This is a genomic window from Mesorhizobium sp. M0676 (assembly GCF_040320535.1).
GTDB lineage: Bacteria > Pseudomonadota > Alphaproteobacteria > Rhizobiales > Rhizobiaceae > Mesorhizobium.
Genome location: NZ_JAMYPU010000001.1, coordinates 1 through 111,411, shown reverse-complemented (window position 1 = coordinate 111,411; position 111,411 = coordinate 1). Strand labels below are relative to the sequence as shown.

General features: G+C 62.7%; 111 protein-coding genes, 2 tRNA genes, 1 pseudogene and 1 riboswitch (1 of these 115 only partly in view). Of the genes and pseudogenes, 58 read left to right on the top strand and 56 right to left on the bottom strand.

All coding sequences use genetic code 11. The features are described from left to right. Nucleotides 1-29, top strand: the 3' end of a protein-coding gene (gene secA / locus NKI35_RS00570) for a preprotein translocase subunit SecA (RefSeq protein WP_023672992.1). It extends 2,704 nt beyond the left edge of the window; 29 of the gene's 2,733 nt are visible here — the last part of the coding sequence; the start codon falls outside the window, past its left edge; the stop codon is at nt 27-29. 221 nt (nt 30-250) lie between these two features. On the opposite strand, the gene NKI35_RS00565 is transcribed toward secA, so the two are convergent. Continuing rightward, nucleotides 251-2,851 carry a helix-turn-helix transcriptional regulator gene (locus tag NKI35_RS00565; protein ID WP_352738053.1) on the bottom strand — a complete coding sequence of 867 codons (2,601 nt, stop codon included), beginning with the start codon at nt 2,849-2,851 and terminating at the stop codon, nt 251-253. A 244-nt stretch (nt 2,852-3,095) separates the two neighbouring features. On the opposite strand from NKI35_RS00565, the gene NKI35_RS00560 reads away from it, so the two are divergent. From NKI35_RS00560 to NKI35_RS00545, 4 genes are all read left to right on the top strand, one after another. Next, a complete protein-coding gene (locus NKI35_RS00560) occupies nt 3,096-3,368 on the top strand; it encodes a DUF4242 domain-containing protein (RefSeq protein WP_023673765.1) in 273 nt (90 codons plus the stop codon). Further along, nucleotides 3,346-3,651 (top strand): hypothetical protein, encoded by a 306-nt coding sequence (locus tag NKI35_RS00555; RefSeq protein WP_081731383.1) that lies wholly within the window; start codon nt 3,346-3,348, stop codon nt 3,649-3,651. The genes NKI35_RS00560 and NKI35_RS00555 overlap by 23 nt, the downstream gene beginning before the upstream one ends. Before the next feature lie 156 nt (nt 3,652-3,807). Further along, nucleotides 3,808-4,311 carry a hypothetical protein gene (locus NKI35_RS00550; RefSeq protein WP_023673764.1) on the top strand — a complete coding sequence of 168 codons (504 nt, stop codon included), beginning with the start codon at nt 3,808-3,810 and terminating at the stop codon, nt 4,309-4,311. A gap of 452 nt (nt 4,312-4,763) precedes the next feature. Further along, entirely contained in the window at nt 4,764-4,955 is a 192-nt protein-coding gene (locus tag NKI35_RS00545; RefSeq protein ID WP_352738049.1) for a hypothetical protein, read from the top strand. Nucleotides 4,956-5,078: 123 nt separating this feature from the next. Here NKI35_RS00545 and NKI35_RS00540 read toward each other — a convergent pair whose 3' ends face one another. The 3 genes and pseudogenes from NKI35_RS00540 to NKI35_RS00530 form a co-directional block, all read right to left on the bottom strand. Then, nucleotides 5,079-5,357 carry a hypothetical protein gene (locus NKI35_RS00540; protein WP_352738047.1) on the bottom strand — a complete coding sequence of 93 codons (279 nt, stop codon included), beginning with the start codon at nt 5,355-5,357 and terminating at the stop codon, nt 5,079-5,081. After that, a complete protein-coding gene (locus tag NKI35_RS00535; protein WP_352738044.1) occupies nt 5,358-5,558 on the bottom strand; it encodes a hypothetical protein in 201 nt (66 codons plus the stop codon). Nucleotides 5,559-5,962: 404 nt separating this feature from the next. Further along, nucleotides 5,963-6,584: pseudogene (locus NKI35_RS00530) on the bottom strand (IS1595 family transposase); the annotation flags it as partial. 187 nt (nt 6,585-6,771) lie between these two features. On the opposite strand from NKI35_RS00530, the gene NKI35_RS00525 reads away from it, so the two are divergent. From NKI35_RS00525 to NKI35_RS00510, 4 genes are all read left to right on the top strand, one after another. Continuing rightward, entirely contained in the window at nt 6,772-8,175 is a 1,404-nt protein-coding gene (locus NKI35_RS00525; RefSeq protein WP_352738042.1) for a lipopolysaccharide biosynthesis protein, read from the top strand. Then, on the top strand, nt 8,175-9,455 hold the full coding sequence (locus NKI35_RS00520) for a GNAT family N-acetyltransferase (protein WP_023704301.1): 1,281 nt from the start codon (nt 8,175-8,177) through the stop codon (nt 9,453-9,455). The genes NKI35_RS00525 and NKI35_RS00520 overlap by 1 nt, the downstream gene beginning before the upstream one ends. Before the next feature lie 75 nt (nt 9,456-9,530). Beyond that, entirely contained in the window at nt 9,531-10,682 is a 1,152-nt protein-coding gene (locus tag NKI35_RS00515) for a YVTN family beta-propeller repeat protein (RefSeq protein ID WP_352738040.1), read from the top strand. 139 nt (nt 10,683-10,821) lie between these two features. Beyond that, the gene (locus NKI35_RS00510; RefSeq protein ID WP_023673757.1) at nt 10,822-11,397 is read left to right on the top strand and encodes a cation efflux transmembrane domain-containing protein; all 576 of its coding nucleotides are present in this window, start codon (nt 10,822-10,824) and stop codon (nt 11,395-11,397) included. A gap of 395 nt (nt 11,398-11,792) precedes the next feature. On the opposite strand, the gene NKI35_RS00505 is transcribed toward NKI35_RS00510, so the two are convergent. Both NKI35_RS00505 and NKI35_RS00500 read right to left on the bottom strand, forming a co-directional pair. Further along, nucleotides 11,793-12,059: a hypothetical protein gene (locus NKI35_RS00505; RefSeq protein ID WP_352738038.1), complete on the bottom strand. Its 267-nt coding sequence runs from the start codon at nt 12,057-12,059 to the stop codon at nt 11,793-11,795. Between the two features lie 551 nt (nt 12,060-12,610). Further along, complete coding sequence (locus tag NKI35_RS00500; RefSeq protein ID WP_352738036.1) at nt 12,611-12,967, bottom strand: VOC family protein; 357 nt, start codon at nt 12,965-12,967, stop codon at nt 12,611-12,613. A gap of 139 nt (nt 12,968-13,106) precedes the next feature. On the opposite strand from NKI35_RS00500, the gene NKI35_RS00495 reads away from it, so the two are divergent. After that, the gene (locus NKI35_RS00495; protein ID WP_352738034.1) at nt 13,107-14,666 is read left to right on the top strand and encodes a hypothetical protein; all 1,560 of its coding nucleotides are present in this window, start codon (nt 13,107-13,109) and stop codon (nt 14,664-14,666) included. A gap of 459 nt (nt 14,667-15,125) precedes the next feature. On the opposite strand, the gene NKI35_RS00490 is transcribed toward NKI35_RS00495, so the two are convergent. From NKI35_RS00490 to NKI35_RS00455, 8 genes are all read right to left on the bottom strand, one after another. Next, the gene (locus NKI35_RS00490) at nt 15,126-16,016 is read right to left on the bottom strand and encodes a hypothetical protein (RefSeq protein WP_352738032.1); all 891 of its coding nucleotides are present in this window, start codon (nt 16,014-16,016) and stop codon (nt 15,126-15,128) included. A gap of 494 nt (nt 16,017-16,510) precedes the next feature. Next, nucleotides 16,511-16,906 (bottom strand): hypothetical protein, encoded by a 396-nt coding sequence (locus NKI35_RS00485; RefSeq protein ID WP_352738031.1) that lies wholly within the window; start codon nt 16,904-16,906, stop codon nt 16,511-16,513. After that, complete coding sequence (locus NKI35_RS00480) at nt 16,903-17,355, bottom strand: hypothetical protein (protein WP_352738029.1); 453 nt, start codon at nt 17,353-17,355, stop codon at nt 16,903-16,905. Before NKI35_RS00480 ends, NKI35_RS00485 begins: the two co-directional genes overlap by 4 nt. Nucleotides 17,356-18,402: 1,047 nt before the next feature. After that, nucleotides 18,403-19,044 (bottom strand): uracil-DNA glycosylase family protein, encoded by a 642-nt coding sequence (locus NKI35_RS00475; protein ID WP_352738026.1) that lies wholly within the window; start codon nt 19,042-19,044, stop codon nt 18,403-18,405. Between the two features lie 84 nt (nt 19,045-19,128). Further along, on the bottom strand, nt 19,129-19,680 hold the full coding sequence (locus NKI35_RS00470; RefSeq protein WP_352738025.1) for a recombinase family protein: 552 nt from the start codon (nt 19,678-19,680) through the stop codon (nt 19,129-19,131). A 264-nt stretch (nt 19,681-19,944) separates the two neighbouring features. Next, the gene (locus NKI35_RS00465) at nt 19,945-22,896 is read right to left on the bottom strand and encodes a P-loop NTPase (protein WP_352738023.1); all 2,952 of its coding nucleotides are present in this window, start codon (nt 22,894-22,896) and stop codon (nt 19,945-19,947) included. A 452-nt stretch (nt 22,897-23,348) separates the two neighbouring features. Continuing rightward, complete coding sequence (locus NKI35_RS00460) at nt 23,349-24,755, bottom strand: tyrosine-type recombinase/integrase (protein WP_352738021.1); 1,407 nt, start codon at nt 24,753-24,755, stop codon at nt 23,349-23,351. 93 nt (nt 24,756-24,848) lie between these two features. Next, a tRNA-Leu gene (locus NKI35_RS00455) sits at nt 24,849-24,933 on the bottom strand. 206 nt (nt 24,934-25,139) lie between these two features. Between NKI35_RS00455 and NKI35_RS00450 the strand changes: the two genes are divergently transcribed. Beyond that, nucleotides 25,140-25,724 (top strand): YqaA family protein, encoded by a 585-nt coding sequence (locus NKI35_RS00450; protein ID WP_352738019.1) that lies wholly within the window; start codon nt 25,140-25,142, stop codon nt 25,722-25,724. Between the two features lie 62 nt (nt 25,725-25,786). Then, on the top strand, nt 25,787-26,305 hold the full coding sequence (locus NKI35_RS00445; RefSeq protein WP_352738016.1) for a disulfide bond formation protein B: 519 nt from the start codon (nt 25,787-25,789) through the stop codon (nt 26,303-26,305). Between the two features lie 283 nt (nt 26,306-26,588). On the opposite strand, the gene NKI35_RS00440 is transcribed toward NKI35_RS00445, so the two are convergent. Continuing rightward, nucleotides 26,589-27,146, bottom strand: coding sequence for an HNH endonuclease (locus NKI35_RS00440; RefSeq protein WP_008874122.1), 558 nt, complete (start codon nt 27,144-27,146; stop codon nt 26,589-26,591). A gap of 128 nt (nt 27,147-27,274) precedes the next feature. Next, nucleotides 27,275-27,916 (bottom strand): DNA-3-methyladenine glycosylase family protein, encoded by a 642-nt coding sequence (locus NKI35_RS00435; RefSeq protein ID WP_352738014.1) that lies wholly within the window; start codon nt 27,914-27,916, stop codon nt 27,275-27,277. Between the two features lie 74 nt (nt 27,917-27,990). Here NKI35_RS00435 and gluQRS point away from each other — a divergent pair, with 74 nt between their 5' ends. Beyond that, nucleotides 27,991-28,863: a tRNA glutamyl-Q(34) synthetase GluQRS gene (gluQRS, locus tag NKI35_RS00430; RefSeq protein ID WP_352738012.1), complete on the top strand. Its 873-nt coding sequence runs from the start codon at nt 27,991-27,993 to the stop codon at nt 28,861-28,863. Here gluQRS and NKI35_RS00425 read toward each other — a convergent pair whose 3' ends face one another. Beyond that, complete coding sequence (locus NKI35_RS00425; protein WP_352738010.1) at nt 28,864-29,181, bottom strand: hypothetical protein; 318 nt, start codon at nt 29,179-29,181, stop codon at nt 28,864-28,866. A 189-nt stretch (nt 29,182-29,370) separates the two neighbouring features. On the opposite strand from NKI35_RS00425, the gene NKI35_RS00420 reads away from it, so the two are divergent. Next, entirely contained in the window at nt 29,371-30,246 is an 876-nt protein-coding gene (locus NKI35_RS00420; RefSeq protein WP_352738008.1) for a DMT family transporter, read from the top strand. On the opposite strand, the gene NKI35_RS00415 is transcribed toward NKI35_RS00420, so the two are convergent. Continuing rightward, entirely contained in the window at nt 30,243-31,094 is an 852-nt protein-coding gene (locus NKI35_RS00415) for a YihY/virulence factor BrkB family protein (protein ID WP_023671675.1), read from the bottom strand. The two genes, NKI35_RS00420 and NKI35_RS00415, sit on opposite strands and share 4 nt — an antisense overlap. A 60-nt stretch (nt 31,095-31,154) precedes the next feature. Between NKI35_RS00415 and NKI35_RS00410 the strand changes: the two genes are divergently transcribed. From NKI35_RS00410 to NKI35_RS00380, 7 genes are all read left to right on the top strand, one after another. Next, nucleotides 31,155-32,021 (top strand): SDR family oxidoreductase, encoded by an 867-nt coding sequence (locus NKI35_RS00410; protein WP_352738006.1) that lies wholly within the window; start codon nt 31,155-31,157, stop codon nt 32,019-32,021. Between the two features lie 24 nt (nt 32,022-32,045). Beyond that, nucleotides 32,046-32,237: a twin transmembrane helix small protein gene (locus NKI35_RS00405; RefSeq protein WP_023671673.1), complete on the top strand. Its 192-nt coding sequence runs from the start codon at nt 32,046-32,048 to the stop codon at nt 32,235-32,237. A gap of 19 nt (nt 32,238-32,256) precedes the next feature. Beyond that, nucleotides 32,257-32,838 carry a cob(I)yrinic acid a,c-diamide adenosyltransferase gene (locus NKI35_RS00400; protein ID WP_023671672.1) on the top strand — a complete coding sequence of 194 codons (582 nt, stop codon included), beginning with the start codon at nt 32,257-32,259 and terminating at the stop codon, nt 32,836-32,838. A gap of 31 nt (nt 32,839-32,869) precedes the next feature. Next, the gene (locus NKI35_RS00395) at nt 32,870-33,670 is read left to right on the top strand and encodes a rhomboid family intramembrane serine protease (RefSeq protein WP_023694012.1); all 801 of its coding nucleotides are present in this window, start codon (nt 32,870-32,872) and stop codon (nt 33,668-33,670) included. A 214-nt stretch (nt 33,671-33,884) separates the two neighbouring features. Further along, nucleotides 33,885-34,634 carry an electron transfer flavoprotein subunit beta/FixA family protein gene (locus NKI35_RS00390; RefSeq protein WP_023685322.1) on the top strand — a complete coding sequence of 250 codons (750 nt, stop codon included), beginning with the start codon at nt 33,885-33,887 and terminating at the stop codon, nt 34,632-34,634. A gap of 20 nt (nt 34,635-34,654) precedes the next feature. After that, nucleotides 34,655-35,584: an electron transfer flavoprotein subunit alpha/FixB family protein gene (locus NKI35_RS00385; protein ID WP_023685323.1), complete on the top strand. Its 930-nt coding sequence runs from the start codon at nt 34,655-34,657 to the stop codon at nt 35,582-35,584. 119 nt (nt 35,585-35,703) lie between these two features. Further along, nucleotides 35,704-36,582, top strand: a complete 879-nt coding sequence (locus NKI35_RS00380; RefSeq protein ID WP_023671668.1) for a 3-hydroxybutyryl-CoA dehydrogenase — start codon at nt 35,704-35,706, stop codon at nt 36,580-36,582. A gap of 29 nt (nt 36,583-36,611) precedes the next feature. Here the strand turns inward: NKI35_RS00380 and NKI35_RS00375 are convergent, their stop codons facing one another. The 3 genes from NKI35_RS00375 to NKI35_RS00365 form a co-directional block, all read right to left on the bottom strand. Then, complete coding sequence (locus NKI35_RS00375) at nt 36,612-38,546, bottom strand: PAS domain S-box protein (RefSeq protein WP_352738003.1); 1,935 nt, start codon at nt 38,544-38,546, stop codon at nt 36,612-36,614. A 202-nt stretch (nt 38,547-38,748) separates the two neighbouring features. Then, the gene (locus NKI35_RS00370; RefSeq protein ID WP_023671666.1) at nt 38,749-39,387 is read right to left on the bottom strand and encodes an NrsF family protein; all 639 of its coding nucleotides are present in this window, start codon (nt 39,385-39,387) and stop codon (nt 38,749-38,751) included. A gap of 1 nt (nt 39,388) precedes the next feature. Further along, nucleotides 39,389-39,940 (bottom strand): sigma-70 family RNA polymerase sigma factor, encoded by a 552-nt coding sequence (locus NKI35_RS00365; RefSeq protein WP_023671665.1) that lies wholly within the window; start codon nt 39,938-39,940, stop codon nt 39,389-39,391. Between the two features lie 204 nt (nt 39,941-40,144). On the opposite strand from NKI35_RS00365, the gene NKI35_RS00360 reads away from it, so the two are divergent. From NKI35_RS00360 to NKI35_RS00350, 3 genes are all read left to right on the top strand, one after another. Then, nucleotides 40,145-41,152 carry an iron ABC transporter substrate-binding protein gene (locus NKI35_RS00360; RefSeq protein ID WP_352738001.1) on the top strand — a complete coding sequence of 336 codons (1,008 nt, stop codon included), beginning with the start codon at nt 40,145-40,147 and terminating at the stop codon, nt 41,150-41,152. Between the two features lie 154 nt (nt 41,153-41,306). After that, nucleotides 41,307-42,878, top strand: coding sequence for an ABC transporter permease (locus NKI35_RS00355; protein WP_023737454.1), 1,572 nt, complete (start codon nt 41,307-41,309; stop codon nt 42,876-42,878). Further along, the gene (locus NKI35_RS00350; protein WP_023686694.1) at nt 42,875-43,957 is read left to right on the top strand and encodes an ABC transporter ATP-binding protein; all 1,083 of its coding nucleotides are present in this window, start codon (nt 42,875-42,877) and stop codon (nt 43,955-43,957) included. The genes NKI35_RS00355 and NKI35_RS00350 overlap by 4 nt, the downstream gene beginning before the upstream one ends. Nucleotides 43,958-43,992: 35 nt before the next feature. Here NKI35_RS00350 and NKI35_RS00345 read toward each other — a convergent pair whose 3' ends face one another. The 4 genes from NKI35_RS00345 to ugpB form a co-directional block, all read right to left on the bottom strand. Then, nucleotides 43,993-45,054: a sn-glycerol-3-phosphate import ATP-binding protein UgpC gene (locus NKI35_RS00345; protein ID WP_352737999.1), complete on the bottom strand. Its 1,062-nt coding sequence runs from the start codon at nt 45,052-45,054 to the stop codon at nt 43,993-43,995. A 7-nt stretch (nt 45,055-45,061) separates the two neighbouring features. Further along, the gene (gene ugpE, locus NKI35_RS00340) at nt 45,062-45,910 is read right to left on the bottom strand and encodes a sn-glycerol-3-phosphate ABC transporter permease UgpE (protein WP_023698704.1); all 849 of its coding nucleotides are present in this window, start codon (nt 45,908-45,910) and stop codon (nt 45,062-45,064) included. A 9-nt stretch (nt 45,911-45,919) separates the two neighbouring features. Further along, nucleotides 45,920-46,804, bottom strand: coding sequence for a sn-glycerol-3-phosphate ABC transporter permease UgpA (gene ugpA / locus NKI35_RS00335; protein ID WP_023731064.1), 885 nt, complete (start codon nt 46,802-46,804; stop codon nt 45,920-45,922). Between the two features lie 71 nt (nt 46,805-46,875). Beyond that, nucleotides 46,876-48,186, bottom strand: a complete 1,311-nt coding sequence (ugpB, locus tag NKI35_RS00330) for a sn-glycerol-3-phosphate ABC transporter substrate-binding protein UgpB (protein WP_352737997.1) — start codon at nt 48,184-48,186, stop codon at nt 46,876-46,878. Between the two features lie 474 nt (nt 48,187-48,660). Here ugpB and NKI35_RS00325 point away from each other — a divergent pair, with 474 nt between their 5' ends. After that, on the top strand, nt 48,661-51,108 hold the full coding sequence (locus tag NKI35_RS00325) for a bifunctional diguanylate cyclase/phosphodiesterase (protein ID WP_352737996.1): 2,448 nt from the start codon (nt 48,661-48,663) through the stop codon (nt 51,106-51,108). Between the two features lie 14 nt (nt 51,109-51,122). Here the strand turns inward: NKI35_RS00325 and tlpA are convergent, their stop codons facing one another. Beyond that, nucleotides 51,123-51,815 (bottom strand): thiol:disulfide interchange protein TlpA, encoded by a 693-nt coding sequence (gene tlpA, locus NKI35_RS00320; protein ID WP_352737994.1) that lies wholly within the window; start codon nt 51,813-51,815, stop codon nt 51,123-51,125. A gap of 34 nt (nt 51,816-51,849) precedes the next feature. Between tlpA and argH the strand changes: the two genes are divergently transcribed. The 3 genes from argH to lysA all read left to right on the top strand — a co-directional run bounded on the left by argH (nt 51,850) and on the right by lysA (nt 54,874). Continuing rightward, a complete protein-coding gene (gene argH / locus NKI35_RS00315) occupies nt 51,850-53,250 on the top strand; it encodes an argininosuccinate lyase (RefSeq protein ID WP_352737992.1) in 1,401 nt (466 codons plus the stop codon). Between the two features lie 68 nt (nt 53,251-53,318). Next, the gene (locus NKI35_RS00310; RefSeq protein ID WP_023673325.1) at nt 53,319-53,525 is read left to right on the top strand and encodes a hypothetical protein; all 207 of its coding nucleotides are present in this window, start codon (nt 53,319-53,321) and stop codon (nt 53,523-53,525) included. Between the two features lie 80 nt (nt 53,526-53,605). Further along, entirely contained in the window at nt 53,606-54,874 is a 1,269-nt protein-coding gene (gene lysA, locus NKI35_RS00305) for a diaminopimelate decarboxylase (protein ID WP_352737990.1), read from the top strand. 20 nt (nt 54,875-54,894) lie between these two features. On the opposite strand, the gene NKI35_RS00300 is transcribed toward lysA, so the two are convergent. After that, on the bottom strand, nt 54,895-55,197 hold the full coding sequence (locus NKI35_RS00300) for an ArsR/SmtB family transcription factor (protein WP_023694025.1): 303 nt from the start codon (nt 55,195-55,197) through the stop codon (nt 54,895-54,897). Nucleotides 55,198-55,247: 50 nt separating this feature from the next. Here NKI35_RS00300 and NKI35_RS00295 point away from each other — a divergent pair, with 50 nt between their 5' ends. From NKI35_RS00295 to NKI35_RS00285, 3 genes are all read left to right on the top strand, one after another. Next, nucleotides 55,248-56,189: a threonine/serine dehydratase gene (locus NKI35_RS00295; RefSeq protein ID WP_023743994.1), complete on the top strand. Its 942-nt coding sequence runs from the start codon at nt 55,248-55,250 to the stop codon at nt 56,187-56,189. Nucleotides 56,190-56,325: 136 nt separating this feature from the next. Continuing rightward, complete coding sequence (locus NKI35_RS00290) at nt 56,326-58,914, top strand: TIGR02302 family protein (protein ID WP_352737987.1); 2,589 nt, start codon at nt 56,326-56,328, stop codon at nt 58,912-58,914. Between the two features lie 41 nt (nt 58,915-58,955). Then, nucleotides 58,956-59,327, top strand: coding sequence for a glyoxalase superfamily protein (locus tag NKI35_RS00285; RefSeq protein ID WP_023685340.1), 372 nt, complete (start codon nt 58,956-58,958; stop codon nt 59,325-59,327). Here the strand turns inward: NKI35_RS00285 and NKI35_RS00280 are convergent. After that, nucleotides 59,324-60,187 (bottom strand): LysR family transcriptional regulator, encoded by an 864-nt coding sequence (locus tag NKI35_RS00280; RefSeq protein WP_352737985.1) that lies wholly within the window; start codon nt 60,185-60,187, stop codon nt 59,324-59,326. The genes NKI35_RS00285 and NKI35_RS00280 overlap by 4 nt on opposite strands. A 226-nt stretch (nt 60,188-60,413) precedes the next feature. Here NKI35_RS00280 and NKI35_RS00275 point away from each other — a divergent pair, with 226 nt between their 5' ends. Further along, on the top strand, nt 60,414-61,364 hold the full coding sequence (locus NKI35_RS00275; RefSeq protein WP_352737983.1) for a DMT family transporter: 951 nt from the start codon (nt 60,414-60,416) through the stop codon (nt 61,362-61,364). Between the two features lie 6 nt (nt 61,365-61,370). On the opposite strand, the gene NKI35_RS00270 is transcribed toward NKI35_RS00275, so the two are convergent. From NKI35_RS00270 to NKI35_RS00260, 3 genes are all read right to left on the bottom strand, one after another. Then, a complete protein-coding gene (locus NKI35_RS00270) occupies nt 61,371-61,742 on the bottom strand; it encodes a response regulator (RefSeq protein WP_352737981.1) in 372 nt (123 codons plus the stop codon). A 63-nt stretch (nt 61,743-61,805) separates the two neighbouring features. Then, complete coding sequence (gene hpt / locus NKI35_RS00265; RefSeq protein WP_023673315.1) at nt 61,806-62,348, bottom strand: hypoxanthine phosphoribosyltransferase; 543 nt, start codon at nt 62,346-62,348, stop codon at nt 61,806-61,808. Nucleotides 62,349-62,372: 24 nt separating this feature from the next. Continuing rightward, complete coding sequence (locus tag NKI35_RS00260; RefSeq protein ID WP_352737979.1) at nt 62,373-63,008, bottom strand: hypothetical protein; 636 nt, start codon at nt 63,006-63,008, stop codon at nt 62,373-62,375. Between the two features lie 189 nt (nt 63,009-63,197). On the opposite strand from NKI35_RS00260, the gene ftsE reads away from it, so the two are divergent. From ftsE to NKI35_RS00245, 3 genes are all read left to right on the top strand, one after another. Further along, entirely contained in the window at nt 63,198-63,857 is a 660-nt protein-coding gene (ftsE, locus tag NKI35_RS00255) for a cell division ATP-binding protein FtsE (protein ID WP_023685344.1), read from the top strand. Continuing rightward, nucleotides 63,850-64,839, top strand: a complete 990-nt coding sequence (locus NKI35_RS00250; protein ID WP_023701396.1) for a cell division protein FtsX — start codon at nt 63,850-63,852, stop codon at nt 64,837-64,839. The genes ftsE and NKI35_RS00250 overlap by 8 nt, the downstream gene beginning before the upstream one ends. A 132-nt stretch (nt 64,840-64,971) precedes the next feature. Then, nucleotides 64,972-65,691, top strand: a complete 720-nt coding sequence (locus NKI35_RS00245; protein ID WP_023737444.1) for a YdcF family protein — start codon at nt 64,972-64,974, stop codon at nt 65,689-65,691. A gap of 98 nt (nt 65,692-65,789) precedes the next feature. On the opposite strand, the gene NKI35_RS00240 is transcribed toward NKI35_RS00245, so the two are convergent. Beyond that, on the bottom strand, nt 65,790-66,422 hold the full coding sequence (locus NKI35_RS00240) for a pyridoxamine 5'-phosphate oxidase family protein (RefSeq protein ID WP_023748504.1): 633 nt from the start codon (nt 66,420-66,422) through the stop codon (nt 65,790-65,792). 114 nt (nt 66,423-66,536) lie between these two features. Here NKI35_RS00240 and NKI35_RS00235 point away from each other — a divergent pair, with 114 nt between their 5' ends. Together NKI35_RS00235 and NKI35_RS00230 are read left to right on the top strand one after the other, a co-directional pair. Further along, nucleotides 66,537-67,442, top strand: a complete 906-nt coding sequence (locus tag NKI35_RS00235) for a LysR family transcriptional regulator (protein WP_023748505.1) — start codon at nt 66,537-66,539, stop codon at nt 67,440-67,442. Between the two features lie 115 nt (nt 67,443-67,557). Beyond that, complete coding sequence (locus tag NKI35_RS00230) at nt 67,558-68,367, top strand: lysophospholipid acyltransferase family protein (protein ID WP_023748506.1); 810 nt, start codon at nt 67,558-67,560, stop codon at nt 68,365-68,367. Nucleotides 68,368-68,436: 69 nt separating this feature from the next. Here the strand turns inward: NKI35_RS00230 and NKI35_RS00225 are convergent, their stop codons facing one another. The 3 genes from NKI35_RS00225 to NKI35_RS00215 form a co-directional block, all read right to left on the bottom strand. Further along, nucleotides 68,437-69,063 (bottom strand): LysE family translocator, encoded by a 627-nt coding sequence (locus NKI35_RS00225; RefSeq protein WP_352463202.1) that lies wholly within the window; start codon nt 69,061-69,063, stop codon nt 68,437-68,439. Between the two features lie 83 nt (nt 69,064-69,146). Continuing rightward, on the bottom strand, nt 69,147-70,094 hold the full coding sequence (locus tag NKI35_RS00220) for an aldo/keto reductase (protein ID WP_023731073.1): 948 nt from the start codon (nt 70,092-70,094) through the stop codon (nt 69,147-69,149). Between the two features lie 164 nt (nt 70,095-70,258). Beyond that, the gene (locus tag NKI35_RS00215) at nt 70,259-70,792 is read right to left on the bottom strand and encodes a gamma-glutamylcyclotransferase (RefSeq protein WP_023673305.1); all 534 of its coding nucleotides are present in this window, start codon (nt 70,790-70,792) and stop codon (nt 70,259-70,261) included. 124 nt (nt 70,793-70,916) lie between these two features. Between NKI35_RS00215 and NKI35_RS00210 the strand changes: the two genes are divergently transcribed. Then, entirely contained in the window at nt 70,917-71,915 is a 999-nt protein-coding gene (locus NKI35_RS00210) for a DUF2125 domain-containing protein (RefSeq protein ID WP_023748508.1), read from the top strand. A gap of 124 nt (nt 71,916-72,039) precedes the next feature. Continuing rightward, nucleotides 72,040-72,963 (top strand): sugar kinase, encoded by a 924-nt coding sequence (locus tag NKI35_RS00205; protein ID WP_023748509.1) that lies wholly within the window; start codon nt 72,040-72,042, stop codon nt 72,961-72,963. Between the two features lie 7 nt (nt 72,964-72,970). Here the strand turns inward: NKI35_RS00205 and NKI35_RS00200 are convergent, their stop codons facing one another. Continuing rightward, nucleotides 72,971-73,906 carry a prephenate/arogenate dehydrogenase family protein gene (locus NKI35_RS00200; RefSeq protein ID WP_352737975.1) on the bottom strand — a complete coding sequence of 312 codons (936 nt, stop codon included), beginning with the start codon at nt 73,904-73,906 and terminating at the stop codon, nt 72,971-72,973. A gap of 4 nt (nt 73,907-73,910) precedes the next feature. Next, on the bottom strand, nt 73,911-75,020 hold the full coding sequence (gene hisC, locus NKI35_RS00195; protein WP_352737973.1) for a histidinol-phosphate transaminase: 1,110 nt from the start codon (nt 75,018-75,020) through the stop codon (nt 73,911-73,913). A gap of 126 nt (nt 75,021-75,146) precedes the next feature. After that, a riboswitch (SAM riboswitch) is annotated at nt 75,147-75,224 on the top strand. Between the two features lie 61 nt (nt 75,225-75,285). On the opposite strand from hisC, the gene metX reads away from it, so the two are divergent. Together metX and metW are read left to right on the top strand one after the other, a co-directional pair. Then, nucleotides 75,286-76,455: a homoserine O-acetyltransferase MetX gene (metX, locus tag NKI35_RS00190; protein WP_023742897.1), complete on the top strand. Its 1,170-nt coding sequence runs from the start codon at nt 75,286-75,288 to the stop codon at nt 76,453-76,455. Further along, nucleotides 76,452-77,066, top strand: a complete 615-nt coding sequence (gene metW / locus NKI35_RS00185) for a methionine biosynthesis protein MetW (RefSeq protein ID WP_023685353.1) — start codon at nt 76,452-76,454, stop codon at nt 77,064-77,066. The genes metX and metW overlap by 4 nt, the downstream gene beginning before the upstream one ends. Nucleotides 77,067-77,073: 7 nt before the next feature. On the opposite strand, the gene NKI35_RS00180 is transcribed toward metW, so the two are convergent. Further along, nucleotides 77,074-77,394: a DUF1330 domain-containing protein gene (locus NKI35_RS00180; RefSeq protein WP_352737970.1), complete on the bottom strand. Its 321-nt coding sequence runs from the start codon at nt 77,392-77,394 to the stop codon at nt 77,074-77,076. A gap of 248 nt (nt 77,395-77,642) precedes the next feature. On the opposite strand from NKI35_RS00180, the gene NKI35_RS00175 reads away from it, so the two are divergent. Continuing rightward, the gene (locus NKI35_RS00175) at nt 77,643-78,578 is read left to right on the top strand and encodes a glycosyltransferase family 2 protein (RefSeq protein ID WP_023673297.1); all 936 of its coding nucleotides are present in this window, start codon (nt 77,643-77,645) and stop codon (nt 78,576-78,578) included. A gap of 51 nt (nt 78,579-78,629) precedes the next feature. Here the strand turns inward: NKI35_RS00175 and NKI35_RS00170 are convergent, their stop codons facing one another. From NKI35_RS00170 to NKI35_RS00160, 3 genes are all read right to left on the bottom strand, one after another. Then, entirely contained in the window at nt 78,630-79,418 is a 789-nt protein-coding gene (locus NKI35_RS00170; RefSeq protein ID WP_352737968.1) for a DUF1194 domain-containing protein, read from the bottom strand. A 64-nt stretch (nt 79,419-79,482) separates the two neighbouring features. Beyond that, nucleotides 79,483-81,303 (bottom strand): ABC transporter ATP-binding protein/permease, encoded by a 1,821-nt coding sequence (locus NKI35_RS00165; protein ID WP_023737439.1) that lies wholly within the window; start codon nt 81,301-81,303, stop codon nt 79,483-79,485. Nucleotides 81,304-81,440: 137 nt separating this feature from the next. Next, a complete protein-coding gene (locus NKI35_RS00160) occupies nt 81,441-82,223 on the bottom strand; it encodes a class I SAM-dependent methyltransferase (RefSeq protein ID WP_023818473.1) in 783 nt (260 codons plus the stop codon). 118 nt (nt 82,224-82,341) lie between these two features. Between NKI35_RS00160 and gloB the strand changes: the two genes are divergently transcribed. Together gloB and NKI35_RS00150 are read left to right on the top strand one after the other, a co-directional pair. Beyond that, a complete protein-coding gene (gene gloB, locus NKI35_RS00155) occupies nt 82,342-83,109 on the top strand; it encodes a hydroxyacylglutathione hydrolase (protein ID WP_352737966.1) in 768 nt (255 codons plus the stop codon). A 20-nt stretch (nt 83,110-83,129) separates the two neighbouring features. Beyond that, complete coding sequence (locus NKI35_RS00150) at nt 83,130-83,561, top strand: cupin domain-containing protein (protein ID WP_352511824.1); 432 nt, start codon at nt 83,130-83,132, stop codon at nt 83,559-83,561. Here NKI35_RS00150 and NKI35_RS00145 read toward each other — a convergent pair. The 3 genes from NKI35_RS00145 to NKI35_RS00135 are packed head-to-tail and all read right to left on the bottom strand — an operon-like array spanning nt 83,558 to nt 85,961. Further along, nucleotides 83,558-84,232, bottom strand: coding sequence for a lysoplasmalogenase family protein (locus tag NKI35_RS00145; protein WP_352511825.1), 675 nt, complete (start codon nt 84,230-84,232; stop codon nt 83,558-83,560). The two genes, NKI35_RS00150 and NKI35_RS00145, sit on opposite strands and share 4 nt — an antisense overlap. Then, entirely contained in the window at nt 84,229-85,116 is an 888-nt protein-coding gene (gene yddG / locus NKI35_RS00140; RefSeq protein WP_352511826.1) for an aromatic amino acid exporter YddG, read from the bottom strand. Before yddG ends, NKI35_RS00145 begins: the two co-directional genes overlap by 4 nt. Before the next feature lie 44 nt (nt 85,117-85,160). After that, on the bottom strand, nt 85,161-85,961 hold the full coding sequence (locus NKI35_RS00135; protein ID WP_352511827.1) for a DUF3108 domain-containing protein: 801 nt from the start codon (nt 85,959-85,961) through the stop codon (nt 85,161-85,163). Nucleotides 85,962-86,220: 259 nt separating this feature from the next. Here NKI35_RS00135 and rpmB point away from each other — a divergent pair, with 259 nt between their 5' ends. The 3 genes from rpmB to NKI35_RS00120 all read left to right on the top strand — a co-directional run bounded on the left by rpmB (nt 86,221) and on the right by NKI35_RS00120 (nt 88,035). Further along, a complete protein-coding gene (gene rpmB / locus NKI35_RS00130; protein ID WP_023670682.1) occupies nt 86,221-86,517 on the top strand; it encodes a 50S ribosomal protein L28 in 297 nt (98 codons plus the stop codon). 162 nt (nt 86,518-86,679) lie between these two features. Next, entirely contained in the window at nt 86,680-87,360 is a 681-nt protein-coding gene (locus tag NKI35_RS00125) for a queuosine precursor transporter (protein WP_023714982.1), read from the top strand. Between the two features lie 3 nt (nt 87,361-87,363). Beyond that, a complete protein-coding gene (locus NKI35_RS00120; protein ID WP_023714983.1) occupies nt 87,364-88,035 on the top strand; it encodes a polyamine aminopropyltransferase in 672 nt (223 codons plus the stop codon). 5 nt (nt 88,036-88,040) lie between these two features. On the opposite strand, the gene NKI35_RS00115 is transcribed toward NKI35_RS00120, so the two are convergent. The 4 genes from NKI35_RS00115 to NKI35_RS00100 all read right to left on the bottom strand — a co-directional run bounded on the left by NKI35_RS00115 (nt 88,041) and on the right by NKI35_RS00100 (nt 92,712). Beyond that, a complete protein-coding gene (locus NKI35_RS00115; protein WP_352514779.1) occupies nt 88,041-89,066 on the bottom strand; it encodes an esterase-like activity of phytase family protein in 1,026 nt (341 codons plus the stop codon). Then, on the bottom strand, nt 89,063-90,961 hold the full coding sequence (gene cobT / locus NKI35_RS00110; RefSeq protein WP_352650950.1) for a cobaltochelatase subunit CobT: 1,899 nt from the start codon (nt 90,959-90,961) through the stop codon (nt 89,063-89,065). The genes NKI35_RS00115 and cobT overlap by 4 nt, the downstream gene beginning before the upstream one ends. A gap of 11 nt (nt 90,962-90,972) precedes the next feature. After that, nucleotides 90,973-91,959: a cobaltochelatase subunit CobS gene (cobS, locus tag NKI35_RS00105; RefSeq protein ID WP_352737960.1), complete on the bottom strand. Its 987-nt coding sequence runs from the start codon at nt 91,957-91,959 to the stop codon at nt 90,973-90,975. Nucleotides 91,960-92,082: 123 nt separating this feature from the next. Further along, nucleotides 92,083-92,712: a J domain-containing protein gene (locus tag NKI35_RS00100; protein WP_032887126.1), complete on the bottom strand. Its 630-nt coding sequence runs from the start codon at nt 92,710-92,712 to the stop codon at nt 92,083-92,085. Nucleotides 92,713-92,880: 168 nt separating this feature from the next. On the opposite strand from NKI35_RS00100, the gene NKI35_RS00095 reads away from it, so the two are divergent. Continuing rightward, a complete protein-coding gene (locus NKI35_RS00095; protein ID WP_023711704.1) occupies nt 92,881-93,183 on the top strand; it encodes a BolA family protein in 303 nt (100 codons plus the stop codon). Between the two features lie 11 nt (nt 93,184-93,194). On the opposite strand, the gene NKI35_RS00090 is transcribed toward NKI35_RS00095, so the two are convergent. Further along, nucleotides 93,195-94,748 (bottom strand): acetolactate synthase large subunit, encoded by a 1,554-nt coding sequence (locus tag NKI35_RS00090; protein WP_023711703.1) that lies wholly within the window; start codon nt 94,746-94,748, stop codon nt 93,195-93,197. Then, a complete protein-coding gene (locus tag NKI35_RS00085) occupies nt 94,705-95,133 on the bottom strand; it encodes a hypothetical protein (RefSeq protein ID WP_245259876.1) in 429 nt (142 codons plus the stop codon). Before NKI35_RS00085 ends, NKI35_RS00090 begins: the two co-directional genes overlap by 44 nt. Nucleotides 95,134-95,285: 152 nt before the next feature. Between NKI35_RS00085 and NKI35_RS00080 the strand changes: the two genes are divergently transcribed. The 3 genes from NKI35_RS00080 to NKI35_RS00070 are packed head-to-tail and all read left to right on the top strand — an operon-like array spanning nt 95,286 to nt 100,118. Further along, nucleotides 95,286-97,235 (top strand): PrkA family serine protein kinase, encoded by a 1,950-nt coding sequence (locus NKI35_RS00080; RefSeq protein WP_023686732.1) that lies wholly within the window; start codon nt 95,286-95,288, stop codon nt 97,233-97,235. A gap of 17 nt (nt 97,236-97,252) precedes the next feature. After that, nucleotides 97,253-98,560, top strand: coding sequence for a YeaH/YhbH family protein (locus NKI35_RS00075; protein ID WP_023686733.1), 1,308 nt, complete (start codon nt 97,253-97,255; stop codon nt 98,558-98,560). Nucleotides 98,561-98,567: 7 nt separating this feature from the next. Next, on the top strand, nt 98,568-100,118 hold the full coding sequence (locus tag NKI35_RS00070) for a SpoVR family protein (protein WP_352737957.1): 1,551 nt from the start codon (nt 98,568-98,570) through the stop codon (nt 100,116-100,118). A 41-nt stretch (nt 100,119-100,159) separates the two neighbouring features. Here NKI35_RS00070 and NKI35_RS00065 read toward each other — a convergent pair whose 3' ends face one another. From NKI35_RS00065 to NKI35_RS00055, 3 genes are read right to left on the bottom strand one after another with little or no spacing between them, the layout of a single operon-like run. Beyond that, the gene (locus tag NKI35_RS00065; RefSeq protein ID WP_023670669.1) at nt 100,160-101,056 is read right to left on the bottom strand and encodes an HlyC/CorC family transporter; all 897 of its coding nucleotides are present in this window, start codon (nt 101,054-101,056) and stop codon (nt 100,160-100,162) included. Next, nucleotides 101,053-102,186, bottom strand: a complete 1,134-nt coding sequence (aroB, locus tag NKI35_RS00060) for a 3-dehydroquinate synthase (RefSeq protein ID WP_023822506.1) — start codon at nt 102,184-102,186, stop codon at nt 101,053-101,055. Before aroB ends, NKI35_RS00065 begins: the two co-directional genes overlap by 4 nt. Continuing rightward, on the bottom strand, nt 102,183-102,794 hold the full coding sequence (locus tag NKI35_RS00055) for a shikimate kinase (protein ID WP_023670667.1): 612 nt from the start codon (nt 102,792-102,794) through the stop codon (nt 102,183-102,185). The genes aroB and NKI35_RS00055 overlap by 4 nt, the downstream gene beginning before the upstream one ends. Nucleotides 102,795-102,966: 172 nt before the next feature. On the opposite strand from NKI35_RS00055, the gene NKI35_RS00050 reads away from it, so the two are divergent. The 5 genes from NKI35_RS00050 (at nt 102,967) to NKI35_RS00030 (ending at nt 106,928) form a co-directional block, all read left to right on the top strand. Then, entirely contained in the window at nt 102,967-103,119 is a 153-nt protein-coding gene (locus NKI35_RS00050) for a hypothetical protein (protein ID WP_023670666.1), read from the top strand. A gap of 20 nt (nt 103,120-103,139) precedes the next feature. After that, nucleotides 103,140-104,051: a site-specific tyrosine recombinase XerD gene (locus tag NKI35_RS00045; protein ID WP_352608846.1), complete on the top strand. Its 912-nt coding sequence runs from the start codon at nt 103,140-103,142 to the stop codon at nt 104,049-104,051. An 88-nt stretch (nt 104,052-104,139) separates the two neighbouring features. Next, nucleotides 104,140-105,090, top strand: a complete 951-nt coding sequence (locus NKI35_RS00040; RefSeq protein WP_352737954.1) for an acetyl-CoA carboxylase carboxyltransferase subunit alpha — start codon at nt 104,140-104,142, stop codon at nt 105,088-105,090. Between the two features lie 234 nt (nt 105,091-105,324). Beyond that, nucleotides 105,325-106,620 carry a L,D-transpeptidase family protein gene (locus NKI35_RS00035; protein ID WP_352737952.1) on the top strand — a complete coding sequence of 432 codons (1,296 nt, stop codon included), beginning with the start codon at nt 105,325-105,327 and terminating at the stop codon, nt 106,618-106,620. A 59-nt stretch (nt 106,621-106,679) separates the two neighbouring features. After that, nucleotides 106,680-106,928 (top strand): sulfurtransferase TusA family protein, encoded by a 249-nt coding sequence (locus NKI35_RS00030; RefSeq protein WP_027050749.1) that lies wholly within the window; start codon nt 106,680-106,682, stop codon nt 106,926-106,928. A gap of 12 nt (nt 106,929-106,940) precedes the next feature. Here NKI35_RS00030 and NKI35_RS00025 read toward each other — a convergent pair whose 3' ends face one another. Further along, nucleotides 106,941-108,044, bottom strand: coding sequence for a CobW family GTP-binding protein (locus tag NKI35_RS00025; RefSeq protein WP_352737950.1), 1,104 nt, complete (start codon nt 108,042-108,044; stop codon nt 106,941-106,943). Between the two features lie 3 nt (nt 108,045-108,047). Beyond that, complete coding sequence (locus NKI35_RS00020; protein WP_023699101.1) at nt 108,048-109,226, bottom strand: D-alanyl-D-alanine carboxypeptidase family protein; 1,179 nt, start codon at nt 109,224-109,226, stop codon at nt 108,048-108,050. A gap of 233 nt (nt 109,227-109,459) precedes the next feature. On the opposite strand from NKI35_RS00020, the gene NKI35_RS00015 reads away from it, so the two are divergent. Together NKI35_RS00015 and NKI35_RS00010 are read left to right on the top strand one after the other, a co-directional pair. After that, complete coding sequence (locus tag NKI35_RS00015; RefSeq protein WP_352737948.1) at nt 109,460-110,623, top strand: M20 aminoacylase family protein; 1,164 nt, start codon at nt 109,460-109,462, stop codon at nt 110,621-110,623. A 107-nt stretch (nt 110,624-110,730) separates the two neighbouring features. Beyond that, a tRNA-Arg gene (locus NKI35_RS00010) sits at nt 110,731-110,807 on the top strand. 278 nt (nt 110,808-111,085) lie between these two features. Here NKI35_RS00010 and NKI35_RS00005 read toward each other — a convergent pair. Continuing rightward, nucleotides 111,086-111,411 (bottom strand): pilus assembly protein (locus tag NKI35_RS00005; protein WP_352737945.1); only part of this gene is annotated, 326 nt, incomplete at its 5' end.

Here is a 111,411-nt window from a genome sequence, read left to right as displayed (position 1 = left end):
ACAAGCACTGCCACGGCGCGTTTGCCTGATTTCAGCGGCTAGGTCGGCGGGACAGCACCCCCCTCCGGCCTGCCGGCCATCTCCCCCTCAAGGGGGGAGATCAGCAGCTTCGGCGCCGTAACTTCTTTCAATTTCGACAATTGGCGAAAGCCACAGTGACAGCCAATCTTCCCCCTTGAGGGGAGATGTCCGGCAGGACAGAGGGGGGTGCGAAGGATCGCGACCTCTCGGTCCAACCCTCGTCAAAACCTCACAACAACCCCGAATCGCGCGCGGTCGCTGTCGCCTCGCCGCGCGACACCGCATCCAGCTTGCCCAGCACCGCCGAGACATGGTGATCGACCGTCTTTGGCGAAATCGTCAATTGCTCGGCGATCCGCTTGTTGGAGAGGCCGCGTTCGATCAGCTGCAGCACCTGCATCTGGCGCAAGGTGAGGCCGGCGAGGTTGGCGCGCGTCGAGCGGCGCGGGCCGCGGGCGATGCCGCCAACGCCGTTCTTGCGCATGATATCGCGCAGGCGCTGGGCCGCCGGCCTTGCCCCCAGGCCGTCGAAAATATCCAATGCCAGACGCTGCCCCTCGTCATCGCCGAGGATGAGCGCCAGTCCGCGCTCGTATGGCGCATTCAATTCGGCCCACAGTGCCGAAGCCGAACGCCAGTCGCCGGTTAGAAGCAGCCGGTATGGTGTCGCCATGTCGGCGGTGTCGCCGACGGCCATATCGGCGGCCATATCCGGAGAGAGCAATGTCCGCCACAGCGCCAGCTCCCCGACATGGGCACGCGAGCGCACCGGCGTTTCGGCGCGGGTGATCAGCGCCAGCGCCTCTTGCCTGTCGGCCAGGCCCAGCCATGCCTGCTCCGCTATCAAGGCCGCATAGGAGCTCAGCATCTGCAGGTCGCCGCCGCTTCCGACCAGGCGCGCCATTTCGGCGAACAGCGGCTCGGCCGACGGATCGCCGCGCCTCAGGCGCAGTTTCGCCAATGCCAGCAGCGCCGGAAACCGGCCCACGGTGGTTGTCCGCTCATTGTCGATGACATCGCTTGCCGTCGCGGCGGCCTCATCCCATTGGCCCTGACGCAGTTGCACATCGGCCAGCATGCCCCTGAGATAGTCGCGCCAGGTGCCGAGGTCGTTCTCGGTGCAATAGTGGATGCCGCTCTCGAGCACCGGACGTGCCGCGTCGTAGCTCATCTGGGTGATCTCGAAACAGGCGCGGTTGGTGAAGGCGCGCGCGGCATGTTCCTGGAAATTGCCTTGGAGCGCAATTTCAAGGCTTTCGTCGAGGCGCAGGCGTCCGGCATCCGGATTGAGCCACTGCTCGACGCAGCCGACATTGTTGAGGGCATGCGACGCGATGTCGGGACGGTTCATGCGCGCAGCCAGCGCCGCTGCCTTCTCGCCATAGAACAGCGTGTCTTCCACCCTCTCCGAAAGCATCGCCAGATGCGAAAGGTTCGAATAGGCCATGGCGAGTTCGGGACCGGCGGGAGCCGCTTCCAACATAGCCACAGCCTCGGCGCCGAAGGCGGCCGCCGCCTCGCGGTCATCGCCCATTTCGCTCAGCCGGGAGAGCCATCTCAGGCTGTCGCCCTCCTTCAGCCTGTTGCCGTCTGCCTGATGCAGTCGGCGCGCCTCGCCCTGCGCCGCAAGCGCGTCGTCGATCTTGCCGATGAGATGACACTCGAACGCATGGCTTTCGTAGAGTACCGCACGTTCCGTGGCCGGCAGGCTGTCGGCCTGCTGCAAGGCGATCTCGTAATAGCCGGCGGCATCGCGATGGGCGCCGACGCGCGACGCCTCGCGCGCGGCGATTGGCGCAAATTCGCGCACCGCCGCCAGATTGTGCGCCTCGACCGCATGATGCACCAGGCGGCCTGTGGAGACGTCGCCATTTTCGAGCAGTGCCGCCAGCGCACGCTGGTTGAACTGCCGCCTGTGCGACGTCGTCAGCATCATTTCGATGGCGCGTCGCGCGATGTCGTGGCGGAAGGCGTAGCCGTCGCCCAGATCGTCAAGCAGGCCGTTGGCGACACACTCGGCCAACTGGCCGGCGCTGGCGACGCCGCACAGGCCCTGCAGGGCCCAGGCGTCGGCGCGGCGCGGAAACACCGACACCGCGTCGAGCATGGCCCGGGCGCCAACCGACAGCCGCTCGGCCCTTGCCAGCACGGCGTCGCGCACGCTTGCCGGCAGCGCCGTTTCGTTTTCGGCCGACAGCAATTCGGTGACAAAGAAGGCATTGCCTGCGGTCGCCCGGTAGATGGCGTCGCCATCGCGGCCGGCCGCATCGGCGAGCGACAGCACGGCCGCCTGGCTGAGCAGCGGCACGTCGATGCGCGCCACGCTGCCGGCCGGGATTTCGCCCAGGGCGCGGCGTACCCGCATCTGTCCCTCGCTGCGGTCGGTGCGCGCCGTCAGCAACAGCAGGATGTGGGTGTTGACGATACGCCGGCCGAGGAAGCGCACGAAATCGAGCGTCGCATCATCGGCCCAGTGCAGGTCTTCGATGATCAGCAGGCACGGCCCCTTGGCCGCAAAAGCGTCGAGCGCATCGGAAAACAGCGGCAGTCTCTGCCCATGCCGGGCGTCGATTGCGCGCGGCAGCGCCCATTGCGCCTCACGGGCCAGATCGTAAAGCGGCCCCAGCGGATCGGGGATCGACAGATCCTCGCAAGCGCTGCGCAACGTCGCCGCGCTCTCTCCGACACGGGCCGCGAATGCCTCGACAAGCGCCGTCTTGCCGGCGCCGGCCTCCCCGGCCAGCACGGCGACGCGGCCATGGCCGCCTATTGCATCGCCAAGCAGGCTCTCCAACTGCTGCAGCTGCGTCTGCCGTTCCAGAAGCATCATTATCATCGTCTCATACGATCGGAGTTTTCCCACCATGGCGGGCCGCTCACGATTAGCCCGTGAAGAAAGCGACGCAATGTGACTTTGCACACATTGCCGTGCCTCTTTCCACAAAGAACGACGCCAATATAGGGAATCGTCCCGCCAAATATGGGGAATCGTTCCGATGCGCGGGCCGGGCCGGCGTGGTCAACGTCCAGCCGCGCTCCGATCGAGCGTGAACCAATGGAAAAGGAAACCTTCCATGCCTCGCTACCTGATTGAACGCACATTTCCGGACGGCCTCAACATACCGATGACCGACATCGGCGCCAGCGCGGTGGGCGGCGTCGTCATGCGCAATGCCGAAAAGGGCGTCACCTGGATCCAGTCCTTCGTCACGCCCGACAAGAAGCACAGCTTCTGCATCTACGACGCGCCGACGCCCGAAGCTATCCGCAGCACCGCTCAGAAAAACTCGCTGCCGGTCGACAAGATCACGGAGGTGCGGGTTCTTGACCCTTACTTTTACCTCTGATCCTGCGTTCGGTCGCCACGGTGATGAGCATCAAACTGTCCTTCGCGGCCATGGCGAACTGCCTGATGGCCTGCCGCTCGGTGGAATCGGGCCTGTCCTGGGAAAGACCGGCCGGCCAACCTCCGTGCTCGGCCGTCTATGGCGGTTCGCGTCGAAGCTGCCTGCGTATCTGTCTGAAAGGCGGCGCTTGCCCCCGGAAGGCGACTATCTGAGGCGCGACATCGGGCTATCGGAGCGGGACGTCCCGCAGGAATATTGGCAATATTACTTTTGGGATCGTTGATTTTTCACGGTTTTTAAGGGCTGCGGCCAAAGCCCGGCAACGGAAGCCGCATCGCATGAACCGGGACGGACAAACCAAATCCTAAACCAACGCCGCAGCTTCGGGCAGCCTGATCGGCCGCCGTCGCCTCGAGCGTCAACAAACGGACGGAAGACCATGACCATAACTCTTTGGACGACACGCTTCGCGGCTTTCGCCGCCATCTCGATCACGGCGGGTGCGGCCGCCCAGGCGCACGACGCCAACCCGCTGGCCGAAAAGGTGCGCGCCGCCAACAGCCGCTTCGAAAATGTGGCAGCCGCCACTGCCGAAGGCTATGCCCCCATCCCTTGCGCCAGCGGCATCACCGGCGGCGCCATGGGCATCCACTATGTCAACGGCGCCTATCTCAAGGACGATGCCGTCGATGTCGCCAAGCCCGAAGCGGTGATGTACGAGCCGACGGCCGACGGCAGCCTGAAGCTGATAGCGGTCGAATACATCACCTCGAAGGGCCCGGCCTCGCTCGAAGGCCAGCTGTTCAACTTCAACAGCGCCCCCAATCGCTACGGCCTCGGCCCGTTCTACGAATTGCATGTCTGGGCCTGGAAACAGAACCCGACCGGCGCTTTCGCCGACATGAACCCGAACGTGTCCTGCGACGCGATGAAGGGGATGTGATCTTCCCCATGTGACACCTCTGGCATCGGACACCCGGTGCCTGGCCATCCCCCTTGGCGGGGAGGGGCGAGCGAAACGCCGACCGGCTCCCCAGTCTTCCCCGGCGTTCGCTCGCCTTTTATGCCGCCCTCGTCGCCAAACCCAACGCTGTGATGTACGGGCCGGTGGCCACGGAAGGCGTTTCCATCTCCCTTGTGGCGTTGTGACCGCAACTATGCTATGCTTATCGCCATGGTGCTGATTTGCGCCGATAACCCGCCGCCGAGGCGGGTTTTTCGTTTTCCTAGGTGATTCTCTGCTGTTTGCTTAACGACGCTTCGGCTTGGCGCATCCGTTCTACGCCGCCTTCAGCCGCACCATTTCGGCCTCGTCCGCTCCACCCGATAGGAACACGCCATCAACACGCTGGTGGCGCGGAAATATCCGGCGCAATCCGGTTCAACGGGGCGAACATGGCTGACCAGCTACAGCACATAGACGCGGTGCTATTGATCCTTGGCTACAGGGGCGACCCGTCGCAGATCACGCGGTTGCGACGCCAGCCCAGCCGCTTCCGCCAGGGCGAGCTTTACCGGTTGATCCTGAAGTGCGAGGCGGAAGGCAGCAAGACCAACAAGGAACGGCCCGGCGCATTGTCGCAATGAAAGGCTCGGAACCGTCGCTTGTCGAACGGGTAAAGCAGTGCGTCAATAACGCCACGGTCCGGCGGCGTCGCAAAAACAAAAGCAGCGGGCAACCTAAGCCGCCCGCCGCTCATTAACGGTCCGTTAGGCCGCTTTCTCAAATGCTGTCTTGAACACAGCGTTCGTGACAAGGAGCTTTGTCCATGCCGCACTCTTGGCTTCGATCACCAATAGAAGGTCCTCTGGACCGAGAATGGTTTTCACCCGATCACGGAGCTGCGCAGCCGTACCCGGATAATCAACCCACCATACTGTTTCGAGGATTCGGCCCCGGTTTACCACCAGCGCCTTCAGGAAGTCGTCCATCTCCTTGTGAGACGGACGAGGCCCATTCAAGTCGTATGTGAGAACGAAGTTCGCCATTTAAGCAGCCCTCCGCTTCAATGCGGCAACATGTTCGGCACCTTCGTGTTTTCGTCCTTTGAGAACGTCATTCACGCGGCCCGGATTGACGGCGTAGACGGCGGCAATGTGATGCTGATATTGCCCAGCCCAATGACGTAGCCAAACGTCGACTGCATCATCATATGTAAGCTGGTATGGTGGTTTGTTGTCTGTCGTCATTATCCTAAACTCCTTTTAGGACGCTTGGACGACTTGACAGCGAGTCGATTGCGAGTAGGGTCCCGCCTGTACATACCGACTAGCCGCAAGCCGTCCAAAGCACTGCGGTTACCGATACGGAGCCGGGGTTGCGAGCCCCGGCTTTGTCGTATCAGGCGAGAGGATGTATCCCCTCACGGAATGGATAAGAGTCTCGGGTCGGGCTGGAGTCAAGGCAGCGCCAAGCATACCCTGCCACAATATATTGTAAGGGCGAAAAAGATCTGTATATTCAGAGGCTTGGTTGGTTCCTCCCACCGCGCCTATTTTTGCGATCTTTGCATATTTTTCTCTCCTATAACCTGATTCTGGTCGACTCGTCTAGATTGTGCACTGCACAAACTACAACCTGATTCGACGCGAACCTAGCGTTGCCAGTACCCAGCCCAAACGCGGCTCACTGCATGATTGAGCGCGACGCCAGGCAGGGCATTGGCATTTCCGCCATTTGACCCGCGACGGTGATCCTCAAGCCATGCGGCCTGATTGGCGTACTGGTGGAGGTAGCGGTGCGAAACGTGGTGGTGCTGGCCAGCGCCCATGCGACGCAGGCGACTGAAATAGCTTTCCACCATGTTCGTATGTTTGCCGTGGCAGCCGCTGTAGCTTTCCGAATGGTTAATGCGGGTCGACGCAAATTCGCCTTCCAGCACGCCCCAACGGCTCGCCTCGCGGCAAACAGCTTGGTGCCAGCCAACATGCGCGCGGGCAACGTCCACGCCTTCGGCTTCGCGGTGGCCTATGAACGTCAACGTGCGCCAGTGCGCTCGCGCACTGCGATGACAACGCGGCGGCGGCCTGACTGGTTCGCTTTCACGCGACGCCCTTGCGGTCCTCCACGCGGTCGCTGGGCGCACACGCCGCCGAAGTAAGCGGCGTCAATCTCGACCTCGCCTTCAAGGGTTTCGTTCTTGGCTTCAGCCGACAGGGCTTCGCGTAGCTCGTGTGAAGCACAAAAGCAGTCTCGTACTGCACGTCCAGATCGCGAAAACTGGACGGCCGACATGCCGCTCCGTTCCGGCGCATCCGTTTCTACTACGCCAAAGCACCGTCTGTGGCACGATCTTGCGGTACTGTGAGAAGGGGAAGCGCACCCGCACCTGCCCACCCTTTCTTAATGTGTCTCCGCTACACCGAAACCTTGGAAACAGGCGGAAAACGGAGAGACATCGGGGTGCGCTTTTCCGCGGCGACGACGGCCGGGCGGTTCTTGCCGCAGCGCTTGGCGCTGCGCATGGGGCCTTTGCTTGGCCGCATCGATGCGGTGCTGTTCACCGCCGACGAACGCGGCGAAGCCGGCCGCATGTCGCTGATCGCCTTTGCCATCCGCATCGTCAGCGCCGTCATCGCCTTCATCAGCCAGGTGCTGATGGCGCGCTGGATGGGCTCGTTCGAATACGGCATCTTCGTCCTCGTCTGGGTGACGATGGTCATCGTCGGCAACCTCGCCTGCCTCGGCTTCCACACCTCGGTCATCCGCTTCATCCCCGAATATCGCGAACGCAACATGCTGGCCGAGCTGCGCGGCATCGTGGTCGCCAGCCGCCTGTTCGTGCTGATTGCCTCAACCGCGATCGCCGGACTAGGCGCACTGGGCGTCTGGCTGTGCGCGAACTGGATCGAGAGCTACTATGTCATGCCCTTCATCCTCGGCCTGTTCTGCCTGCCGATGATCGCCATGGGCGACCTGCTGCAAGGCCAGTCACGCGCCAATTCCTGGGCGCTGTTTGCGCTGTCGCCAACCTATCTGGTGCGGCCGGTGCTGATCCTGGCGCTGATGGCGCTGATGCTGGCAATGGGCTATGCGCCCGACGCCAGGACAGCCATCTTCGCCTCGATCGCCGCCACCTACGCCACCACGCTCGGCCAGCTCATCGGCGTGACCACGCGCATGGGCAGGAATATCCCGGCCGGGCCGATGAAGGTGCATTTCGCCGAGTGGTTCATCGTCTCGCTGCCGATCTTCCTGGTCGAGAGCTTCTTCTTCCTGCTCACCAACGCCGATGTGCTGATGGTCGGCGCTTATCTGAAACCCAACGACGTCGCCGTCTATTTCGCCACCGTCAAGACGCTGGCGCTGGTGCATTTCGTCTATTTCTCCGTCAAGGCCGGCGTTGCCCAGCGTTATGCGCAGTTCACCCATGGCGAACCGGAAAAGCTCGCCGCCTTCGCCCGCGAGACCGTGTCGTGGACGTTCTGGCCGTCGCTGCTGATGGCGCTGCTGGTGCTGGCGCTCGGCGAACCGATGCTGGTGCTGTTCGGGCCCGAATTCACCGCCGGCTATCCGCTGCTGTTCCTGCTGGTGTTCGGCGTCGTGGCGCGCGCCGCCGTCGGCCCTTGCGAAAGCCTGTTGACGATGAGCGGCAACCAGAACATCTGCGCCGCCGTCTATGCCATGACGCTGGCCTTCAACATCGGCCTCAACGTGGTGCTGATCCCGCTCTTTGGCCTGTGGGGGGCGGCGATCGCCACCAGCCTCGCCATGGTCTTCGAGGCCAGCGCCCTGTCCTTCACCGTCTGGCGCAAGCTCGGCATCGTCATGCTGATCTTCGTGCCCGCTGCCGAGGGAGCCGCCTGATGGCCGCCATCCCGCTGATCGAGGAAACCAGCGGCGGCCCGGCCGGCGCAATGGTGTCGGGCCTTGCCGGCCTGGCGCGCGACGCCGATCCGGCGCATCTCGAGATCCTCGCCAACAACCGGCCGCTGCGCAAGCTGGCGATCTATCCGGCTTCGGCCGGCTTCGAACTGGTCGAGGAACTCGACTATCTGTGCACCCGCACGATCGAGCCCAACGTCTTCTTCAACCCGCGCTTCCTGGCGCCGGCCATGCCCCGGCTGGAAGATCGCGAGGTCAAGCTGGCGGTGATCCGCGACGGCGACGAATACCGCAACCGGCTGCGCCTGCTGGTGCCGTTCTCGGTCGAGCGGCCGGCCGTGCCGCTCGGCGTTCCGGTGATGCGCACCTGGTCGAGCCCGTTCGGCCCGATCGGCACACCGCTGGTCGACCATGACGACCCGATCGGCGTCGTCGAGGATTTCTTCGGCATGCTATCGCGGCCGCATCTCAAGTTGCCGAAGGTCTTCGTGCTGCCCGACATGCGCCTCGACGGCCCGTTGGCCAGCGTGCTTGCCACCGTTGCCGAGACGCGCGGCCTGACAATGGTCACCACCGGCAAGGCGGACCGGCCGGTGCTTGAAAGCACGCTCGAAGGCGAAGCCTATCTGAAGGCGTCGCTGCGTTCGCACCATTATCGCGAGTTCCGCCGCCTGAAGCGGCGCCTGGGCGATCTCGGCAAACTGGAACATATCGTGGCGCGTGGCCCCGACGAAATCCGCCACGCCATCGAAAGTTTTTTGACGCTGGAAGCCGCCGGCTGGAAGGGCCGCGAGCGCACCGCCATGGCCATCGACCGCTACCGCGCCGCCTTCGCTCGCGAGGCAGTGCACCGGTTGGCCGAGCAGGATCTGTGCCGGATCCATTCGCTGACGCTGGACGGCCGCACCATCGCCTGCCTGGTCGTCTTCGTCGAAGCCGGCGTCGCCTACACCTGGAAGACCGCCTATGACGAGACGCTGGCGACCTATTCGCCGGGCACGCTGCTGATGATCGAGGTGACCAGGCAGCATCTCGACGACCCCAACATCATGATGACCGATTCCTGCGCCGTGCCCGACCACCCGGTGATGAGCCGGCTGTGGAGCGAGCGCAAGCCGATGGGCTCGCTGGTGATCGGGCTGACGCCGGATGCCGACCGCCTCGCCCGCCAGGCCGCCTCGCAGCTGCATCTCTACCGCGAGACCCGCAACATGGCCCGTCTGCTGCGCAACCGCGTGAAGAGTTTGCTGGGACGGCGATAGCCACTGGATCAACGGCAAGACACCAGCTATGGCTCCGGCGGCAATTTCGGCCGGCCTTCACGACAAGCCATCCTGATGATCAGAACCTTTTTGCGTCACGCCGGTCCCCGTGCGGCCTTTTTGCTGCTTGCGCTGCTGCCTGTCCGCGCCTGGGCCGATAGCTGTCCCGAGGATTGCAGCGAGCCCGCGCCGTCCATCAACATCTACAGCCACACCGCCGCCGGCCATCTCAGCCCGGCCACGCTGGGTGCACTGCCGCGCGTCTATGTGCCGAACCGCCCCTCCAACAGCGTCACGGTAATCGACACCATGACGCTCAAGGAAGTCGACAGGTTCCCGGTCGGCAGCAAACCGCAGCACGTCGTGCCGTCCTGGGACCTGAAGACGCTCTGGGTCGCCAACAATGGCACCGGCAAGAACGGCAGCCTCACGCCGATCGACCCGATGACCGGCAAGCCCGGCCCGCAGATCGCCGTGGACGACCCCTACAATTTGTATTTCATGCCGGGCGCGGCCATCGTCGTCGACGAAGCCCTGGAGCGGCTCGATTTCCGCGATCCCGACACCATGGCGCTGAAGTCGAGCCTGCCGACGCCCACTTGCCCCGGCATCAACCACGCCGAATTCTCGGCCGACGGGGCCTACGCGATCTTCACCTGCGAATACGACAATGGCGGATTGGCAAAGATCGACCTGAAGAACCAGAAGGTGCTTGGCCATCTCGACTTCTCGAAAATGGGCATGCCGCAAGACATCCGCCTCTCGCCCGACGGCAAGGTTTTTTACGTCGCCGACATGATGAATGACGGCGTGTTCCTCGTCGATGGCGACAGTTTCAAGGAGATCGGCTTCATCCCGACCGGCATCGGCGCCCATGGCTTCGTCGTCAGCCGCGACGGCAAGCGGCTCTATGTCTCGAACCGGGGCTCGCACAAGATGGAGCAGGGCCAGGCAAAGGGACCGGGCAGCGTGAGCGTGATCGACTTCGCTACCCGCGCGGTCGTCACGCAATGGCCGATCCCCGGCGGCGGCAGCCCCGACATGGGCAACGTCAGCGCCGACGGCAAACAACTATGGCTGTCCGGCCGCTTCGACAGTGCCGCCTACATGATCGACACGACATCAGGCGCGGTGACCAAGTTTCGGGTTGGCTCAGAGCCGCACGGCCTGACGGTGTGGCCACAGCCGGGGCGGTATTCGCAAGGGCATACGGGGAATATGCGCTAAGTCCGTGTTCGAGGCGCGGCTCGAACGCAAAAGGTCGCAAGGGCAACCGCCCATCGGCCGGGACCCGGAACGAGCAGGGGCTTTCCTTGGACACCGCGAAGCTGTAGCTCCACACACTGGTTTCGGATACCGCCAGAAGATGAACCTCCGCCGCATCGTCCTCATCGTCGCGCTTCTCAATCTTGCCTATTTCGGGATCGAGTTCGCTGTGGCGCTCGCCATTGGATCAGTGTCCCTGTTCGCCGACAGCATCGACTTTCTTGAAGATGCTTCCGTGAACCTCCTCATCCTGCTCGCACTTGGCTGGTCTGTGCGCTCCCGTGCGCGGGTGGGGATGGCATTGGCGCTCATCCTTCTCATGCCGGGTCTGGCAACGCTCTGGACGGCTTGGGAAAAGTTCAACGTGCCGGTGCCGCCGCAGCCTATCGCCTTGACCTTGGCGGGACTTGGCGCTCTCGCCGTCAACCTGTCCTGCGCCTACATGCTGGCCGCGCACCGGCATCGTGGCGGCAGCCTCACAAAGGCGGCCTTCCTGTCGGCCCGCAACGACGCCTTGGCCAACATCGCCATTATTGCCGCAGGGTTGGTCACGGCCTTGCTCTGGCATTCCGCGTGGCCCGATTTGGCGGTGGGATTGGGGATCGCGGTCATGAACGCCGACGCGGCCCGGGAAGTGTGGGAAGCTGCCCGTGAAGAACACCGTGCGGCGGCCTGAGAGCACGTAGAGCTGGGCTACCGGCCGCCGCTGATTGGCGCTATCGCTGTCATTCGCAGCAGCCGCGGTTGGCTCTGTGTTCGAGGCACTGTTCGAACCCGGAGGGTTCGCAAGGGCGACCGCCCGTCGGCCGGTCAGGCCGCCCCATCGGAGCCCGTGACCGAAGCGAACTGGCGTGAGATAAAAAATGGTGCCCCTAGCCGGGACGGCGGGGGATTTCGAACCAGCACACCGACCGGAGTTTTACCTTTGAAGGCCAAGGGTTTAGAAGGCGTCGCCCCAAGGCGCCGAGAAACTCGGTGTACCTCTTTGGTAGCTCGTCGGTGTACCTTGGTCAAGGCTAAAGCCGAGCAAAGGTGGCCGGCACCAGTCCCGTGCCGCCCCTGCATTACATGTCACTTTGAGGGAAGGTTGCCGTCTTTCGGGGGGAGGATACCCTCTGCAACCAACAACTTCTCCTCCTCGGCGGCAAGCTCCTCGATCCTCGCGAGTGTCTCGTCGTAAGCGCGAACAAATTCCTCTTGCTCTTGATCAATCGCGGTACTCACCCCAGAGGCCCGCGCAATAGCGGCATTGCCGAGAATGTCCGCGTATCGCTGAAGCTTTTCTGCGAGAAGTTGCTGACGCTTTTTCAGGTCACCATATTTCGTATATTCTTCCATTATATTAAAAGTCCTCTCTGTTAGGCAAAGTCGCCAACTGCCCATGTAGGAAGCGGACTTTATACTTCAACCCTTTCGAGAACGAGAGGCAAAAAATCGGGGATGGCTCTCGCCGACGCCCAAATCGCGCTCTCTCCAGCATGTCTTCGAGGTGGCGAAGATCGCTGAGAGGGGTAGGGGAGTTCCCATCGACACGAAGGCGCTCCACCCCGACCTCGCCCGCGATTGCGTCATCTCCTCGCCTTTCAGGACGGCATTGGCGGCCCCACGCACAAAGGTTTGCGCCTTGCTGGCCTGATCCAAGGCAGGGCGCACCGAGGACCATCTTGTGGCGCACCGCTAGCCCGACCGGAGCCAGACTGCTACCAGAGCGGAGTCATGAGCAACGCACTATGCTCACAATCGGCACCTATACAGAAGCCGAACGGGCAAAATGACCGAGGTTTGACACACCCCTGTCTCGATGGACAGCGACTCGACGCACAGGCGCTACAGCCCGCGCTGCAACAACTCCTTGTGGAGCTGTGTTAGCCACCTCCAAAGGCGCAATCTTATTCTGCCGAGGACAAGCAGATCAGAAACCCGTCGGGATCAGCGATGTAGCCCTGCCGCAAGCCAAAACTCATGGTCACTGGCTCTCTAACGATTAGGGCCTTCCCTCGTAACCGATCAAACTCTTCGTCAACATTTTCAACTCCAAACTCGATAAAGATTGAGCGCCCCCGAGGGGCCCTTTCCTCTGCCGGCAAATCCCTATCGTGATGAAGAATTATATCTATGCCGCCTGCTTGAACGGAGGCGACATCTTCATTCTCAAACCGAGAAAAATTGACTTTCAGTCCCAGCAGCATGGAATAAAAAGCGAGGGAATCTTTCACGTCCGAGACATATATGACCACGTGCGTCATGTGCATAATACTACCTCACAGAGATAACCCGTCGCGCAGCGGAGTTGCCTCGCATAAGACATTGTGCCTATGTTGTCCCCCTAAGGAATTTCGCAGTTTCAACACATAACTACAAAAAGAACCGGCAGAGGAGGGATCGATGTCTAAAACGCTATCGACCATAGCAGCTTTTTCTATCATGTACTCTCTGGCAATTGGCCTCGCACACGGAGCGCCCGCGATTGAGGCTACTAGCAAATCGGCGACAGTTGTGGAGCGAAGATTTGGCACCACCACGCAAACCGACTTCCTTACAACTATTATGGCAAATCAGCCGGGAGTGAACGGAGAGCCCATCCTATCGCTTGGATTTCCAGATAGCCTGTCCGGCATATCTGCAGTCACGAACGAATATCTTCCGGAGCCGTTATACGTAGGATCGCCACTCATACAAACTAAAGGAGTAATTCTAGTCGGAAGAAGGTTGTTCATCTCTGACACTGGCAAGGATGGGAAGCATAAAGAACGGGCAACAATATGGAAATTCGATTTAGACTCCAAGTCCTTGGAAATCTTCTACCGAGGCCCGCTGCTAGAAACCTCTAAATGGCTTGCTTACTCACCCGGCCAAGGCGCTTTAGGGCCAGAAATTATCATCTCCGACTTAGGTGTTGAGCCGACGCCCCGGCAACCCGGCACTGGCGAAGGTGCAAAGGTATTTGCAATCCCCCTAAATCAAGACGGCACGCCGGGCGAGCCGCGAATAATTTTCAGCGGACCGCCTCTCCGAAGCCCCGAGGGAGTGGCAGTGGTAGGCGATTCAATAGTGCTCGCCGACTGGGCCGCTGGTCAAGAAATGAGTCGCCCTGAAATGCCGACGGAAAAATTTCGGCGTGGAAAGATATTCAAAATACCGCTCGCAGGTGGCACTCCAGTAGAGTTATTTCCAGAACATGAGTGGGTTATAGTAATTGGCGTCGATGCGTTCCAAACTCCAGAAAGAAAGTTTGTCGAATTCATTGACATCGGATCGGGGAGACTTGATGAATCCGGACGATCGCCCCTTCCCTATGAGGGGACGCCCGAGGTCTTTCGATCAGAAGTGATATCAGAATCGCCTCTGGAATTAGGTCCTCCGGAACGAATTCTGGTGACCGAAGATAGCGCAGTCGCGCTCAAAATTGATGGGATGGCACCAGGTTACCGCCTAAGTGTAACTCCAAGCGGCACCACGCGGTTCGGCGATGAATCAGTGGTAAAAATGTTCGACAATGAAGACTTGCAGCGGTCAGGCGGTCTGGCTGCCGTGATTTTGCGAAGCGATGTAAGTCTCGCAAATGTGAGCGTAAATGCACGTATACTGGAGGGAGACACCGAGGTCTCAACATCAGAATTTACATTTCAGAAGCCACTTCAATGGAATGGCCCTCTCGCTCATCCGAAAAAGGACTCCGCGATAGCGCGGGGCCATGCGCCTTTGATGAAAATAGGCGCAGACGGAACTACCTCGTCAATATTCGTGTTTCCTTTCGCGGGGGGCACGCCCGGCATTCTCTGGCGAGGCGCTCCCCTGTCCCAGCCGATAGGCACCCAAGCCACAACTGACGGTGAAGCTATTTATGTCACCGACCAATCCGCCGGGCCGAACGAGACAAGTGGTATTTTCTCGGTTAGGACCCCGTCTGAAGGTGAGCTCAATCGAATGTTCAATTTGCGATGAGCCGACTTCGCTTTCGCCTTAGAGACCGGTTCTTAATGGCGCCGGCGAGGCTGGCGCTCATTCATTCTCTATGGCGTTGATGACAAAAGGCCCCGGCACGTCGCTGCACCGGAGCCCGCTGGATTGTTGTGATTGTGCTGGTTAGCCGAAGTCTGGATTTAGCGGCTACGGACCGCTGCATCCCAGTCCTCGGCCGGGGTTTGGGCGTCGCCTAGTGGTGGAGCGGCGGGCGATGCTAGGCCCGGAGCTTTCGCACCCCCGTCAGCGCGGCTGGACCAGCGGGCGGGGTGTCGTCGGCAGGGAAGTAGACGGGCTTGTCTTTGTAGGCATTGGGGCATGTCACGGTGTAGTTGCCCCGCCCGTCATGGGAGACGCGGTAGAGATGGGCGTCTCTCCTCCTTAGAACCCTCGCCTGCCATTCGAGAAAGGCTCGGGGCTGGTGAAATGTCGAGGGCATCCTTAGCCGACGCGGACGATGCCGGCGCGGACGGCGGCCCCAAAGGACATGGCCTGCTTGCCTGGGACCCTAACGCTCCACTCGCCGCTGTTCTCGTTGAGCGTAAGCGCCTTGCGTTCCTTCGCCGGCATGTCTGCGAGCAACGCCTTGAAGCTTGCGGGATCTTGGTAGGGAAGCGTTTCCATCCGACCCAAAGCGGCGTTGCCGAAGTGGGCAAGTTTTTCCCTGTCGTTGTGGATGGTGGCCATGCGGGCTTCACGAAGCTCGGCAGGAGAGAGCGTCTCCAACAACATGTCCACTGACGCCACGCCACCCGGAAGGGCGTTCAAGACGGAATTGGCCTGGACGACGAAGCCTTCGACAATCGCGCCCACGGCGTCTTCGGTGACGCCTTCTGGAACGCTGCTTTCAACGTCGCCAGTCTCGGCGGCCTGCCAGATACCCGTCTCCACCGCTTCGGCCCCGAGAGAGCCCGCGAGGGCTCCCATGATGTCGGCCGCGAGGTCGGTTGCGTCGGGCTGGCATGTGCCTTCGGGAGCCTCGCCCTTCGTCTGCTGTTCGCCCTGCTGGTTGCCTGCCGGGGCGGCGGTCTTACCCCCGACAGGCCCATCAAAACCCGGCGGCAGCAATCCGGCGGCCCGTGCAGCCTCTATGGTGGTCTCGCCGACGCCGGGGATGATGACGTTGCCGGGGCGGACTTGGCGCTCGGTCATCACGGTGCGGGCGCTAAGGTCTTTCGTGAGCTGCCGGCCGTCGCCGTGGGTGTCTACCTGAACCTTGCGGCTGGTCTGAACGGAGGGAGCGGCTGCGGGTGTGATACGCGCCTGTTCGGCGGCCGCCTGTGCGTCTCGGGCGGTGTCTGCTGTGATCTGAAAGTCGGCGTAGTTTGCCATGAGTGTGTCTCGCTTTTCTTCGGGGTGTTATTGGGGTTTTTGGTTATCGGTGAAACGGTTCGTGGAGAGGCGCTAGGCGTGGACGGTGCTTTCCTCCGTCCAGTTGGTCGAAGCCCCAGAAAGGGCCTCACCAGTCGGAAACGGGGAGTATTTCCTGCGCCTCGCCACCTCGGTCTGGGTGTCGATCCAATCCTCTCCGGCCCAAGCCGAGAGCTTGCGGTCACGCTTGATGATTGGAAGGCCGTCGCGGACGATATGCATTCGGGTGTCTGGGTCGAAGCCCTCGCGGATGAGAAGGCGGGCCAGCGGCCCTAGAGGGTCTTTGGGGCTCTTGCGTCCGTTGAAGTCGATGGCGTGGCTGCTGTGCCGTGCGCCGTATGTGCCGAACAGTTCAACGGTAAGGGTCGCGGCGGGGACGCCGTGAGTAAGTGTGGAGATACCTTTGCTCCTTTCGAGCGGTGCTAGTGGGTGGGCTTGATCGTCACGGCCTCGCCCTACCTTGGGTCGAAGATGTCGTGGGCCGTCTTGTAGGAAGTGGACCCTCTCGCCGGGGTCTCGGGCGGGGGCCGAGTGTTGACAGTGAGGTGGTTGAAGGTGGGCTCGGGGGAGAACCGTTCGGGCAAGTGCGCCAGGGCGGCGTCTATCGTTTCCTGCGTGATCCCGTGGTCTTTCACATGGCCGCTATGCATCAGGGGCAGAGCGACTTTTGACAGGTTGCCGCGGAAGCCGACGATGGACGCGATGTTGAACCACTTCCCCTTCCGTGCACGGCGCTGCTGTAGGGACCAGCCAAAGGCCCTGCGGTCCACAATCACGCGGTAGCTGGGGCCAATGGTGGCGACCACGGCCCGATAGTTGTCAGACCACTCACACGTTTCGTAGATGCTCATACGGTGGCGGCCTGTCGGACGATGGCGAGATCATGCCGCTTGCTGTAGCGGTCGCCGGCCTTCCTTCCTTGGAGCCGAAGATTAGTCGTGCGGAGGTCTAGGCGGTTGCCGTTGACGTTCCGAACGTACTCTCCGGGTTTCGCGTCCATGATGATGCGAGCGACAGTCACGAGAGTTCCTGCGGCCCACGCTCTGACAGAAAACTGCATGTTGTCCGTGGCGGTGCCGTCCAAGACGACGGCCCATGAGGCGTTCTTTATGCGCTCTGGCAAACTGTCGAAGGCCGATCGCTCAACCTTGGCGAAAAGCATTCGGCCTCGCTTCCGGTCATTGATCGGAACGAGAACGACTTCGCTCAACGCTCCCCAGCGGCGGTGGTCGTTCGGGATCGTTTGGTAGGTCTCTGGGCGGCCTGGGGTCGGTCCGCCCGGTTTTGTAATGTTCGTCATTTACGGGGTCCAAAAAATTAGAGAGAGGGTCGCGAGCGGCGGGCGCTCGGGCGGCCTGAAGTGGGCCTACGGGGCGGTGGAAAACAGAGAGTGACAGACACACGCGTGTTCGCGGACGGGGATGGGACAGTGGATAAAAGGAGACACAGGACGCCGGGCAAACAGTGGAACAGGCTGTAATGCCGGTCGCGGTGGAGAGCCCACACACCCGGTTTTCAGGGCTTCGGAGACACCCGGAAGCCCAAACAACTCGATGCGTGTTTGGATGAAGGACCTTTTCAGCGTCCTGTGTCGAAGATTGCAGAACAAGCCGACCCCCGCATTCGGGAGACCTTGGCTCTTCTGGCGAAGAGAGGGAATGAGTGGTGCCCGACGTTACGGGAACCAAAAAGGTAGAGGGCACAACACCGCTCGGTGGCTGGTGAGGTGCAACGCTCATAAATATGTATTGGTATGTGACCGGGAGGGCATTCCTAGGGGAAGTCGTATTCACCCGTTCGGTATGTGACCGGAGGGGCCTTTCCTGAAGGGGGTGGTAATCCCGCCAACGCAAGACACCATGAAGCATGTATCGCCAACCGGAGGGGCCTTTCCTGAAGGCTGTCGTAATCCCCACAAGCATGGACAGGTGACCGGAGGGGCCTTTCCTAAAGGGAGGGGTAAATCACTCATCACAAACATGTACCGGCAACCGGGGAGCCTTTCCTGGGGTGTGGGGCAATCACCCACAAGCATGTATCGGCAACCGGAGAGGCGTATCCTAAGTGAAGGGGCAATCACCCTCACGCACATAATCCACATAGGGCAAGCCGGCGGGCCATTCCTAAGTTAGGCGGTAATTGCCGGCTGCTCTGCAATAAGCATGTCTAGGACACGTTTGGGGGGTCGGGCATTCCTGAAGGAAGGGGTAATTGATTTCCCGACCGGTCAAGCCGCAGAGCGCCGCTCGGGTCTAGACGGTACATTCTACCTCCCGGACCCTCCAAGCCACTAAAACACCCCGACCAGTCGAAGAAGAGACCCTCGGAGCCGGACTGCGGTCACTCTTTAGAGCAGCGCTGCCGCACGGTCCCAATACTCCCCTGCGTTGGCAATTTGATTGCCCCATGCGCCGGTGTGAGGAACCACCACGAGATTTGTTTTACCTATCACTACCGGTTCAAACTCTTGGAGAGCATCCCTGAGTTTGACACGAGGTCGCTTAAGGTGGGCTCGAATGGCATTGTAAGTCGACACGCCCAAGCAGACCGCAATTCGTGGGCGCAATATTTCTATTTGCGGTACGGCGTATCGTTCCGCGCAGTAGCGCAGATGGTCGAATGGGATTCGGGCCGTCATCCTCCCCGGTTTCGCGAATACGAAAAGATCGGTCGCGTAGGTATCGTGGAAGGCCATCCCGAAATGGTGCCTAAGCCGCGCTTGAAGGTTGATGTTGGACGGCAGCCACGGGATCTGTCCGAGATCGGCCTGCTCCTGATTTGTTGGCCCGCCGAGATTGTCCGCAGAATTCCAGTCCTGCCCGATTATCATTACTGGGCTGTTGACCCTGTGCGCCGATATCGTCCACGGCACCACGTAGTCGTGCTGGTCATAGATACCGCCATGGAATTCCGCGAAGCCTCGATGAGGCGGCAAACAATCTAGCCGCCGAGCTCTCGCCAACTCCGCAATTCGCCGCCGCTTGGACATCGCTTTTCTCTCCCGCGACGCAGAATGAAGTGCTTCCGCCCTACTTCCCCCTAGTAGCAAGCGCTCTCTCGGTCGTGGCCGGGCTCAATTCGCGAGCACCTTCTGCACGGTCGCCTTGCTGAAGCCGACTTGGGCGGCAATCTTGCGGATGCTCTCACCCTCGCCGCTTCGCCGGGCAATCTCGGCCCTGATCTCGGGCGTCACAGTGGCCGGCCTGCCTCCCGTCCTGCCCTCGGCCTTCGCTTTGGCAATGCCTTCCATCTGCCGCTCCCGCCGCAACGCTGTTTCAAACTCGGCAATACTGGCGAGGATGCCGAAGACCAGCCGGCCTGTCCGCGTGGTGGTGTCGAGCGATGGGTCGTCCAGTACCTTGAAGCCCACGCCCTTCGCGTTTAGGCCCTCGACAATCTCGTGTAGGTGCGCCGCAGAGCGGGCCAAGCGGTCCAGCTTGGTTATGATCAGCGTGTCCCCCTCTCGAACGTAATCCAGGCATTTGGCGAGTTCGGGGCGGGCCTTGTCGGTGCCGGACCGCTTCTCCTCAAACAGCTTGGTTGCCCCCGCCGCCTTTAGCTTCTCAATCTGTGTCGCGTGGTCCTGCCCGGCCGAGCTAACCCGCGCGTACCCTACAATGGCCATGCTGTACCCTTTCCTCTAAGACATTGGTGGTCATATCAATAGTGGACGCAAAGTGTACAGTCAACAGCTAGTGTCCGGAATGTACACGTTTGTGGACAACCCGTGATGACGAGTAACCGCCCGTTGAGTGCCTCGACAAGAAGCACTCTCGCAGGAAAATGCCACGAGCCCCGGACGTGGGATATCGACCTATGGGGGGGTATTCCGCCGCATCGATTGTCGAATTCGCCCCCTTAGATTTTTTCGCGATTTTTGAGCGTCAAGTTAGGCCAACCCGGCCGCCAACCTAACCTCGGTGGCTACCGCCCCTCTGCCATTAAACCGAAGCTGATAGCTGACCTGAGAACCTTCCCGAAGTTTCTCCCATACCAATTCGTCCGCGCACCCTGCAGACCTGAGGAAAATACGGTCTAGGAAGCCCGGTGTTTCTATAAACCCATATGCTACGCGGAGCTGCACAATCGTTCCGGCAAAAAGGCCTTTGCTCGAAGCAGCGTTTTTTACCGGGAGTCGTGGCTTTAGCTTTTCGGGCATCTGCACTTTCATCTTCTCCAGTCTGCCGAGCGCGGATGCATATTCCGCCCGCTCGCCGCGAACGTAGTGAAACCGCGCCGAGTGCAGGTGCATAAGCAAGTTGTCATCCTCGGGGGTGTAGGCCCGCCGTAGAGGGGCTGCCAGTTCGTCCCGAAAATCGTCTGCTTCCGCCAAGAGCAACTCGAAAAGTGCTTGATGCAGGATTTTGCTATGTGGCTTCTCCGCTATGCCCTTCCGCAACGCGGCCTTCGCCTTTTCTGGATCTGAAGACGCCAGAGCCCGCGCGTACGTTGCCGCCACAAATTCGAGGCCCGGCTGAGAATCCAGGGTTCTCTCAAGCATGCCAATTCCTCGGTCGCCTATTTGCAGCACTCGGCGAAGACGGTAGTTCTCCTTTATGAGACCTTCGAAGTCCGGGGCGCGGCTCAAGCCTTTCGCTATCGCCTTCTGTGCATCTTCGGTAAGGCGAGCGATCTCTGCCTTGGCGCCGTCGTTCGGCAAATCGATAATCGCCTTCAGCCTGTCCTGTATTTCATCGATAGCTACCCGAGCCAAAAGGCTGCAGACGTAGGGGTCGCTATCACCATCCCTTGTGGCCTTTAGAATCGCTCTGGCTTCCGACCTAAGCGATCGGCGGGATAGAACATCCTTGGTTTGCTCTGCCTTGCGAGTCAGCAGCGACGCTCGCGTGTGAAAAATTGTTTTGTCGTTCGGCCGGAGCACCTGAGCCCGCGCCAGATAGTCGGCAGCGGCCTTCAGGTCCCCTCGATTGGAGTTTATCTCGGTGATAGCCTGTTGCTGCAAGATGAAGGTGTCGTTCCCTGAAATTCGTTCGGCTGCTTCCAATATAGAGCGCCTGTCTTCGATGTGCCCAGCCACGTCACGCAAATTCTTAAAAGAGAGCATTTTTCGCAGAGCCGCGTTATCAGACGTGTAACTCGTATTCATGTGCTCAATCATTTTCTTATATTGAGCGACTTGCTTGGATTGACTGTCCAAGATTCTTCTGAAAACTATATCTGCTATCTGCGGATGTCTCGCCCTGTATGCATAGTCGCGAGACGCAGGATCCATCTCTGTAAACACCATCCCTTGGAGGGGGCCTAGGAAGCGCTTCTCAAAATCTTTGAAGCTAATTCCCATAATTCGATGAACCAAGGTGGCCCTAATGGGAACGCGAAAACGGTTCAACGTGCATACCAGAAGGTACAACTCTTGAGCTTCTGTGAGGAGTACGCGATGGTATTCAACCACCAACAGGTCCTCAAGGAGCCGACCTTGGGTCGCTTCGTAGAGGGCAACTAAGAGCTGCTTATCAGCTAATTCTGTGAATGCCTTCTTGCGTACGTCTGGTGGTTCGTTCGCCAAAAGACCTAGCGAGCCGTTCTGATCGAGTTTGGAGATTAATGCCTCGATCTCCATGTCATCGAGGTTCCTGACTTCGTGGCCATATCTTATGCGATCTGAAAGAGGCTCTAACGTGTTTCCAAAGGCAGCATGCGTGTCACCCAGGATTGCGATAATCGGAATGCCAACCGCCTGAAGCCGTTCAAGCATCGGCTCCAGGGAAGGCACTTGATCGGCCGCATGGTCTACCACCAGAATGACGGGTAATCCCGTCAATTCGTGCAGCTCAATCAATGGGTCGGCCCGCAATATCGCACCCGGCGGAGCAAAGAGAACCAGCTTGTCATACTTCGTAGCCAAGTCGTGCGCCACGCGCCGCATCAGGACGGTTTTGCCAGAGCCCGCGACGCCACGAATCGTTATGAGATTGATTGTCTCCTCGGCCTTATCGAGCCCCAGCACACGTAGAACCAGAGTGGAATATAAGGTCCGCTCGATGTCGAAACTCTGCTGAATCGGCGCCCACGACTGGCTTTCGCCTTTGTAGAACAGCTCCGCAGACACCGTGCTAGTCGGCATCCCTTCTCTGACATGTTCAACGTTGTCCTTGAGGAAGGCTGACAGCGCGGGCGGCGCAGGAACGTTCCGCCTAAAATGTCGCTCGATTGAGGACCCCGATTGGGGCAACGCGGCAGAAAGGATGCGTGATACCTTCGGAATGTCTTGTTCAAGCCGCGCCATAAAGTCGCCGAAAGACGCTTGCACCGGAGACATTCGCCGGGCTGCGAGCAAGGCTGTATCGAACTGGTTTATCCCCGGAGAGACGAAATAATACATCGGCCGAGATGAGCCGGCGCCCTTCTCAACTGCGGCCAAGATCGCCTTTATGTGCGGGTCTCCCAATCGAGTCCCTATGAAGACGATAGGGTATTCCACCGCAAGGTCCTCAAGGCGTCGAAAAAGACGGCGCCGATTTGATTCAAAGTCGACATATGAGCTAGTTGTAAGTATCAGGGGTGCATCAGATTCGTAGAGATGATCAATGCTTCCGTGAAGCTTGAAGTAAGGAAGCGCATCCGGAACAGAGACCAATTCTTTTTCGATACTATTCTGATCCCGGTGAAACGCTATCAAATTTTGGAGTCGTTTGCTTTGTGCGGTGTAGCTATCCTCTACAAGTCTGTCGTAGTTAAGTGTAAAAATTGCCTTCCACCTAAAAAGCGGTAGCAATTTGTGCCCGGCAGAGGGGGAAAAGCCTTTGAATTGCTCGGCGACAAAGCGGTGCAGTGGTGCAAGGCCTGCTTCGTTCTCCGCTAATGTAGCGACCTCTTCCAACGAGCGGTCCTTGCACTGCCCGTCCAAATACCGGTCCGCTATCAAGTCTCGCAGATCATTCCCCAAAGGAATCGTGTTTGCTTGACCGGGTCGAGTGCACCCCCAATTGGCGCCCGCACCAAAAAATAGGATCGCTTCTCCGCGAGTGATAGCGTCAACTAGCGTATGTGGCAGTTCCAACCGCAAGCCCCTCCCGAATCGCCTTTTGGCCGCTACCGACAGTTAAGCGTGTGATTTGATCGGCATACCTAGTCGGACGTGAGTGGAGTTTCGCTGTGAAGTCCTGCAAAGTCGAGAGACGCATTCCATAATCGACAACACAAGGGCTGGTAGTTTTCCGAGCCGCTTTAGTGACCAGCGGAAGACCACGAAAGGTCGTCGTCAACTAACTTCAGCCAAAGCTCCCCCGCCCGACCAGCCCCCCGCCGTTCCGTCTTTCCTACCAACCCTAGCTACGAACGCCGGGCCGGCCGCTCGGGCCGCGCCTTCTTCATGGCGTCCATCGCCACCCTAAGCCGCGCCTCGTCGCTCCCGTAGGTCTCCCCCACGCCCCCGCTTGCATGCCCGAGGATCATGTCTTGGGTGGCCTTCGGAACTCCAGCCACCCGCAGGCGGTCTTTCATGTTGTGCCGAAGGGAGTGCACCGTGGCCTTGCGGTCTTTCACGATGGCCCGAACGTGCTTCATAAGGGCCGCTGACGCGCTCGTGGGGCCACTATCCCCGCCGTAGCGAGGGAACAGCAAGGCACCCTCTCCGGCCGCCGCCAGCGCGACCTTCGCCGCCTCTAGGGCTTCTCCCACCAAGGGGACCTTGCGGCGCGACGAGTGGGTCTTGAGACGCCGCCCCTCGTGCCACTGGACGCTGATATGGGGAAGCTCTCCCTCAACTATCACGTCAACAGTCCGGGCGCCTGTCACCTCTGCAAGCCGGCACCCAGTGCCCTCAAGGATGCGCCAGAGGTGCTTGAGGTCGTCGGCGCGGGATAGCGTGTCGATCCGTACACGGATGGCGGCAAGCTCCGCGTCCGTGAGAGACCGCCGCCGATCCTTCGCGGTCTCGGCTTCGTTGGCACTCCCGGCCACTAGGCCCATAAAGGGGTTCGCAATGTGGCCGAGGTCCATTTCTTTGAGAGCATGGTTGATGACTGCTCGCGTGTCATTGAGGTAGCGGTCGACGGTGTTTGAGCTGTTTATGACCCGGAGCATGTGGTCGAGTACTGCGCGGGCGTCAGCTCTCCGGAGTTCGGTTAGAAGAGGGTTCTTGCCAAGAGCGTCTCTCACGTAGCCGACTGCCCGCTCTACACGCTGCTCGTCCTTCTTTCTCGCCAGTTCGCTTGAACTGGAGCGTTTGGCACGGTCCTTTAGATAGAGCCGCTTGGCGTCCTCAAGCGTGGGAAGGGGGGCCGAGCCAAGACCCGAATGCAAGGCGGCGATAAGCGCTGTCTCGGCAGGGGCAACGTCGAGAGGATGGCCTGTTTCCGGGTCAACCGGGCGGCCGGCAGTCAATCGTTCTGCCACCGACGAACGGGCGAACCACTCGGCCTCACTTATGCTGGGCGGGTCCGGGTCGAAGCCAAAAGCCTTGATTGCGTCACGAGTTTTGGCGAAGTGGTCGAGAGGGGTCTCAATGCGCGCCGTGATTTGGCCTCGGGCCTCGGCGAGCCGGCGCTTCGCGTCAGTCAGCGTCTGCTCGGCAAGACCATGCACTCGGCCATACCGCTTAATCGCCTCTTGCTCGCTTTCCCCTAGAGGCGCGACCAGTTCACCCTTGCCGAGTATCTCACGGAGTGGAACGGGCACCTTGCGCCGATAGCGCCACGTCTGGCCGCGTTTCTGGACGTGCTTCAAGACCAGTCTCATTCGATTTGTACCCCTTGGTGTACCTAGAAGTGTACCTCGGGGAAAGCGGGAACCCTTGCAGTCCTTGGCTTTCAAGGTTTATCGGGTGGGAAGTGGTGCCCCTAGCCGGAATCGAACCAGCACTCCTTGCGGAACTCGATTTTGAGTCGAGCGCGTCTACCAATTCCGCCATAGGGGCTCAGGCCCAAAGGCCTGGATGGGCGCGGACTATACGGTTGGAGGCCTGTTCGTCAACTGGCCAAATGCGCCGCCGTGCCCTGCTTGCGGCAAAAGCCCGCCTTTCTGTTTCATGACGCTCCTGCCATTGTGCGGCGCGGAAAATCTTTCTAGACAGACGCGCATCAAAGCGCGTTGCGTCTGGGCAACCTGCATCCAGGAGAGCCGATGCTTCGCGGACTTTACGACTGGACCTTGTCGCTGGCGGCCCGCAAATCCGCCGAATGGTGGCTGGCCTTCATCGCCTTCGTCGAAAGCTCGGTGTTTTTCATACCTGCCGACGTCTTGTACCTGCCCATGGCGTTGGCGCGGCCCGAACGCGCCTATCGGTACGCGCTGACCGCCACCGTTGCGTCCGTGCTGGGCGGCATTGCCGGCTGGCTGATCGGCTACTATGCCTACGACACGATAGCACGGCCGATGCTGGAGCACTTTGGCGGCCTTGACGCGTTCGAGAGGTGGCAGTCGGCCGGCACCGGGCTGATGCTGGTTCTGCTCGTCACATCGGGTGCCGCCCACCTGCCGCCGATGAAGGTGGTCACCATTCTGGCAGGCGCCCTCCACGTCAATCTTGTCGTCTTCATCGTGTCCGCCATCCTGGCGCGTGGCGCTCGTTTCCTGCTTCTTGCCTGGCTGCTGCGCCGCTATGGCGAGGAGATCAAGGAATTCATCGAGAAGCGTTTGGGATTGATCGTCGGCGCCGGCGCCGCCGCCCTGATTTTGCTCTATATCGTCGTCAAATACGCCTTCTAACCGCCCAAGGCGGGCGGTGGGTCAGGACTATGCCGGCGGACGGCGAATTCAACGGACGAAACATGACAGGCACGATGACAGCCGATACCGGACGCCAGCGGACGCGCACCGCTTTGTTTCTCGCCGTCGCCATGGCCGCCACGGTCGGCTCCGCGCTCGCCTTCCAGCACATAGGCGGCTACATCCCCTGCCATCTGTGCCTGGAGCAGCGCACGCCCTATTATATCGGCGCCCCGCTGATGCTGCTGGCGGTGATTGCCTCGATGCTTAGCGCGCCCGCATGGCTGACGCGCGGCCTGCTTGCCGTCGGCGGCCTGCTGATGCTCTATGGCCTCTATCTCGGCGTCTATCATTCGGGCGTCGAATGGGCCTGGTGGCAGGGCCCGGCCGATTGCACGGCCGGCGCCGGCCCGGTCGACACCGGCGGCAAGGGCGTGCTCGACGCGCTCGACAAATTCGTGCCGCCATCCTGCGACAAGGCCGCTTTGCGCATCCTCGGCCTGTCGCTGGCCGGCTGGAACGCCATAGCCAGCTTCATCCTCGCCGCCATCGCCTTCCGCGGCGCGCTGGCGCGCGACTGATCTAGCGACGCGAGAAACAGAACTCGCACCGCCCATTCTGCGGCTGGGCTTGAACGGTTGCGCCGCCCCTCATTGCCCTGCCGGGCATTTCTCCCCGTATAGCGACGGGGAGAAAGACACTTTCATCCATGCTTTCGCCAATTTTCAACGTTGCAGAACGAGCGCCGAGGTTGCAGCCAATTCCCTTTTCCCCGTCACTATAGGGGGAGAAGGTGGCGGCAGCCGGATGAGGGGCAGCACCTGACATCGGCGATTGCCCTGGCAAGGCCGATCGCGCCAATCCCTACGGCTCCAACTCCACATCCCAGTAGAGATAATCCATCCAGCTTTCATGCAGATGGTTGGGCGGGAACAGCCGGCCATTGTTGTGCAGGTCGTGCACGGTCGGCTGGTATGGCTTCTGCAGCGGCCACATCTTGGCGTGCGCCGGCATCATGCCGCCCTTCCTCAGATTGCAGGGTGAACAGGCGGCCACGACATTCTCCCACGTCGTGGCCCCGCCGCGATGGCGCGGGATGACGTGGTCGAAGGTCAGATCCTCGGGCGTGCCGCAATACTGGCACTGGAAGCGGTCGCGCAGGAACACGTTGAAGCGGGTGAATGCCGGGTGCCTCGACGGCTTCACATAGGCCTTCAGGCTGACGACGCTGGGCAGCTTCATCGAAAAGGTCGGCGAAGACACCGCATGCTCGTATTCGGCGACGATGTTGACCCGGTCGAGGAACACCGCCTTGATGGCGTCCTGCCAGGACCAGAGCGACAAGGGGTAATAGCTGAGCGGACGGTAATCCGCATTCAGCACCAGCGCAGGAAGCCCATCCGGAGATACGGCAACCGTCACCTTGTTGACCTCCTCGTTCTAGAACCGATCGGCGCGGATACTGTAAGCCCGACATGACAGGGATGTGAAGCGGATTGTCATCAGCCAAAAGCGGCAAAAATGCAGGATTTTCATGCTTTTTTACGGTTTCAGGCCGGAGGTGCTGCGTCCCGGCCCCTGGTTTCGCGATAATAGGACCAGAAAAGCCGCGATGCGACGCCTCGCCACGGGCTCCATGATTCGGCCAGAGCGATCAGCGTTTTCTCCGGCGGACGCGGCTCTATGCCGAGCGCGTGGCCAACCGCGCTCTGCAGCGCGACGTCGCGCGCGGGGAAAATATCGGGGTGGCCGGCGGCAAACAGGAGATAGACTTCCGCCGTCCACGGGCCGATGCCCGGCACCGCGATCATAGCCGCGATCGCCTCTTCGGCGTCGAGCGAACAGAGGTGATGCAGGTCGAGCCCCTCAACCACGGCCTGCGCAACCGCGATCAGACCGCGCTGCTTCGGCCGCGACAGCCCAGCCTCACGAAACATGTCCTCGCCGGCGGCAAGGATCGCCTGCGGCGTCAGCGGAGCGACCAGTTTCACCAGCCGGCCGAAAATGGCATCGGCGCTCGCACGGGATACTTGTTGCGAAACGATAATGGAGGCCAGGCTTCGAAAGCCGGGCTCCGACAGCCGCAGCGGCACCTCGCCGGCCATGCCGCGCACCTTTTCCAGGCGCGGATCGATTGCGCAAAGCGCATCCAGCCCGCGCGCAATATCGTCCAGTGTCGCGATGCGTTGCATGTTTTCTTGTTCCTGAACCGACCTCACGGTAGCAATTGGCAAAACCGCTGCACAACCCGATTGCCGCTTGTGAGATGACGCTCCTGACATTCCGCTTCGCGCCGAGCCCGAATGGCGAACTGCATCTCGGCCATGCCTATTCGGCACTGCTCAACCAGCAACTGGCGCGTGCGGCCGGCGGCCGCCTGCTGCTGCGCATCGAGGACATCGACACGATCCGCTGCACGCCTGAATTCGAGGCCGGCATCTTTCGCGACCTCGAATGGTTAGGTCTCGAATGGGAACAGCCGGTGCGGCGCCAGGCCGAGCATTTTACCGACTACCGGGCCGTGCTCGACCGGCTGGTCCGCGAAGAACTCGTCTACCCTGCCTTCATGAGCCGTGGCGAGATCAGGGCCTTCATCGCCGACAGCGAAAAGCGCGGCCGCGGCTGGCCGCGCGACCCGGACGGCGTGCCGCTTTATCCCGCCGCCGACAAGGCGCTGCCGGTCAGCGAACGCAACCGCCGCATCGCCGAAAATGCGCCCTTCGCCTGGCGCCTCGACGTCAAGGCGGCGCTGGCGCGCGTCGGCACGGATTTGTCCTGGCGCGAATTCAACGAGACGCTTTCGGCGACGCAGCGAGTCGAGGCGCGTCCGCAGGACTGGGGCGACGTCATTCTAGCGCGCCGCGACATCCCGACCAGCTATCACCTGGCCGTCGTCGTCGACGACGCTCTGCAAGGCGTCAGCCATGTCGTGCGTGGCCGCGACCTCTATTCCGCGACCGGCATCCAGCGCCTGCTGCAGGAACTGCTCGGCCTCGGCCAGCCGCAGTATTTCCACCACCGTCTCATACTCGGACCGGATGGGCGCAAACTGTCGAAGAGTTTTGCTGATACCGGCCTTGCCGCGCTGAGGCAGGCAGGCATGTTGCCGGACGATGTCAGGCGGCTGGTCGGGCTCTGACTAAAGCCGGGCCAGCCCCGCCTTGAGCAGCGCCAACACGCCTATAAACGCGAAGGCGCCGCCCAGTCCCCAGGCAACCGCGAGCTTCAGATCTCTCAGGACGATGCCATGTTCGTTCGCGGCCATGACCGCGGCGAAAAAGCCGAGCGTGAACAGCAATGTGTTGCCGGTCGATCCAAAACCGTCATCCTGCATGATGGCGTCGAGCGCTGAACCGAAGAAGAAGCCAAACACGGCCACACTGGCCACCGTCATCAAAAGCCAGCTTGTGTCGAGATGCAACAGCATGCGCGCTCCCTGTCGAAGCCAAAACGCCATGTCGCCGGATCCATCGACAGAAGTCGATTGCCCTGACGCCGCCCTTTGAATTCGGCCACCTCCTAGATCAGGATGAGCTTATGTACCAATTGTTTCGCTTTGCTTGCCGGATTGAACCGCATTAGAGCAATTGCCGTATTTGTCTCTTCACCGAATCGGACCTCTCCACCGGAAACGGCTTCCCCGAAAATGCACAGTCTCAAGCGGTTCATCCCCGCCTCGTTTGTCGTCCTATGGGCGACAGGTTTCATCGGCGCGCGCTACGCCATGCCCTGGGCCGAGCCCTTCACCTTTCTGGCGGCCCGCTTTGTCATCGCCGCCTTGCTGCTCGCCGGCCTGATGCTCGTGCTTGGCTCGAAGCGAGCCACAAGGGCAGAAGCGCTTCACGCCACGGTCTCTGGCATCCTCATGCATGGCATCTATCTCGGCGCGGTGTTCTGGGCGATCCACAGGGGCATGCCCGCCGGGCTTTCGGCGCTGATCGTCGGCCTGCAACCGCTGATCACCGCCGTGCTTGCCGGCCGGTTCCTCGGCGAGGCCATCCTGCCGCGCCATTGGGCCGGCCTTGCCGTCGGCCTTGTGGGAGTGATCATCGTGCTGTGGCCGAAGCTCGGCGCTCTCGGCGGCGGCGTTACGCCCGAAACCCTGACGGCGTCGCTGGTCTCGGTGCTGGGCATGAGCGCCGGGACCATCTGGCAGAAGCGCTATGCCTCGGGTGGCGACCTGGTGGCGGCGACGATGTGGCAATATATCGGCGGCGGCTCGCTGATGATCCTGGCCTCGCTGGCCCTTGAGACCCACACGGTGATCATCAACGGCGAACTGATCTTCGCCATGGCCTGGCTGGTCCTGGTGCTGTCGATCGGCGCCATCTTCCTGCTGATGGTGATGATTCGCGACGGCGAGATGTCGAAGGTCGCGTCGCTGTTCTACCTGGTGCCGGCCGTCACCGCTGTCATCGCCTGGGCGCTGTTCGGCGAACGGCTCAGCCTCGTGCAGATCGTCGGCATGGCAATCGCGACGCTCGGCGTCGGGCTGGCCACGGCTCGGCCAGCCAAAACCTAGCTGCCGACACGCGCGCGCGCTTCGAGAAAGCGGCTGATCGCCGCATTGAGTTCGCCGCCGAGGATGAAGATCGCCGACAGCATATAGAGGAAAACGACGGCGATCATGATCGAGGCGAGGCCGGCATAGGTCGTCACATAGGACGAGAAATGGTCGAGGTAGGTCGCGAACATCGTCGAGCCGACAAGCCACGCAGCCAGAGTGAAGATGATGCCAGGCACCAGCGAGACAAAGCGGCGCTTGCCCGCCGGCAGCCAATAGTGGACGGCAAACAAGCCACCAATGATGACGGTTGAGGCGATGACGTAACGCCATAGCGTGATCGTGCCCGTATAGGGTTTGATCCACTCGAAATGAGCTTCCGCCAGCCGCGCCAGCAAGGGCGCAAAGACCAGGAGCACGCTGATCGCCAGGAAACCGGCCGTCGCGATCAGCACGAAGAAAATGCTCTGCACCCGGCGGTAGATGATGCCGCGCGTTTCGGCGACGCGGTAGGCGCGGTTGAGCGAGGTGCGCAGCGCCTCGATGCCGTTGGAGGCGAAATAGGCCGCCAGAAGCACGCCGTAGGTCAAAAGATCGGTGCGCCGCACGGTCAGCACGTTGAGCACCTCGCGCGCGATAGGCTTGGCGATCTGTTCGGGCCAGGTGTCGAAGACCAGGTGCACGGCAGTATCGGCGAACGCCTGCGCACCGAGGAAGCTCGCCAGCGTGGTGGCGAAGATCAGGAACGGGAACAGCGCCATGAGCGAAGTGATCGCCAGATGGCTGGCCATGGCCCAGCCGTCATCGGTGTTGAAATGGCCAAGCGCGTCATAGAGCACGCGGCGCAGCACGACGATATTCCGCATCAAGAGCCGCGTTCCCTTCGATTGTCTCGACGCCGCGAATATGGGAAGGGATTGTGGCAAATGGCAACCCTTGCTCAAACCACGATGCCGCCTGCCAAAGAGTTGCGCACCATCATCGTCACCGGCGCCTCGTCCGGGATAGGCGCCTACTGCGCCCGTGCACTGAAGGCGGATGGCTGGCGCGTGTTTGCAACGGCGCGCAAGCCGGATGACATAGCCGCACTTGAAGCCGACGGCATCGAGGCCTTTTATCTCGACTACCGTGAGCCGGATTCCATCGCAGCACTTGCGGCATCGGTGCTGGAGCGGACAGGCGGACGCCTCGACGCCCTGTTCAACAACGGCGCCCATGCACAGCCCGGCGCCGTGGAAGACCTGCCGGTTGCGGCATTGCGCGAGCAGTTCGAGGCCAATTTCTTCGGCTGGCACGACCTCACCCGACGCATCGTACCGGTAATGCGTCGCCAGGGACATGGCCGCCTCGTTCATTGTTCCTCGATCCTTGGGCTAGCGCCGGTGCCTTTTCGCGGCGCCTACTCAGCCTCCAAGCACGCGCTCGAAGGCCTGATGCTGTGCATGCAGCAGGAACTCAGGGGCAGCGGCATCCATGTCTCGCTGATCGAACCGGGGCCGGTGACCTCGAAAATCGCCAGCAACGGGCTGTTCTGGTTCCTGAAAAACATCGACCACGAGAATTCCGTCCACCACCTCGCCTATGCCACGCAGCTGGCGCGGCTTCGGGCCGGCGGCAGCTCATCACGGCTGAAAAAGGGGCCGGAGGTGGTCTATGCGGCCTTGCGCCATGCACTTCTGTCGCGGCGCCCGCGCCCGCACTATGTGGTAACAGTGCCGGCCAGGATCGGCGTGATGCTCAAGCGCATCCTGCCGGCATCGATGCTCTACCGCGTTCTGGCCAGACGCGCCTGACCGCAACAGAACTGGGAACAGATCATGGCAACCGTCATCAAAGTCCTCCTCGTCCTCGTCATGGTCGCCGTGGTGATCGTGCTTGTCCGCGGCCTCATCAACATGATGCGCGGCGGCTCCGGTGTGAGCTCGAACAAGCTGATGCAGGCGCGTGTGCTGTTGCAGGCGCTGGCGTTGGCACTGATCCTGCTGGTGGTGTACTTCACCCGCAAGTGACGGCCGTTCGGGAGGCGACGTGGTCAAGCTCAACAAGATCTACACCCGCACCGGCGATGACGGCACCACTGGCCTCGGCACCGGTGAACGCAGGCTGAAATCCGACCTGCGCGTCGATGCGTACGGCACCGTCGATGAAGCCAATGCCTGCATCGGCATCGCCCGCCTGCACACAGCGGCAAGTTATCCCGCCATCGACGCCATGCTGTCCCGCATCCAGAACGACTTGTTCGACCTCGGCGCCGATCTCGCCGTGCCCGACGACGGCAAGCCGCTCGGCTACGAGCCGCTGCGCATCATCGCCTCGCAGACCGACCGCGTCGAAAAGGATATCGACCTTCTCAACAAGGATCTGCAGCCGCTCAAATCCTTCGTGCTCAATGGCGGCACGCCGGCGGCGGCAGCACTTCATCTTGCCCGCACCGTGGCGCGACGGGCCGAGCGGATCATGGTGGCGCTGGCGCAGGACCCGGCCGAACATGTCAATCGCGAGGGGCTGAAATACATAAACCGCGTCTCCGACTTTCTGTTCGTCGCCGCCCGTGCGGTCAATGACAACGGAAATGCCGACGTGTTATGGGTGCCCGGCAAGAACCGCTGAATTTTCTCGAAGGCGGGAAAGGGCTTAGGGCATGTTCATCCCGCTTTACGACTCCAACAGGTTGCGCCACATCCGGCTGCAATATGTGACGATCGGCCTGATCGCGGCCAACGCGTTGGTCTTTCTCATCACCACGATCGGCGGCGAAAATTTCAACAATGCCGCCGTGCTCGGCCTCGGCTTTATTCCTTCCGTTGTCCACGATACGGCAGAACTCTCGCCCCAATTCGTCGTCATTCCGGAGAGCCTGAGTTACCTCACCTATGCCTTCCTGCATGCCGATATCTTTCATCTCGGCGGCAACATGCTGTTCCTGTGGGTGTTCGGCGATAATGTCGAGGACGCACTCGGCCACATCCGCTACCTCATCTTCTACCTGCTTTGCGCCATCGCCGGCGCCTTCTTGCAGGGGCTCGTCGCCTGGAGTTCGGAGGTTCCGCTGATCGGCGCCTCCGGCGCCATTGCCGGCGTCGTCGCCGCCTATCTGGTCCTCTACCCCCGGGTGAAAGTGTGGGTGCTGGTCTTTGCCCGGATTCCGCTGCGTATCCCGGCCTTCATCCCACTGATCCTGTGGATCGGCTTCCAGGTGGTGATGTTTGCCGCCGGCGGCGAAAACCAGATATCCTGGGCCTGCCATATTGGCGGCATCATTGCCGGTGGCGTGCTGGTGCTCATCATGCGCAGCCGCGGCGTGCCGCTGCTCGCCGGTGGCGACGGCGAGCCGCAACCCGCCGATCAGCCAGCCGCTTCTACTGGGCCGGCGCCAGCCGGTCCCGCTCCCGTGCAACCTGAGACGCGTTGGGGCCGGGGTGGCGCTTCCGGTCACAAGTGAACCGATTTGGGTGGTTTGGCCGCTGCCGTGGCATATTGACGTGTTGCGTCGCCACAACTACGGAGAGCGCCACCGCTAGGCGGCAGAAGACCAGAATTCGTCCGGCCAGGATTCCGTTTGGCCGGAATTCAGTCAGGAATGTCGGCTTTCGACAACTCTGCGGAGGCGCACGCTGCTATAGCGCGCCCGGATATCTCAGGAGAGGTGACAGACAATGAAGATCCTTGTGCCCGTGAAGCGGGTTGTGGATGCGAACGTCAAGGTTCGCGTCAAGGCCGATGGTTCGGCGGTGGAACTCGCCAACGTCAAGATGGCGATGAACCCGTTCGACGAGATCGCGGTGGAAGAGGCGCTCCGGCTGAAGGAAGCCGGCAAGGCCGAAGAGATCATCGTCGTTTCGGTCGGCCCGCAGCAGGCGCAGGAAACGCTCCGCACCGCGCTCGCCATGGGCGCCGACCGCGCCATCCTGGTCAAGACCGACGAGCAGACCGAGCCGCTCGGCGTCGCCAAGGTGCTGAAGGGCGTCGTTGACGCCGAACAGCCCGGTCTCGTGATCCTCGGCAAGCAGGCGATCGATGATGACTCGAACCAGACCGGCCAGATGCTGGCCGCCCTGCTCGGCTGGGCACAGGGCACTTTCGCCTCCAAGGTCGTGATCGACGGCGACAAGGCCAAGGTGACGCGCGAAGTCGACGGCGGCCTGCAGACGGTGGAACTGAAGATGCCGGCGATCATCACCGCCGATCTTCGCCTCAACCAGCCGCGCTATGCCTCGCTGCCCAACATCATGAAGGCCAAGAAGAAGCCGCTCGACGAAAAGAGCCCGGCCGATTACGGCGCCGACGTCAAGCCGCGCCTGAAGGTGCTCAAGACCGAGGAGCCCAGCGGCCGCAAGGCGGGCGTGAAGGTCAACAGTGTCGCCGAACTGGTCGACAAGCTCAAGAACGAAGCCGGCGTGCTCTGAGACTGGAAGGAACAGATAAAATGACCATTCTCCTCATCGCAGAACACGACAACGCCAGCCTTTCCGACCAGACCGCGAAGGCGCTCTCGGCGGCGCTGCAGATCGGTTCGGACGTGCATGTGCTGGTCGCCGGCAAAGGCGCCAAGGGCGCGGCCGACGCCGCTGCCAAGCTCGAGGGCGTGAGCAAGGTGCTGCTGGCCGAGGCCGACGAACTGGCCGAGCGCCTCGCCGAACCGCTCGCCGCACTCGTTGTCTCGCTGGCCGGCGCCTACGACACCATAATCGCGCCGGCGACCTCGTCGGGCAAGAATGTCGCGCCGCGCGTGGCGGCCCTGCTCGATGTCGCGCAAGTCTCCGAGATCATCGAAGTGGTTTCACCAGACACGTTCAAACGGCCGATCTATGCCGGCAACGCCATCCAGACGGTGCAGTCGAGCGACGCCAAGAAGGTCATCACCGTGCGCACCGCCTCCTTCCAGGCTGCCCCGGAGGGCGGCTCGGCAGCTGTCGAGACGGTCAAGGCCGCGGCCAATCCCGGCCTCTCCACTTTCGTCGAGAACAAACTCTCGGAAACCGACCGTCCGGAGCTGACCTCGGCCAAGATCATCATTTCGGGCGGCCGCGCGCTCGGTTCCTCGGAAAAGTTCCAGGAAGTCATCCTGCCGGTCGCCGACAAGCTCGGTGCAGCCGTCGGCGCCTCGCGCGCTGCCGTCGACGCCGGCTACGCCCCGAATGACTGGCAGGTCGGCCAGACCGGCAAGGTCGTGGCGCCTGACCTCTATATTGCCGTCGGCATTTCCGGCGCCATCCAGCACCTTGCCGGCATGAAGGATTCGAAGGTCATCGTCGCCATCAACAAGGACGAAGAGGCGCCGATCTTCCAGGTTGCCGATTATGGCCTGGTCGGCGACCTGTTCGTCATCCTGCCGGAACTGCAAAAGGCGCTTTGACGCTTTATGCCAAAGCGTATTAAATTGTGAAAGGGTGGGGTAGACGAAGCTGCCCCACCCTTTTAGTTTGCACTGCACAAAAAGCAGGCCGCAAAGGCCTTTCGACGGGATCGCTGCAAATGGCCAAGATCGAGACGATCGGCATCATCGGCGCCGGCCAGATGGGCGGCGGCATCGCGCATGTATCAGCACTTTCGGGTTTCAAGGTGCTGATCTACGACGTCTCGCCCGACCGTATCGAGAAGGGTATTGCCACGGTCAGCGGCAACATGGCCCGCCAGGTCGGCTCCGGCAAGCTTGAGGAAAAGCTGCGTAACGAAGCGATGGCGCGCATTTCCGCAGCCCCCACCATGGCTGATCTCGCCGGTGCCGATCTGGTGATCGAGGCGGCGACCGAGGACGAGACGGTCAAGCGCAAGATTTACGCGCAGCTCTGTCCCCAGCTCAACCCGGAAGCCATTCTGGCGACCAACACCTCGTCGATTTCGATCACCCGGCTTGCCGCGCAGACCGACCGTCCCGAGCGTTTCATCGGCATACATTTCATGAACCCCGTGCCGCTGATGAAGCTGGTCGAACTGGTGCGCGGCATCGCTACCGAGGATCAGACCTTCGAGGCGGCCAAGGCCTATGTGAAACAGCTCGATAAGACGATCACCGTCTCTGAAGATTTTCCGGCCTTCATCGTCAACCGCATTCTGTTGCCGATGATCAACGAGGCGATCTACACGCTCTATGAGGGGGTAGGCTCGGTCGATGCCATCGACACCGCCATGCGGCTCGGCGCCAACCATCCGATGGGACCGCTGCAGCTCGCCGATTTCATCGGCCTCGACACCTGCCTCTCGATCATGCAGGTGCTGCATGACGGCCTGTCGGATTCGAAATATCGCCCCTGCCCGCTGCTGGTGAAATATGTCGAGGCCGGCTGGCTCGGCCGCAAGACCGGGCGCGGCTTCTACGATTATCGCGGCGAGCATCCGGTTCCGACGCGCTAACCCACAAAAACGGTAACTTAGTTCCGCCCTCAGGACGCCGCTGCAAGCGGCGGCTCTGCTTGGCCGCTTGATCCGGTATCGTCAGGCGCCACGGAAACACAGCCGCGGCCGGCGGCCTTGGCCGCATAGCAGGCAGCATCGGCCCGGGCGATGATCTCGTCGACTTCACCGCTGTTGCTGTGGATCGGCGCCAGCCCGATACTGGCGTCTATCGCATGCGGCCGGCCGTCCCAGGTGAACTGCAGGGCGCGGATCGCTTCAATGATCGAGCGCGCGGCAATCCTGGCGCCGGCGCTCGAGCCGGCTTTTAGGACGACCGCGAATTCGTCGCCGCCGAGGCGGGCCACGATATCCTCCGGCCCAAGCGCACCGCGAATGGCCTCGGCAACCCGCTTCAGCAAGGCGTCGCCGGCGGCGTGGCCGCCCGTGTCGTTGACCAGCTTGAAATGATCGAGATCGATGAACATGAAATAATGCTCGCCCGCCGGCCTGGCCGTGCCGGCCTTGCGGCTCCGGTCGACCAGTTCCTCCATGGTGCGGATAAAGCTCGAACGGTTGGCAAGGCCGGTCAGCGCATCATGCGCGGCGGCATAGGCGAGTTGGCGCTGCAAGGCGCGCGCATCTGTGAAGTCCTGGAAGACGATGACCAGGCCGCAGAACTCCTGGCGGTCGTTCATGATCGGCGACACCACCTGGCGGATGCTGCAGCGCGTGTCGTCGCGACGGATGAGGACGGCGCGACTGTTCTGGTCGGCAGGGCTGGCGCTGCCGAGCGCCGGCCGCGTCATGCCGATCCTTCGCCCGGTTTCTTCGTCCACCGCCCAGTAGACATGGCCAAGCGTCTTGCCGAGCGCCTCTGCGCCAACAACGTCGGTGAGCTTTTCGGCGACAGGGTTCATGAAGGTGATGCGGTTTGCGGCATCGGTGCAGATGACGGCGTCGCCGATCGACTGCAGCGTCACCCTCAGCCGCTCCTTCTCGTCGGCCAGCATTGCCGCCGATACGATGAGGCTTTCCTCGGTTTGCTTGCGCTGGGTGATGTCGGTCAGGCTGCCGATGGCCCTGACCAACCTTCCGTCCTTGTCGCGTTCGAGCGTCTTGCCGCGATCAAGGATCCAGACCCAGTGGCCATCCTTGTGGCGCATCCGGAACTCGGCTTCGAAGAACGGTGTCCTGCCCTCCAGATGGGCACGATCAGCTTCGGCCACGTTTTCGCGATCGTCGGGGTGGATCATCGCCAGCCAGCGGTCGGGGTCGCCGTCCAGCTCGCCATCGGCATAGCCCAGCATCTTCACCCAGGTGGCGGAGTAGGTGGTGCCACCCTTGCGCATGTCGAGGTCCCAGACGCCTTGTCCGGCGCTGGCCAGGGCAAAATTCCAGCGCGTTTCGGCCTCGGCTATGCGCGCCTCGGATTGCTTGCGCGCATCGATATCCTCGATCTGGGAGACCAGGTAGAGCGGGCTGCCGCTCTTCTCGTCGCGAATGACGGAACCGGCAAGATGGGCCCATACCGGCGTGCCGTCCTTCCTGAGGTAGCGCTTTTCGAAGTGGAAGGCGTTGACGGTGCCCGCCCGCATGCCGTCCATCGTCTCACGGCCGATCTGCACATCGTCGGGATGGGTGATCTGGAAGAAGGTCAGCGCCTCGATCTCCTGCTTGCTATAGCCGAGCATGGCGGCGAAGGCCGGGTTGGTTTCATGGATGCGGCCGTCGAGGCCGACAATGGCGATGCCGATCGCCGAATCCTCCATGGCGCGGCGGAAACGCTGCTCGCTTTCGGCGATCTGCCGGCGGTCGTCCAGTATCCGGTAAATGAACAGGGCGGCGAGAATCAGCGCAACGGCGGCGACCGGCACCGATATCTGCAGGCAGAGTTTCAGCACTTCGGCGCTGACATCGAGCCGCGACAGCAGGAGCGCGACCACGGCAGCGCAAAGCCCTCCGGCCGCAAGCACCAAAGCCACGTGACTGTCAGCCCGCAGGCTTTTTCGCTCTCGTCGCATCACTGTGCATGCCACCCCATGCGCAACACATTTCTGCAAAAAACACTGGATGATCGATTTTAAGGAAAGGTTGCGCCGGAGCGACCGGCAACACGGTGAACCCGCAAACAATTGCCGGCATGATTAAGGATCGGTGATTATTGGGCGATCTTGGACGGCCCGGTCACCAGCGCACGAAGAACCGTCCCCCGAGCGCGCCCAGACCGGCTAGGACGGCGATGGCGAGCGTGTACCAGGTGGCGACGAAAAGCGGCGAATCGTCGAAGCAGTGCGCGGCGTAGAAGGTCGCCGCCAGGCCGCCGGCGAGCAGTCCCGCGACCGCCCCGGCCAACACCGGCCGCGTCGGCGCGCCATAGCGCAGCATCCACAGGAAGACGGCAAGCGGGCCGATGCCGATCAGCGGGATGAAGCCCATGCAGATCATCATGTTGGAGCCGACCATGCGCGTGCTCCACATCGGCTCCGGCACCATGAACAGTTCGAGAGCCACCGCCACGGCCACCAGCAGCGGCGCCGCCAGCATCCAGGCCGCGGCTCTTGCCGTCGAAGCGCCCGGCGTCGACAACGCCCGGACCAGGCCAAAGGCGGTGACGGCGAGCACGATGGTGAACACGAACTTCGCCAGGAACCGCATCGTGTGCATGGCGGTCATGATGTCGGGACGCGGGCCGATGGTGAGAAAGAAGACCAGAGCCGCGATCACCGCCGCGGCTGCCGCCGCCATCAACCAGGCCGAGCGCAGCGGCATCGCCTTGCTGCTTGTGTCGGCGTCGAGTGCCTTGATGAGATCCTCCGTCCTCATGTCACTGCCGCCCGAAGCGCCCCTGCCCAAATCGCTTGGCGATCGCGGCAAGCCCGCGATGCAGCGACACCCGCACCGCCGTCTCGCTGACGCCGAGCCTGGCCGCCGTCTCGCCGATGGAGCGGCCGTCGACCGAGATCGAAGAAACGACGGAACGCTGCGCAGCCGGCAGTCCGTCCAGCGCCCGGTTGATGTCGCGTTCGCTGACGGTCTCGGTTTCCGGCTCGGCAAAGGTCTCGGCGATCTCGTCGATCTCGATTTCGATGCGCCGTCCGCGCCGCCGGAAAGCATCGATCAGCTTGAAGCGGGCTATCGCATAGATCCATGGCAACACCGGCGCGTCCTGGCGCCAGGTATGCCGTTTCACATGAATGGCCAGCAAGGTTTCCTGCACGACATCCTCGGGATCGACCCCGCCCTGTACGATCTTGCGCCTCGCAAAGCCGCGAACCAGCGCGGCGATCCGGTGCAAAAAGTCGGCGTAGGCCCTTTCATCTCCCGCGATCGCGGCCCGCATCAGCCGGGAAAGCTCGGCCTCATCCTTGCCGCTCACAAGAGTTCACTCCCCGATCTTCGCGCCTCGGCACCGATTTGTTACGTGTCCGGCGAAATGATGTCCAAGCCAAAGTGCCGCAAAATCACGAAAGTTTGCGGGAGCGGCGACCGATTGAAGCAGCCGAGCAATGTTGACTACTGCTGTCAGGTATCGATAGGTGCAGCCTGCGAAACCAGAACCACCGAGATTGAGGATGACGCCATGAGATACACGCTCTCCACCCTAGCGGGGGCCACAGCGCTGGCCGTGAGCATGATCGCCGGGCCGGCGATGGCCGCGGATGCCGGCATCATCGTCTACAACGCCCAGCATGAGAGCCTGGCCAAGGAATGGGTCGAAGGTTTCACCAAGGAAACCGGCATCAAGGTCACGCTGCGCAATGGCGGCGACAGCGATTTCTCCAACCAGATCGTCGCCGAGGGCGCTTCTTCGCCGGCCGACGTGTTCCTGACCGAAAACTCGCCGGCGATGACCCTGGTCGAAGCGGCGGGCCTTTTCGCGCCGGTCGACGCCGACACGCTGGCGCAAGTCCCGGCCGAATTCCAGCCGAGCAGCGGCAGATGGGTGGGTGTCGCGGCGCGCAGCACCGTCTTTGCCTACAACAAGACCAAGCTCACGGCCGAAAAGCTGCCCAAATCGATGCTCGATCTCGCCGATCCGAGCTGGAAAGGCCGCTGGGCAGCCTCGCCTTCCGGCGCCGATTTTCAGGCCATCGTCAGCGCGTTGCTCGAGCTCAAGGGCGAAGCCGCAACCGCCGACTGGCTGAAGGCCATGAAGGAGAATTTCACCGCCTACAAGGGCAACGGCACGGTGATGAAGGCGGTCAATGCCGGCGAGATCGAAGGCGGAATCATCTACCACTATTACTATTTCGGCGATCAGGCAAAGACCGGCGAAAACAGCAAGAACGTCGAACTGCATTATTTCAAGAACCAGGATCCCGGCGCTTTCGTCTCGATCTCCGGCGGCGGCGTGCTCGACTCGAGCAAACACCCGAAGGAAGCCCAGGCGTTCCTCAAATGGGTGACCGGGAAAGGCGGCCAGGACGTGCTGAAGACCGGCACGTCCTTCGAATACGCTATCGGCAAGGACGCGCAGTCCAATCCCAAGCTGGTGCCGCTGGCCGACCTGCAGGCGCCGAAGGTCGATCCGGCGACACTGAACTCCAAAAAGGTGACGGACCTGATGACGGCAGCCGGCTTGCTTTAGGCTGGGTTCGTCCTAAAAGGGCAACGATTGCGCTCCTGCCGGACTTTCCGCAGGAGCGCTCTGTTTTCGAGATGGCATTGTCCATGACAACACATTGCGTTTCCGGCCGCGCCTGCGGCGCCCCCGCCCCGGCGGCAGTGGCGCGGTCGAGCTGATGCAAACTGCGGTCGATCTCGCACGTTCAGGCCAGACAGTCGGGCGGTCCCGCCGGAAGCCCATGTCCTGGATCGCGCTTGCCGCCATAATTGTCTCGCTGCTGTCGCTGCTGCCGCTGGCGTTCATCATCTGGATCGGTGTGCAGATCGGCTGGGACACTGCTTCGGCCCTGGTCTTCCGGCCGCGCGTCGGCGAACTTCTGGTCAACACCGTGCTTCTGGTGGCGCTCACCGTGCCGATCGCCACCGTGCTGTCGGTGACGCTGGCATGGCTGACCGAGCGCAGCGACCTGCCCGGCGCCCGCCTGTGGGCTTGGCTGTCGGTGGCGCCGCTCGCCATCCCCGCCTTCGTGCATTCCTACGCCTGGATCACCATGGTGCCGACCTTGCACGGCCTGTGGGCCGGCGTGCTGGTCTCGGTTCTCGCCTATTTCCCGTTCCTCTATCTGCCGCTGGCGGCGGCTCTGCGCCGGCTCGATCCTGCTTTGGAGGACGCAGCCGCAGCACTCGGCCTTGGACCATGGCGGGTGTTTTGGCGTGTCGTGCTGCCGCAGCTGAGACTGGCCATTTGCGGCGGCGCGCTGCTGGTCGGCCTGCATCTGCTGGCCGAATACGGCCTCTACGTCTTCATCCGCTTCGACACTTTCACCACGGCGATCGTCGACCAGTTCCAGTCGACCTTCAACGGTCCCGCCGCCAACATGCTGGCCGGCGTCCTGGTGACTTGCTGCTTCGTGCTGCTCGCGCTGGAGGTGCTGGTGCGCGGCGAGGAACGCTATGCCCGCGTAGGCTCGGGTGCCGCGCGCCGCCAGCAGCGCACCAGGCTCGGTCGCGCCACCCTGCCCTGCCTGGCTCTGCCTGCCATCGCCACGCTTCTCGCCATCGGCGTGCCCTTCGTCACCATCGGCCGCTGGCTGGTCGCCGGCGGCGCCGATGTCTGGCGTTTGGACGAGATCGGCCTGGCGCTTGGCCAGACGCTGTTCCTGGCGCTGGCCGGCGCCTTGCTTGCGACCATCGCCGCCATGCCGATGGCCTGGATCTCGATCCGCGCGCCGGGACCGCTGCAGCGGCTGCTCGAAGGCTGCAACTACATTGTCGGTTCGCTGCCCGGCGTGGTCATCGCGCTGGCCTTGGTCACCATTACCGTGCGCATCGCCATGCCGCTCTACCAGACGCTGTTCACAATCCTGGTCGCCTATGCCCTGATGTTCCTGCCGCGCGCCTTGATCAGCCTCAGAGCCTCGATCGCACAGGCGCCGGTCGAGCTCGAACGCGCCGCCGCCAGCCTTGGCCGGCCGCCGCTGAAGGCGCTTTGGTCGACAACGATTCGCCTGTCGGCGCCGGGGGCTGCGGCCGGCATGGCGCTGGTCGCGCTCGGCATCATGAACGAGCTGACCGCCACCCAGATGCTGGCGCCCAACGGCACGCGCACGCTGGCCATGGCGTTCTGGTCCTATAGCGGCGAGATCGACTATGCCTCCGCCGCCCCTTACGCCTTCATCATGGTGGCGATGTCGCTGCCGCTGACCTGGCTGCTCTATGTCCAGTCGAAACGGATGGCCGGGCGATGAGCTTTCTCGAAATCAGTGGCCTCACCAAGCACTACGGCCCGGTCGCAGCCCTTGCCGGCATCGAGCTCAGCGCCGCAAGCGGCAGTCGCACCGCGATCGTCGGCCCGTCCGGCTGCGGCAAGACGACGTTGCTGCGGCTGATCGCCGGCTTCGAGGCGCCCGACCAGGGCCGCGTCGTGCTCGACGGCGAGGTGCTGGCCAATGGCGGCCATGCGGTGCCGGCGCACCGCCGCGGCATCGGCCTGGTGGCGCAGGATGGCGCCCTGTTCCCGCATCTCAGCATCGGCGACAATATCGGCTTTGGCATGGCCCGCGGCGAGGACCAGCGCGCCGAGCGCATCGCCGAGCTCGCCTATACCGTCGGGCTGGACAAGGCGATCCTCAAGCGCCGCCCGCACCAGCTCTCCGGCGGCCAGCAGCAGCGCGTGGCGCTGGCCCGCGCCATGGCGATGAAGCCCAGGCTGATGCTTCTCGACGAACCGTTCTCGGCGCTCGACACCGGTCTGCGCGCCTCGATGCGCAAGGCGGTCGCCGAACTACTCGAAGCCGCCGGCATCACCACCATCCTGGTCACCCACGACCAGGCCGAGGCGCTGTCCTTCGCCAGCCAGGTGGCGGTCATGCGCGACGGAAAGTTCTCTCAGATCGGCACACCGCGAGAACTCTATCTGCAGCCGAAAGACCGCATGGTTGCCGAGTTTCTTGGCGACGCCATCATCTTGCCGGCAAAGATTTCAGGCGGCTTCGCCACCTCCTCGCTTGGTCGCATAGCCGTCGACTCGAAGGAGCGGCGCGACATCGCCCGCATCATGCTGCGACCGGAGCAGGTGCAGGTAAAGCGCACGTCGCGCGAAGGCATGTCGGGTCCTGCGGGCACGATATTCGCCGAGGTGACGGACTCGGAATTCGCAGGCTCGATGTGCACCATTGCCGTGCGGCTGTTGAACAACCCCGATCCGCCGGACGCCGCGGCGATCGGCAGCACACCGCTGACCTTACGCAAGCCGGGAATCGACGCACCTGCCGTCGGCGAGATCGTGCGTCTGACAGTTTCCGGCAAGGCGCATGTCTTCGCCTGAACTGCCGATGCGTCGGATTGGCGCGAGCGGCTGCGTCAATCGACTCGTTTCCCAGCATTGTCGAACCAATGCAGCTTCTCGGCCCTGGCCACGACGCGCAGTTGATCGCCGGGTTTGGCCGTGGCGCGGCCGGCCACACGCACGACGATGCGGTTGCCGCCGGCGGCACAGTGAAGAAAGCTTTCGGCTCCCACAGGTTCGACCGCCTCGACCGTCGCAGGCAGAATAAGCGCGCCGGATGATGCCTCGGCACTGAAGGTGACGTCGGCATCCTCAGGGCGGAAGCCAAGCGTGGCGGCGTTCGTAGGCGCGAAGTCAACCGTCTTGCCGTCGGTCAGCGCCGGACCAGCCGGTCCTTGCGAAAGAGGCAGAAGGTTCATCGGCGGTGCGCCGATGAAGGAAGCGACGAAGGTCGAGGCTGGCTTCTCGTAGATGTCGAGCGGCGCGCCCGTCTGCTCGACCAATCCGCCATTCATGACGACGAGAATATCGGCCAGCGTCATCGCCTCAAGCTGGTCATGGGTGACGTAGACCGAGGTGACACCGAGCGAGCGCTGCAAATTCTTGATTTCGACCCGCATCTGGCCGCGCAGTTTGGCGTCCAGGTTGGAAAGCGGTTCGTCGAACAGAAAGACTTTCGGATTGCGCACGATTGCGCGACCCATGGCCACGCGCTGGCGCTGGCCGCCGGAAAGCTCGCGTGGGCGCCGGTCGAGCAGCGCCGTGAGTTCCAGGACCTTGGCGGTCGAGCGAACCCTGCTGTCGATCTCGTCCTTGGGAGTACCCCGGTTGCGCAACCCGTAGGCCATGTTGTCGTAGACCTTCATATGCGGATAGAGCGCATAGTTCTGGAACACCATGGCGATGTCGCGCTCGGTCGGACCGATCGTGTTGACGATCTTGCCGTCGATGGCGACGGTGCCGGAAGAAATGGTCTCAAGCCCGGCGATCATCCGCAGCAGCGTGGACTTGCCGCAGCCGGACGGCCCAACCAGCACGCAAAGCTCCTTGTCGGGAATGGCGATGGAGACACCCCTCACCGCCTCGACGCCGCTGGGATAGACCTTCTTCACATCCTTCAGATCGACGGTCGCCATCGGCTTCTCACTTTTCGGAATCGACAAGTCCGCGCACGAACCAGCGTTGCATCAGCACCACGATCAGGATCGGCGGCAGGATGGCCAGCATCGCGGTGACCATGACCAGATGCCATTGCGTATCGGCATCGGCGAAGGAAACCATCTTTCTAAGGGCGATGACGATGGTGTTCATGTCGTTGCTGTTGGTGACGAGCAGCGGCCACAGATACTGCGTCCAGCCATAAATGAAGAGGATGACGAACAGCGCCGCGATGTTGGTGCGCGACAGCGGCAACAGGATGTCGAAAAAGAAGCGCCATGGTCCGGCGCCGTCGACACGCGCCGCTTCCACCAACTCACCTGGAATGGTCATGAAGAACTGGCGAAACAGAAGCGTGGCGGTGGCCGAGGCGATCAGCGGAATGATCAGGCCGGCATAGGTGTCGATCATGCCGAGATCGACCATCACCTTGTAGGTCGGCAGGATGCGCACCTCGACGGGAAGCATCAGCGTGATGAAGATCAGCCAGAAGAAGACCATCCGAAGCGGAAAACGGAAGAACACGATCGCATAGGCCGAAAGGATCGAGATGAAAATCTTCCCCACCGCGATGCCGAGCGCCATGATCGTGGTGTTGAGCAGCAATCGGCCGACACTGACGCCGCCGATGCGGCCGACACCGCCGAACAGCGCCTCGCTGTAATTGTTCCAGACCTGGTCGCCGGGCAAAAGAGGCAATGGCGGCTTGAGGATGGTCTGCAGCGTCTGCGTGGAGGCAACGAAGGTGTAGTAGATCGGGAAAGCGACGATCAGGATGCCCAGGATGAGCACGGCGTGGGCGATGAGGGCGCGAAGCGGGGACTGACCAATCATCGCTCGCGCTCAACCGTAGTGGACTTTGCGTTCCACATAGCGGAACTGGATGGCCGTGAGTGAGATGACGATGACCATCAGGATGACCGACTGCGCGGCCGAATCGCCGAGGATCAAATTGACGAAACCGTCATTGTAGACCTTGTAGACCAGCGTCTCGGTGGCCTTGCCCGGCCCGCCGCCGGTGACCGCATGGACGATACCGAAAGTGTCGAACAGCGCATAGACCGTGTTGACGACCAGCAGGAAGAAGGTCGTCGGCGCGAGCAGCGGGAAAACGATGGTCCAGAAGCGCTTCGTCTCCCCGGCGCCGTCCATGGCCGCCGCCTCTATCAACGTCTTCGGCACTGCCTGCAGCCCGGCGACGAAGAACAGGAAATTGTAGCTGATCTGCTTCCAGGCAGCCGCAGACACCAGCAGGATCATGGCTTGGTTGCCGTTAAGCAAGGGATCCCAGGCGATGCCGAGACCTCTCAAGGCGTAGGCCAGCGAACCGATCGAGGGGTTGAACAGAAACAGCCACAACATGCCGGCAATCGCCGGCGCCACCGCATACGGCCAGATCAGCAGCGTGCGATAGAGGCCTTTGCCGCGCACCACCTTCTCGGCCATGACGGCAAGCAACAGGGCCACACCCATGGCGACGATCGCGGTCGCCAGAGAGAACACCAGCGTAACTTTGATCGAGTTGAGGTAGGCCGGGTCGGCCAGCACCTTGCGAAAATTGGCGAGCCCGACGAACTTGCTCTTCAGCCCGAACGGGTCTTCCCTGAGCATCGACTGGTAGAGCGCCTGCCCGGTCGGCCAGTAGAAAAAGATCAGCGTAATGGCGAGTTGCGGCGCCACGAGCAGGTAAGGCAGGGTCTTGTTGGGAAAGACGACGCGTGGAGACAGGGTGATTCCCTCGCTATTCAGGAAATCGTCCACGCGGGTCCGCGTGGACGAGGTTCAACTGACAAATCGCTTCAGTTTCCGATCGCTTCCTGAATCGCCTTGTTGCCGCGTGCGACCGCGTTGTCGAGCGCCTGCTGCGCAGTCTGCTGGCCGGCCAGCATCTTCTCGAACTCCTCGTTCTCGATGTCGCGCACCTGCGGCAGGTTGACGAGGCGCACGCCCTTCGAGTTCTCGGTCGGCGCCTTGCCCAGCATCTGCAGGATCGGCGTCTCACGGCCCGGATTCTTGTCATAGAAGCCGGACTTCTTGGTCGCTTCATAGGCAGCGAGCGTCACCGGCAGATAGCCCGACTTCTGGTGCAGATACTCTTGCACTTCGGTCTTGGACAGGTAGGAGAAGAACGCCGCGACGCCCTTGTATTCCTCGTCCGATTTGTTGCCGAACACCCACAGGCTGGCGCCGCCCGGCGTGGTGTTCTGGGGCGCGCCCTTGGCGTCACTATCATAGGGAAGCTGGCCGATGCCGTAGTTCATGCCCGACTTGACGATGTCACCCAGACCCCCCGACGATTCGGTGAAGATGCCGCATTCTCCGGCAAGAAAGATCTGCTTGGCTTCGGATGTACGGCCGCCATATTTGAAGGTGCCGTCCTTGGCCAGGTCGGCGAGCGCCTGGAAATGATTGACGAAGATCGGCGCATTGATCTTGAGCTCAACGTCGGTTCCGGCAAGTCCGTTCTGGTTGGTGCCATAGGAAACGTCGTTCCAGGCAGCGAAGGCCTCAAGGTGGATCCAGGTCAACCAGGTCGAGGTATAGCCGCAGGAAGCGGCGCCGCTCGCCTTGATCTTCTTGGCGGCTTCCCACACCTCGTTCCAGGTCTTTGGCGGATTGTTCACATTAAGCCCGGCCTTCTGGAAGATATCCTTGTTGTAGTAGAGGATGGGCGACGAGGAATTATAGGGGAAGGACAGCATGGTCCCGTCCGGCTTCGAATAGTAGCCGACGATGCCGGGCAAATACTGGCTCTTGTCGAAGGTCACGCCGGCGCTGGTCAGCACATCGGCCACCGGCTTGATCGCACCTTCGGCGGCCATCATGACGCCGGTACCCACGTCGAACACCTGGATGATGTCGGGCGCTTGCCCCGCACGAAAGGCAGCGATGCCGGCATTCAGCGTTTCGGGATAGGTGCCCTTGAAAACAGGGAGAATTTCATAGTCGCTCTGGCTGGCATTGAAATCCTTGGCGATCTTGTCGACCACCTCGGCATTGGCGCCGGTCATTGCATGCCACCAACTGATCTGGGTGGCGGCGAAGGCGGAGGTGGTGGAAAGCAGGGTCAAGGTGGCGGCAACACCGGCCGCAAAGCCGAACAACTTCATGTTTCATCTCCCGTTTGTCATTGGCGAAAGGGGCACTCCCGCGAACGCAATATGTGTCGCTGATAACAATCGGACAACGGATTTGTTGCTGTTTCGTGAATTTCATACTCGGCTAACTTCGCGCCCCCTCGCCTTGCAACGAGGACAGAGAGAAATGCCAAGCCGGCTCAGCGATACATGGGCGCGGTGGGCCTGCGACGATCGCCGACCGCCGGCGATGCATGAAGGGCCCCCGTGACAGCGCCACGCACCTGTACCATGCGGCCGCCATACCGGCGCTCGGCCAGATCGAGATCGGTAGAGCGGCATCGCGCCAAGCGCTGCTGTGACCCTGTCTGGAATGAGACAGGATCGCCGCAAGGTACAACCCGAAAAACCCGCTGTAGTTGTAGTTCGCATAACCGATTCTTCGTCAAGCGCGACATACTAATCAAGTGGACGGCTTGATTGCTGTGGGAGAGCAGGTGGGGCGAGATGCTGACGGTCTATAATTGTATCGTGCATGAGCACGATCTGAGACTGGTCGCACTGGCAGCGCTCATTTGCGGTATTTCTTCCTTCTCGGCGGTCAACCTGCTTCGCCATGTCGACCGCTCGAGCGAGCGCAACCGCTATACCTGGCTGATGATAGCAGCCACTTCCACCGGCTTCGGCATCTGGGCGACGCATTTCATCGCAATGCTTGCCTTTTCTCCCGGAATCCCCAACGCGTACAATACGGAAATGTCGGCGCTTTCGCTCGCCGGTTCCGTCGCCCTGACCGCCGCGGGCATGTGGATCGCCACCTTGCGCCGGGGCATCGACTACCCTCTGGTCGGCGGCGCGGTCCTCGGCGCTGGTATCGCCGCCATGCACTATATCGGCATGGCCGCCTTCGAGGTCGAAGGGCGCATCGTCTGGAACCCGCTGCTGGTCGGCGTCTCGGTGCTGACAGGCGTCACCCTCGCCGCGCTGGCGCTGCTGGTGGTGTTGCGACGGCCGTCCATGCAGGCCACAATCGCCGCCGCCATCCTGTTGACGCTGGCGATCTGCAGCCTGCACTTCATCGCCATGGGCGCGGTGTCGATCTTCCCGGACTCCTCCATCGAGATATCGCAGTTCACGGTCGAACCGGTGTCGCAGGCCTTCGCCGCCGCTGCAGTCAGCCTGGCTATCCTGGTGCTTTCAGCCGCAGCATTGTGGATCGACCTTCGCTTCCGGCGTCACAAGCTCGAGGCCGAGCGCATGCACGGCCTCGCCAACGCCGCCGTCGAGGGGCTGATCGTCTGCGATGGCGCCCGCATCGTCAGCGCCAATGACAGCATCGCGGCACTCACCGGCATTGCGCCGGAAGTGCTGAACGCGATGCTGCTTGGCGATCTCTTCGGCGAACGCACCGCGGCCGGCATGTCCGACTGCAGCGGACAGGCACAGGAAGCCGAACTCAGAGCCCATGACGGCGCCACCATCCCCGTCGAACTTATCGCCAGAAGCATCGACTATTGCGGCAAGCGGCACAGCGTTGTCGCCGTGCGCGACATCCGCGAACGCCGGAAGGCCGAGCAGGAGATCCTGCGCCTCGCCCATTTCGACCCGCTGACCGGGCTCCCCAACCGCCGCAGTTTCTCCGGCCGGCTCGAGGCCGAAATTGCCGCAATGGACCGCGGCGGCAAGGGCGGGCATCTTGCGCTGCTGCTGCTCGACCTCGACCGCTTCAAGGAAGTGAACGACCTGTTCGGGCACGGCGCCGGCGATGCCATGCTGCAGAAGGTGGCGCTATGCGCCTCCGCCGTGCTCCGCCACGGACAGATGCTGGCGCGTCTCGGCGGCGATGAGTTCGCCATCATCGCTCCGAACCTTCCCGATCCGCAGGCGGCCGGCCGCATCGCCGAGGCGGTGCTGGCGGCCATGCGCGAGGAAAACCGGCTGTCGGTCGGTGGCGGCCTGGTATCGGCCAGCATCGGCATTGCACTTTATCCGCTCGACGCCGATGAGCCGACAATCCTGGTCAGCCACGCCGACACCGCGCTCTACCGCGCCAAGGCCGAGGGCAAGGACACCTACCGTTACTTCGAGGCCTCGATGGGCGCCGAGGCGCGAGACCGGCGCGTGATGGAGCACGAACTGCGCCAGGCCATGGCGCGCGATGAGTTTCGCCTCGTCTACCAGCCACAAAAGGAGATCAGCAGCGGGCGGATGGTCGGGTTCGAAGCGCTGATCCGCTGGCGCCATCCGCAGCGCGGCGACGTGTCGCCGGCGACCTTCATCCCGGTGGCCGAAGACAGCGGCGTCATCATCCAGATCGGCGAATGGGTGTTGGCGACGGCCTGCGCCGAGGCAGCGCGCTGGAAGAACCCTCTCACCGTCGCGGTCAATGTCTCGGCGGTGCAGCTCCACAATCCGAATTTCAGCCGCAAGGTGCATGAAGTCCTGCTCGGCTCCGGCCTGACGCCCGGCAGGCTCGAACTCGAGATCACCGAAACGGCGCTGGTCAAGGACATGCCGCGCGCGCTGGCGACCTTGCGCCAGGTGAAGGCGCTTGGCGTGCGTGTGGCGATGGACGATTTCGGCACCGGCTACTCCTCGCTGTCCAATCTCCGCGCCTTCCCCTTCGACAAGATCAAGATCGACGGCTCATTCATCAAATCAGTCGACAGCAACGGCCAGGTGGCAGCCATCGTGCGCGCCGTTCTGGGGCTTGGCCGCGGTCTCGGCCTGCCGGTTCTGGCCGAGGGCGTCGAGACGCTGGGCGAGCTGAAATTCCTCGACGCCGAGGCCTGCGAGATCGGCCAGGGCTACTATCTAGGCCGGCCGAGCCCGATCGAGGCGTTCAGCGAACTGACCGGCGTCGCGGTGCCGGCGGCACAAGACGACGCCAGCGTCAAACAACGCGGCGGCAGCATCTTGATGCTGCCGCCGGCGGCGGCCCTGCGCTCAGCCTAAGGGGCGAGTGCGGCCTAAGGGGCGAGTGCGGCCTCGACCAGGCGCTTGGCATCCGGTCCCGACCATTCGGCCGGTCCGTTCATATGCGCGATCAGGCAGCCTTCGCCGTCGATCAGCATGGTGACGGGGAGGCCTAGCGCCAAGCCACGCGTCTTGACGTCGTTGAACAGCGCCAGCGTCGAATCGCGGTAATAGCCGAGCGACCCGATGCCTATATCGGCGAGGAACTTCTTCGGCTTCACATCGTCGCCGGCATCGACATTGACCGCGACCACTTCGAAGGCATCGCTGCCCTTTTCCTTCTGCAAGGCGTCGAGCGCCGGCATTTCGGCGCGGCAGGGCGCGCACCACGTCGCCCACAAATTGAGCAGCACGGTCTTGCCGGCATGATCGGCGATCGTCATCGGCTTGCCGTCTGGCCCGTTGAAGGCCAAGCTTTTCAGCGATTGCGGCGGATCGGCGGGCAGGAGCGCCGCAACCTGGCCCGTGGCCGCGGCGGCAACCTTCTTGGCGCGGTCGCTCTTGGCGGCGCAGGCGACGTCGTCCTTGCTGTTGCCCGCGCCGGCCGCAGTTGCGCTGCCGATGGCTGCGTTGTTGCCAGACCCGCTCTCGCTGACATATACCGCGACCGCGCCGGCCAGCACGCCCGCCAGCAAAGCGGCGAGGATCAGCCGCGGGGCCGGGAAATATCTGTTACCGTCTGCCATTTTCTAAGACTGCTCCGGAGCACGGGTTATAGCGATGAGCGACAAGAAGGCCAGCAACCAGATGTGGGGCGGACGTTTTGCCTCGGGTCCGGCCGCGATCATGGAAGCGATCAACGCGTCGATTTCGTTCGACCGCAAACTGTATGCCCAAGACATAAGAGGTTCGATCGCCCACAGCGAGATGTTGGCTGAAACGGGCATTATTTCGGCGGCCGATCAAGAAAAAATCGCTCAAGGCCTGAACACGATCCTGAAAGAGATCGAGGCCGGCACGTTCGAGTTCTCGACCCGGCTGGAAGACATCCATATGAATATCGAGGCCCGCCTTGCCGACCTGATCGGCCCGGCCGCCGGCCGCCTGCACACCGCCCGCTCGCGCAATGACCAGGTGGCGGTGGATCTCCGGCTCTGGGTCAAGGACGAATGTTTCCGCGTTGCCGAGGCGCTGAAGGGGCTGATCTCAGCCTTGCTCGAGCGCGCAGAGGAGCATGCGGCAACCGTGATGCCGGGCTTCACCCACATGCAGGCGGCGCAGCCGGTGACCTTCGGCCACCACTGCATGGCCTATGTCGAGATGTTTTCGCGCGACCTGTCGCGCGTCCGCGACGCCATCGAGCGGATGGATGAAAGCCCGCTCGGCGCGGCAGCCCTTGCCGGCACCAGTTTTCCGATCGATCGCCACAAGACCGCCAAGGCGCTCGGCTTCCGCGAGCCGATGCGCAATTCGCTGGACAGCGTCTCCGACCGCGATTTCGCGCTGGAGTTTTTGAGCCTGGCGGCGATCTCCGCCACGCATCTGTCGCGGCTCGCCGAAGAAATCATCATCTGGTCGACGCCGCAATTCGGCTTTGTCAGACTGTCGGACAGTTTCTCCACCGGCTCCTCAATCATGCCGCAGAAGAAGAACCCGGACGCCGCCGAACTGGTGCGCGGCAAGACCGGCCGCGTCACCGGCCACCTGGTCGGGCTGCTGACGGTGATGAAGGGCATGCCGCTGACCTACGGCAAGGACATGCAGGAAGACAAAGAATCGGTCTTCGATGCCGCCGAGACGCTCGATCTGATGCTGGCGGCGATGACCGGCATGGTGCGCGACATGACGGTCAATGCCGCAGCCATGAAGAAGGCGGCCGGCTCAGGCCACGCGACCGCGACCGATCTCGCCGACTGGCTGGTGCGCACGCTGGGCCTGCCCTTCCGTGAGGCGCACCATGTCACCGGCCGCGCGGTGGCGTTGGCCGAAGAGAAGAAGGTGAGCCTGGAAAAGCTGTCGCTGGAGGATTTGCAGTCGATCAATCCCGGCATCACGGCGGACATTTTCTCGGTGCTGGCGGTGCAGAATTCGATCAAGAGCCGCACCAGCTTCGGCGGCACCGCGCCATCGGAGGTCAGGAAGCAGATCCGCAGCTGGAAAAAGCGCATCGCCAAGGCATGATGCCGGGGTGCAATGCGCCTAAAACTCGGTTAAAAGCGCAGCACATAAAGTTTCGGACGGATGGATCGATGACCGCAAGCAGGATTTTGGTGACGCTGACGCTGCTGACGGCGATGGCTGCCGTGACCGCTTGCGGCCGTAAGGCTGGTCTCGACACGCCCTATGAAGCGGCCGTCCAGGCCCGCAAGGACGCCGAGCGCGCCAAACAGCCGGTGCCGCCGGAGCCGGAAAAACCGGTCGTGGACAAGAAATTCATCCTGGACCCGCTGATCTAGGGCCGATGAGACCGGCTTGGTCTTTCTGACCAGGTCTCGTGCTAACCAGGTCTCGTGCTCCAACTTCCGGAAACACTCTCGTGAACCATTTCGACTACCGCGACGGCGTGCTCCATGCCGAGGACGTGGCGATACCAGACATCGCCGCAAGCGTCGGCACGCCGTTCTATTGTTATTCGACGGCAACCTTGACCAGACACTACCGGGTGTTCGCCGGGGCCTTTGCCGGTCTCGACACGCTGGTCTGTTACGCCTTGAAGGCGAACTCCAACCAGGCGGTGCTGCGGACGCTGGCAAAGCTCGGCGCCGGCGCCGATACCGTCTCGGAAGGCGAAATGCGCCGCGCGCTCGCCGCCGGCATCCCGGCCAGCAAGATCGTATTCTCGGGCGTCGGCAAGACCGCGCGCGAAATGGATTTTGCGCTCGAGGCCGGCATTCTCTGCTTCAATGTCGAATCCGAGCCGGAGCTGGAGTTGCTGTCGGCCCGCGCCACCGCGCTCGGCAAGGTGGCGCCGGTGTCGCTGCGCATCAACCCGGATGTCGACGCCAGGACGCACAGGAAGATCTCCACCGGCAAGGCCGAGAACAAGTTCGGCATTCCATGGCAAAAGGCGCGCCAGGTCTATGCCCGCGCGGCCGGACTGCCGGGCACCAAGCCCATCGGCATCGATACCCATATCGGCAGCCAGATCACCGAGTTGCAGCCCTTTGATGATGCTTTCGCGCTTCTGGCGGAATTGGTCGGCGCGCTGCGCGCCGATGGCCACGCCGTCGAGCATGTCGATCTCGGCGGCGGCCTCGGCATCCCCTACCGCACCGACAACAGCCCGCCGCCTCTGCCCGATGCCTATGCCGAGATCGTCAGGAAGCACCTGACAAAGCTTGAAGTGAAGGTGATGTTCGAGCCGGGCCGGCTGATCGTCGGCAATGCCGGCATCCTGGTCTCGGAAGTGATCTTCGTGAAGGAAGGCGACGCCAAGAACTTCCTCGTCGTCGACGCCGCCATGAACGATCTGATCCGGCCGACGCTCTACGATGCCTTCCACGACATCAAGCCGGTGGTGCAGCCGCCGGCCGACACGCCGCGCATGGCGGTCGACGTCGTCGGCCCGGTCTGCGAGACCGGCGACTATCTCGGCCTCGACCGTGACCTGCCCCGGCTCAAGTCTGGCGACCTCATTGCCGTCACCACCGCCGGCGCCTATGGCGCGGTGCAATCCGGCACCTACAACACCCGCCTACTTGTGCCTGAGGTTCTGGTCGACGGCGACCGTTTCCATGTCGTACGCCGGCGCCAGACCTATGACGAGCTGATCGGCCTGGATTCGGTGCCCGACTGGCTTGCATAGGAGCCGCCACGGCGGCTGCGCTACAGCCGGTTTTGGATGAGCATCCTTGTGTCGGCGATCCTGTCCTCGTCGCGGCGGTAGAACGTCCATTGCTTGATGCGCTTGGGCCGCAGCAGGCCGGCCTGGGTAAGCACGCGCATATGTTCGGAGAGCGTCGCCTGCGTAATTCCGAGCTTCTCCGCGATCAGCAGCGCGCAAACGCCGTCCTCGACCAGATCGCCGTCTGCCTGGGCCGGGAAATGCGCCTGCGGATCCTTCAGCCAGTCGAGGATCTGCAGCCTGCGTTCATTGGCGATCGCCTTGAAGACATCAACCTCTTGCATTTAGCCATTTTGCCAAGTTACTAATTGCTGTCAATCCCAAGGAGATGGTCATGACGAACGGCAACACCGTCACGCGCGAACGCATTGCCGCGATGGAACCGCGCATCCGCCGCTATATCAGGCACACGCCGGTGCTGCGCGTCGACATGGCCGATTTCGACCGGCCGCCGCTGGCGGTCGACCTCAAGCTCGAATGCCTGCAGCATTCCGGTTCGTTCAAGGCGCGCGGCGCCTTCACTAATCTGCTCGAACGGCCGGTGCCTGCGGCCGGCGTGGTTGCGGCTTCGGGCGGCAATCATGGCGCCGCGGTCGCCTATGCCGCCATGCGGCTTGGCCACAAGGCGACGATCTTCGTTCCCGAAGTCAGCCCACCGGCCAAGCTGCAGCGCATCCGCGGCTACGGCGCCGAACTGATGGTCGGCGGCGCCCGCTATGCCGAGGCGCTGGCCGCCAGCGAGGCTTTTGCCGAAAAGACCGGCGCGCTGCAGATCCATGCCTTCAACCAGGAGGAAACATTGGTCGGCCAGGGCACGCTCGGCCTCGAAATCGAAACCGATCTGCCAGACATCGACACGCTGCTGGTCGCTGTCGGCGGCGGCGGCCTGATCGGCGGCATCGCCGCCTGGTTTGCCGGCCGCATCAGGATCATCGCCATAGAGCCCGAAGGCGCGCCGACGCTGCATCGCGCCTTCGAAGCCGGCCACCCCGTCGATGCGCCGGCCGAAGGCGTCGCCGCCGATTCGCTGGCGCCCAAACGCGTCGGCGAGATGATGTTCCCGATCGCCGAGGCCTTCGTCGAACGCTCCATCCTGGTCACCGACGACGCCATCATCGCCGCGCAAAAGGCGCTGTGGGAGCGGGTGCGGATCATCGCCGAGCCGGGCGGCGCAGCGGCCTTCGCAGCGCTGCTGTCCGGCCGCTACACGCCGGCGCCGGGCGAGCGGATCGCCGTCCTTGTCTGCGGCTCGAATACCGATCCGGCGAAATTCTAAACCTTGCTTCGACTGAAGTGGGACGCAAACCCGCCAAAGCTTTTCAAGTTTTCCGGAACCGCCTCGCCTTTGCCGTGTTTGCTGGTAAACTTCTGCTTGTTGAGTCCGGGCTATCCCGCCCGGGCAGGAAGGGCCGATGACGGAACGCCCCATTTCCAGTGGCGATCGCAGCCTGGCTGGGCGGCTTGCCCTGAGCCGGCTGGCGACACGGGTCTCGATGACCGTCGAGCGCGGCTGGCCGCTGCTTCTGCCGCTGCTCATTGTCGCCAGCCTGTTTCTCAGCCTCTCCTGGCTCGGCCTTTTCCCCCGGCTGCCTGACATTGCGCGTATTATCCTGGTCACTGCGTTCGGTATTGCCACGCTGGCGGCGCTCTATCCGCTGCGTTTCTTCAAGCTTCCATCCGCCGCTGAAATCGACCGCCGTATCGAGGCCGCCAACCAGTTGCAGCACAGCCCGGTGCTGGTGCAGACCGACCGTCCCAGCGGCAAGGAAAGCATCTTTTCCCAGGCGTTGTGGCGCGAACACCAAAAGCGCATGGCCGATAAGCTCGGCAGCCTTGGCGCCGACCTGCCGCGTACCCGCGTGCCGGAGCGCGATCCGTGGGCATTGCGTGCCGTGGCGGCGCTGCTGTTGGTCACCGCTTTTGCCTTCTCCTTCGGACCGTCCGGCGGCAGGATGTCCGATGGTTTCAGTGCCCATGCGGCGCGCGACATCGTACCGCCGCGCATCGATGCCTGGGTGACCCCGCCGGCCTATACCGGCAAGCCGCCCATCTTCTTGACCGCGCCAGTCATCGATGGCAACGCCAAGCAGGCGGTTGCCACCTTCACCGTGCCGCAAGGCAGCGACGTCTCGCTGCGCGTGACCGGCGGCTCCGGCGAGGAAACGCTAAGCTTTGCCGACAAGGGCGGCAATGCTCGCGCCATCGACCCGTCGGGACCACAGGTGGCGGCCGTCAAGGCAGCGGCGGTCAACCCGGCGACCCCCAAGCTGCGCCAGTTCACCGGCAAGCTGACCGCCGACGGCACGCTGACGCTGAAGTCGGGCGAAGCCGATCTCGGTCGCTGGGCCTTCGCGGTGATCCCCGACAAGCCGCCGACGATCCGCTTCGTCGGCGAGCCCAAGCGCGCCGTCAACGGCGCCTTCGAGCTCAACTACCAGATCGACGACGACTATGGCGCGGCCACCGCAAAGGCGGTTTTCGCGCTGGCCGATCCGGCGGCGCCCGATGCGCATCCGCTCTACGGTCCGCCTGACCTGCCGCTGGCGCTGCCGCGCCGCGGCGGCAAGGCGAACGCCGCCAAGACCACCAAGGACCTAACCGAGCACGTCTGGGCCGGCGCCAGCATCAAGCTGTCGCTTGTCGCCACCGACGATGCCGGACACACCGCGACCAGCGAGACCAAGACTATTGTGATGCCGGAGCGGCCCTTCGCCAACCCGCTGGCGCGGGCGGTGGTCGAGCAGCGCCGCCTGCTGGCGCTCGACGCCAATGCCAAGCCGCGCGTGCTCGACCTGATGGACGCCATCACGCTGCGGCCCGAGGACACGTTCGACAACATGTCGCATTACCTCGCCATCATGAGCGCCCGCAGCCGGCTGAAGATGTCGGACAGCGACGATCAGTTGCGCAACGAGGTTGCCTATCTCTGGGAAATCGCGCTCGGCATCGAGGAAGGCAATCTCTCGTCCGCCGAAAAGCGGCTCCGCCAGGCCCAGCAGGCGCTGCAGGACGCCATCAAGCGCGGCGCCAGCGACGAAGAGATTGAAAAGGCGATGAAGGAACTGCGCGAGGCGATGAACGAATTCCTGCAGGAATTCGCCGAGCGCGCCAAGCAGAACCCGAACGCGCCGCAGATGCAGCAGAATGGCCGCGAGCTGCGTCAGAGTGATATCGACCGCATGATGGACCAGATCGAGAACCTGGCGAAGTCGGGCGACCGCGACAAGGCGCAGGAGCTGCTGTCGCAACTGGAAAACATGATGAACAACCTGCAGGCCGGCCGTCAGCAGCAGGGCGGCGAGCAGGACAGCGAGATGCGCCAGCAGATGGACAAGCTGGGCGAGATCATGCGCCGCCAGCAGGAGATGATGAACGACACCTACCGCATGGACCAGATGCAGAGCGGAGATAATCAGCAGCCCGGCGAAGGCAATGGCGACGATCCGGACCAGCCGGGCGTCGGCAAGGATCGCGATCCTCTCGCCCGGCCGAAGTCGATGACACCGCAGGAATTCGCCGATGCGATGAAGCAGCTGCAGGAAGGCCAGGGCCAGTTGCAGAGCGAACTCGACAAGCTGAAGAAGGGCCTGGAAGGCATGGGCATGCAGCCCAATGAGGGGTTTGGCGACGCTGGCAAATCCATGGGCAATGCCGAAAAGTCGCTTGGCGAAGGCGAAGGCGACCAGGCGGTCGGCCACCAGGGTCGCGCGCTGGAAGCGCTGCGCAAGGGCGCCAAGGAGATGATGAAGCAGCTGCAGGCGATGCAAGGCGACCAGGGCGGCAGCCAGGAAGGCGGCCGCCAACAGGACGCCGGCCGCGATCCGCTGGGCCGGCCGCGCGCCAGCCGCGGACCCGATTTCGGCGATTCGGTGAAGGTGCCCGACGAGATCGACGTGCAGCGCGCCCGCCAGATTCTCGAAGCGATTCGCAAGCGGCTCGGCAACGCGCTCAGCCCCGACATCGAGCGCAGCTACCTCGAGCGGCTGCTGGAGCTGAAGTAGCCTCCAAGGCAACATCCGTCGAACTGAATGGTATCAGCGCCATGCCGAAACTCGGTGCCGTCACGCCCATCCTGCGCATCTTCGACATCGCCAAGGCACGCGAATTCTATGTCGACTTTCTCGGCTTCAAGGTCGAGTTCGAGCACCGCTTCGACGACAATGCGCCGCTCTACATGGGTGTAATCCGCGACGGCTGTGTCCTGCATCTGAGCGAACATCATGGCGACGGCGCGCCGGGTATAGCCATGCGCATCAAGGTCGAGGACATCGCGGCATTGCACCGCGAACTGATCGGCAAGAGATACCGCTACGCCCGGCCGGGCCTCGAAACCACGTCGTGGCAGACCCGTGAAGTGTCGGTCGGCGACCCCTTCGGCAATCGCCTGCATTTCTACGAGGATGCAACAGACTAAGCCGGCCGGTTGACGAACGCCTCGCGGATCGCCTCCTGCATGCCGTCGATAGCTTCGCCTGAGGCATTTGGGCTGCGGTGCATCACCACATTCGAGGAATCGATATGGCCGAACCCGTCAGCGGCGGTGAGTTCACGACAGCCATCCGGAATATTGCTGTGCGAGATCGGCGCGATCGCCAGGCCAGAGGTGACGGCGAGCTTCAGGCCGCCGGTGGTGTCGCTGGTATAGGCGACACGGTAGGCCAGCCCACGCTGCTCCAGCGATTTGATGGCGAAGTCCTTGCACCAGCCGGCCCGGTTGTAGAGCGCGATCGGCACCGGCCGCTCCTCATGCATGTGATGCAGGCTCGATGTCACCCACACTGTCGGATCGTGCATCAGCACCTCGCCGCCGCCAGGATCCTGCCATTCGAACACCACGGCGAGGTCGAGTTCACCGGCGGCTAGCGCCGCCAGCTGGGCGCCGGAATGTGCATAGCGCACGGTGACCTCGACCTTGGTGTGACGCTTCGAGAAGGCGCCGAGCGCGCGCGACAGGATAGCGTGACCATATTCCTCGGGAATGCCGATGCGCACCGGCCCGCCAAGCGGTGCCGCCGCCATCGATGCCGCCGTCTCGTCGAGCAGCGAGACGATGCGGCGGGCATTGACGATCAGCTCGCCGCCACGGCGCGTCAGCGCCACGCCGCGCGAGCCGCGTTCGAACAGGCTGTCGCCGACCAGCTCCTCGAGCTTCTTCATCTGCATCGACACCGCCGACTGGGTGCGCCCGGCCTGCTCCGCCGCCCGGGTGAAATTGCCCGCTTCGGCAATGGCGACGAAGGTGCGCAGGAGATCGCTGTCGAGGGTCGGCCGCATCGAATCCGTCATAAGCAAATTTGATCGCTGGTATCATTCCAATTCGTTTGCAACATGTCAAACGCCGCAGCATAGTCCGCTCACCCATTGGATATGCCGCCGCGAAACCGGCTGCGGACCAATCAAAGAGTCCTCACTCATACCCGCTGCCCGAAACGGTGGCGGGTTCTTTTTACCCCATGGCCGGGCGGCTGCGGGCAGTCAAGGCAAGGGCCGGCAGAACAACATGCGCAACCGGATCGTTCTCGGCATCATCAGCCTGTGCCTTGGCGTGCTGGTGTTCTCGCTCCAGGACCCGCTGGTCAAGGCGGTGTCGGCCGGCTATCCCGTGACCGAGGTGATGTGGATCCGCTCGATCGTCGCTTTGCCGATCCTGGTCGTTCTCGTTCGCGCCGATGTCGGCCTGCGGGCCATTGTCTCGAAGCGGTTCGGCCTGCTGACGATACGCGCCTTCATCCAGTTCTCCTCCTATACGGTCTACTATCTGGCGATCGCTGCCTTGCCGCTCGCCGACGCGGTGGCGCTCTATTTCATGGCGCCCCTGTTCATCATGGCGATGGCCGGGCCCTATCTCGGCGAGCGGGTATCCTGGCAGGCTCTCGCCACCGTGCTGATCGGCATGCTGGGCGTGGTCGTGATGCTGCGCCCGGGCGCCGGCCTGTTCGACTGGGCGGCGCTGCTTTCGTTGGGCTCGGCTTTGCTCTACGGCTTTTCACAGCTGATGGCGCGCAAGATCGGCGACACCGAATCCTCCACCGTCATGGCCTTCTACCAGAACGGCGCCTATCTGGTCGGCGCCGCTGCGGTTGCCGGCACATTCTGGCTTGCCGGCATAACCCATGCTGTCCACCCCAGCCTCGAATTCTTGGTGCGGCCGTGGGTCTGGCCGACGACCCCGGATTTCCTCAAGATGGCCGCCTGCGGCTTCGTCGCTTCGGCGGGCATGATCCTGTTGTCGCAGGCCTACAGGCTGGCGCCCGCCAACCGCGTCGCCACCTTCGAATACACCGGCATCATCTGGTCACCGCTGTGGGGCTTCGTGTTCTTCGACGAGGTGCCGCGCTCGACCACTGCCATCGGTGCGGCGCTGATCATCGGCGCCGGTCTGCTGGCGCTCAACACCGAACGGCGCCGGAGCGCTGCGCCTGTCCTCGCCGCGTCTCAGGATGTCGCCTGAAGCGTGTCAGGCGAAGCAGGCGAGCGCCTGGTCGACCCGCAAGCGGATTTCGGCCAGCGTGAAAGGCTTTTGCACGACGTCGATAATGACGCCGTTCAATTCCTCGGCGCGCTCGCGCTGGTCGGCATAGCCGGTCATCAGCAGGATCTTCATGTCAGGGAAAAGCCTGGCTGCGGCGATCGCCATCTCGATGCCATCCATTTCCGGCATGCGGATATCGGAGACGACGAGGTCGTAACCGCCGCCTGCAGCACTGACCATCGCCAGCCCCTGCGCGCCGTCGGCGGCGATATCGATCGAGTGCCCGGCGCGTTCGAGCGCGCGGGCGGCGAGGGTGCGGACGGACTCATCGTCCTCGACGATCAGAAGCTTTGCCATGGGCCGGAATTTGGCGGGCAAAAGTTGACTTTTTCTGAAAATTTGAAGCGTCGGGGCCTTTTCTCAGGCATCGCCTTTGACGACACCGACAAACGGCAGTTCGCGAAAAGCGTGGGCGACGTCCATGCCGTAGCCGACGACGAAGTAATCGGGACAGTCGAAGCCGACATAGTCGGCGTTCAGCTCCGTCTGGCGGCGCATGCGCTTGTCCAACAGCACCGCGATGGCGCAGCTTTTGGCGCCGCGCGACAGCATCAGGTTGCGGGTGAAGGACAGCGTCTTGCCCGATTCCAGGATATCGTCGATCAGCAGCACGTCGCGGCCGGCGACCTCATTGTCGATGTCGCGCAGCACCCTCACCTCGCCGCTGGTGGTGCCGGCGCCATAGCTGGAAATGAAGATGAACTCGACCTCGGGCGACAGCCCGACATCGTGCATGGCGCGGATCAAATCGGCGGCGAAGATGAACGAGCCCTTCAGCACCGAAATCACCAGCAGGTCGTGATAGTCGTGCTCGGCGATCTCCTTGGCGAGTTCGAGATTGCGCCGCGCGATCGCGGACGCCGAAAAGAGGACCTCGATGTCCTTGCCGCGCACAACTGGCATCAACAACCTTTCCAGAGAAACCGACTAGCCGGCGAAGGTGACCGCCACGGCCTTGACGCCGTTTCTAGGCACATCGAGGCGGCTGGAAAAGCCGAATCTTTCGCCGGGCGCCAGAGAACGGTTGGATGTCCCCAGAGTATAGCGGGTGATGCGGCTGTCATTGCCGGTGACACGTATCTCCAGCGGCGGCAATTGTCCCGCCTTCAAACCGTCATTGACGGCCTCGCCGTCCACGAACAGCACCGGGGCGGGTCCTGAGGCGTCGACACGCGACGTGACGCCGGCAATGCTGAGTACGGCGCCCTCCGGCTGTTCGACTGACCAGAACGGCGTCTGGCGCACCAGCGCGTGGCCACCCGAGACCCAGAAGGCGGCAAGCGCCGCACCGATGCCGGCAATCCAGAAGATCGGCCCGCCACGCGATGCCGGCCGCCCGGCTGACACATCTGATTTGCGCAGCATCTCCATGCCTTCCATCGACGGCGTCGCGATGTCGCGCGCCGGCGTCGGCATGGCTTCTACCCTTGGGATCGGCTGCGGCAGCACCTCATAATCCGCATCGACGATGTCGGTCGCCACAGGACGCGATTCCGGTGCGACACTTGTCCCGGTCATGATTTCGCCGGAAACCGGGCGCGCGGTTCGTTGCTCAGCCATCATGGCCCCGCTGTTGCCTGTTCGTTTCTTTTGCGTAAATGGAAATGGTTAACGCTTCCCCACCGGAACCCTTGTGACGCACTCAAAAACAGCGAAAATTAACCGAGGGTTAACCATGGCGGCCGATGGTCGTCGGACAGATCGAACAGAAAGGGCTGGCACGCCGCCGCCACACACCTCAGGTCGTCGCACGTGATCCGCTTCGAAAATGTCGGCCTCCGCTATGGCATGGGTCCGGAAATCCTCCGCGACATCTCCCTGCACATTCCGGAGAGCTCCTTCCAGTTCCTGAGCGGGCCCTCCGGCGCCGGCAAGACGACGCTGCTGCGCCTTCTGTTCATGTCGCTGAAGCCGACACGCGGGCTGATCACCATCTTCGGCAAGGACCGCTCGCGCATCTCGCGCGCTGAACTGCCGCATCTCAGGCGCCGCATCGGCGTGGTGTTCCAGGATTTCCGCCTGCTCGACCACATGACCACCTATGAGAATGTCGCTCTGCCGCTGCGCGTGCGCGGCCGCGAGGAAGCGAGCTACCGCACCGACGTCACCGAACTTTTGAAATGGGTTGGCCTGGGCGAGCGCATGCATGTGCTGCCGCCGGTCCTTTCGGGTGGCGAAAAGCAGCGCGCGGCAATCGCCCGCGCCTTGATCGAACAGCCCGAAATCCTGCTTGCCGACGAGCCGACCGGCAATGTCGACCCGCCACTGGCACGCCGGCTGCTCAGGCTGTTCATCGAGCTCAACCGGCTCGGCACCGCGGTGGTGATCGCCACTCACGATCTCGGCCTGATGGAACAGGTCGACGCGCGCCGCATGATCCTGGCCGGCGGAAGGCTGGATATTTATGACTGAAGTATCGGCCGAACAGCTGCATGAAGACGCCGCCGAACCGGCGACGACGACGCAGCGCGTCCAGCGCCGCATGGCGCCGATCGTGCCGGCGCAGAATATTGCCGGCCGCGCCTTGGTGCTGGTCATCGCCATCATGACCTTCCTGTCCTGCCTGACTTTCGGCGCCGTCACGCTGGTGCGCGACACTGCCTCGGTCTGGGAAAACCAGATCTCGCGCGAGGCGACGATTCAGATCAAACCGGTCGACGGCCTCGACATGGAGGCAGCCCTTGCCCAGGCCTCGCAGATCGTCGGCGAATTCCCCGGCGTGAAGGAAACCCGGATCATCGATCGCGACGCCACCGCGCGTCTGTTGGAGCCATGGCTGGGCTCGGGCCTGAATATCGACGAATTGCCGGTGCCGCGCCTGATCATCGTCACCATCGACGAGACCAGTCCGCCCGACTTTAGCGCCATCCGTGCGGCGCTCACGCCCAAGCTGCCGAGCGCTTCGCTCGACGATCACCGTACATGGGTCGACCGACTGGTCGCCATGGCCCGCACCACCGTCACCATCGGCATCGCCGTACTGGTGCTGATGCTGTCGGCTACGGTGCTGACCGTGGTGTTCGCGACGCGCGGCGCCATGGCCGGCAACGGCCATATCATCGAAGTGCTGCATTTCGTCGGCGCCGAAGCACGCTTCATCGCGCGCGAATTCCGCTGGCATTTCCTGGTCACCGGCATGAAGGGCGCGGCCGCCGGCGGCGCCGCCGCGATCCTGGTTTTCATCGTCTTTTCCTGGTGGTCGTCGCGCAACATGGCAACGCCGCAGGCCGACCAGGCCACCGCTTTGTTCGGCAATTTCGCCATCGGATCGGCAGGCTATCTCGGCGTCGGCCTGATGGTGCTGGTGATCGGCGGACTGACGGCGGCGACCTCGCACGCCACCGTCGTCGCCTATCTCAGCGACATCGATGTCCGCCAGCCGGATGCGGGGTGAACCGTGAGGGCAGAAGCGAAACAGTTCGGGGGCAAGGACAGGAATGGAAGGGACGATCACGGATCGAAAACCGACGTAACGCAATGTGCGCTTTTTTCCTTACCAAAAAGGCATTTCAGGATTAACCATAGGATGATGAACGCGCGGGAGTCGACCGGAACGGCTGGACAGATGCCAGTGGTGCGTTCGCGTGTGCGCACCGGGCTGGGCCGTTTGCGCACCGCCCTGCGTCTCGCCTCCCTCTGTCTACTGCTGCTGGTGGCCCTGTTTGCCGGTGGCTTCGGCTGGTTCGCCAGCAAGGTCAGCCACATGACGACCCCGACCAACCCGGCCAAGGCCGATGCGATCATCGTCTTGACCGGCGGTCAGGCCCGCCTCGACGCAGCACTCGATCTGCTTGCCTCCGGCAAGGGCGAGCGGCTGCTGATCTCAGGCGTGCATCCCTCTGCCAGCCGCCGCCAATTGCAGGCTGCTACCGGCGGCGACAAGGCGCTGTTTTCCTGCTGTGTCGACATCGACCGCGCCGCGCTCGACACGATCGGCAATGCCGAGGAAAGCGCTAAATGGGTGGAGAGCCACGCCTATGGCAGCGTCATCCTCGTCACCAACAATTACCACATGCCGCGCAGCCTGCTCGAGATGGGCCGCCTGCTGCATGGCGCCAGGCTTGAACCCTATCCGGTGGTCAACACCAATCTGGACAATGGCGACTGGCTGACCAAGCCGGAAGCGCTACGCGTGCTTCTGACCGAATACAGCAAATACCTGCTGGCGCTGGCGCGCGGCGTCGTCCCGGTCCGCCAGACCGCCGACAGCGTCGCACTGGCCGAGGTTTCGACCGCCAAGGACTAAAGCAATTCCAGGAAAAGTGTGTAGCGGTTTTCCCGGGAAAAGCACGTACGCTTTCCCTTGGGAATTGCGTCCAAACAGACGACTCTGACGGCGCTCGATTACCCCTTGGCCGTGCCGTCTTCCGCGCCACGCAGCCGCGCAATCTCCTGTTCGAGGCTTTCAATCCGCTTGTCGCGTTCGGCGAGTGCGGCCGCGACATCGGCGGCCTCGAATCGCTGCGGAATGTGTTGCGGGCAATTGGCATCCCAGGCCGAGACGGTGAACAGGATGACCTGCTCGGGGCGCGCCTTGTAGTCCTGCGGCATCAGCCTTGCCAGAAGCTCGGCATCGTCCTCGACGACGCGCGCCGTGCCCCAGATCTTGACGCGCTGGCGATGCGCATAGTCGATCAGGAACAGGAATGCCTGGTTGTTGTCGGCGAGATTCCCCTGTGTGATGAACTGCCTGTTCCCGGAGAAATCGGCAAAGCCGATGGTCTTCTCGTCCAGCACCTTGAGGAAGCCAGCTGGCCCGCCGCGATGCTGGATATAGGGCTGACCCTCGCCATTTGCCGTCGACAGGAAGACGCTGGTCTGCGCCGCGATGAAGTCGGCGAGGTCGGGCGTGATATGGGCGCGCCATCCGCCGCGCTCCTCGGCGCTGGCATAGCCCTTGCGCGAACCTTTGCGGGTCTGGATCGCCTTGACCGTCGGCGTGAAGGCGACATCGCTGGTGAAAGTATGTGCATTCATGGAAGCCTCCGCGAGACCGAAACACGGCCATTGTACGCGAAGAAGTAGGTCCTTCCATGTTTTGGATGTAGATGGCATAGTTGCAAGCTATCCTCCCAATTTCCGGAAGAAGCTATGGATCGGCTCGAAGCCATGTCGCTGTTCGTCGCCGCGGTAGAAGCGGGCAGCCTTTCCGCTGCCGGCCGCCATTTCGGCATTCCACTGGCAACGGTCAGCCGCAAGGTTTCCGACCTCGAGAAGCACCTTCAGGCGCGCCTGCTGAACCGTTCGACCCGGCAGCTCACGCTGACCGATGCCGGCCAGGCCTATCTCGCCGCCTGCCGCCGCATCCTCGGCGAGGTCGGCGAAGCCGAACGCACCGCTGCCGGCGAATACAGCACGCCGACCGGCGACCTGTTCATCACCGCGCCGGTCGTCTTTGGTCGCCTGCACGTGCTGCCTGTCGTCACCGAATTCCTGGCGGCTTATCCTCAAGTCAACATTCGCCTGACGCTGGCTGACCGGATAACCCAACTGGCGGAGGAACATCTCGACCTTGCCATCCGCATCGGCGAGCTTGCGCCTTCGAGCCTCGTTGCCATCCGCGTCGGCGCGATCCGTCGCGTCGTGTGCGCCAGCCCCGCCTATATCGCCGCGCATGGCATGCCGCGGACGCCGGACGATATGGCCGCGCATGAATGCATCAGTTTCGAAGGGCCTGCAGCGCTCGCCAGCTGGAGCTTTGCCGGCGACAAGGGCGAACTGATCGTGCCGATCCACTCACGGCTGCGCGTCAACACGGCGGAAGCTGCAATCGATGCCGCGATTGCAGGCGCCGGGATGACGCGGGTGCTCTCCTACCAGATCGCGGACGCAGTACGTTCCGGCGTGCTCGTCCCGGTCTTGCGACCCTTCGAGCCGCAGCCGTGGCCGGTGAGCCTCGTCCATGCCGGCCAAGGCCTGCTGGCGGTGAAACTCAGGGCGTTCCTCGATTTCGCCGCTCCGCGGCTGAAGCAGCGGCTATTGCAGGCGACGTGGTGAGTTGAGACTGGCTTGAGTCAGTGGCGAGCCGGCCTATGTCAGGCCATTGCGGCGTTTCCTTTTTGCCCGCGCTTGGTGTAACCAACGCACACCTCCTCAACGGGCCCTTCCCCGCATGCTCTATATCCGCTCGCTGGCGTTCAACTTCGTCTTCTATGTCAATCTGATCGTCCAGATGGTCCTCTGGACCCCTTACTACTTCCTCTCGCCACGCCATCGCGCCTGGTTCGTGCCGAAATTCTGGTCGCGCACCAGCCTGTGGCTCTACGACAAGATCGCCGGCACCAGGAGCGACATCACCGGCGTCGAGAACCTGCCGGAGGGCTCTTTCATCCTGGCGCCGAAACACCAGTCGTTTTGGGACGCGATCGCTTTCTTTCCCTTCCTCCACGATCCGCTTTATATCCTGAAGCGCGAGCTGACCTGGATCCCCTTCTTCGGCTGGTACATCCTGAAGATGCGGATGATCCCGGTTCACCGCGGCAGCCGCTCCAAGGCGTTGAAGCAGGTCGTTGCATCGACAAAGCAGGAGATGGCGCGCAATCCGCGCCAGCTGATTATCTACCCCGAAGGCACGCGCCGAGCGCCAGGCGACGAGCCGGCTTACAAATACGGCATTGTCGAGCTCTATACGCAGCTTGGCGTCCCGGTGGTACCGGTCGCCCATGTCGCCGGCCTCTATTGGCCTCGCCGCAAATTCTTGCGCTTTCCCGGCACCATCAAGGCCCGCTTCCTGCCGCCGATTCCGCCCGGGCTCGGCAAGGACGAATTCATGGACCGGCTGATCGGCGATACGGAAGTCGCCTGCGACCAGCTGCTGATCGAGGCATCGCAGGCTCCTAACCCGCCGCAAATGCCGCCGACGGCGGTCAAGCGGCTGGCCGAACTCGCCGCGGCCGCCAAAGCAATTCCAGGAAAAGTGTGAGCGGTTTTTTCCGTCCTGAATTGCGCCAAAACAAAAAAGACCAAAGCTTGATCTCTTCTGCGGGCCGGCTCAAGGCCACGCCGCCAGCGCCGTGGTCAGCACCAGCGTCGCCGCGAAGGCCAGATTGATGATCCGCGACGCCAGCGGCTGGCGCAGGGTGCGGGCGAAGGCCGCGCCGGCCAGCAGCCACAGCATATGGATGGCTACGATCATCAGGGTGAGAACCGCCAGCCTGGCCGGGATGCCGAGAGCATCGGCGCCGGCTGCGGTCGCGGAGCCAGCAAGGACCGCAGCAATCGCCACATAGGCTTTCGGGTTGGCAACGGCGAGCAGGAAGCCGCCGAGGAAGGTCGGCAGAACCGCGCTGCTGTCACGCGCGGCCAGCGGCGGCGCTGTCGCTATTCTGTAGGCGAGGTAGAGAATATAGGCGGCGGAAGCGACCGCCAGCACTGGCGCTACGCCCGGCATCGAGGTGAGGATAGCCTTGATGCCGGTGGCCACGACCAGCAGCACCGCGACCGTGCCTAAAATGATCCCCGATGTGTAGTGAAGCGAATTGCGCAGGCCGAAGGCGGCCCCTATCGCCGTGACGCTGATCGTCGCCGGGCCAGGACTGCCCATGACGACGGTTGCCGCCAGCACCAGCGCCAGCAATTGCTGCCAGGGCTGCGCCTGCGAAAGAATGTCTGCGGCCATGCTGCCTCTTCTCCACAATAATGGAGAACAGTGTGGCAAGGCGGACAGCCGTCGTCTTGAACGATCGTGCCGAACCTGCGCGGCTAGGCGCTGGCCTTGTCCAGCGCCACGAGATCCTCCGCGCTGAGCTTCAGCGATGCGGCGCGCACCAGGCTGTCGACCTGGTCCAGCGTCGTGGCGCTGGCGATCGGCGCGGTGATGCCGGGCTGCGCCATCACCCAGGCGAGTGCTACTTCCGCCTGCTTGGCCGAATGGCGCGCCGCCACAGTGTCGAGTGCGGCCAGAATGCGCATGCCGCGCGCATTGAGATAAGCCTTCACGCCGCCGCCGCGTTCACTTTTGCCGAGATCGGCCTCGCTACGGTATTTGCCGCTCAAAAACCCCTTGGCGAGGCTGAAATAGGTGATGACGCCGATATCCTCGGCCACGCACAGATCATGCAGCGGCCCGTCGAAGGATGAGCGGTCGTAGAGATTGTATTCCGGCTGCAGCACGCTGTAGCGCGGCAGCCCGCGCAGGCTGGCAACATCGAGCGCGGCGCGCAGCTGGCCGGCGTCAAGATTCGAGGCGCCGATATGGCGGACCTTGCCGGCAGCGAGCAGCTTCTGGTAGGCGCCGAGCGTCTCTTCGTAAGGCGTGGTCGGGTCCGGCCAGTGCGACAAATAGAGGTCGATCACATCGGTCTGCAGCCGCTCAAGCGACGCCTCGACCGCCCTTTCGATATGGGCAGCGGACAGATCCTTCTTGCCTTGTCCCATATCCGAGCCGACTTTGGTGATGACGATGATCTTGTCACGGTTGCCGCGGCTTTTCATCCATTTGCCGATGATGGTCTCGGACTCGCCGCCCGCGTGGCCGGGCACCCAGCGCGAATAGGCATCGGCCGTATCGATAGCGTTGAGGCCGGCGTCGCCGAACCGGTCGAGCAGGTCGAAGGAGGTCTTCTCGTCCGCGGTCCAGCCGAAGACATTACCGCCCAGAACCAGCGGCGCGATGGAAAGGTCGGTTTGACCGAGACGGCGTTTTTGCAAGACGGGGCTCCGTGGGCTGGCGGCGGGGGACCCGAATGCTCCGGGCCGCAGCTAAGCTAGGTCTCGCCGCGCCGAGGTCAAAGGCCTCAGCCAATTTTTCCAGCGGGCCAGCGCTTCACAAAGGCGCGAGCGCTTCGCCTGCAGGCTCGCCGTGGTCCACTGGCTCACGAGGCGATCCGCTTCGCCACCTCTTCCAGCCAGTGGTCGCTGATACCCAGCGCCGCGAGATGCTGCAGCGTGTTGAGCACATAGTCCTCGTTGTTTCCGGACTGGCCGACGGCGCCACGGATAACACCTGCCGCATGCGCGGGGTCGAGCCCGCCGGCATACTGCTCATGCTGGCGGTCGACGATATAGGCGACCGCTTTCACTCTCTCTCCCGCGGCCGCCCCATTCCCGTCGAGGCTGATATCGAGCACACGCTCGAGGTAGACGCTGGTCACCAATTCGCGCTCGCGCAGATAGGTCAGCACCTCATCGCGCAGCTCGCCGGGCACGCGAAAGGCCAGCCCGATGCAGGAGCCGCCACGGTCGAGGCCTAGCACCAGGCCCGGCCGCTGGCGCGTGCCGCGATGCACGAAGGAATAGACGCACAGCGACCGGCGGTAGCCGTAAAGCCGCGCGCGCCGTGTCTCGACATGCGCGAATCCCGGTCGCCAGATCAGCGAGCCGTAGCCAAAAACCCAAAAATCGCCCATATCGCCAAGCCTGATTGCACGAGAGTGACGCCGCCGCATCGGAATCGGTGCTCTTCTGTTCTTTTTGCTTGTTGCGTAAGCCACAGTCCACCCGCAACACGCCCGCGTTAATGAAAGCCGCAGCATGACGTCAAGTGACGAGCGTCCGTCGAAGTTTCGCCGCCGGCTGATGTGGCTCGCTGCCTTGGTCATTATGCTGTTCGGCGTCTACAGCGCGGTCTGGTTCTATGTCGCCGGTCGCGTCAGCAGCGAAGCCGACAAGGCGGTGGCCTCGCTCAAGGACAAAGGCATCGAGGCCGGCTGCGCCAACCTCACCGTCAGCGGCTACCCCCTGAGTTTTGCCATCTCCTGTGACAATCTGGCTTACGAGGACGACGCCAGGAACGTTGCCGCCTCGGCAGGCAGCTTCAACTTCGTTGCAGAGCTCATCCGGCCTTTGTCGCCTGCCGCCGAGTTGCGTGGGCCGCTGCGCACCTCGGTGCCGGGGATGGCGCCGCTATGGATCGATTGGGACAATCTGCAGGCCAATGCCAAGCTCTCCTGGCCCTTGCCACGCAGCATTTCGCTGCAGGCCGAGAGCTTGTCCGGCCAGACCGATCCGGCCGACGACACCGACCCGGTTTCACTGTTCAGCGCCGGAACGGCGGCGGGCGAGTTGCGGCCGGACGGTCAGGACCTTGGCTATACCGGAAGCTTCACCGATCTTGAGATCGACGCCGACGCGATCGGCGGGCGCGTGCTGCCGCCGCTCGACGGCAGCGGCGACGCGACGCTGAAGAACGGCGTCGCGCTGATGAAGACGCAGGCCAGGAGCCTGCGCGGCCAGGCGGTCGGCATCCACAAGCTCGATCTGTCGTCGGGAACCGCGCGCATCACCGTCTCCGGCCCGGTGTCGGTCGACGCCAACGGCCAGGTCAATGCCGACCTGACGATCAAGCTGCAGGATCCCAAAGCCGTGGCGGCAATCCTCGCCACCGCAATCCCCGAGCAGAAGAGCCAGATCGAGCAAGGCTTTGCCGGTCTGGCGCTGCTCGGCAACGAACCGTCGATGCCGCTCAAGGTGGTGAAGGGCAAGGTCTCGCTCGGCTTCATTCCGCTGGGCAAGATCAAGCCGCTCGATTAGAGCAATTCCAGGAAAAGTGTGAGCAGTTTTCCGTCCGGAATTGCGTTAAAACAAAGAGATAGAGCATGATCGCAAAGAGCGGCAACGGCTTTTGGGGAGAGATCATGCTCGAGCAAGCCGACGCATGAACCGACCGGTGAAACTGCTGAGCGTTGGCGCGCTGACGCTGGATACCATCCTGCGCGTCGAAACCCTGCCCACGCATCAGGGCAAGTTCATCGCCTCGGACGGCATCCAGATCGCCTCGGGCATGGCGACAAGTGCTGCCTGCGCCGCCCGCCGTCTCGGCGCCGAGGTGTTCCTGTGGGCAAGTGCAGGTGACGATGCCGTCGGCGACCAATTGCTGGCCGGCATCGAGGCCGAGGGCGTCGATTGCGACTTTGTCCGCCGCGTCGAAGGCGCCCGCTCGGCGCTGGCCGCGATCCTGGTCGACGCTCATGGCGAGCGCATCATCGTGCCCTTCTACGACCCAAAGGCGCAGGCCGACCCCGAGGCGGTGCCTGTCGCCGATCTTTCCGGCTTCGATGCCGTGCTGGTCGATGTGCGCTGGCCGGGCGCCGCCGCTCTTGCCTTGACCGCCGCGCGCGACGCCGGTTGCCCGGCAATCCTCGACGCCGACACGGCGCCGCTGGAGGTGCTGGAGCGTCTGTTGCCGCTGGCGTCGCACATCGTCGCTTCGGAGACGGCTGCACGCATCGTCTGCGGCCACGCGCTGAATCCCGAAACCGCCTGCGCCGACCTCGCCAGCCGCACAGACGCCTTTGTCGCGGTGACCGGCGGCGCCGCGGGAAGCTGGTGGCATGACCGGTCCGCCGGATGCGTGCGCCACATCGCGGCGCCGAAGATCAAGGCGGTCGACACGCTTGCCGCCGGCGACGTGTTTCACGGTGCCTTTGCCGTCGGGCTTGCCGAAGCCATGCCTATCGAGCAGGCCTTGCGCTTTGCCAGCGCGGCGGCCGCGCTCAAATGCCAGCGCTTCGGCGGCCGGCTGGGCGCGCCGGACCGGGCCGAGACAATGGCCATGGTCGCGGCGACCTGGCCCGTCTGAAACAGATTTAACTTTTCACCGGGTGCTCGACCGCCTGCCGGCCGAAATCCGGCGCGTCGATATCCTGGCCGGCCTCGATGATCGAACGGCGAACGGCCCGGGTGCGGGTGAACAGGTCGAACAGCTTGTCGCCGTCGCCCCAGCGGATCGCCCGCTGCAGCGAGGCGAGGTCCTCCGAAAAGCGCGCCAGCATTTCCAGGATGGCATCCTTGTTGTGCAGGCACACGTCGCGCCACATGGTCGGGTCGGAGGCGGCCAGACGGGTGAAGTCGCGGAAACCGGAAGCCGAATATTTGATCACTTCCGACTTGGTCACCGATTCCAGATCGTCAGCGGTGCCGACGATGTTGTAGGCGATGATGTGCGGCAGATGCGAGACGATGGCCAGCGTCATGTCATGATGCTGCGGGTCCATCGTGTCGATGTTGGAGCCGCAGCGCCGCCAGAATTCCGACAGCTTTTCCAGCGCGGCCGGATCGGTTCCCGGCAGCGGCGTGAAGATGCACCAGCGGTTTTCGAACAGCTCGGCGAAACCCGCATCCGGGCCCGATTTCTCCGTACCTGCCAGCGGGTGCCCCGGAATAAAGTGCACGCCGTCCGGTACATAGGGCTGCATTTGCGCAATGACCGAGGCCTTGGTCGAACCGACATCGGTGAGGATGGCGCCCTTTTTCAGCGCCGGCGCGATCTCTTGCGCCACCTCGCCCGACGATCCCACTGGCACCGAGACGATGATCAGGTCGGCATTGCGGACCGCTTCCCTGGCGTCGGTGGTGTAGCTCTCGCCAAGACCGAGCTCCTTCGCCCGCGCCAGCGTGGTCGGGCTGCGCGTCGCGATGGCGACATGGCGGGCCAGGCCCTCGCGGCGGATGATGCGGGCCAGCGACGAGCCAATCAGGCCGATGCCGACCAGCGCGATCTTTTCAAACATCGGTGAAGTCATTGTTTCAGCTTTTCAGGAATGTCGTGAGGGCATCGATGACGCCGCGATTGGCTTCTTCGGTGCCGACGCTCATGCGCAGCGCATTGGGAAAGCCATAGCCGGTAACGCGCCGCAATATATAGCCGCGCTGGGTGAGGTAGTCGTCCGCCGCCTCAGCCGAATGCTTCTTGTCGTCGGGAAAGTGGATGAGGACGAAATTGCCGACGCTGGGCGTCACGCGCAGCCCAAGCTTCGTCAGTTCTTCATTCAACCAGGTAAGCCAGGTCTCGTTGTGCAACGAACTGCGCTCGACATGGGCGCGGTCGCGGATGGCGGCAATGCCGGCCTCGATCGCTGTTGCGTTAACGTTGAAAGGGCCGCGAACACGGTTGATGGCATCGACGATGTGCAGTGGGCCATACATCCAGCCGATGCGCGCGCCGCCAAGGCCGAGCTTGGAGAAGGTGCGGGTCATGACCACATTCTGCGCGCTGCCCGCCAGCTCGATACCTGCCTCATAGTCATTGCGCCTGACGTACTCGGCATAGGCCGCGTCCAGCACCAGAAGCACGTTGCCCGGGAGCGCGGAATGCAGGCGGCGGACCTCCTGGAACGGCAGATAGGTGCCGGTCGGGTTGTTGGGATTGGCGAGGAAGATGATTTTGGTCCGCGGCGTCACCGCGGCCAGGATCGCGTCGACGTCGGCGCGCTCCTCGGTTTCCTTCACAGCAACCGGCTTGGCCCCCGCCGACTGAATGTAGATCTTGTAGACCATGAAGGCATGTTCGGTAAAAATCGCCTCATCGCCTGGCGCAAGATAGGTCTGCGCCAGCAGGCCAAGTATCTCGTCGGAACCGTTGGAGCAGATGATGTTTGCCGGGTTGAGGCCGTGCACCTCGGCGATCGCCTCGCGCAGCCGGCGGGCGGTGCCGTCGGGATAGACATCGAGCTTGGCAGCCACTTCGCGCGCGGCCTCGATCGCCTTCGGCGACGGGCCGAGCGGGTTCTCGTTCGACGACAATTTATGGACCTTGGCGACGCCGGCCGGTGCCGTGCTCTTGCCCGGCACATAGGCGTCGATGTCCATAATGCCCGCGCGGGGAGTCGGCCGTGCCTTGTCCGCTGTCTTGTCCATGTCGCAAATCCATCGAGAATGCCTCCGTCCGGAGGCCGCAGCGGAAATACAAGCCGTAGCCGCGAATGTCGAGAGGCGGGCAATAGCTGGCCGTTGACGCCGGGCCGCACGAGTTCTAGAAGAACGCAACAGTTCCGTGGTGATTTGGCCGGTCGGCTTGCAGCCACGTTAAACAACTCGCTAAAGGGCCGTTTGCGTGACGTAACCGGCTTTGCGATCGCATTGCCGGTTTTTTTATTGCCTGACGGCGGGCAAGGAGAGTCACATGGCCGCGCTCCGCGCTACAAAAACCAACAACGAGGCCGACAGCCCGTCGAGCCCGGTGTTGCGTTTTGGCCCTGACAAGCCGCTGAAGCTCGACGCCGGCACGCTTTTGTCGCCGTTCCAGATCGCCTACCAGACCTATGGCACCCTCAACGATGCCCGCACCAACGCCATCCTGGTCTGCCACGCGCTGACCGGCGACCAGCATGTCGCCAACACCAATCCGGTGACCGGAAAGCCCGGCTGGTGGGAAGTGCTGATCGGTCCCGGCAAGATCATCGACACCAACCGCTTCTTCGTCATCTGCTCCAACGTCATCGGCGGCTGCCTCGGCTCCACCGGTCCGGCCTCGACCAATCCCGCCACCGGCAAGCCCTACGGCCTCGACCTGCCAATCATCACCATCCGCGACATGGTGCGGGCGCAATTGATGCTGGTCGACCATTTCGGCATCGAGAAGCTGTTTTGCGTGCTCGGCGGCTCGATGGGCGGCATGCAGGTGCTGGAATGGGCATCGTGCTATTCCGAGCGCGTCTTCTCGGCCCTGCCGATCGCCACAGGCGCACGCCATTCCTCGCAGAACATCGCCTTCCACGAGGTCGGCCGGCAGGCCGTCATGGCCGATCCGGACTGGCATGGCGGCAAATATTTCGAGCACGGCAAGCGCCCGGAAAAGGGGCTCGCCGTGGCGCGCATGGCCGCCCACATCACCTATCTGTCGGAAGCCGCCCTGCATCGGAAATTCGGCCGCAATCTGCAGGACCGCGAAGCGCTGACCTTCGGTTTCGACGCCGACTTCCAGATCGAAAGCTATCTGCGCCACCAGGGCATGACATTCGTCGACCGCTTCGACGCCAACTCCTACCTCTACATGACCCGTTCGATGGATTATTTCGACCTCGCCGCCGACCATGGCGGCCGGTTGGCCGATGCCTTTGCCGGGACCAAGACCCGCTTCTGCCTGGTGTCCTTCACCTCGGACTGGCTGTTCCCGACCGAGGAGAGCCGCTCGATCGTGCATGCGCTTAACGCCGCCGGCGCCTCCGTCTCCTTCGTCGAGATCGACACCGACCGCGGCCATGATGCCTTCCTGCTCGATGAACCCGAACTGTTTGCCGCCATCAAGGGCTTCATCGGCTCGGCGGCCCGCGCAAGGGGGCTCGCCTCATGAGCGTCAATGGCAGCCAGCGCGTCGACCTCGAAGTCGTGGCCAACCTGATACCGCCGCAGTCGCGGGTGCTCGATGTCGGCTCCGGCGACGGCCTGCTGCTCGAACTCCTGCAGGAGACCAAGCAGGTCGACGGCCGCGGGCTGGAGCTGTCACAGCGCGGCGTCAATGAATGCGTGGCGCGCGGTCTCTCGGTCATCCAGGGCGATGCCGATACCGACCTCGAATTCTATCCGGACAAGGGTTTTGACTTCGTCGTCCTGTCACAGACGCTGCAGGCGACCCGCAACCCGAAGCTGGTGCTCGACGAGCTGCTGCGAATCGGCAACCGCGCCATCGTCTCCTTCCCCAATTTCGGCCACTGGCGGGTGCGGCTGTCGCTGTTCGTCAAGGGCCGGATGCCGGTGACCGCGGACCTGCCCTATTCCTGGTACGACACGCCCAACATCCATTTCTGCACCATCCGCGACTTCGTCAATCTGGTCGAGGAACTCGGCGCCTCGGTCGAGAAAGCCACCGCGCTCGACGGCAACGGCCAGAAGATCGGCCTGTCGATGCCATGGTGGTTCTGGAATTTCTTCGGCCAGCAAGCGGTGTTCTTGCTGAAGCGGTAGTTTGCCCCTATTCCAGCACGTCCGTCGCCTTGTGCGGGTGCTGAACGCCATTGGCGATGATCACATCGGCGTGGGAGTTGTCGGTGCGCAAGGCCAGAATCTCGCGATAGGCTGATGAATCGTACCAGCCCCACGCATGCGCCCTGTCCGGAAACTCGATGACGATCAGATGCCCGGGCCATTCGTTTTCGACCACGTCCATGTCGCCGCCGTGGACAAGGAAGCGGCCGCCGAACGGCTCCAATGTGGCGTCGATCCTCTGCAGATACTCGACAATCTGCGGGCCCATTGTGACTTGACGCATATGGGCGACGGCGTAGGCGGCCATGGCTGAACTCCCTGTGAGATCGAAGCCCGACGACCGGCTTCGTTGGCGCAATCTGCAGACATGATGGCCATCGGTCGATTACGTCTGGGGTAATCGGCCGGCTTACCGGCGTCCTGGCTCAACAGTTTGTGATGACATTGCCGCTGGTTTTTTGTAGCGTCGAATCGAATGCCATCCCGGGGTAAGGCTTGGACGGCGACCATCAAAACCTCCGGCCTCCAGGCATTTCGGGGCACAATCGAAGCAACATGTCCAAGGCAACCGACCTCGCTCCGCTGATCTCGGTGATCACACCGACGCACAATCGCCGCAGCAAGGTGGTGCGCGCCGTGGAGAGCGTGCTGGCGCAGAATTTTCCCCGGTTCGAACACATTGTCGTCGATGACGGCTCGACCGACGGTACGGCAGCCGCACTTGCCGAAATCCGCGATCCACGGCTGATCTATGTTGGCTCGAAATGGCGCGGCGCCAATGCCGCCCGCAATGCCGGCATCGAGCGGGCGCAGGCGCCGGTGGTGACATTCCTCGATTCCGACGACGTCTATTTGCCGGATCGCCTGGCGCGGACGCTGGAGCAGTTCGACAACAATCCCTCGCTCGAAGTGCTGATCAGTTCCTTCGTGTCGCTGAAGGGCAATCGCCGCACGAACTGCGTCAACCGCGAGGCGCTGCTGAGCCGCGACTCGCTGGAGCGGGCCCTTGTCGCGCAGACCATCTTCATTGCCGGGTCGGCAATCACCGCCCGGCGCGAGTCGCTGCTGGCCATCGGCGGCTACGATAGTGACGTCACGCGCATGCAGGATCGCGAATTGTTGCTGCGCTTTGCCCGTCGCAGCGGCGCGCAGCTGTCCGAAGTGATCGACTGGAAAAAGTACAACTCGGAGAATTCGATCTCCGGTCGCCGGGACGGCTATGTCGAAGCCTATGCGAGCTTGATCGACAAGCACCCCTATATCGCCGACCGCTACCCCTACATTCCGCCTTACATGATCGCCCGGCAGCTCATCGCCGATGCACTCAAGGGCAGGGTTTCGCAGGCGTTCTCCGGCTATATGGCCAACCGGTCGTCGAAGGCGCTTGGCTATTCGCTGCCGCAGCTGTTGCGTGGCTATGTCGGCGGCCGGCGCTGGCGCCGCGATCTCTATGCCGAATTTCGCGACAAATACGGTGCACGGCCGGCCTGAAGTTTGCCGACAAGCCGCGCAGCGGCTTTCCCCTCCGAACTGCCTCAAACCTCATTTGTCGAGTTCCGGCAGATATGGGTCGGAATATAGCCGCCGGTCGCGTTCGCCCTGCAGGCAGTCCATGGGTGCGGCGGCATCGATCGGGACCACGGTCGCATCGGCGATGCCGCTCACCTCCAGGATCAACTTGCGGCGTATGGCGGTGGCGAATTCCGAGGCCGCATAGATCGGCAACACGAAGGAGCCGGGCCCACCGGTGACGCAGTCGTCATAATACTGGTCGAGATGGCTGAAGGTCGGCGACGGGCTGATCAGGATCGGCAGGCCGTTGATGACAATACCCTTGGCTACAGCGGCATCGCGTGTCGTGGCGACGGGCGGCCCGGTGTTGTTGGGACCGTCGCCGGAAATGTCGATGACGCTGCGTGGCGCATCGAACCCCGTGCCCTCGAACAGCCCGGCGCCGAAGGCAAGCGCACCGGAAATCGAGGTGCCGCGAAAGCTGCGGAACGGCCGCGCTTCTATTCTGTCGGCGAAGGCGCTGGCGCTCTCTGCGCTGTCGATCACCTGCCAGGCGATGACGCCATCCTCGCGCACGACGCCCGCCCATTCGAAATAGGCAAGCGCGATGCGCCCGGTGGTTCCCGAGCGCACGGCCTTGATGAAATCGGGATGCCTGAGCGCCTCGACATAGCCCGCGCGCTGCAGCGCGAACTCCCTCTCGTCCATCGACTGTGAGATGTCGACGGCCAGCACCAGTTCGACATCCACGGCAACGGCCGGGGCAGCCACGGGCGTGGTGCAGGCAAGGCAGGCAAGCAGGCTGAGCGCATCGAGCATGGCCGCACCACGGACGTTTCGACCCGTGAATCTTCGCCGCGATCGCGGCGAAATAAAGCCCCTTCTACTTCTTTCGCCGCACGGCCGCTTTCGGCGGCGGGTCGATGGCGCCGGTCCTGACTCGGGCGGGTTTCAGTGGCGCAGCACCCGTATCCTTCACGATGTTCAATGCGCGTGGAAAGAAATGACCATTGTGCAGTCCGCGCCCGATGTTGAGGATCGCGGTTTCCGGCAGGCGTTTCTCCAGCATGGACAGTACCCTTCGCAGCGAAGGACCATCGAACGCGTCCATCGCTTCGTCGATGATCACCCATTTCGGCTGCCGCAAGGCCAGCCTGGCGAAGGCCAGCGACCGCTGTTCGTCATCGTTGAGTTCACGCTCCCAGCGTGCGGAACGGTCGAGCGAGGATGACAGCCGCTCGAGGCCGACCTCGGCCAGCACCGCCCCAAAATCAGCATCGCCAGCCGGCGCCGAGCCATTCGGATGCAGCACTTCGCGTAACGTGCCGGCAGGAAAATACGGAACACGCGGCACGAAAATCGGCGTTTCTCCGGCCGGCAAGCCGATCCGCCCGCTGCCCCAGGGCCAAAGGCCGGCAATGGCGCGGAAGAACAATGTCTTGCCGGCGCCTGGGTCGCCGGTGATCATGACGCGCTCACCGGGATGGATCTCGACATGGCTGTCTGAAAGTTTGGTGCAGCCCTCCGGCGAGGCCACTTGGAGCTTCTCGAAGGTCAGGCTGCCATTGGCGTTATCGCCGAATTCGATGCGCTTTTCCTTGTCGTGCAGCACATCGGTTTCATCGAGCGCAATGCGGAAGTCGGCAACGCGCATCAGCGTGGCGCGCCAGTCGGCGATGCCGCCGATATTGTTGATGAACCAGCGCAGCGACGAGTGCACCTGGTTGAAGGCGCCGACCGCCATCATCAACCCGCCAAAGCTGATATCGCCTGAAAAATAGACCGGCGATGCCACAAGGATCGGCGCCACCACGGTGATCCAGCCATAGGTATCGGTCACCCAGGACAGGTTGATCTGCGCTTTGTAGATGTTTCGCATCGCGCCCAGCACCGTGCCAAGGTCGATTTCGAGCCGTCTCTTGGCATCGGCTTCGCCGTGATAGAGCGCGATGGCGTCGACATTCTCGTTGACGCGCACCATCCCGGAACGCAGCTCGGCCTCGCGGGTGTAGCGGTCGCTGTTGAGGCGGATCAGCGGCCGCCCGACCAGCCAGCTCAGCCAGGAGGCGATGCCGGCATAGAGGAACGCGGCCCAGACCATGTAGCCCGGTATCGCCAGCGACCAGCCGTTGATGTGGAAGACGAAGCCCGACGAGAGTTGCCAAAGCACGCCGACGAACGACACCAGCAGGATGAAGGATTGCAGCAGGCCGACGCCGAGGTCCGTCGACAGATCGGACAGATGCGCAGCATCCTGCTGCATGCGCTGGTCGGGATTGACGCCGATGGCGCCGGCATTGGCGAGCCGGAAGGCCCGCGCCGGCCGCATCCATTGGTCGATCAGGTCGAGCGTCAGCGCCTCGCGCAGCTTCAGCCGGATCATCTGGTTGAGCCAGGTCTGAGCGATGTTGAGCAGCAGCAGCGTGCCGGCAATCACGGCAAAGATCATCAGCTGATGCAGGAAGGCCGCCATGTCGCGACGCGCCAGCGCATCGTAGAAAGGCTGGTTCCAGCGGTTGAGCAGAACCTGGCCGATCGACGTCGCGACGATGACCGCCATAATGCCGACCGACGTCCAGACCAGCCACTTGCGCACCGGTGAGCCTATCAGCGCCCGTTTTATCGTCGCCACCTGATCGCGCAGGCTGCTGGCTTCGACGGTTACCGGCTGAGCGGTGGCGGACTTGTCCGGTTGATCAGCCATGCACGAGGTCCTTGCGTTCAGAAGCGTTGCTGAAACCAGATGGAGAGACTTGAAGGCATCCGCCGCTCAAACGGACCGCGAATGCATCTGCGACAGATAGGTGGGAAAAACCCACGCAACACCAGTTTTCATGATGATCACGAAGGTGTCACCTGACGCGTCGTCGATGTCACCCCTTCCGCCCGGCGGCCAAGCCGGGTGGCGCCGTGCGGCGACAGCACCGGCACGAAGACACGGCGCGAAGCGCGCTGCGCGACCGGCACGCCCTGATAGAGCCGCTTCTGCGCCTCGACCACGATGACGCCGGAAAAGATCGGCCAGAACCGCCGGCCGGCGCGCTCCAGCACATTGTGGAACCGCATCATGAAGCGCCGCGGCGATGGCGGGAAGAACAGCGCGTCGGACCAGGCAGCCGGTGTGAAATTCGCCTCGCGCAGCAATTCTGTCAGCTGGCCGCGCGAGAACGGCCGGCCGCTGCCGAACGGCGTGTGCTCGAACCTTGCCCAGACACCGCGCCGGTTGGGCACGACGATGACGACGCGCCCTGCCGGCGACAGCACCCGCCAGATCTCGTTCAGCGTCTCGCGCGGGTTTTCGACATGTTCGAGCGAATGCACGAGCAGCATGCGGTCGATGCAGGAATCGACCAGCGGCAGTTCCTCGTCGAAGACCAGCGCCGTCGCCGTCGGTCCGTTCGCCGGCCAGACGACGGCCCCTTGCGTGGCAGGCATGAAGGCAAACACCCGCTCGGCATCGGTGCCAAACCGCTCCAGCCACGGCAGAGTGTAGCCGAGCCCGACCAGCCGCTCGTTGGGCACTGTTGCCCATATCGACGACAGCGCCATGGTGATCGAGCGTTCTGCCAGGCGGCCGAGCGTGGTCGAATAGAAGGAGCGGAGATCGACGATATCGGAATGCATGCGCGGGACGGTAGCTGCGATGCCGCCCAAGTTCAACAAAGCCGCCACGTTCTGCAAAGCTAGAGTGACATCGGGGGCCAAGCGCCCTATGTCTGCGCCAACAGATGGAGAGATGCCAATGCCCGTCGAAGTCGAACAGTTCATGTGCCGCAGCGACAATTTCGGTGTGCTGGTGCATGACCCGAAAAGCGGCGAGACCGCCATTATCGACGCTCCCGAAGAAGCGCCGATCATTGCCGCTATCGAGCGTACCGGCTGGAAGCCGACGATGATCCTGACCACCCACCACCATGTCGACCATGTCGAGGCCAATCTGGCACTGAAGGAGCGCTTCAAGCTGCGCATCGTCGGACCGGAGGCTGAAAGGGAAAAGATCCCCGGCATCGACGAGACCGTCGGGCAAGGCTCGGTCGTCCATCTCGGCGGCGAGCGGATCGATGTCATCGCCACGCCCGGCCACACTGCGGGCCATGTCTCCTATCATTTTCCGGCCTCGAAAGTGGCGTTCACCGCCGACACTTTGTTCGCGCTCGGCTGCGGCCGGCTGTTCGAATGCAAGCCGCCGGTGATGTATGAGTCGCTGAAGAAGCTCGCCGCACTCCCGGCGGACACAGTCATCTATTGCGGCCATGAGTATACGCTTTCGAACGCCCGCTTTGCGTTGACCGTCGACCCGACCAATTCGGCGCTCAGGGAACGCGCCGCCAAGATCGAGACCCTGCGCGCCGACAACAAGGCGACGCTGCCGACCACGATCGGCGAGGAATTGTCGACCAATCCGTTCCTGCGCTGGCACGACCCGGCGATCCGCAAGCATCTCGGTATGGAGGAGGCCTCCGACGCCGAAGTGTTCGCGGAAATCCGCAAGCGCAAGGACAATTTCTGAGCATCGTTCCGGGATCAGCCATGACCAGCGCCGCTGAAATCATCGCCATGCTTGGCCTCAAGCCGCATCCGGAAGGCGGCTGGTATGCCGAGACCTTTCGCGACGGCGCCGGTGGCGCGCGTGGCCATTCGACGGCGATCTATTTCCTCCTTGAACAGGACCAGATTTCGGCCTGGCACCGGGTCAAGGACGCGGCCGAGGTCTGGCATTTCCATGCCGGGGCGCCGCTGGCGCTGTCGATGTGCGAGGAAGGCAGTCCAAAGGTTAACCAGGTGATCGAGCAGGTGCTCGGCATTGAACTTGCGGCGGGCGAGCGGCCGCAGATCGTAGTGCCGGCCGGCTGGTGGCAATCAGCGCGCAGCCTCGGCGAATGGACGTTGGTCGGCTGCACCGTGGCGCCGGGCTTCGACTTCGCCGCGTTTGAAATGGCCGAGCCGGGCTGGCAGCCTTAGGCCAGAAGAAAACCAAGAGTTATGCAGAGCTGGGCGGCATAGTACAGCACCCAGACCGCATAACGGATGCCGGCGCGATAGGGTGCTATTGCCGGAACCAGGAATTTCTCCGCGGCAAGCAGCCCGTCCGATGCCATGAACATAACAGCGCCGCCGATGACCCACGGATTGTCGAGCGTCAACGCCGAGATGCCCATCGCCAGAATGGCCGCGATATAGACGGCGATCGGCACCCGCAGGCCGGGACTGACACGGCGCCAGAGCGCCGCCAGCATGACGACTGCGAAGGCCGCCATGGCAAGCGCGATGGCGCCGCGCCATGTCTCGGTGCTGAGCACATCCAGCCCGCCGCCGCCGCGCAGGAAGAGCGGCACATAGAGGACATGCGCCGCAAGGAAGCTGGCCAGCCCGCCGAGGAAGGCCTTTTCGCCGTCACGCGACAGGAAGGCGTCGCCGACGGCGCTGAGCGCCAGCGCCGCGACGAGCAACAGCTGCCCACCTTGCATGAAGGCCAGCGCCGCAAGCATGGCCACGGCCAGCGTCTTTGCCGCCGAGCGGGCCAGCGTCGGCCGCATATCCAGGGTGAAGGCGTAGATCACCGCTGCCACCAGCGAAAAAATCAATGTGGCGTTGGCATTGGCGTCGATGCCGCCGGCAAACGGCATCGTCATGCGCTTGCTCTACCCGTCGCCGGCTTCCGCACGAACAGCGATTTCGCCGCCAGCGCCGCGCCGCCGGTGATCAGTACGCAGGCCGCCAGGATACGCAGCGACGGCTCGGCAACGCCCGCCGCGATCAGCACCAATGTCGACAGCAGTGGCGCCGCATAGCTTGCCGCGCCGAGCACCTGGATGTTGCCTCGTTTGACGCCGATATCCCAGGCGTAGAAGGCGGCACCCACCGGCATCAACCCCAAACCAACCACCGCCAGCCACTGGCCGGGGCCATCGGGCAGCACCGTCTTTTCCAGCAGAAGATGGCAGATGAGGGACAGGGCTGCCGTGGCGGCGCAGAACCAGGTGACGATCGAGGTCGGCACCGCCGGAAAGCGCCGCGACAGCAGCGAATAGGACGACCACAGTAGCGCACAGACGGCCGCCATCGCATAGCCGAAGGTGTAGCGAGCATCGAAGGCGAGGCCGCCACCCTTGGTGACGATCAGCACGGTCCCGGCGAGCCCGAGCAGCGCGCCGACGACGTGGTTCCAGGCCAGCTTCTCGCCCGGCATCAGCGCTGATCCCAGCACGATCAGCAGCGGCCACAGATAGGCGATCAGGCTTGCCTCCACCGCCGGCGCGTTGCGCAGCGCGGTGAAATAGAAGAAATGGTAGCCGAACAGTCCGGCAATGCCGATCACCCAGACCTGGCGTGGGATCTTCAGGCTTTTATCGGTCGCCGGCATGAACAGCCGGGCAACCAGCCCGACCGCGGTGCCGATGGTGAAGGTGATGGCCGAGAGCAAGAATGGCGGCACGGCGCCCGACGCATCGGTGAGCAACGCCAGCAGCGCCCACATGGCGACCGCCGAGAAACCGATCAGTGTTGCGCGCCCCATGCCCGTCTCCGGCGACGCGCCCCATTCTATTCGGGTGGGCGCGTCTATTCAGTTGCTTCGAACCGCCCCGCGCTGACAGTCAAGGTGCCGATCTGCGTCCCGACCGTGGCGTGGATCGGCGCATATATGCCGGTTTGGCCGAGCGGTGCAAACGTCACCATCATCTGGCTCTTCTTCTTCAGGTAATTCAGCGCCTTGCGGCCCTTGCGGTAGCCTGCCACCGGCTCGAAGCTCATCTTGCAGGTAACGGTGTCGCCCTTGTAGCCCTTGACCGAGATCGATCCTTTCGAGGCGTAGGTCAGCGTCAGGTCGGCGCGCATCTCGCCGTCATAGAATTTCACCTTGCGCCCACAGACCTGGTCGAGGCTGTCGGCATGGATGACGGTAGCCGCCATCGGATCGAGCACCGATGCCAGATCGTTGCTGCCCAGCGGTATCCAGTTTTTGGGATTGCGCTTTTTCGGTTCGGGAATGACCTGGGTGGCGGTCACCGCGCCATTGGCAAAGCGGATATCGACCATGGAAGCCTTCTTGCCGGACTTATAATCCGCGCGAAATACCTGTGGCTGTATCTGCTTGCCCAGGATCTTGCCCTTTGACGAGATCGTGCCGCTCGTGTCGTCGAACAAGGTGGCGAGACCCGCGCTGGAGACGGTGCCGTCTATGGAATAGTTACCGCCTTCGTAGTGGCTGGAAAATGTCGCCTTGGCCACGGAAAGGCCGAGGAACGACACCGTGTATTCGCCCTTGAAGGACTGTGCGGTGGCTGCGGGCGCGGCAGCAAGGGTTGATGTCGGCAAGGCGGCGACAAGTATGGCGACAATGGCATGTGACGGGCGAAGCATGGCGGGCTCGGTCCTTGATTTTTTTAACCGGAGGCGGGCGACTCCGGCTTGAGATGTCCCTGTCCGACCGCTTATAGGCTGAATTCCGGCCTTTATGTGAAACGCTCGTCACAGTCGTGGGTAAGCCGGAGCTTGACGCATTGGCGAAATGCAACTATGGAACGCCAACTTTTCCATAAGGCCGCCTGACTGAAACCGCGCGCCACCCGGCGCGGGCGAACAAGGTTTGGCAGGCTAGACAGAACTGAAGGTTAGAACCATGTCCCGCACCTGCGAACTCACTGCCAAGGCAGTCCAGACCGGCAACAATGTGAGCCACGCCAACAACAAGACCAAGCGCCGCTTCCTGCCGAACCTCGTCAATGTGACGCTGATTTCGGAAGCGCTGAACCAGAATGTGCGCCTGCGCATTTCGGCCAACGCGCTGCGTTCGGTCGAGCATCGCGGCGGCCTCGACGCCTTCCTAGCCAAGGCCGACGCCAAGGAATTGTCGCAGCGCGCGCGCCTGTTGAAGAAGCAGATCGCCAAGAAGCTGGCTGACCAGCCCGCCGCTTAACGATATCAAGGCGGGGGACGACCGCCCTGAGCATCGGAGCAATCCGATGCTCAAAACATTAAAGGCAGCAGCATCGGAGCAATCCGATGCTCAAAACTTGCAAGGCAGCGCGATCCGGATTTCGGCTAGCGCCTGGCTGGTTCCATTACCCAGAATAAAAAAATGACTTCCTTCTCGCGATATCTGCCCTTTGTGGCCGCCATGGCGCTTGTCGTCGTGGCATCGAACATCCTCGTGCAGTTCCCGATGCAGGGCCAGGCCGGCGGTCTGTCGCTGGGCGACATCTTGACCTGGGGCGCCTTCACCTATCCCTTCTCCTTCCTGGTCACCGACCTTGCCAACCGCCGCTACGGGCCGACCGTGGCGCGCCGCATCGTCCTTGTCGGCTTCATGACCGCTGTGGTCTGCTCGATCCTCGTCCCGCCCTTCCTGTTTCGCCACGGCCTGATCGAGTTCGAGACATCAGCCGACCGGCTGGTGCGCATCGCCGCAGCTTCCGGCGCGGCTTTCCTTTGCGCGCAATTGCTCGACGTCACCGTGTTCAACCGGTTGCGCCGGCAGAGCTGGTGGCGCGCGCCGATCGTCGGCACGCTGGTCGGCTCGGTGTTCGACACCCTGGTATTCTTCAGCATCGCCTTTTCGGCCGCCTTCGCTTTTGCCGGCCCGAACGACAGCTTTGCGCTGGAGACGGCGCCGCTGATGGGCGTGCTGCCGGTCGAGACCATGCGCTGGGTCTCCTGGGCGCTGGGCGACCTCTCGGTGAAGCTGATCATCGCTGTTGTGGCCCTGATCCCCTACCGGCTGCTCGCCGCCCACTGGAGCCAGCCGACCGTGGCTGTCTAGGCCGTGATCCCTTGGGTCCAGCTCGGCTCGGCCAAAACGCCTGACGGCGGACAGGAACTGCGCCTCAAGCAGCGCGGCAGCGAATTCTCGATCATGCTCGGCACCAATGAGCTGATGAACAGCCGCCTCAGCGGCTCCGAAGAAGCGCTGGCCAAGCTCTCCTGTGAAAAGATCGGCGGCCGCGCCCAACCGAAAATCCTGATCGGCGGCCTCGGCATGGGTTTTACGCTGCGCGCTGCGCTTGCCCAATTGGGCGCCGACGCAGGCATCACGGTTGCCGAGCTTGTCCCCGCCGTCATCGCCTGGGCGCGCGGCCCCATGGAGGCGGTCTTCGCCGGCTGTCTCGACGATCCCCGTGTGACGGTTCGCGAAGCCGACGTCGGGCACATCATAAGATCCGACAAGGCAGCCTGGGACGCCATCCTGCTCGATGTCGACAATGGCCCCGAAGGCATCGTCTACAGGGGCAACGACGCCCTCTATGGCGCTGCCGGCCTCGGCGCGGCGCGTGCAGCGCTCAGGCCCGGGGGCGTGCTGGCTGTTTGGTCGCAAGGCCCCGATGCCGGCTTCACACTTAGGCTCAAGCAGGCGGGCTTTGTCGTGGACGAGGTGAAGACGCGCGCCAATGGCAAGCGCGGCGCGCGCCACGTCATCTGGATCGCCACCAAGCCTTAGGGCTCTCAATCCTGGTGCAGGATGAATTCCAGATAGAGGTTGCGCTGCAGGATCGAATGGTTGTCGTCCGAGATCAGCGACACCATCAGCGCTCCGTCATCGCGGGTCCAGACGTCGAGTCCTTCCATATTGTCGATCTGGTAGCCCATGTCGGCTTCCATCAGCACCGGCCCGTCGGCAACCGCGCCCTTCTCGACGCTTTCGCCATAGATGCGCCTTAGCCGCATCCTGACACCGCCGGCCATCGAGAAACTGCGCTCCAAAAGCAGCAGGTCGCCATCCGGCAGGAAGGCGCCGTCAGTGATGTCGAAATCACCGTTGCGCTTGACCGTGAAGACGCCCTTGTGCGGCCCTTCGATGATGGCGGCATAGATGTTGCCAGCCTTGTCCAAGCTCTTTTCCGAGACCACGACGAGGCCGCCCGCGTGCTGGCCGTTGGGATTGGCGTGGGTGACGGTCTCGAAACCGCGGTTCTGCCGCAGTTCCCGGGCTGGAACCAGGAAGTTCAGTTGCTTGAACGGCGCAGTCATGTTGCTGGGGTCGATCTTGAACTGGGCGACGCGGTGATCGCGCTCGAAGCCGACGGTTGCAATGCCGTCGTTGACTGCAAGGCCCTCGGCATCGACTTCCCATTTCTTGTCGATCGGCCGGCCCTTCTCATCGACCATCTGCTGCATGCGGAAATTCTGGATGCCGGACGGCCGCTTGTCGGCATCATGGGTGATCGAGCCGAAGAACCAGAAGCCCGTATCGGCGACGCCGATGAAATCGCTGCCGGGTTTGACGAACCGAAATGCCGACAGCGCGCCGAAATCGCGCGTCGTCGAGTTCATCTCAAGACCGCCGACCAATTCCAGCAGCCCAAACTGCTTGTCGGCGCTGCCGATACGGAAGGTGGTGATCGGCCGCGCCGAGACTTCGACCGGCTCGACCGCGCTTGGGCCGGCGGCGATGGCCGGCGCAAACGCCATGCCGAACAAGGCAGTGACCGCGAAGAGCATCTGCCGAAACCCGCCGCGCAAAAAAATCATCCGGCGCGCCGGTAGCCGCCGCGGCGTGTATCGCGCACGTTTTCCTCGGCAAACAGCGAGGCCAGCTGCTCGGTCATGGCGCCGGCCAGTTCCTCGGCATCGACGATGGTGACGGCGCGCCTGTAATAGCGGGTAACGTCGTGGCCGATGCCGATGGCCAGCAGCTCGACCGGCGAGCGCGTCTCGATCAGTTCGATGACGGCGCGCAGATGCCGCTCGAGATAGTTGCCAGGATTGACCGACAGCGTCGAATCGTCCACCGGCGCGCCGTCCGAGATCATCATCAGGATCTTGCGCTGTTCGGGCCGGGCGATCAGCCGGTTGTGCGCCCATAACAACGCCTCGCCGTCGATGTTTTCCTTGAGCAGGCCCTCGCGCATCATCAGGCCGAGATTGCGCCGGGCGCGACGCCACGGATGATCGGCGGATTTGTAGATGATGTGGCGCAGATCGTTGAGCCGGCCGGGGTTCGGCGGCTTGCCGTCCTTCAGCCACTTCTCGCGAGCCTGTCCGCCCTTCCACGCCCGCGTGGTGAAGCCGAGGATCTCGACCGAGACGCCGCAGCGCTCCAGCGTGCGCGCCAGAATGTCGGCACAGGTGGCGGCAACCGTGATCGGCCGACCGCGCATCGAGCCCGAATTGTCGAGCACCAGCGTCACCACCGTGTCGCGGAATTTGGTGTCGCGCTCCTGCTTGAACGACAACGGCTGCATCGGGTCGATGACGACACGAACCAGGCGTGCCGGATCGAGATAACCCTCTTCGAGGTCGAAATCCCAGGAACGGTTCTGCTGCGCCATCAGGCGGCGCTGCAGCCGGTTGGCGAGCCGGCCGACGACGCCGGAGAGATTGGCCAACTGCTTGTCGAGGAAGGCGCGCAGCCGGTCGAGTTCTTCTTCCTCGCACAGCTCTTCCGCACCGACCGTCTCGTCGAAGGCGGTGGTGAAAACCTTGTAGTCGATCTCTTTCGGCAGGTTGGCGAAGGGGTTGTCGTTACGGCGCGCCTCGCCCGGCGTTTCGGCGTCCGCATCGTCATCGTCGGAAAGATCGTCGGCAGTGGCGTCGGAGGCCTCAGTCTCGGACGACTGTTCGTCGTCGGCCGAGGCCTCGGCATCCTCGGACTGCGACTGCTCGGAGCCGGAATCGTCTTCACCGCCCTCCTCGCTCTGCTCCTCGCCTTGCGGCTGGTTGTCGTCACTGTCCTCGGAGTCTTCGGTTTCCTGGTCGTCGCCGAGTTCCTCGGCCATCTCCATGGACGCAAGCATCTCGCGCACGACGCGGGCAAAGGCCTGCTGGTCGCCAAGCTTGGCCGACAGTCCGTCGAGATCGGCCTTGGCTTTTTCCTCGACCCAGGGCCGCCAGAGGTCGACCAGCCGTTCGCCGCTCTTCGGGATCGGCCGTCCGGTCAGCTTTTCGCGCACCATAAGCGCCAGCGCCTCCTCGATCGGCGCGTCGGCCTTGTCCTTGACGTCGACAAGGTTGGCCTTGGCGTATTTGTCCTCCAGCATCGAGCCGATATTGTCGGCGACGCCCTGCATGGCGCGGCTGCCGATCGCCTCGACGCGGGCCTGTTCCACGGCGTCATAGATCGAGCGCGCCAGCTTGCCTTCCGGCGCCAGTTTGGTGTGGATGCGCTGATCGTGGCAGGCGCGCTTCAGCGCCATGGAATCGCCCAGGCCACGAGTAATCGCGATGTCTGTCTTGGACGCTTTCTTCGGCAGTTCGGGCAACCGGGCGCGGCTGCCGGCGAGCGCCGGGCGGTCCTTGGCGAAACCGACTTCGAGCTCCTTGTCGCCGGCGATGGCGCGCATGCAGACGGTGACGGCACGCTTGAAGCTGTCGGCTTCAGACCCCGTCTTCGACTTGTTGCGCGTGTTGTCGCCCGGACCCGCCATCGAGGCTCTGCTCAGCCCAGCACCACGTTGGCGGCGCTCTCGGGCAGGTCCTCGCCGAAGGCGCGCTGGTAGAACTCGGCCACCACCGAACGCTCCAGCTCGTCGCACTTGTTGAGGAAGGTCAGCCGGAACGCCATGCCGATATTGCCGAAGATCTCGGCATTTTCGGCCCAGGTGATGACGGTACGCGGGCTCATCACGGTCGACAGATCGCCATTGATGAAGGCCGAGCGCGTCATGTCGGCGACGCGCACCATCTTGTTGACGATGTCCTTGCCCTTGGCGTCGCGATAGTGCTTGGCCTTGGCCAGAACAATGTTCACCTCATTGTCGTGCGGCAGGTAGTTCAGCGTAGTGACGATCGACCAGCGATCCATCTGCGCCTGGTTGATCTGCTGCGTGCCGTGATAGAGGCCGGTAGTGTCGCCGAGGCCGACCGTGTTGGCGGTCGAAAACAGCCGGAACGCCGGATGCGGGCGGATAACCCGGCTCTGGTCGAGCAGCGTCAGGCGGCCCGACGATTCCAGCACGCGCTGGATGACGAACATCACGTCCGGACGGCCTGCATCGTACTCGTCGAAGCAGAGCGCGACATTGTGCTGGTAGGCCCAGGGCAGGATGCCGTCGCGGAATTCGGTGATCTGCAGGCCATCCTTGACGACGATGGCGTCCTTGCCGACGAGGTCGATACGGCTGACATGGCTGTCGAGGTTGACGCGCACGCAGGGCCAGTTAAGGCGGGCGGCGACCTGTTCGATATGGGTCGATTTGCCGGTGCCGTGATAGCCAGACACCATGACGCGGCGATTGTAGGCAAAGCCGGCAAGGATCGCCAGCGTCGTCGCCTTGTCGAACAGATAGTCCGGATCGATGTCCGGCACATGTTCCGAGGTCACCGAATAGGCCGGCACCACCATCTTGGACTCGAAGCCGAATTTGTCTTTCACCGACACCGTCGTGTCGGGCAAATTGGCGATGTCGCGATCGACCTTGTTCATCTCTATCCAAGTCTCCACTGGCGAAATGCCTGATTTCGCCGGCAATCGATTTTGTCCGGGGGCGGTCTTAGAGCCTTTTCCACCCTTATGAAAGTTGGAAAACGACACGAACCGTTAGGTTGCTCAGCACAAACCCGCCTGCTTGAGCACGCGATAGGCCTGCAGCACATCGCGGAACCGGTCTTCCGAACCTCTATCGCCGCCATTCGCATCCGGATGGTGGCGCTTCACAAGTTCCTTATAGCGCGCCTTGATGTCCTTGCCAGTCGCCTTTGTATCAAGGCCAAGCGTTTCCAGCGCCTTGGCCTCAAGCGGCTTGGCCTTGCGTTCGCGCGCCTCGCGCGGGTCCTTCGGCCCTTTGAACAGGTCGAAAGGATCGCGCATGCGGTTGTAATAGCCGGCGCGACCGGAACGCTGCTGGGCGAAATCGGGCGAGGAGCGCGTCGAGGCGCCGGCGACGCCCATCTTCCATGTCGGCCGGTGGCCGGTCATCGCTTCCTTCTGGAAGCGGGCTATCTCGGTGTCCGGCACGCCGGAGAAGTAGTTGAAACCCTTGTTGTATTCGCGCACATGATCGAAGCAGAACTGAAAATACTCGCCTTCCTTCATGCGTCCGACCGGCGCCCGGTGGGTACCGGCCTCCTTGCAGCCGTCCCACTGGCAGATCGGCGAGTGCGACTTCAGCTCCGCATCCTTGTCGGGACGGACCCGAATTTTCTCGAAATATTTGGGGTACGGTTTCATCTCACCCATTTATGGGCTGTTCGCACGTGCGAAACAAGAATTGACATTTTCGCGATCATCGCCCTAACCGCTGAATCGCGGCATAAAGCAGGGCGAATGGCGATTTTTGAGGCGGCCCGGCGGGATCGATCCCGATTTCCCGATCACGCCTTGCAGATATGGTGAAGGGAGATGGCGATGTCCATACAGGCGACGATGGAAGACAAGCTGAACAAGGCGTTTTCGCCGGAGCGCCTGGCGATCGTCAATGAAAGCCATCTCCATGCCGGTCATCACCACCACGGCTCCGACCATCACGCTGCCTATGACGGCACTGGCGAGACGCATTTTCGCGTCCGCATCGTCTCATCCGTCTTTGCCGGCATGAGCCGCATCGACCGCCACCGCGCCGTCAACGAATTGCTGGCAGCGGAGCTGCAAGCCGGCGTCCATGCGCTGGCAATCGAACCGGCTGCACCCGGCGAAAAGACCCGTTGGTAAGTCTCTCCGCCTCAGATCACCGCTTCAATGAGAAACGGTCCCGGACGCGACAGGGCACTGTCGAGCAGCGCGTCGAACCGCTCGCACGTGTCGGCGCGGGCCGCCTCGACGCCCATGCCTTTGGCCAGCGCAACCCAGTCCAGCGCCGGATGGTCGAGATCGAGCATGCGCCTGGCGTTCTCGCCGATCTCATTGACCCCGACATTCTTCATTTCGCCATGCAGGATGGCGTAGGTCCGGTTGGAAAAGATGATGGTCACGACGTCAAGCTTTTCCCTGGCCTGGGTCCACAGTCCCTGCACCGTGTACATGCCACTGCCGTCGGCTTCGAGATTGATCACCTTGCGGTCCGGGCAGGCGATCGCCGCGCCGGTAGCCATGGGAATGCCGCCGCCGATCGATCCGCCCGTACCCATCATGTAGTCGTGCGGCGCCGCAAAGGCGGATAGCGTGAAGAACCGTCTCGCCGAGGTGACCGCTTCGTCGCAGACGATGGCATTGGCCGGAAGTTTGCGCGCCACCGACAGCGCGATGGCATCGTCCGTCAGTCTGCCGCTCAGCGTCGGTTCGTCTGGAAAGGCGGTTGCGGCGGCGAATTGCTGCGTCGGCTTGATGCCGAGCTCGTCGGCCAGCGCCTCCAGCGCCGCTTTCAGATCCTGGCCATGCGCCGCCAGCGAAAGCACCTTGCAATCGTCCCGAACCAGCCGCCCGGGCTTGCCGGGATAAGCGAAGAAGGCAACCGGCTCCTTGGCGCCGACCAGCACCAGCAAATCGATATCCCGGAGCGTGGCCGTCGCCGCATCGACCGGATAGGGAATGCGGGTCGGGGCGAACCGCCCGCGGCCGCGCTGCATGCGGGCGATCAGAACCTCACTGAACAGCCTGACATCGCTTCCCGATGAGATTCTCCCTGCGATTTCAAGTCCATCGGCGCGCGCCGCCTGCCCACGCACCACCATGCCGACACGGCCCGGCGCGGCGCGGATTGCTTCGGCGATCGTGCGCACAACAGCCATGTCGACGGCGGGCGGCGGCTCCAGCTCCACCTTGCCAGGTGAAATCGCAGCAACTTCGCCCCAGGCGGCATCCGCAGGCAGGATCAGCGTCGTGACGCCAGGCGGCGTGAGTGAGGCGCGGAAAGCCGCCTCTGCGGCCGGCACAATATCGGCCGGCCCCTTGACGCGGCCAACCCAGTTCGACATCGGCGACGCCAGGCCTTCTATGTCGCTGGTCAGCGGGGCATCGAGCGGCAGATGGTAAGAAGCATGGTCGCCGACAATGTTGATCATCGGGCTGCGCGCACGCCTTGCGTTGTGCATGTTGGCCAAACCGTTGGCGAGACCCGGTCCGGTATGCAGCAACGTTGCTGCCGGGCGGTCGGTCATGCGCGCATAGCCGTCGGCGGCGCCGGTCACCACGCCCTCGAACAGGCCGAGCACGCAACGCATCTGAGGTTTGCGGTCCAGTGCGGCAACGAAATGCATTTCGGATGTGCCAGGATTGGCGAAGCAGACCGTGACGTCATTGGCCAGGAGCACGTCGCACAGCAGATCGGCGCCATTCATGATTTTCTTTCCCAATCGACAATTCAGGAACAATTGCACCTGTAGGCGCCGGGTCGGCAATGTCCCGCCGGGGCTTTTGGTCTGATCCAGGACGCCTCGCGGGGATCCGGCGATCAACCGACGGTCCATTCAGGAAGGCCAGCATCGCGGCGGTCAACGCGTCGCCGTCCTCGCCGAAGTCGTGATTGATCGACATATGCGTGTAGGCGTTGCCGTCGAACAGCGTCACTTCAGTGCCGATGGCGCGCAGGCGTTTGGCAAAGCCTTCGATTGGTCGTCGCGGCCTTCGGCGCGCGAATAGGCGATGAAGGTCGGCGGATGCTTGTGTCCATCGAGATAGCTGGCCGGCGACAACGCCGCCCATCAGCGCCGCAGCACCGGGCAACCCGCCATTCCAGCCACTCCGAATGTTTCCTCCCAAGCCTTCTACCCGGATTGCAGCCACTCTCCTTCATGTGAAGGGAACCAACAATGCTTTCCGACAGTTGAAGGTGATGAGGCGATTGGAATCCAGATCGGCTCCGAGGGCAGAACATCATGCGTGCAACCCAATCCGACGTCTTCGATCTTTTTTCGGAAATTTATGCCAATGCGGCGGACGAAGAGGTCAGCATCCAACAGTATCTTCTTGCCTGTCGGGAAGACAAATCGATGTACGCTTCGGCGCCCGAAAGGATGGTCGACGCAATCGGCGAACCAAAACTGGTTGACACCAGCAAAGACGAGCGCCTCGGCCGCATTTTCGCGAATCGGACCCTCAAGATCTACCCTCATTTTTCTGACTTCTATGGAATGGAGGATACGATCGAGCGCATAGCTGGATATTTCCGCTATGCCTCGCAGGGGCTCGAAGAACGCAAGCAGATCCTCTATCTCCTCGGCCCGGTCGGCGGCGGCAAATCCTCTCTGGCCGAGCGCCTGAAGAAACTGATGGAGCAGCGCCCGATCTACACGCTGAAGGTCGGCAACCAGATCAGCCCGGTTTTCGAGTCGCCGCTTGGGCTGTTCCATCCCGATCACATGGGTGATCTGCTAGAGGATAAATACGGCATAGCCCGGCGCCGGCTGAACGGATTGATTTCGCCATGGGCGGCCAAGCGCCTCGACGAATTGTCTGGCGACATTTCCAAATTCAGCGTCGTCAAGCTGATGCCTTCGCGGCTGCGCCAGATCGGCATTGCCAAGACCGAACCTGGCGATGAGAACAATCAGGATGTCTCGGCCCTGGTCGGCAAGGTCGACATCAGGCAATTGGAAAATTTTAGCCAGTCCGACCCCGATGCCTATTCCTATAGCGGTGGCCTGAACCGGACCACGCAAGGTCTGCTTGAATTCGTTGAGATGTTCAAGGCACCCATCAAGGTTCTGCATCCGCTGCTGACCGCGACACAGGAAGGCAGCTACAACGGCACTGAAAATTTCGGCGCCTTTCCCTACCAGGGGATCATCGTCGCCCATTCCAACGAGTCGGAATGGCAACAGTTCAAGAGCAACAAGAACAACGAGGCGTTTCTCGATCGCATCCTGGTGGTCAAGGTACCCTATTGCCTGCGGATCACCGAAGAGAGGCAGATCTATGAGAAATTGCTGCGTGAGAGCGAGTTGGCCGCCAGCCCCTGTGCCCCTGAAGTTTTGGACATCCTCAGCCGCTTTGCAGTTTCGACGCGCTTGGCCGAGCACGACAACTCGCCGCTCTACACCAAGATGCGCGCCTATGACGGCGAAAATCTGAAGGAAGTCGATCCCAGGGCAAAGTCGGTCCAAGAATATCGCGACGCCGCCGGCGTCGATGAAGGCATGACGGGCGTCAGCACGCGCTTTGCCTTTAAGATCCTTTCGCAGACATTCAACTTCGATAATGAGGAGGTGGCCGCCGATCCTGTGCATCTGATGTACATTCTGGAGGAGGCGATCAAGCGGGAGCAGTTCCCGAAGGAAACGGAAGCGGCCTATCTTGAATTCATCAAGTCGGAGCTTGCGGCGCGCTACGCCGAGTTCATCGGCCACGAAATCCAGAAGGCCTATCTGGAGTCCTATAGCGAATACGGCCAGAACCTCTTCGACCGCTACATCGCCTATGCGGATGCCTGGATTGAGGACCAGGACTACAAGGACCCCGACACCGGCCAGATCCTCAACCGGGAGATCCTGGACAACGAACTTTCGCAGGTCGAGAAACCGGCAGGCATCGCCAATCCCAAGGACTTCCGTAACGAGGTGGTGAAGTTCACTCTGCGCGCTCGCGCAAGAAACCACGGCCGCAACCCGTCATGGACCAGCTATGAAAAACTGCGCGAGGTCATCGAGAAGCGGATGTTCGGACAGGTCGAGGACCTCTTGCCGGTGATCAGCTTCGGCTCCAAGCAAGACAGCGTTACGGAAAAGCGCCACAACGAATTCGTGCAGCGCATGATCGAGCGTGGCTACACAGAACGGCAGGTACGCCGGCTGGTGGACTGGTACATGCGGGTGAACAAGGCGGGTTGACAGAGCCGGATGGTTCCATGCCGATCTTCATCGACCGTCGCCTGAACCCCAAGGACAAGAGCCTTGGCAATCGACAGCGCTTCCTCAGGCGTGCTCGCGAGGAGTTGAAGCGGAGCATTCGCGATCAAATCCGCACTGGCAGGATCGCCGACGTGGATACCGAGCACGCCGTGCCCATGCCTGAAAGGAAAACAGCCGAGCCGAGCTTCAACGATGACAGGGCCAGCGGACGGCGCCGACACATCCTTCCGGGCAACAGGCATTTTTCCCCTGGAGACCTGCTCCCGAAGCCGCATGGGGGCGGCGCGGCGTCGTCGCCAGGAAACACGGCGTCGGAAGACGATTTTCGTTTCGTGCTGTCACGCGAGGAGGTGCTCGAACTCTTTTTTGAGGATCTCGAACTGCCCGACCTAGTTAAGCTCAATCTCAAGGAAATCCTTGCCTTCAAGCCGCGCCGGGCCGGCTTCGCGGCAACCGGTTCCCCGACCAACATCAATGCCGGCCGCACCATGCGCAACAGCCTAGGCCGGCGCATTGCGCTGAGGCGCCCCACGCAGCAGGAACTGGAGGCGATCCTCCGGGAAATCGTCACGCTTGAGTCGGCCCCGGCCGGCGCGGCGGTGCGCCAGCGCATCGCGGAATTACGCGACGAGCTTGACCGGCTGGAGCGACGGCGCAGGCGAATTGCCTTTGTCGATCCGGTCGATATCCGATTCAACCGCTTCGACGCCCGGCCGGTGCCGAATGCCAATGCCGTCATGTTCTGCCTTATGGACGTGTCCGGATCGATGGGCCAACGCGAAAAGGACTTGGCCAAACGCTTCTTCGTGCTGCTGCACCTGTTCTTGAAACGGCGCTACGAACGCACGGAGATCGTCTTCATCCGCCATACCCATGAGGCGCACGAAGTGGATGAGGACACGTTCTTCTACAACACGCAGAGCGGCGGTACGATCGTCTCCACCGCGCTCGACGAAATGCACCGCATTATCGGCCAGCGCTATCCTGCCAGCGAGTGGAACATTTACGCCGCGCAGGCCTCTGACGGGGACAATTTCACCACCGATTCCGAGCGATGCATAGAGCTCATGAACGGCAAGCTCATGCGCCTGTGCCAGTATTTCGCCTATGTCGAGATCATCGACGAACGCGAGAGCCACATATTCGGTGCTACCGAAAACGGGACGTCGCTTTGGCGCGCCTACAGTACGATTGAGCTGAAATGGCCCAACTTCCAGATGAGCCGCATCGCTGCTCCCGCGGATATTTACCCGGTCTTCCACCGGCTCTTCGCCAGGCAGCCGGCGGCCATCAAGAGCGCTTGAGAGAGAGATGGTCAGGCGAGCCAACGAAACGAATTTGTTGTTTTCCGGTTCCGACTGGAATTTCGAGAAATTATCGCGGGCTTTTGAAGAGATCGAGGCGATCGCGGTCGACGAGTTGCATCTCGATACTTACCCGGTCCAGATGGAGATAATCTCCTCCCAGCAGATGCTCGACGCCTACTCATCTATCGGCATGCCACTGATGTATCGGCATTGGTCATTCGGCAAACATTTCCTTCACCAGGAGCTTCTTTACCGTAAGGGTGGTCGGGGTCTGGCCTATGAACTGGTCATCAACTCCAATCCCTGCATCGTCTACCTCATGGAGGAAAACACCATGGCGTTGCAGGCCCTTGTGACGGCCCACGCGGCGCTTGGCCACAATCATTTCTTCAAGAACAATCATCTGTTTCAGCAATGGACCGACGCCGGGGCAATCCTGGGTTATCTGGACTTCGCCAAGGGCTACATCGCCCGGTGCGAGGAGCGGCACGGCCTTGCAGCAGTGGAGGCCATTCTCGATTCCGCCCATGCGCTGATGGAACAAGGGGTGTTCCGCTACCACCGGCCGCCAAAGCTCTCGTCGGAGCGACAGCGCGAAGGGCTTCGCGAGCGCCTCGAATACGAAGAGCGCTCCTACAACGATCTGTGGCGCACGCTGCCGCCGTCGCAGAACAAAAACAAGTCCGGCAATGAGGATCAAGGGATGGCGGAGCGCAAGAGATCGCTCAACCTGCCCGAGGAAAACCTCCTGTATTTCCTCGAGAAGAACAGCCTGATCCTGGAACCCTGGCAGCGCGAGATCATCAGGATCGTCCGCGTCATCGCGCAATATTTCTACCCGCAGCGACAGACTCAAGTGATGAATGAAGGCTGCGCCACCTTCGTGCATTATACGCTCATGAACATGCTATTCGATCGTGGCCGGATCGGCGAAGGTGCCATGCTTGAAATCCTGCGCAACCATTCGAACGTGATCTTCCAGCCGGCGTTTGACGATCCCCGGTTTTCAGGCATCAATCCCTATGCCCTCGGCCTCGACATGATGCAGGACATACAGCGCATTTCGACCGAGCCGACGGCGGAGGACCGCGACTGGTTCCCGGACATTGCGGGACATGGCAACTGGCGCGAGGTCCTGCTTGAGGCCTGGGCCAACCACCGCGACGAATCCTTTATCCGCCAGTATCTCAGCCCGAGCTTGATCCGAAAATGGCGGTTCTTCGTGCTTGGCGACGGAGCCGACAAACCGCATTTCGAAGTCGCGTCGATCCACAACGAACGTGGCTATCACAAGATACGCGCCCAGCTTGCCCACAGTTACGACCTTGGAGCGACTCGGCCGGACATCCAGGTGATTGATGTCGACCTGCTCGGCGACCGGCAGTTGCGGCTGCAACACAGGGTAAAGGATGGTGTTGTGCTCGAAGGCGCCAGTCGTGACGCGACGCTGCGCCATGTCCGCAGCCTCTGGGGCTACGAGGTCAGCCTGGTTGCAGTTGACGCTCAAACCGGTGCGACCATCCACGAACGGTCTACGAGCCAGATCGCGGCATAAACTCCGCAAAGAGCGTTCTGTTGCGGGCCTGCTCGGTACCTTTAGGATTCGCCCGCCGGCCTGATCCTGATCCTGGCGATCCGGTTCTTGTCGCGTTTCATCACCACGAAGCGCTTGCCGTGGAAGGTGAAAGCCTGCTTTTCCTCGGGGATCGACTGCGTCTCGTGGATGACCAGCCCGGCAATGGTGGTCGCTTCCTCGTCAGGCAGGTTCCAGTCGAGCGCCCGGTTGAGATCGCGGATCGGCACGGTGCCGTCGACGACCACGGAACCGTCCGCCTCCTGCTTCACGCCCTGAATGTCGACATCGTGCTCGTCGGCGATCTCGCCAACGATCTCCTCGATAATGTCCTCCAGCGTCACCAGCCCTTCGACCTCGCCATATTCGTCGACGACGATAGCGAAGTGCGCCTTGGCGCGCAGGAAGGCGTTGAGCTGTTCCTGCAGCGTGGTGGTGTCGGGCACGAACCAAGGCTTCGACGCGATCTTCATCACGTCGATCCGGGAAAAGTCGTTGCCGACCTCGTTCAGCGCTCGCAGCAGGTCCTTGGCGTGCAGCACGCCGACAATGTTGTCGAGCGAGCCTTTCCACAACGGCATGCGGGTGTGCGGGCTCTGCAGGATCTCGCGCACCACCGCTTCCGGCCCATTGTCGGCATTGACCGAGCGCATATTGGTACGGTGGACCATGATGTCGGAGACTTCGAGCTCGGCGAGATCGAACAGCCCGCCGACACGGTCGCGGTCCTCACGCACCATCTGGCCGTCGCGGCGGAAATCGTCGACCGCGCCGCGCAACTCGTCCTGTGTCGAGCGCTGCGGCTCGATGCGCGACAACTCATAGCCGAACATGGCAAGCAGGCGCGTGCGCACGGCCAGGACCAGCAGGATGAGGATGGCAAGGACGGCGACGACGGTCCAGCCGGGCTCGTTGATCATCGCTGCCGGCTTTCCTGGCCCGGATGGTTCTCCCTGAGGAACGAAAGCACTTCCGACGCCGGTACATCCTTGGCAATAAAAGCCTGGCCAACACCGCGCGTCAGGATGAATGTCAGCGCGCCGCGCGACACTTTCTTGTCCTGGGTGATGAAGCCAAGCAGCGCCTCGGCATCGGGCAACTCACCAGGGATGTCGGCCATCCGCCAGGGTAGACCGACGGCGCGAAGATGCGCCTCGACCCGCGCCGCGTCGTCCGGGCTGGCCAGATTGAGCCTTGCGGAAAAGCGGTGCGCCAGCGCCATGCCGATGGCGACGCCTTCGCCATGGACGAGGCGGGCGCCGTCATACTGTGTGGCGCCTTCCAGCGCATGGCCGAACGTGTGGCCAAGATTGAGCAGTGCGCGGTCGCCGGTTTCGAACTCGTCGCGGGCGACGACATCGGCTTTGGCGCGGCACGCCTCGGCAATGGCCTCGGTCCGCTCCGGTCCGCCAGCGAACACCTTTTCCCAGTTCGCTTCCAGCCAGGCGAAAAACGCCGGTCGGTCGATCAGCCCGTATTTGGCAAGCTCGGCATAGCCGGCGCGAAATTCGCGGATCGGCAGCGTGTCGAGCACTTCGGTGTCGGCCAGCACCAGCTTCGGCTGATGGAAGACGCCGACCAGATTCTTGCCGCGCGGGCTGTTGATGCCGGTCTTCCCACCGACCGAGGAATCGACCTGCGCCAGCAGCGAGGTTGGAATCTGGACGAAATTCATGCCGCGGCGCACGATGCCGGCGGCAAAGCCGGTTAGGTCGCCGATGACGCCACCGCCGAGCGCAATGACGACATCGCCGCGCTCCAGCTTGGCGGCGAGCACGCCGTCGACCACCTCTTCGAGATGGGCAAAGCTCTTGGTCTTTTCGCCGGCCGGCAAAGTGATGACGGCAGGCTGGATGCCGCCTGTTTCCAGACCGGCCTTCAGCGCGTCGAGATGTGCCGCCGCGACATTGTCGTCGGTGACCACCGCCGCCCTCGTGCCGGGCAGGCGGCGCGAAATCTCGGCGCCGGCGCGCGCCAAAAGGCCAGGGCCGATCAGGATGTCATAGGCACGCTCGCCAAGGCCGACCTCGACAGTGACCGGTTCGCTCACAGCCGCACCTCGCCTGGCGCAGTCGGAGCCGGAATGCCGAAATGCCCGCACAGCGCGTCGACAACCTCCGTCGCAATGACCTCCTTGCGGTCGTCGCGTGTCGGCACGGTGATGTTGGACGTGGCATAGACCGGGTAGCGCTCGCCCATCAGTCGCTCGAGCACGGCGCGCGGATCGGCGCTTTTGAGCAACGGCCGGTTCTGCTTCTTGGACACGCGTTCCATCAATAGGTCGATCTCGGCCTTCAGCCACACCGACACGCCATGCCCGGCGATCGCTTCCCGCGTCTGCGCATTCATGAACGCGCCGCCGCCGGTCGACAGCACCTGCGGCCCACTCTCCAGCACGCGCAGGATGACGCGCTGCTCCAATGCCCGGAATTCGGTCTCGCCATAGCGTTCGAACAGTTCCGGCACCGTCATGCGCGACACGGTTTCGATCTCCTGGTCGCTGTCGACGAAGGGCAGCGACAGCATCGTCGCCACCTTGCGGCCGATCGCCGTCTTGCCGGCGCCCATCAGGCCGACAAAGACGATCGAGCGGCTGCCCAGCCTGTCGAGCAGCGCGGCATGGCTATCGCCGGGAGGATTTGCTGGTAACGCGTTCATGAGACCATGCTGTTTCTAAGCCGTCTTTGCCGGCGTATCGACATCAAAAGCCCGTTTGCGTCAAGCATAGCGCCTTTCGCACCCAGAGCCCTTCGTCCTTGAATTGAAGGAATTAGCGTCCCATAAGGGCACAGGGTTTGGAATCGCAGAGCAAGAAGACGGGCGAAGATTGATGCCGACGCTGTTCCGCTTTGTCGTGACGATGATGATTCTTGCCGGCATTGCCTATGGCACGATGGTGGCGTTGGCGATGTTCGTCGAGCCGAAAAAGGCGGAAATCACCGTGCGCATCCCACCGGAAAAGCTGAACCCCAAGAAAAACTGACCCAAACTGACTTCTGGAACATGAACAGCGCGGCTCGCATCGAAGCCTTTCTCGAGATGATGAGCGCCGAACGCGGTGCCGCTGAAAACACGCTGTCTTCCTACCGCCGGGATCTCGAAGACGCTTCGCAGCAGATTGCCGGCGGGCTTGCCGCCGCCGCCGCAGTCGACATCCGCGCCTATCTCGACGACATCGCAGCGCGCGGCTTTGCGTCGACGTCGCAGGCGCGCAAACTGTCGGCGATCCGCCAGTTCTTCAAGTTTCTCTACGCCGAGGGCTTGCGCGGCGACGACCCGACCGGCACGCTGGACAGTCCGAAAAAGGGCCGGCCGCTGCCCAAGACGATGAGCGAGGCCGATACCGGTCGGCTGCTCGACCGTGCGGCGCTTGAGACAGGCGATGGCGTCAATGGCGACCGGGTGGCGGCACTGCGCCTGCACGCTTTGGTCGAGGTGCTCTATGCCACCGGCCTGCGCGTCTCCGAACTTGTCGGCCTGCCGGTGACCGTCGCCCAGCGCGACGACCGCTTCTTCATGGTGCGCGGCAAGGGCGACAAGGAGCGCATGGTGCCGCTGTCGGCCAAGGCCCGCATGGCGATGCGGGCATGGCTCACGGCCCGGGCGTCGGTGCCGGCTTTCGCCGACAGCCCGTTTCTGTTCCCGGCCGCCGGCGACAGCGGCTTTCTCTCCCGGCAGGTCTTTGCCCGCGACCTCAAAGGCCTTGCCGCGCGGGCCGGCATATCGGCGGCCAAAATTTCGCCGCATGTGCTGCGCCATGCTTTTGCCAGCCATCTCCTGCAGAACGGCGCTGATCTCAGGGCGGTGCAGCAGCTGCTCGGCCACGCCGATATCTCGACCACGCAGATTTACACGCATGTGCTGGAAGAGCGGTTGGTGCGGCTGGTCAACGATCATCATCCGCTTGCCGACTAGGGCTCATATCGCTATGTGAGGGCAACGTGCCCGCGCGGAGCCTACATCTGCGCGATGTTTGCCTTCCGACGCATCGGTCCGCTCAAGAATGTACAATTACCTCGATTTCGAAAAGCCGGTGCAGGACCTTGAACTCAAGATCCTCGAGCTGAAGAAGCTTGCCGAGAATGGCGAGGCGGTCGACGTCGGCGACGAAATCAGCCGGCTCGAGAAGCGCGTGCGCGACGCGCTGCGCGACATCTACAAGGCGCTGACGCCGTGGCAGAAGGTGCAGGTCGCGCGCCACACCGACAGGCCGCATTGCCTCGACTACATCAAGGGCCTGTTCAGCGATTTCACGCCGCTCGCCGGCGACCGCAATTTCGGCGAGGACCAGGCGATCATCGGCGGGTTCGCTCGCTTCCGCGGCGAACCGGTGGCCGTCCTCGGCCAGGAAAAGGGCTCCGACACGGCGAGCCGGCTCAAGCACAATTTCGGCTCAGTGCGTCCTGAAGGCTACCGCAAGGCCGTGCGGCTGATGGAACTTGCCGACCGTTTCCAGATTCCACTTCTGACGCTGGTCGACACCGCCGGCGCTTATCCCGGCGTTGGCGCCGAGGAACGCGGTCAGGCTGAAGCCATCGCCCGCTCAACCTCGGCCTGCCTCGGCCTCAAAGTGCCATCGATTTCGGTCGTCATCGGCGAAGGCGGTTCGGGCGGCGCCATTGCGATCGCCACCGCCAACCGCGTCTACATGCTGGAACACGCCATCTATTCGGTGATCTCGCCGGAAGGCGCTGCCTCGATCCTGTGGCGCGACACGACGCGCTCGAAAGATGCGGCGACCAACATGAAGATCACCGCCCAGGACCTTCTGGAAATGAAGATCATCGACGCCATCATTGCCGAGCCGCTCGGCGGCGCCCAGCGCGCGCCCGAAACGGTGATCGCCGCCACCGGCGACCTCATCGCCAAGACGATGAAGGATTTTGCCGGCGCCAACACCGATTTTCGCGAACAGCGCCGCGAAAAATATCTGGCGATGGGCCGCAGCCTCTGATTTTGGCCGGCAGCGCACCGCAATGTGGCGTCAAGGAGCAATTTCGCCACAAAAATGCCGCCGCATTCGGCTCAATAAAAAATCCGTGACACCGGGCGAATTGCCGTGGGGGGCGCCGTCCGACGCTTGCGGTAAGGAATTTTCAAGGTTAACGGGCTTAGGGTCCGTCAGTGTTCAGCATGCAGGCCCGGGCGCTATCCGGCCGTGACGCGAGAAAAAGACATAGCCGTATCCATGTTTACCAAGCTTGCCCGCACTGGACTTCTGATCGCCGCGCTTGGCGTTGCCGGCTGCAACGATTCCTCGATTAAGAATTTTGCGCCGGAAGCCAGCAAGCCGCTGCCGGACAAGATCCTGGCCGACATGAAGGCCAAGGGCATGATCCGCACCTCGTCGGTGATGGCTCGCATCTTCAAGGAAGAAGGCAAGCTCGAAATCTGGAAGGCCAAGACCACCGGCCGCTACGAGATGGTCGCCAGCTACGATATCTGCAAATGGTCGGGCAAGCTCGGCCCAAAATACACCGAGGGCGACCGCCAGGCGCCGGAAGGTTTCTATACGGTCCGCCCGTCGCAGATGAATCCGCGCTCGAACTATCATCTGTCCTTCAACATCGGCTATCCCAACGCCTATGACCGTGCCAATGGCCGCACCGGCGCCAATCTGATGGTGCATGGCGCCTGCTCGTCGTCGGGCTGTTATTCGATGACCGACCCGCAGATCGAGCAGATCTACGCTTTTGGTCGGGATGCCTTCCAGGGCGGCCAGACCGAGTTCCAGATCCAGGCCTTCCCATTCCGCATGACCGCCGCCAACATGGCGCGTTACCGCAACGACCCGAACTATGAGTTCTGGAAGATGCTGAAGGTCGGTTACGACAATTTCGAGATCACCAAGGTGCCGCCGAAGGTCGATGTCTGCGACAAGCGCTATATCTTCAACCAGGTGGCGCCCGAGGGCACGACATTCGATCCGACTGGCGCCTGCCCCGCCACCACGCAGCCGGATTCGCTGAAGAGCGCACTCAACGCCTATCAAAGCAGCTATGACGCGGCCTTCACCGGCGCGGTCAAGGCCAGTGTTCCGGCGCCCAAGCCGACCATTGCCGGCATCAAGGAAGCCAGCATCGTTTCCGACTGGTCGAAGCGCCGCGCCCGGGGCGAGCGCGTGCCGATCGAACCGCCGTCGCTGAATTCCGACGGCACGCTGACCGAGACGGCGCGCATGGGCCGCATCGATTCGCCCGCCGGCCGCAAGATGGCGGCGCTGGACGCAGAGAAGGAAGCCAAGCGCAAGGCCGAGGAACAGCGGGTTGCTGCCATCGAGGCTGCGAAAGCCGCCAAGGTCCAGGCACTGGCTGAAAAGCAAGCGGCAAAGGCCCAAGCGCTGGCCGAAAAGGAAGCAGCCAAGCAGGCCGCCCAGCAGCCGGTCGCCACTGCGAGCGTCGAGGCGGCGCCTGCAGAACCGCCGGCGGACGAAAGCCGGATGTCGAAGATCAAGAACAAGCTGCTAGGCATGTTCGGCGGCTGAGGTTTTCGCCTTGCCGATGCATGCCGCCCAAAAGTGCGCCGCGGTTTTGGGACAAAGACATGCATGAAGACAAACAAACAAATCACACCGCGATCTATGACCTCAAGGGCCTGAACTGCCCTCTGCCCGTTCTCAAGGCGAAAAAACGCTTGGCGGCAATGCAGCCGGGCAGCCGGCTTTGGCTGGAGACCACCGACCCGCTGGCGGTCATCGACATCCCCGCCTTTTGCGCCGACGCTGGCCACCAGCTTGTTGAAACGTCAGCCGTCAGCGGCGGCCACCGCTTCCTGGTCGAACGCGGCGCATAGCGAGCCTGAGAATCAGCCCCCGGCTATCGCCAGCGGATTGCTCTCCAGCGCCGCGCGATCCGGCGTGTCGATCGACGGCCGGTTGGTGAAGGCGGAAAACAGCCGGCGCACATAATCTTCCGGCATGTCGAGCGTGATCAGCACCAGCCTGGTGCCGCGTTGGCCGTCCGGCCAAGCCAGCAGCCGCGCCGGCGGATGCAGGATCTTCTGCACCCCGTGGACGACAAGCGGCCGCGACGGGTCCTCCGCAAGCTCGATGACGCCCTTCATGCGCAAAAGCTTGTCGCCATGCGCCGAACGCAGCAGGTCGAGGAACATCTCAATCGCCGAGAACGGCACCGGGCCGTCATGGACCAGCGAGTAGGAGCGCACGCGGAAATCGTGGCGGTGGTGGTGCTCATGCTCGCCGTGGTCATGATCATGATGATGGTGGTGCTCATGGGCGGCTTCTTCGCCGAGCCAGCGCCGGACATCGGCGGATTTGGTCGCCGGATTGTAAAGGCCGCAATCGAACAGCGCCGCGACGCCGGTTCGGCCGTCGCCGTCGTCCAGCACCACGGCGCCTGGATTGAGCTGATGGAGTCGCGTTCGCAAAGCATCGACGTCGCCGGGATCGCTGGCCAGATCGACCTTGGTCAGCACGATGCGATCGGCGACCGCCACCTGCTTGACCGCCTCGACATGGCCGTCGAGCGTCGCATTGCCGTTGATCGCGTCGACCAGCGTGATGACGCCATCAAGTCGGAAGGCCTGCACAAGGGCGGGATGCGCCATGATCGACTGCAGCACCGGCGCCGGATCGGCGAGCCCGGTGGTTTCGACAACGACGCGGGCAATGCGGGCGATACGGCCGGTCTGCAGCCGGTCGACGAGGTCAGCCAGCGTATCGACCAGATCGCCGCGCACCGTGCAGCACAGACAGCCGTCGGACAGCTGGATGATGCCGTCCGAGGCCTGCTCGACCAGCAGATGGTCGATCGCAACCTCGCCGAACTCGTTGATGATGACGGCCGTGTCGACCAGTGCCGGATCTTTGAGCAACCGGTTGAGCAATGTCGTCTTGCCGGCGCCGAGGAAGCCGGTGACCACCGTGACGGGTATCGGAAAGCCAGCCATCGCCTAGTTCGCGGCTTTGACCAGCTGGTCGCCCTGCACCGCGGTTGCCTGTCCCACCACGGCCGGTTCGGCGCCCTTTGGCGCCGGAATGTCTGGCCGCCAGCTCGGCAGCGGCACATCGGCGTATTCCTGGCCGCCCTGGTCGAGCATCGCCTTCGGTGCCGGCCCGGTGGCGCCGCCGAGGCCGACGGCAACCAGCGTCGGCACGTGGTCGAGCTTTTCCTGATAGGGCGATTTCGGCACGTCGGCGCCCTTCGCGGCCACCGGCGGAGCCGCCTCGGACTGCTCGTGCGGCGCCTTCTTCCTGCAGATCTCATCATGCATGTCGTTGGGTGACATGGTATCGCCATAGGAAGGCATGGCCGCGACCGTGAGCCAGTTCGGGTCGGGCATGGCAAAGCCCTGGTCAAGCAGCCTGGCGGCGGTCTCGGCACGGCTGATCGCCGATTTTTCGCCGAGCACGACCGCGACCAGCGTGCGGCCATTGCGTGTCGCCGAGCCGATCATGTTGAAGCCCGAGGGACAGACGAACCCGGTTTTCATGCCGTCGGCGCCGGGATAGCGCCCGATCAAGAGATTGTAGTTGGAGATCGCCTTCTTGCCGACGGCAAGGCCTTCGATCGAGAACCAGGGGGCGTATTGCGGGAATTCCTTGCGGATCGCCATCACCAGCAGGGCAAGATCGCGCGCCGTCGTGTACTGCTCCGGCGAAAACAGGCCGTTCGGATTGACGAAATGCGTTCCGGTCATGCCAAGCCGCGCCGCCTCCGCATTCATGCGAACGGCGAATCCGGCCTGCGAGCCGCCTATGTTTTCGCCGATGGCCATGGCGATATCGTTGGCCGATTTGACCAGCATCATCTTCAACGCATTGTCGAGCCGCATCACCGAGCCCGGCTTGAAGCCCATCTTGCTCGGCGGTTCGCCCGCCGAATGCTTGGTCACCTTGATCGGTGAATCGAGCTGGACCTCGCCGGCGGCAATCGCCCGGAAGGTGACATAGGCGGTCATCAGCTTGCTCAGCGAAGCGGGATACCAGCGCTTGAAGGCGTCCTGGTGCTGCAGAACCTTGCCGCTGTTGAGGTCGAACAGGATCACCGGATTGGCCAAAGCTGGCCCAGCCAGCATAGGTAGCGCCAAGCCGCCCGTTAGCAGTAATTTGAGGATATGGCTGTGCCGCATCATGGAATCCGAAATCGCCTCTTGCCGTAGTCGCCCCTGGCTCCGTAAGATTTCGTTACGCGATGGCCAGCATGACCTGATCCGGCCCTCAATTTCCGGATCACATTGTCTGGGGTGCTATTTACCCTATGTGACGCCAAGATGGCAAAGTGCCAAGATGGCAACAAGCATGGCAATCACAATTGCAATCAAGCAGGCCAGATCGTCTGCTCCAACAGCGAGATGGAACCATTATGCCGATTCTCAACCGCGCCGCCGAGATGCAGGATGAAGTTGCCGGCTGGCGACGCCATCTGCACCAAACGCCAGAACTGAATTTCGATGTCTTCAAGACCGCCGCCTTCGTCACCGAGAAGCTGAAGGAATTCGGCTGCGACGACGTGGTGACGGGCCTCGGCAAGACCGGCGTCGTCGGCATCATCCATGGCCGCAAGGGGCAAGGCGCGACCATCGGCTTGCGCGCCGACATGGACGCGCTGCCGATCAACGAGATCACCGGGAAGCCCTATGCCTCGACCGTGCCTGGCAAAATGCACGCCTGCGGCCATGACGGCCATACGGCGATGCTTTTGGGCGCCGCCAAATATCTGACCGAAACGCGCAATTTCGCCGGTTCGGTCGCGGTTATCTTCCAGCCGGCCGAAGAGGGCGGCGGCGGCGGCAACGAGATGGTCAAGGACGGCATGATGGAGCGTTTCGACATTTCGCGCGTCTTTGGCATGCACAACATGCCGGGCCTGCCGGTCGGCCAGTTCGCCATCCGGCCGGGTCCGATCATGGCGGCGACCGCCGAGTTCACCATCACCGTGAAGGGCCGCGGCGGCCATGCGGCGATGCCGCACGGCACGATCGACCCGATCGTCATCACCAGCCAGCTGGTCGGCGCCCTGCAGACGGTCGCTTCGCGCAGCACCGATCCGGTCGAGGCGGTGGTGGTTTCGGTGACGAAATTCCACGCCGGCGACGCCTATAACGTCATTCCCGAGGCCGCCGAGATCGCCGGCACGGTGCGCACGCTGAAGAAAGAGATCGCCAAGAAATCGGAAGAGCGCATCCGCACAATCTGCGAAGGAATAGCCACCGCCTTCGGCGCGACGATCACTGTCGACTATGACGCCAACTATCCCGTGACCTTCAACAATCCGGAAGAAACGGTCTTTGCCGGCGATGTCGCGGCAAATGTCGCCGGCGACACGCAGGTCCACCGCGCCATCCAGCCGGTGATGGGCGGCGAAGACTTCTCCTACATGCTGGAAGCCCGCCCTGGCGCCTTCATCTTCATCGGCAATGGCGAGACCGCCGGCCTCCACCATCCGGCCTACGACTTCAACGACGAAGTCATCCCGCACGGCATGAGCTACTGGGTAAAACTGGCCGAAACGGCGCTCGCAGCCTGACATATGCCGCCGAAAGGCCGGCCGAATTGCCTTCGGCCGGCCTCTTCATTGCCTTCGGCGAGCCCTCTTGGCGAAACGATCGGAAGCGGCTATGTGTCGGGCCGCGTGGTCCCGTAGCTCAGTAGGATAGAGCGGCAGATTCCTAATCTGTAGGTCACAGGTTCGATTCCTGTCGGGATCACCAGCAAGATCAAAGGCTTGGTGACTGAGATAGCCTGTCGGCATGTTGCAGCACAGATGGACTGGTTTTCGGTGATTTTCACGGACGCGACCAAGCAAGCAGCCCGACTTTAGTTCCATAGAAAAAGTCCATCCCTGAGGTCTCAGGAGCGAGCTTTAAGCATCTACAGCCGCGAAGAGAATCGACCTCTTGCAAGTACAATTCCAGATCGAGCGATGGTTCCCAGTCGATCCGTTACGGTCTGAGTTCGGCGCCGCCAACTCAACGAAGCCGGCCGTATCCTAGCTGGCAACCAGGGGCACCGTGACGGTCGTGGCGTAATTTATCGGATACTGGTCGAAATACGGGAAAGCGATGACGAAGGCATAGCTGGCGGTCAGATGCGCCATCTTGAAACCGCCGCTGGCAGGGTCGGTCGCGATCGTCACAATGACGTTCTTCAGACCCAGGTTCACCAATTTCTGCGTGGCGATGGCCTGGAGGTCGCTCTGCGAAAGCGTGTTGTTCAGCTGCAGCGCCCGGGAAGAGGTTTCCAGTGTATAGCGGACGGTCGACACGGCATTCATGGCCCAGCCGAAGGCGAAGATTCCGAACAAAAGCATCACCA

What these genes read in the sequence shown, in the direction of transcription:
- NKI35_RS00210 (WP_023748508.1), top strand. Translation starts at nt 70,917, where the DNA reads ATGACGTCAAGTGACGAGCGTCCGTCGAAGTTTCGCCGCCGGCTGATG.
- NKI35_RS00360 (WP_352738001.1), top strand. Translation starts at nt 40,145, where the DNA reads ATGAGATACACGCTCTCCACCCTAGCGGGGGCCACAGCGCTGGCCGTG.
- NKI35_RS00535 (WP_352738044.1), bottom strand. Translation starts at nt 5,558, where the DNA reads ATGACGACAGACAACAAACCACCATACCAGCTTACATATGATGATGCA.
- NKI35_RS00325 (WP_352737996.1), top strand. Translation starts at nt 48,661, where the DNA reads ATGCTGACGGTCTATAATTGTATCGTGCATGAGCACGATCTGAGACTG.
- rpmB (WP_023670682.1), top strand. Translation starts at nt 86,221, where the DNA reads ATGTCCCGCACCTGCGAACTCACTGCCAAGGCAGTCCAGACCGGCAAC.
- ugpB (WP_352737997.1), bottom strand. Translation starts at nt 48,186, where the DNA reads ATGAAGTTGTTCGGCTTTGCGGCCGGTGTTGCCGCCACCTTGACCCTG.
- NKI35_RS00170 (WP_352737968.1), bottom strand. Translation starts at nt 79,418, where the DNA reads ATGCTCGATGCGCTCAGCCTGCTTGCCTGCCTTGCCTGCACCACGCCC.
- NKI35_RS00150 (WP_352511824.1), top strand. Translation starts at nt 83,130, where the DNA reads ATGACCAGCGCCGCTGAAATCATCGCCATGCTTGGCCTCAAGCCGCAT.
- NKI35_RS00290 (WP_352737987.1), top strand. Translation starts at nt 56,326, where the DNA reads ATGACGGAACGCCCCATTTCCAGTGGCGATCGCAGCCTGGCTGGGCGG.
- NKI35_RS00370 (WP_023671666.1), bottom strand. Translation starts at nt 39,387, where the DNA reads ATGAGGACGGAGGATCTCATCAAGGCACTCGACGCCGACACAAGCAGC.
- NKI35_RS00115 (WP_352514779.1), bottom strand. Translation starts at nt 89,066, where the DNA reads ATGATTTTTTTGCGCGGCGGGTTTCGGCAGATGCTCTTCGCGGTCACT.
- NKI35_RS00505 (WP_352738038.1), bottom strand. Translation starts at nt 12,059, where the DNA reads ATGGAAGAATATACGAAATATGGTGACCTGAAAAAGCGTCAGCAACTT.
- NKI35_RS00020 (WP_023699101.1), bottom strand. Translation starts at nt 109,226, where the DNA reads ATGCGGCACAGCCATATCCTCAAATTACTGCTAACGGGCGGCTTGGCG.
- NKI35_RS00515 (WP_352738040.1), top strand. Translation starts at nt 9,531, where the DNA reads ATGATCAGAACCTTTTTGCGTCACGCCGGTCCCCGTGCGGCCTTTTTG.
- NKI35_RS00230 (WP_023748506.1), top strand. Translation starts at nt 67,558, where the DNA reads ATGCTCTATATCCGCTCGCTGGCGTTCAACTTCGTCTTCTATGTCAAT.
- NKI35_RS00395 (WP_023694012.1), top strand. Translation starts at nt 32,870, where the DNA reads ATGTTCATCCCGCTTTACGACTCCAACAGGTTGCGCCACATCCGGCTG.
- NKI35_RS00180 (WP_352737970.1), bottom strand. Translation starts at nt 77,394, where the DNA reads ATGGCCGCCTACGCCGTCGCCCATATGCGTCAAGTCACAATGGGCCCG.
- NKI35_RS00215 (WP_023673305.1), bottom strand. Translation starts at nt 70,792, where the DNA reads ATGGGCGATTTTTGGGTTTTTGGCTACGGCTCGCTGATCTGGCGACCG.
- NKI35_RS00385 (WP_023685323.1), top strand. Translation starts at nt 34,655, where the DNA reads ATGACCATTCTCCTCATCGCAGAACACGACAACGCCAGCCTTTCCGAC.
- NKI35_RS00350 (WP_023686694.1), top strand. Translation starts at nt 42,875, where the DNA reads ATGAGCTTTCTCGAAATCAGTGGCCTCACCAAGCACTACGGCCCGGTC.
- NKI35_RS00050 (WP_023670666.1), top strand. Translation starts at nt 102,967, where the DNA reads ATGCCGACGCTGTTCCGCTTTGTCGTGACGATGATGATTCTTGCCGGC.
- ugpE (WP_023698704.1), bottom strand. Translation starts at nt 45,910, where the DNA reads ATGATTGGTCAGTCCCCGCTTCGCGCCCTCATCGCCCACGCCGTGCTC.
- NKI35_RS00420 (WP_352738008.1), top strand. Translation starts at nt 29,371, where the DNA reads ATGCACAGTCTCAAGCGGTTCATCCCCGCCTCGTTTGTCGTCCTATGG.
- NKI35_RS00470 (WP_352738025.1), bottom strand. Translation starts at nt 19,680, where the DNA reads ATGGCCATTGTAGGGTACGCGCGGGTTAGCTCGGCCGGGCAGGACCAC.
- NKI35_RS00500 (WP_352738036.1), bottom strand. Translation starts at nt 12,967, where the DNA reads ATGACGCACGTGGTCATATATGTCTCGGACGTGAAAGATTCCCTCGCT.
- NKI35_RS00560 (WP_023673765.1), top strand. Translation starts at nt 3,096, where the DNA reads ATGCCTCGCTACCTGATTGAACGCACATTTCCGGACGGCCTCAACATA.
- NKI35_RS00355 (WP_023737454.1), top strand. Translation starts at nt 41,307, where the DNA reads ATGCAAACTGCGGTCGATCTCGCACGTTCAGGCCAGACAGTCGGGCGG.
- yddG (WP_352511826.1), bottom strand. Translation starts at nt 85,116, where the DNA reads ATGGGGCGCGCAACACTGATCGGTTTCTCGGCGGTCGCCATGTGGGCG.
- NKI35_RS00275 (WP_352737983.1), top strand. Translation starts at nt 60,414, where the DNA reads ATGCGCAACCGGATCGTTCTCGGCATCATCAGCCTGTGCCTTGGCGTG.
- NKI35_RS00310 (WP_023673325.1), top strand. Translation starts at nt 53,319, where the DNA reads ATGACCGCAAGCAGGATTTTGGTGACGCTGACGCTGCTGACGGCGATG.
- gluQRS (WP_352738012.1), top strand. Translation starts at nt 27,991, where the DNA reads ATGACGCTCCTGACATTCCGCTTCGCGCCGAGCCCGAATGGCGAACTG.
- NKI35_RS00510 (WP_023673757.1), top strand. Translation starts at nt 10,822, where the DNA reads ATGAACCTCCGCCGCATCGTCCTCATCGTCGCGCTTCTCAATCTTGCC.
- NKI35_RS00425 (WP_352738010.1), bottom strand. Translation starts at nt 29,181, where the DNA reads ATGGCGTTTTGGCTTCGACAGGGAGCGCGCATGCTGTTGCATCTCGAC.
- NKI35_RS00295 (WP_023743994.1), top strand. Translation starts at nt 55,248, where the DNA reads ATGACGAACGGCAACACCGTCACGCGCGAACGCATTGCCGCGATGGAA.
- NKI35_RS00125 (WP_023714982.1), top strand. Translation starts at nt 86,680, where the DNA reads ATGACTTCCTTCTCGCGATATCTGCCCTTTGTGGCCGCCATGGCGCTT.
- cobS (WP_352737960.1), bottom strand. Translation starts at nt 91,959, where the DNA reads ATGAACAAGGTCGATCGCGACATCGCCAATTTGCCCGACACGACGGTG.
- NKI35_RS00540 (WP_352738047.1), bottom strand. Translation starts at nt 5,357, where the DNA reads ATGGCGAACTTCGTTCTCACATACGACTTGAATGGGCCTCGTCCGTCT.
- NKI35_RS00100 (WP_032887126.1), bottom strand. Translation starts at nt 92,712, where the DNA reads ATGGGTGAGATGAAACCGTACCCCAAATATTTCGAGAAAATTCGGGTC.
- NKI35_RS00380 (WP_023671668.1), top strand. Translation starts at nt 35,704, where the DNA reads ATGGCCAAGATCGAGACGATCGGCATCATCGGCGCCGGCCAGATGGGC.
- NKI35_RS00145 (WP_352511825.1), bottom strand. Translation starts at nt 84,232, where the DNA reads ATGACGATGCCGTTTGCCGGCGGCATCGACGCCAATGCCAACGCCACA.
- NKI35_RS00260 (WP_352737979.1), bottom strand. Translation starts at nt 63,008, where the DNA reads ATGATGGCTGAGCAACGAACCGCGCGCCCGGTTTCCGGCGAAATCATG.
- NKI35_RS00345 (WP_352737999.1), bottom strand. Translation starts at nt 45,054, where the DNA reads ATGGCGACCGTCGATCTGAAGGATGTGAAGAAGGTCTATCCCAGCGGC.
- NKI35_RS00520 (WP_023704301.1), top strand. Translation starts at nt 8,175, where the DNA reads ATGGCCGCCATCCCGCTGATCGAGGAAACCAGCGGCGGCCCGGCCGGC.
- NKI35_RS00285 (WP_023685340.1), top strand. Translation starts at nt 58,956, where the DNA reads ATGCCGAAACTCGGTGCCGTCACGCCCATCCTGCGCATCTTCGACATC.
- NKI35_RS00135 (WP_352511827.1), bottom strand. Translation starts at nt 85,961, where the DNA reads ATGCTTCGCCCGTCACATGCCATTGTCGCCATACTTGTCGCCGCCTTG.
- NKI35_RS00490 (WP_352738032.1), bottom strand. Translation starts at nt 16,016, where the DNA reads ATGGCAAACTACGCCGACTTTCAGATCACAGCAGACACCGCCCGAGAC.
- NKI35_RS00435 (WP_352738014.1), bottom strand. Translation starts at nt 27,916, where the DNA reads ATGCAACGCATCGCGACACTGGACGATATTGCGCGCGGGCTGGATGCG.
- NKI35_RS00165 (WP_023737439.1), bottom strand. Translation starts at nt 81,303, where the DNA reads ATGGCTGATCAACCGGACAAGTCCGCCACCGCTCAGCCGGTAACCGTC.
- NKI35_RS00460 (WP_352738021.1), bottom strand. Translation starts at nt 24,755, where the DNA reads ATGAGACTGGTCTTGAAGCACGTCCAGAAACGCGGCCAGACGTGGCGC.
- NKI35_RS00160 (WP_023818473.1), bottom strand. Translation starts at nt 82,223, where the DNA reads ATGCATTCCGATATCGTCGATCTCCGCTCCTTCTATTCGACCACGCTC.
- NKI35_RS00075 (WP_023686733.1), top strand. Translation starts at nt 97,253, where the DNA reads ATGCCGATCTTCATCGACCGTCGCCTGAACCCCAAGGACAAGAGCCTT.
- NKI35_RS00015 (WP_352737948.1), top strand. Translation starts at nt 109,460, where the DNA reads ATGCCGATTCTCAACCGCGCCGCCGAGATGCAGGATGAAGTTGCCGGC.
- metX (WP_023742897.1), top strand. Translation starts at nt 75,286, where the DNA reads ATGGCCGCGCTCCGCGCTACAAAAACCAACAACGAGGCCGACAGCCCG.
- NKI35_RS00415 (WP_023671675.1), bottom strand. Translation starts at nt 31,094, where the DNA reads ATGCGGAATATCGTCGTGCTGCGCCGCGTGCTCTATGACGCGCTTGGC.
- NKI35_RS00095 (WP_023711704.1), top strand. Translation starts at nt 92,881, where the DNA reads ATGTCCATACAGGCGACGATGGAAGACAAGCTGAACAAGGCGTTTTCG.
- NKI35_RS00495 (WP_352738034.1), top strand. Translation starts at nt 13,107, where the DNA reads ATGTCTAAAACGCTATCGACCATAGCAGCTTTTTCTATCATGTACTCT.
- NKI35_RS00035 (WP_352737952.1), top strand. Translation starts at nt 105,325, where the DNA reads ATGTTTACCAAGCTTGCCCGCACTGGACTTCTGATCGCCGCGCTTGGC.
- NKI35_RS00045 (WP_352608846.1), top strand. Translation starts at nt 103,140, where the DNA reads ATGAACAGCGCGGCTCGCATCGAAGCCTTTCTCGAGATGATGAGCGCC.
- metW (WP_023685353.1), top strand. Translation starts at nt 76,452, where the DNA reads ATGAGCGTCAATGGCAGCCAGCGCGTCGACCTCGAAGTCGTGGCCAAC.
- NKI35_RS00545 (WP_352738049.1), top strand. Translation starts at nt 4,764, where the DNA reads ATGGCTGACCAGCTACAGCACATAGACGCGGTGCTATTGATCCTTGGC.
- NKI35_RS00245 (WP_023737444.1), top strand. Translation starts at nt 64,972, where the DNA reads ATGATGAACGCGCGGGAGTCGACCGGAACGGCTGGACAGATGCCAGTG.
- NKI35_RS00175 (WP_023673297.1), top strand. Translation starts at nt 77,643, where the DNA reads ATGTCCAAGGCAACCGACCTCGCTCCGCTGATCTCGGTGATCACACCG.
- hisC (WP_352737973.1), bottom strand. Translation starts at nt 75,020, where the DNA reads ATGGACAAGACAGCGGACAAGGCACGGCCGACTCCCCGCGCGGGCATT.
- NKI35_RS00480 (WP_352738029.1), bottom strand. Translation starts at nt 17,355, where the DNA reads ATGACGAACATTACAAAACCGGGCGGACCGACCCCAGGCCGCCCAGAG.
- NKI35_RS00300 (WP_023694025.1), bottom strand. Translation starts at nt 55,197, where the DNA reads ATGCAAGAGGTTGATGTCTTCAAGGCGATCGCCAATGAACGCAGGCTG.
- NKI35_RS00040 (WP_352737954.1), top strand. Translation starts at nt 104,140, where the DNA reads ATGTACAATTACCTCGATTTCGAAAAGCCGGTGCAGGACCTTGAACTC.
- tlpA (WP_352737994.1), bottom strand. Translation starts at nt 51,815, where the DNA reads ATGGCAGACGGTAACAGATATTTCCCGGCCCCGCGGCTGATCCTCGCC.
- NKI35_RS00445 (WP_352738016.1), top strand. Translation starts at nt 25,787, where the DNA reads ATGACAGGCACGATGACAGCCGATACCGGACGCCAGCGGACGCGCACC.
- gloB (WP_352737966.1), top strand. Translation starts at nt 82,342, where the DNA reads ATGCCCGTCGAAGTCGAACAGTTCATGTGCCGCAGCGACAATTTCGGT.
- NKI35_RS00280 (WP_352737985.1), bottom strand. Translation starts at nt 60,187, where the DNA reads ATGCGGCCGACCCTCGACAGCGATCTCCTGCGCACCTTCGTCGCCATT.
- NKI35_RS00225 (WP_352463202.1), bottom strand. Translation starts at nt 69,063, where the DNA reads ATGGCCGCAGACATTCTTTCGCAGGCGCAGCCCTGGCAGCAATTGCTG.
- NKI35_RS00405 (WP_023671673.1), top strand. Translation starts at nt 32,046, where the DNA reads ATGGCAACCGTCATCAAAGTCCTCCTCGTCCTCGTCATGGTCGCCGTG.
- NKI35_RS00450 (WP_352738019.1), top strand. Translation starts at nt 25,140, where the DNA reads ATGCTTCGCGGACTTTACGACTGGACCTTGTCGCTGGCGGCCCGCAAA.
- NKI35_RS00235 (WP_023748505.1), top strand. Translation starts at nt 66,537, where the DNA reads ATGGATCGGCTCGAAGCCATGTCGCTGTTCGTCGCCGCGGTAGAAGCG.
- NKI35_RS00070 (WP_352737957.1), top strand. Translation starts at nt 98,568, where the DNA reads ATGGTCAGGCGAGCCAACGAAACGAATTTGTTGTTTTCCGGTTCCGAC.
- NKI35_RS00030 (WP_027050749.1), top strand. Translation starts at nt 106,680, where the DNA reads ATGCATGAAGACAAACAAACAAATCACACCGCGATCTATGACCTCAAG.
- NKI35_RS00080 (WP_023686732.1), top strand. Translation starts at nt 95,286, where the DNA reads ATGCGTGCAACCCAATCCGACGTCTTCGATCTTTTTTCGGAAATTTAT.
- NKI35_RS00205 (WP_023748509.1), top strand. Translation starts at nt 72,040, where the DNA reads ATGAACCGACCGGTGAAACTGCTGAGCGTTGGCGCGCTGACGCTGGAT.
- NKI35_RS00065 (WP_023670669.1), bottom strand. Translation starts at nt 101,056, where the DNA reads ATGATCAACGAGCCCGGCTGGACCGTCGTCGCCGTCCTTGCCATCCTC.
- hpt (WP_023673315.1), bottom strand. Translation starts at nt 62,348, where the DNA reads ATGCCAGTTGTGCGCGGCAAGGACATCGAGGTCCTCTTTTCGGCGTCC.
- NKI35_RS00055 (WP_023670667.1), bottom strand. Translation starts at nt 102,794, where the DNA reads ATGAACGCGTTACCAGCAAATCCTCCCGGCGATAGCCATGCCGCGCTG.
- NKI35_RS00550 (WP_023673764.1), top strand. Translation starts at nt 3,808, where the DNA reads ATGACCATAACTCTTTGGACGACACGCTTCGCGGCTTTCGCCGCCATC.
- NKI35_RS00270 (WP_352737981.1), bottom strand. Translation starts at nt 61,742, where the DNA reads ATGGCAAAGCTTCTGATCGTCGAGGACGATGAGTCCGTCCGCACCCTC.
- NKI35_RS00200 (WP_352737975.1), bottom strand. Translation starts at nt 73,906, where the DNA reads ATGACTTCACCGATGTTTGAAAAGATCGCGCTGGTCGGCATCGGCCTG.
- NKI35_RS00390 (WP_023685322.1), top strand. Translation starts at nt 33,885, where the DNA reads ATGAAGATCCTTGTGCCCGTGAAGCGGGTTGTGGATGCGAACGTCAAG.
- NKI35_RS00240 (WP_023748504.1), bottom strand. Translation starts at nt 66,422, where the DNA reads ATGAATGCACATACTTTCACCAGCGATGTCGCCTTCACGCCGACGGTC.
- NKI35_RS00410 (WP_352738006.1), top strand. Translation starts at nt 31,155, where the DNA reads ATGGCAACCCTTGCTCAAACCACGATGCCGCCTGCCAAAGAGTTGCGC.
- NKI35_RS00090 (WP_023711703.1), bottom strand. Translation starts at nt 94,748, where the DNA reads ATGAATGGCGCCGATCTGCTGTGCGACGTGCTCCTGGCCAATGACGTC.
- NKI35_RS00025 (WP_352737950.1), bottom strand. Translation starts at nt 108,044, where the DNA reads ATGGCTGGCTTTCCGATACCCGTCACGGTGGTCACCGGCTTCCTCGGC.
- NKI35_RS00565 (WP_352738053.1), bottom strand. Translation starts at nt 2,851, where the DNA reads ATGATGCTTCTGGAACGGCAGACGCAGCTGCAGCAGTTGGAGAGCCTG.
- NKI35_RS00475 (WP_352738026.1), bottom strand. Translation starts at nt 19,044, where the DNA reads ATGTCCAAGCGGCGGCGAATTGCGGAGTTGGCGAGAGCTCGGCGGCTA.
- NKI35_RS00485 (WP_352738031.1), bottom strand. Translation starts at nt 16,906, where the DNA reads ATGAGCATCTACGAAACGTGTGAGTGGTCTGACAACTATCGGGCCGTG.
- NKI35_RS00250 (WP_023701396.1), top strand. Translation starts at nt 63,850, where the DNA reads ATGACTGAAGTATCGGCCGAACAGCTGCATGAAGACGCCGCCGAACCG.
- argH (WP_352737992.1), top strand. Translation starts at nt 51,850, where the DNA reads ATGAGCGACAAGAAGGCCAGCAACCAGATGTGGGGCGGACGTTTTGCC.
- cobT (WP_352650950.1), bottom strand. Translation starts at nt 90,961, where the DNA reads ATGGCGGGTCCGGGCGACAACACGCGCAACAAGTCGAAGACGGGGTCT.